Origin of the sequence: Geomesophilobacter sediminis, from assembly GCF_016458275.1 — a bacterium.
GTDB classification, from domain to species: Bacteria; Desulfobacterota; Desulfuromonadia; order Geobacterales; family Geobacteraceae; genus Geomesophilobacter; species Geomesophilobacter sediminis.
This window is the reverse complement of the sequence record NZ_JAEMHM010000002.1, coordinates 229802-345144: the sequence shown is the minus strand read 5'-3', so window position 1 is coordinate 345144 and position 115343 is coordinate 229802. Positions and strand designations below refer to the sequence as shown.

The following is a 115343-nucleotide window of genomic DNA, read 5'->3' as shown; positions in this document are numbered from 1 at the left end:
AGGCAGGCGGGCCCATCGAATTCCAGTTCGCCACCACTGATGGGGCGCTGGCATCCCAGTTCGGCCCGGTCCTGAAGGTCATACTCACCTTCTCCGGTTACCAGGGGAGTATGCTGCAGGACTTCACCAGCAATTCCATCGCCGTTGCCGGCATCGGCTGGTAGGCCAGCAATAGATCTTTCATAGCTATCGATACGTAATCAATCAGATCGAAAAAGAGGGAGGAATTATCATGACACTGAACCATACCCGCCGTTGCCTCAGGATGCTCCTGCTTTTCATCGCCCTTTTGGCGGCAACTTTTGCGGCCGTCCCGGCCGGCGCGACGCAGATCAATGTCCCGTACACCTACTTCCCCGACCTCAACAGCGCCTTCATCGGAGTCGGCTACGACTACGGCAGCAGCACCTTCACCGCCAACGGGTACGTCAACACCTATCAGAAGAGCAGCGACAGCAGCTCGCTTACCGACGCCTATTTCCTCTCCAGCTTCAGCCTTACCGCCGCCATCTCACACAGCGGCGTCTTTTCCTCGGGCAGTCTCGATATCGAAAACATCAACGACCCGTCCACGCCGCTTCTTACCGGCAACCTGATCGCCCTCGGCTATGACAAGAACGATCCCGTGATGCAGTTTCTTTTCAACAACGTCGGCGGATCGCTCAAAGACGATTTCGGCTCCCAGGTACTCGTGATTCTCGGCAACAGCGGCTTCGATCTCGCCACCGATGGTTTCGGCGCCAGTTTCAACAATTACGAGTTCAGCGATGCCGTCTCCGACACCCACCCGGCACCGGTTCCCGAACCGGGTACCGTGACCCTGCTGCTCTTCGGCGGCGCCGGCCTGTTCCTCGCCCGGCTGCGCAAAAGCACCCGTAGAGGCTGAGTCCGGCGCTGCACCGCATGCGCACCACGCTGTCCGGGGTCGCTCACCCAGAATGGCGGAATCGTGCCCTGGATGTGCCGGGCAACCAGAGGGAAACTACCATGGCATTGAAATTCAATTCGCTCGCGCTTCTTTTCGCGGCAACCATAGTAACGGCATTTACGGGAACCGCGTTTGCTGCTTTGTTGGGCGTGCAGCCTGGATATCCGCAGATCAGCTACAACATCGGCAGCGTCACTCCGGCAACCACCTACAGTTACGACGGCACTACCGGGGTACTCACCGTCACCGCGGCCCCGCTCTCCTACCGTGCCTCGTCGACCGCGACGCCGGTTCTGGTCAACGGCACCAAAAGTCTCAGCATCACCGTCCACCTGGACGCTACGGGGAAGCTCATCCCCAATGTGGCGGGAGACAACATCACGGTCATCGGGACCGTCGTGGCCGGGGGACAAACCTACACCGGCACGCTCCTCACCGGCAAGCCCACGGCCTTCGGCTTTTTCAACAGCACCACCACGACCGACACCTTTGACTTCCGTTTCTCCACCACCGATGGGACCCTGAAATCCGCCTTCACCGGTAAGGACATCGGGGTCACCCTGACCAGCGAGAGCTCCACGTTCAACGGCTCCTTCGCGGCCGGGTTCCAGGGAAACGCCAAGGGGACCATCGGGACCCTTGCCGGGCCGTACATGTCTTTAGCAGAAACCTGTACCGATGCAACCGGATCGGGGCCGATCGCCTTCTCCGCCGTCTTGACCAACACCGGCAGCGAGGCTCTGACCAGCATTACCTGCACCAGCACGCCGGAGAGCGCCATTTCGGGCACCCCGGGAACCCTCGACGTCGGGGCCTCGGCAACCATCACCGGCAGCTACACCCCGACCGGGACCCCTTCCTCCAGCGCGGTCAACTGCTCGGCAACCGGCAACGGCAGCCAGGTATCCATCACGGCGACCAGCCAGGCTACCTGCAACGTCATCGCCACCCCGGCAATCAGCGTCACGGCTTACTGCGGCGATGCCCCGGCCCCGGGGCAGCCCATCACCCTGACCGGCCTGGTCGCCAATAGCGGCAACGAACTCCTCACCGACGTAACCTGCACCGACAGCAAGGGCACGGTGATCGCCGGGGTGCCGGCAACCCTGGCCCCGGGCGCCACCGCCTCGATCAGCGCAAGCTACGTCCCGACCGGGAGCAATTCCACCGACATCGTCACTTGCTCCGCGAAGGGGGGGATGGACAACCTCGTCGTCAGCGCCAACGCTTCGACCACCTGCAGCATCAAGACGGCCCCCGCCTTCACGGTGACGGAATCCTGCAGCAACGCGCCGGCTCCGGGACAGCCGATCACCTTGACCGGCACCATCACCAACACCGGCAACGAAACCCTCACCGGCTTCAGCTGCACGGACAGCAAAGGCGCCGCCATCACCGGTGTGCCGGCCACCCTCGCTCCGGGCAGCGCCGCCTCGATCAGCGGCAGCTACGTCCCGACCGGGAGCAACTCCGGTGACACCATCAGCTGCAGCGCTACCGGCGCCATCAACAGCGTCACCGTCTCGGCAAACGCCAACGCCACCTGCGGCATCGTTACCAAGCCCGCCTTCACGGTGAGCGAGTCGTGCAGCAACGCCCCCGCACCGGGACAGCCGATCACCCTGACCGGCGTCATTGCCAACACCGGCAACGAAACCTTGAACGGCTTCAGTTGCACCGACAGCAAAGGGGCGGTCCTTGCCGGCATCCCGGCCACCCTCGCCCCGGGAGCTTCCGCCCCGATCACCGGGAGCTACGTCCCGACCGGGAGCAACTCCAGCGATACCATCACCTGCAGTGCCACCGGAGCCATCAACAGCGCTTCCGTCTCGGCCAACTCCAGCGCCACCTGCGGCATCGATACCAAGCCCGCCTTCACGGTGAGCGAGTCGTGCAGCAACGCCCCCGCGCCGGGACAGCCGATCACCCTGACCGGCGTCATTGCCAACACCGGCAACGAAACCTTGAGCGGCTTCAGCTGCAGCGACAGCAAGGGAGCGGTCCTTGCCGGCATCCCGGCGACCCTCGCCCCGGGGGCCTCCGCCCCGATCACCGGGAGCTACGTCCCGACCGGGAGCAACTCCAGCGATACCATCACCTGCAGTGCCACCGGCGGCATCAACAGCGCTTCGGTCTCGGCCAACTCCAGCGCCACCTGCGGCATCGATACCAAGCCCGTCTTCACGGTGAGCGAGTCGTGCAGCAACGCTGCCGCACCGGGACAGGCGATCACTCTGACCGGCGTGATCACCAACACCGGCAACGAACCGCTCTCCGGCTTGAGCTGCACCGACAGCAAAGGGGCGGTCTTCGCCGGTGTTCCGGCCACCCTGGCCCCGGGGGCCAGCGCCCCGATCACCGGGAGCTACATCCCGACCGGCAGCAACTCCAGCGATACCGTCACCTGCAGCGCCACCGGCGCCATCAACAGCGCTTCGGTCTCGGCAAATTCCAGTGCCACCTGCGGGATCGACACCAAGGTGACCTGGACCATCAACGACAGCTGCGCCAACGCCGGCGCACCGGGACTGCCGATCGGCATCAGCGCGGTGATCAGCAACACCGGCAACGACACCATCACCGGGATCGTCTGCAGTGACAGCAAAGGAGGTAGCCTGACCAACGTGCCGACCTCCCTGGCACCGGGTGCCAGCGCCACCATGACCGGCGGCTACGTCACGTCCCTCAGCCCCTCCACCGACATGGTAACCTGCTCTGGCTACGGGATCACCAACGCGACCGCGGTGACCGGCACCTCGAGCGCCACCTGCCAGGTACTGACCGCCCCGTCGCTGACGCTGACCGAATCCTGCAGCAACGCTTCGGCCCCCGGACAGCCGATCGGCATCAGCGGCCTGCTCACCAACACCGGCAACGAATCGCTTGCCGGCTTTAACTGCACCGACAGCCAGGGCGCGGTTCTGACCGGGGTGCCGACGACCCTGGCACCGGGTGCCAGCGCCACCTTGACCGGGAGCTACGTTCCGACGTCGGGAACCTCGACCGACACCATCAGCTGCACCGCATCCGGCTCCCTCAGTGCCAGTGCCGTCTCGGCCAATTCCAACGCGACCTGCGGCGTCAACGCCCAGGCCTGCGTCAGCATCAAGAAGCAGGTCAGCACCACCTGCACCGTCACCGGCTCCAAGGACAAGCACTGCAAGACCGACGAAACCAAGGACGACTACTGCAAGCGCAGCGACTGCGATCAAAGCTACTGCGCCAATACCTACCAGACCAAGCTCAGCTACTGTCATGAGGTCACCCTGAAGCAGTCCCACTGCGGCAGTTCCGAATCGAAGGGGACCCATTGCTCCAAGTCCGACTGCGACCACGGCTATTGCAACAGCGACGACAACAAGGACGACTACTGCAAGATCCCGGCGGCACCGACCTGCGTCCCGGTCTGGCTGGATGCGGACACCGAGGAAACCGGCGCCACGATGGGGATCACCACCAAGACCACCGACAGCGGTGACGACTTCCTCTCCAAGCTCGCCAACGGCACCCTTTCCCAGGGAGGGATCCTCGATCTCCTCAAGAAGCTGAAGCTCGGCATCTCCCACGACGACTCCGACGAGGCGTACATCCAGGACGTCGACAAGGACGATGACGACAATGACGACACCTATGACGCCGGGGAGTACTACCAAGGCCACGTCCGCCAGTCCCCGCTGGCCTACCGGTTCCTGGTAACCAACTGCGGCCAGACCGACCTCACCGGCGTGACGGTGACCGACCCGACGGTAGGGGTGACCGGTTACTCAGTGGGGAACCTTGCCGCCGGCGCATCGGTCACCCTGACCGCCGACCAGATTCCCCAGCTGGCCCTGCCTACCAAGTACTGCACCCAGTCTTTCGTCAACACCGCCACGGTCATCGGGCAGGATGTACTGGGTAACAAGGTTTCCGACAGCGACGACGCCTGGGTGGTCTGCAATACCAAGACCTGCACCTTCACCCAGGGGTACTGGAAAAACCACCCCGGCAACTGGCCGGTAAGCACCCTCAAGCTGGGAAGCGTCTCCTATTCCCAGACCCAGCTCCTGGCCATTTTTAACACGCCGGTGTCGGGTAACGGAGTGATCGCCCTTGCCCACCAGCTGATCGCGGCCAAGCTGAACGTCGCCAACGGCACCATGGTACCCACGACGATCCAACAGGCGATCACCAGCGCCGATGCCATGATCGGCGCCCTCGTGGTCCCGCCGGTCGGCTCCGGCTCGCTGGACACCGCCACGACGAGTACCCTCACCGGCACTCTCGACGCCTACAACAGCGGCACGTTGCCGGGGGGACCGACCCACTGCGGCGACACCACGCCGCCCCAGCAGTGCACCGGGGTCATCGGCGACTTCGTATGGAACGACGTCAACAAAAACGGCGCCCAAAACGGCGGCGAAGCAGGAATCGCCAAGGTGAAGGTCACCCTGAGCAACGGGAAGAGCGCCTACACCGACGCGACCGGACACTACCAGTTCACCGGTCTTTGCCAGGGAAGCTACACGGTCAAGGTAAGCCCTCCCTGCGGCTGGAGCGCAACCACCCCGACCTCGGTGACGGTGAACCTCACCTCCGACAGCGCGAGCAACCTGTCGGCCGATTTCGGACTCGCCAAGCCGAGTATCGCCTGCACCGGCAAGATCGGTGACTACATCTGGAACGATACCAACATGAACGGCGTCCAGGACAGCACCGAGTCGGGGCTGGCCGGGATCACAGTCCTGCTCAGCAACGGCGACCAGACCTCCACCGACGCCACGGGCCATTACCAGTTCACCGGCCTTTGCGCCGGCGACTACACCATCACCGTCGCCACTCCCGCCGGCTACACCGCGTCCCCGACCGGCCAGGGAGGCAACACCGCGAAGGACAGCAAGGGGAGCCCGGCCAAGGTGACCCTCACCGCGAGTTCCAGTTCGGTACAGAACATCGACTTCGGGTTCTACAAGACCCCGGCGCCCACCTGCACCGGCGTGATCGGGAACTACGTCTGGAACGATCTCAACAAGAACGGGATCCAGGAATGCAAGGAGCCGGGGCTGGCGGGAGTGACGGTGAAGCTCAGTAACGGCATGAGCTCCATCACCGATGCCGATGGTCACTACCAGTTCTCGGGCCTCTGTGCCGGGACCTACACGGTGACGGTGCTGACCCCGGCCGGGTTCACCCCGTCCCCCACCCTTCAGGGGAACAGCCGGGCCGCCGACAGCAATCCGACCCCGTCGACGGTGACGCTCGCGGACAACCGGGCTTCGGACCTGACCGTCGACTTCGGTTTCTACAAGCTCCCGACCCCGACCTGCGGCAAGGGGTGTTCGCTGGGATACTGGAAAACCCACACCGCCAACTGGCCCAGCGCAAGCCATACCACGGACAACTTCGACAGCGTTTTCGGGACCAATGCCTTCACCCCGGACATCACCCTGCTCCAGGCCCTCAACCTTGGGGGGGGCGGAGTGGAGAACCTGGCCCGGCAGGCCGCAGCGGCTCTTTTGAACGCGGAAGACGGCCGGATCTCCGGGTTTCCGCTCACCGTGGCACAGATCAAGGCAGCGGTAGTGAACGCCGTCGTCACCGGAAACTACGACGCCCTGGCCACCCAGCTGGACGGCTACAACAACCTCGGCTGCCCGTTGAACTAGGGACCACCGGGGGCGCCCACGGCGGCCCCGCGATGAACAAAGCCCCGTAACCGGCACTAACCACGCCAGCTACGGGGCTTTTTTTAAAAAGTGGTATGGATGCAAAACCAGCCGCGCTCTTTTTCCGCAACTCAAAAATACATTCGCCCGCTGCGCAAAGTATGAACTTGTTCAGATCCGGCACAAGACGGCGGAAGAAGCCCAGCAAGCGGCTTCAAGGGGCTTGAGATGTTCAAATCCTGCAACAGAGTCCCTCCGGCCCCGGCAGCCGCGTTCCTCCGAATTAACATTTACTTTTAGTAACTTGCCCAAGTCGGCACCATAGTAGCGTTGTTGGCATCGAATTTGAATAAAAAGGGTGTCACCATGTGACGTGCTCTAATTACAAGCTGTTTCCGATAAAGGTAAACCTCGGGAGACCGGGGGACACAAAGCCACGGGTCCTACCCAGAGATGGAAGGACAGCCGGGTTGCCGAAGAAACAGGGACCACCTCCCTCTGATTCTCCGGTGCCCTGTTTTTATTGGCCGGAAACAAGATTTCGGAGGTGGACCCGTGACCTTTTCAACCCGCAAACCAAACCTCGCATCCCTCGCCGCAGCAACCTTCACCCTCATTGCCATCGGCCTCGGCGCAAACGCAGCCTCCGCAGCGCCCCCCTCGGCCAAAGCAGATTACCTCGAGGACGAGCTCCTGGTTCAGTTCGTGGGCGGCGTCTCCCAGGCGGATGCCGAAAATGTCGTTCGCGGCCATGGAGCCACGGTGGTGGAAGACATCAACGCCATCCACGTGAAGAGAATCAAGGTTCCTCCCCAGGCTTTGGCACAGATTAAGAGCGCACTTGCGAAGAACACGCACGTGAAATTCGTGGAAGAAAACTTCCTGGCCAGCGGCGGCGGCGTTCCCAACGACCTTTCCTACCCTTCTCAGTGGCACCTGCCGAAGATCTCCGCTCCCACCGGTTGGGATATCACTACCGGCTCGGCCTCGGTCCCGATCGCTATCGTAGATTCGGGGGTCGATCCGACCCATCCCGACCTTTCCAGCAGGCTCATCACCGGGTACAACTTCCTGAACAGCACTACCGACACCCACGACGTCCTGGGGCACGGAACGGCGGTCGCCGGAACCGCGGCCGCAACCGGTAACAACGGGATCGGCGTCGCAGGTGTGGCCTGGCAGAACCCGATCATGCCCATCGTCGTGCTCGACGCCAACGACAGCGCCAGTTACAGCAACATCGCCAACGGCATCACGTTCGCAGTAGATCATGGAGTCAGAATCATCAACGTCAGCATCGGCGGCTCCAGCGCCTCCTCCACGCTGCAAAACGCGGTAAATTATGCCTGGAACAAGGGGGCACTCGTCTTCGTGAGTGCCATGAACAACAGCACCTCCACCCCCTACTACCCTGCTGCCTGCACCAATGCAATCGCCGTCTCCTCGACCGACCAGAACGATAATCTCTCCAGCTTTTCCAATTATGGTTCCTGGATCACCCTTTCCGCCCCGGGTTCGTACATTTACACCACCAACAACGGCGGTGGCTACGGTGCTTGGCAGGGAACCTCGTTTTCATCCCCGCTGGCCGCGGGTGCAGCGGCCCTGGCCCTTTCGGTCAATCCAGCCCTCAGCAATCAGGACGTGAAGGCGCTTTTGATCCAGAACGCCGATGACCTCGGGACCCCCGGCTTTGACCAGTCCTTCGGCTACGGAAGGATCAACCTAGCGAAAACCTTATCGGCAGCCCAGACCTACGTTCCGCATACCGATACCAATGCACCGACCGTCTCCTTCGGCTCACCCTTGACCGGGGCGTCCCTGTCCGGTTCGGCCACGGTGACTGTTTCGGCCACTGACGACGTCGGGGTCACCAAGGTGGAGCTCTACAGCGACGGCAACCTCGTGGGAACCGACACCTCAAGTCCGTACACCTATCTCATCGATACCACCCAGCTGACCAACGGGAGCCACACCCTGGAAGCGATGGGATATGACGCTGCCGGAAATATCGGCACCAGTACCATCACGGTAAACGTCAGCAACGGGCAGGATTTGGCGGCGCCTACGGCTTGGTTTACCTCCCCCGGCAATGGATCATCCCTCTCCGGACTCAAGTCGACCGTGGTTAAATCCAGCAGCAGCGACAACGTGGGCGTGACCCGAATGGAGCTTTACATCGACGGTGTCCTCAAGAGCACTTCCACCTCCAATGCCTTGAACTATAACTGGAACCTGCAGAAAGTTGCCACCGGCCCGCATACCCTCCAGATAATCGCCTACGATGCCGCAGGTAACCAGGGAAGCACCTCGATCGCGGTAAACCGTTAGCAACCGCAGTCCGGCCGCAAGGGCCGGTCAGCCACAACCTGAACACATAAGCAGAAAGGGGAGCTTTGAGCTCCCCTTTCTGGTTTCAGCGTTGGTGAAAATTTTTCCGACACCCGCGGCAGAGGGCGCCAATCCCGAACCTGCCAGCGGCATCGAGCCACCGCACCCGAAAGGAAAATCCCCGGACATTACCGTGCCACCGGTAGGAGTTTCGGGATAGCTTCTGAGATGCGCCATGCGCCCTTCCGGGTGCAAAGCAAAGAGGGGGAGCACGTCGTGCTCCCCCTCTTTGCTGCTTATTGCTCTGTTTTACTTTCTCGTCCGGCGGTACAAGGCGAGTCCAGCCATGCCAGCACCGAGCAGTAGTGCCGTACCCGGCTCGGGAACTACCGGGGTCCCACCGCCGCCACCGCTGCCATTGTCTTCACCGGGGATGACCCAGGTTGAACTACCGGTAAGGTTGGTAATCCCCTGGATGTGTGCCTCCGAAAGATAGGCCTTGTCGATCGGGTCACTGTACGCGTTGAAGCTGTCGGCGGTGAGCCCGTTCACCCCATACAGGAAGACCGAGGCGATATCGCCACCGTCGAAACGCTTCGATTGGGAAGCCGATGAGCAGAAGATGAAGTCCATGTCAAACAGAGCCCCTGTACCGCCATGAACGATATCGCTGCCGGCAGCAAAGCTTTTCAACTGGGTTCCGGTCAGGGTGTCGACATGCTGCAATCCGGCCAGGGTACTCAGTTTCGAGTTGAAATCCCATTCCGTCACGAAATCGGAGGACCCGGTGAGCCCTGGTGCTCGTAACACCATGAGTACGCCGTTGGTATTAACGCCATTCACCTTTTGGGTCACATCCGAAAAGGTGGCGGTCAACCAAGGTAGCGTCCCGTCCGGTATCGCCCCTGAGATAACCGTATTGTAATCGAGGCTAAGTGCATGGGCTGAGGTGGCGCCCATAAGGAGGGCTCCCAGGATCAAGCTTTTTATCGTTTTCATCGCCACTCCTTATCAACAAAAAATGCATCGGGTACCCACGACCAGCAAGGAAGGTGCCAAGCACGCAACTACGTGTAATCACGAGAAAGAGATTATGGGTAAAATAATGAATGTCGAAAATCCTGACAGTTAATGCAAACTCCAATCCGCCAATAGCCTTGAATTTTAGGGTTTTAAGTTCGTTTGCCGGCGGGAAGGATCTCAGACATGTCGAAAATTCTTACAGACACCAAGATCCACCCACAGGTCAGAACACCACAACCTACCCGTTTTGATAGGAAAAGGGGAGCAGAACTGCTCCCCTTTTCAGGATACCTATCGTACCGTCCAAATCGTTGTGCTTAATGCATCGGGCAAAAAAGAAGAGCCGCTGCGGCCTCCCTTTACCTTGGTTGCACTACCCGTTCGGGTTAATGGAAAGCTTCTTCATCAGGTCGTAGAGCGTCGGACGGCTCACGCCCAACTCCTCGGCCGCCTTCAGGATGTTCCCCGATTGCCGCTCGATGGCGGCCTTGATCATCTCCCGCTCCACATTCTCGCGCGCCTCGCGCAGCGAGAGCTTCAGCTTTTGCGGTTCGGGCGCCTCGGCCGGCAGCGCGTCACAGCCCAGATCCAGCGGCCCGATGGTCGTCCCCTCGCACATGATCACCGCCCGTTGCACCCGATTGCGCAGTTCCCGGACGTTGCCGGGCCAGGGATGCTTCTTGAGGAAGTTCAGACCGGCCGGAGAGAACCGGACGTTTTTCTTGTTGTTCTCCCGGGCGTAGTGCCGGATGAAATTGTCGGCAATGTGCAGGACGTCGTCCCCGCGCTCCCGAAGCGGTGGCAGCTTGATGTTGATCACACCGATCCGGTAGTAGAGATCCTCCCGGAACCTCCCCTCCTGGATCGCCTTGGGGATGTCGACGTTGGTGGCGCAGGTGGTACGGGCATCGATGGAAATCACATCCCGCCCGCCGACCCGCTGGACGGTCCCCTCCTGCAGGAAACGGAGGAGCTTCACCTGCAGATTGACCGGCAACTCGCCGATCTCGTCCAGGAAAAGGGTCCCCTTGTGGGCGAGGGATAGTTTACCGGAGACGGCGGCATGGGCGCCGGTAAAGGCACCCCGCTCATGGCCGAACAGCTCAGATTCCAGGAGGTTCTCCGGGATCGCACCGCAGTTGATCGGCACGAACGGCCCCTTGCGCCGCAGACTCGCCTGGTGGACCGCACCGGCCACGAGTTCCTTCCCGGTGCCGCTTTCCCCGGTGATCAAAACCGGCGCGTTGGATGCGGCCACCTTCCGGATGGTGGCGAAAACCTCGCGCATTTCCGGGGAGTTCCCGATCATCCCCCAGGTCTCTTCCGGCGCCTCCCCCTCCTGCTGCAGGCTCCGGTTCTGCCGGTCGATCTCGGCCAGGTGGAAGGCCCGCGAGATGATCACTTTCAGTTCGCTCAGGACCGGAGGCTTTGCATAGAAGTCGCAGGCTCCCATGCGCAGGGCGCGCAGGGCGTTTTCCCGCTCGTTGTTGCCGGTGAGCATGATCACCTTGGTCAGCGGCTCGATCTCGAGCATCTGTTCCAGAAGCTGGAATCCCACCTCGGAGGTTTCGACCTGCGGGGGAAGGCCGAGGTCGAGCACCACCACCGACGGCTTCTCGTTGCGGAAAAGATGGATCGCCTCATCGGCGTCGCCGGCAAGATGGAGGGTGAAATCCTGCCCCAGCCCCCATTTGAGCTGCTGCCGGATGTCCTGGTCGTCGTCTACTATGAGCAGTCTGTTCACGAAAATCCTCCTAGGCTACTGCCGCAAGCCCAGCGGCGCCGGGCTCGGGCGGGGGAAACCAGATGGTGAAGTCGGACCCCTTCCCTTCCACGCTTTTCACCTCGATCCGGCCACCGTGCGCCTCGACAATCTGGCGGCACTGGTACAGTCCGATCCCGAGACCTTTTTTCTTGGTGGTCTGAAACGGCATGAAGAGCTGGGTGCGCAAAAAAGCGGGAGACATGCCGCACCCGTGGTCGGAGACCCGGATGAAGGGGGCCTTCTGGAACCCGACTTCAACTTGCACATCACGTGCCCCCTGGGAAGCCTCGATGCCGTTAATGATCAGGTTCAGCACCACTTTCTGGATCTCACCCTCGTCCACCGGAACGAACTGGGAGGTGCCGTTGACGGCGACCCCCTCCCCCATCACCTTGGCGCACTTGCGGCAGAGCTCCAGAAGGTCGACCGACTTGAGGGCGAAGAACTCGCTCTCGCCGAGGTTTCTGAGCCTGCCGATCAGGCGCTGCATCTTTTCCACGGTGTTTCCCAACGAGACCAGCAGGTCCTGCTGGAACTCGGGGTTGTGGATGTGCTGGCGGGCGTTCTCCACGATCAGGGAGACCGTCGCCAGCTGATTTTTCAGGTCGTGCACCACGAAGGTGGCGAGGTTTCCCACCGCCTCCAGGGATTTTGCCTGGGTCAGCTCCTGGGAGAGGTGCTGGTGCTGGATGGCGAGCGACGCCTGCCGGGCCATCGTCTTCATCAGGTCGAAATCCTCGTAACGGAACGATTCGTCCGGGGCCACCAGTTCCCCCAAGACGATGAATCCGATGAACGAGTCGGCGGCAAAAAGCGGGATCACGAAGGAGATCCGGTGCCGGTCGAGAAACTCCCCGCTTTCGGCCAGAATCGCGGGATTATCGTCCTGGCGGAAAAAGACCCAGCGCCGGTCCTTAAGGTAGGCGACCAGCAGGTTGTCCTCGGGCAGGATCTCGTGCACCGATTCCATCTCGCGAACCGACGTGGCGCAATACCAGCCACAGCCGGGCTGGTGCAGGAAGAGCCCTCCCCCCTTGACGCCGAAGGTGTCGCAGTAGGCCACGAGCACCTTTTTCATGAGGTCGTTTTCGCTGTCAAAGGTGGCGAGCCGCTCGGTGAGGCTCAGCCATTGAGCCCGGTAGTCGAACTTGCTCTGGTAGAAGTTCTTGTGCAGGTAAACCTTTACCTCCCGCATGACCCGGGGGGAAAGGAGCACCATCAAGAGCCCCATCCCGAGCAGGAAAGCAAGCGAGACGGTAACCACCCTCGGAAAGAGCGGCCCGAAGTGCCGCATCCCCTCGCCGAGTCCCCCGAGCAGGATGAGGTAAAGCGCGACCACGGCAAAGGTCACCGAACGGTACGCCACGGTACGCGAAACGGTGATACGGGCCCCTCCCCTCCAGTGGGTCCGGGAGTAGGTCATCATCCCCACCGCCACGACGAACATGACCGAGCGCAGCGGCACGTATTCCATGTTGATGGTGCGGTACAGCAGGGCGTGGCTGTAATAGAAGATCATCACCGCGAGCATGCTGCCCAAAGCGACGAGATCGAGCTTGACACGCCAGAGCGCCTCGGGCCCCGCGTAGGTCAGGGTGTGCTCGAGGTTGATCAGCGCGGCGACCAGGATCACCATGATCACCACGTAATAGATGAAGCCTACGTTGGAGAGAAACAGCAGCCGTTCCGCCGGAAAATCGGGGGCGTAATAGATGGCTCCCGCCGGAAAGAGCAGCGGCACCAGGCAAAGGAGCGAGGCCGCCCCGATGAACCCCTTGAGGCGCCAGCCGAGCCCGCCGGGAGCCTCGGCCCGGGCGTAGGTGAGGCTGCAGACCAGCCACAGGTGCGGGAGGACCCCCTCGACGACGCCGCTCAAATTCTTCCAGGGGACGGAAGGAACGACCCCGGTGAGGGCACAGAGGTCGAAGAGTTCGAGCAGCGCGGTCATGAACAGCGGCGCGGTAAGGTAGAGCCCCGTGTGGTTGCGTTTGCGCAGCACCGCCTGGACCGAGAAGGCCAAAAGCACGATGATGGAAATCAGCGTAACTACCAATGACGTTTCTCCGTTACTTCCCGCCCAGGGCGTTGATGTACCATTGCAGCGCCTGGTCCAGTCCCTGATCGATGGTATGCGTCGGCTGATAGCCGAGCAGCCGTGCCGCCTTGGAAATGTCCGCCTGGGAATGCAGGACGTCCCCCTTGCGGAAGTCGCCGTACTCGGGGCGGCGCCCCCGAAGGGCGGGGAAATGCGGCGTCAGCTTCCCGCACAGCAGGTCGTAGAGCTCATTGAGCGAGGTCCGGGCGTTCACCGCCACGTTGTACACCTGGTTCACCGCTGCCGGATCGGCCGTGGTTGCCGCCAGGAGATTCATCTGGACCACGTTTTGGACGTAACAGAAGTCCCGGCTGGTCTCGCCGGTCCCGTTGATGCGGACCGGCACGCCGGTGATCAGCGCCTTGATCCAGCGCGGAATGACCGCCGCATAGGCGCCGTCGGGATCCTGGCGCGGGCCGAAGACGTTGAAGTACCGCAGTCCCACGTTCTGCATCCCGTAGGCCGAGGCGAAGACCTCGGCGTAGAGTTCGTTCACGTACTTGGTCACCGCATAGGGGGAGAGCGGCTTGCCGATCCGGTCCTCCACCTTGGGCAGGCCGGGATGGTCGCCGTAGGTGGAGCTGCTCGCGGCGTAGACAAAACGCTTCACCCCGGCATCGCGGGCGGCAACCAGCAGGTTCAAAAAGCCGGTGACGTTGCTGTCGTTGCTGCGGATCGGGTCCTCCAGCGAACGGGGGACCGATCCGAGCGCAGCCTCGTGCAGCACGAAATCGGCACCGGAGCAGACCGTGCGGCAGGTCTCCAGGTTCCGGATGTCCCCCTCGACAAAGGCAAAGCGCGCCCAGCGCTCGGGGGTCACCGTCGCGGCAACCTCGGCCAGGTTTTCCGGTTTCCCGGTGGAGAAGTTGTCCAGCCCGACCACCCGCTGGTCCAGCTCGAGGAGCGCCTCAAGCAGGTTGGAGCCGATGAACCCGGCGACGCCGGTAACGAGCCAGGTGCGCGGCTCCCGGACCAGGTTCTCCTTGATTGCGTCGATATGACCGGCCATGTTACAGGTTCCAGACACGGATGCCGTGCCCCTGCAGCGCATCCCGGTCGTAAACGCCCTTCACGTCGACGAGAACCGGCCGTTCGGTCATCAACGCGGTCAATTCGCCCGGCGACATCCGGCGGTACTGCGCATGAGCCACCGCGGCGATCACCGCAACCGCCGGCTTCAGGTCCTTTTGCGGAACGAGGTCGATCCCGTACTCGTGGCGCGCCTCATTGGCATCGGCCAGCGGGTCGCAGACCTGAACCTCGATTCCGTAGTCCAAAAGCTCGTTGATGATGTCGATGACCTTGGAGTTGCGCAGATCCGGGCAGTCCTCCTTGAAGGTGAGCCCCAAGACGGTTACCCGGCAGCCGAGCACCTGATGCCCGGAATGGATGATCTCCTTTACCGCGCGCTGGGCGACGAATTTCCCCATGCCGTCGTTGATCCGCCTTCCGGCGAGGATCACCTGCGGGATGTAGCCGAGCTTCTCCGCCTTGTGGGTGAGGTAGTAGGGATCGACCCCGATGCAGTGTCCGCCGACGAGCCCGGGGGTGAATTTGAGGAAGTTCCACTTGGTGCCGGCCGCCGTGAGGACGGCGCTGGTGTCGATACCCATCCGGTCGAAAATGAGGGCAAGCTCGTTCATGAGCGCGATGTTGAGGTCACGCTGGGTGTTCTCGATGACCTTCGCCGCCTCGGCCACCTTGATGCTCGGCGCGCGATGCACCCCGGCGGTGACCACCGAGGAGTAGACGTCGGCGACGATCTCCAGGGTCTCATCGTCCTGGCCGGAGACGACCTTCTTGATCTTGGTGAAGGTGTGCTCCTTGTCGCCGGGGTTGATCCGTTCCGGGCTGTAGCCGACGGTGAAATCGACCCCGCCCTTGAGACCGGAGACCTTCTCCAGGATCGGGAGGCACTCCTCCTCGGTCACGCCGGGGTAAACGGTCGACTCGTAGACGACGATGTCCCCCTTTTTGAGCGCCTTGCCGACGGTTTCGGAGGCGCGGTACATGAGGGTGAGGTCCGGCTGGTTGGCGTCGTCGATCGGGGTGGGAACGGCGACGATATGGAAATCGGCGCGTTTGAGCTCATCGATGCTGTTGGTAAAGAGGATATCGGCGCTCAGCAGATCCTCGCGGGCGACCTCGCCGGTCCGGTCGTGGCCATCCTTGAGTTCCGCGATCCGGGTGGCGTTGATGTCAAAACCTACGGTGCGGCGCACCTTTCCAAAAGCAACCGCCACCGGCAGCCCGACATAGCCGAGTCCGATGACGGAGATAACGCGCTTTGAAACCATATCTTCCCTCCGTTAGTTAAGTTCCGGCCCTGCGAGAACCGGCAAACAGCTCATGAATCATGTCAAACGTATCGGCATCCTGCTGAATCACTTTAAATAAGCAGGCGTCACAATACACCAACTTCCCCCTCCAAGGCAATAACAGGCTGAAAAAACGCACAAAAAGATCCCCCGGCAGTTTTCCTGCGCGGTGGATCGCGGGGGTACCGCAAAGGCCGAAGCCGGTATTTAATTAGGGGGTTCAGGTTAAGACAATCCGCAGGTCAAGAAAATCCCTAACTTGGAGGTCCGATCACGCCGACGGAGCGAGTTTGCTCTCGATGGTGGCGAGCAGGTCGGCGACATTTTTGGCAGCAAGCAGTTCGGTCTGGGTGAAGCGGATCCGGAACTCGGCCTCGATCGCCGTGATCAGGTTGATGTGGGTGAGCGAGTCCCAGCCGTCGATGTCGTTGGCGGTCGTCTCGGGATGGATGTGGAGGGTGGTGTCATCAAAAACCAGCCGGAATACCTGAGTGAGTGTTTCCATAAGTGCCATGGTCGATTCTCCTGATTGAAATGGTTGGTGTTTAACGGGCGCTACGGGATGTTGCGCACCAGGCGCGGGCCGATCAGGTTGGTGAGTACCAGCGGCAGTTGTTTCCAGAGCCTTACCGCCAGGCGGAACTTCGGGTTTTTGGGGTTAAGTTCGGGAAAGGGGGTGCCGTCCGGGAAAAGATACTGCCAGTTCAAAGGCACGGGCTCCGCGCCCCATTGCTTCTTGAAATGGTAGGTCCCCTCGCCGGGGGTCGATCGTCCGAAATCGAGGGTGCGAAAGCCGCGGTCGATGGCAAACCGGATCACCTCCCAGTACAGCAGGTCGTTAGGGCACATGGTTCGGTAGCTGGAGATCGACGAGGCCCAGGGGACCTCGACGGTAGTGCGGAACCAGAAGGCGATCCCTCCCCCCACCGCGGCCGCCCCGGAGCGGACCACGAACACCCGGGTCTCCTCGGGAAAGGCCGCCAAAACCCTGCGGAAGAAGTCCCGGGAATAAACCGGGGTCCCGAGGTCGCGCATGTTGCGGGCGAAAACCGCGTAGAACTCGTCGAGCAGTTCCAGCCCCCCCGAGATGCATTCCAGCCCGCACTTCTGGGCCTTGCGGATCTGATTGCGCAATTTGCAGTTGAACGTCTGCCACTGCCGTTCCGCATCGTCGGCAAGGGTCAGGAGCATGGTGACCTTGTGCTGGCGGGTCGGCAGTCCGGGAACCTGCGCGCCGAGATGGCGCAGCTCCACGTGGTCGGCACCCAGCTCGCAGCGCAACCGTTCCGCCTTGGCCAGAAGGGCCTCTGCCGCGGCGGTGGAGTTGCAAAGCAGCCCGCCGTAGTTCACGAAGGGGACCGATACCAGGAAATTACCGAAGAGGACGCTTTTCATGTGAATCAGGGGGAGCACCCCCTGAATTCCCCCCACCTCGTCGCAGGCGGACAGAAAATAAGGGACGTGTCCGAACGCCTCGACAATGACCTCCTTCCAGCCGTAGCGATGATAACCGGTGGCAAGGGGGTGGCCGGATACGAAGGCATCCCACGAGCCGGGGTCGGTGTCGGTACTAACACTACGCAGCATCATATGAACCTCCTGCACCGGGAGAAGATTATATCCTTTTAACACTGCGTCATTCTACCACCGGTACCTCGGGAGAGAAGCACGGACGCAAGAGGTCGGATCCGTCCCGCAAAAGAGATCGGCGTGGCCTTGGGGGATGAGTTTGGGCGAATATGCCGTGGATCGGCGGGGAAACTGAACGGGGGAAGGCGACAGCGGGAAGTGCGATTTCCGGGAACCGTGCCGGAGGGGGAAATGCCTTTCGGTTGACAAGTTTCCAACAAATGTGGTATTGGCGGCGTTCACGACGGACAGTTCGTGATAGCCGTGCGGGAGCAGTCGTCAGAAATTACGGTACCGCTGATCCAGGAGGGACTCACCAATGAAGAGCCACAACATTGCGCTCGCCTGCACCCTCGAACAGTGCCAGCAGGGTCGCGCCGACAAGACCGCCATGCGGTGGGTCGACCTTCACGGCAACCGCACCGATTACAGCTTCGCCGATCTCGAGGCCCACTCCAACCGCTTCGCCAACGCGCTGACCAGCTTGGGGGTAGCCCCCGGCGAGGTCGTCTTCACCTTCCTGCCCAAGATGCCGGAACAGTTCTTTTCCTTTCTCGGCACGCTGAAGCTTCAGGCCATCTGCGGCACCCTCTTCTCCAACTTCGGCGAAGACGCCCTGTTGGACCGGCTGGGCGATTCGAAGGCGGTCGGGATCGTGACCAGAAAGAGCCTTTACAAGAAGTTGGCCCGGGTCCGGGAGCGCCTGCCCGACCTGCGCCTGGTGATCCTGGTCGATGGCGACGACGACCCGGCCCAGGGGGTGGTCAGCTACACCCGGATCATGGCGGAGGCCTCCGCCGAGTTCCAGGTCGCCGACACTACCCCGGACACCCCCTCGGTCCTGCACTATACCTCCGGCTCCACCGGCAAGCCCAAAGGGGTGCTGCACCGGCACGGGAGCCTCGCCAGCCAGCAGGCGACCGCACGGGACGTCTTGGGGCTCAAAGACGACGATCTCTACTGGTGCACCGCCGACCAGGGGTGGGTGACCGGGACCTCGTACGGCATCATCGGCCCCTGGAGCCTGGGAATCACCCAGCTCCACTACGGCGGCGGATACGACGCCCAGGCCTGGATGGACCTGATCGCCCGGGAAAAGGTGACGGTCTGGTATTCGGCCCCCACCGCGCTGCGCATGTTGATGCGCGAGGAGGAGCAGGTCTTCACCTCCGCCGACCTGTCGACGCTGCGGCGCATCTACAGCGTCGGCGAGCCGCTCAACCCTGAAGTCATCCAATGGTCGCGCCGGGTGCTCGATCACGACATCTATGACACCTGGTTCCAGACCGAAACCGGCGCGATCATGATCACCAACCGCCCCGGCATCGAGGTGCGCCCCGGATCGATGGGGAAGCCGTTTACCGGCATCGAGCCGGCCATCCTGGACGACGCCGGGACCCCGCTCCCCGACGGGGAGCAGGGAAGTCTCTGCGTAAAGGCGGGGTGGCCTTCGATGTTCGTCACCTACCTCAACAACGAGTCCGCCTACCAATCCAAGTTCAAAAACGGCTGGTACTACACCGGAGACACCGCCCGCCGGGACCCTGACGGCTACTACTGGTTCATGGGGCGAAGCGACGATGTCATCAACACCGCCGGCCACCTCATCAGCCCCTTCGAGGTGGAAAGCGCCCTTCTGGAAATCGAGGAAGTCGCTGAGTCCGGCGTGATCGGCGCCCCGGACGAGCTTCTGTTTGAGAAGGTGGTTGCCTTCGTGCAACTGCACGAGCGCTATCAGCCCGACCGCGACCTGGAGATCAAGATCCGGCTCCACGTCTCCAACCGTGCTTCCAGCATCGCCACGCCGCAGGAGATCGTCTTCTGCGACAGCATTCCGAAAAACAAGAGCGGCAAAATCATGCGCCGGGTCCTCAAAGCCCGCTACCTGGGTGAAGATCCCGGCGACACTTCGACATTGGAGATCTAAGACATGTCCACGATGGAAAAACTCAACGAAATCTTCTGCATGGTATTTGACGACGACACGATCCAGATCCACCCCGAGATGACCGCCGCCGACGTCGACGGGTGGGACTCCCTTTCCCACGTCAACCTGATCACTACCATCGAGGCGAAATTCAACATCCGCTTCCAGCAAAAAGAGCTCCTCAAGCAGCGCAGCGTCGGTGATCTCCTCGCCGACATCGACCGCAAGCTCGCCGCCGCATAAGTAGGATCTGAGAGTTCGTTCAACGCGAAGCCGCGGGAACGCCAAGACTCCGAGGTGAGGTATTTCACCAGAGGCTCTTCGGGTCCGCGGCTTTTCATTTGCCTTACGTGGTCTCAGCGTTCGGAAGACACCCCGCTCGGAAAAAGTAGGGGGGCAGGTGTTGACTTGCCCGAATGCCAAATTAAAATTTGCCAACATATCGCCAAGCATCGGATCATCGAGCTAACTGGAGGTGAAATCATGGCAACGTTTCCAGACCCCTACGATACTTCAGGCATCGACGACTTATCGGTCAACGACCTCATTGCCACCATCCACCACGCGGCGGAAAAGGCTGAAACGCACCCGGCGTTTCAGGGGGAACTCCCCGAATACGTGACCAAGGCCTCAGGTCTCAGGGAGATCGCCGACGGGCTAGAGGTTGCCCGCATTGCCGCCTTGGGCCGGGATCGGGATCGGCTCATCGAGCAGAAGACCTTAATGGCCGTGGGGAAACAGGCGCTTATCAAAAACGCCGGCCACATCGTCCTTTTATCCCTGCACCGGAACGACCCGAGCCTCCTGCTCAATGCCAGCTACCAGTTGAAACAGAAAGGCCCCCCGAAGGCGGTTAAAAGTCTTTTGGACTTGGTACCGGAAACTTCCGCCAAGCGAGGCGCGACCGGATGCGCCTTGGTAATCGTGAAACGGGCAAAACAACATGCCAGCATCGAGGTGCAGATGACGACCGGGGATCCGCTTGTGGAATCGAATTGGAACAGCCTGGGGATCTTCAACAGGTCCAAGATCGAAAAGAAGGGACTCACCCCCGCTACGCGGGTCTATTTTCGGGCACGATATCACGAGGACGGACTCGCCGGTCGCTGGTCGCCGGTAGTCGAGCTCATCATCACCTGACCAACCGTCGGCGCGGCGGCATCCCTACCTAGATGCCGCCGCGTTCGTCTTTCAGGCCCCCTCCCCGCAGCTCCTCCCACCCTCCCCTTCAACCTTTCCCTCCGGATAAAAATCCCGGTCGTGGCCGGGTTTGGTATGGATTGCCACCAGGCCATACCTCTTTCGTCAGAGGCTTTACCGACCTCGCGAGAAACCTTTCCGGTTTCGAGACAAGCCGTGCCGCCTTCCGAAGAAACCATACCGGTCGACACCATGGCAGGTATTGCCTGCTCCCGGAACTATTTCACCATCGCTACCGCCATACCGGTTGGGACGAAACCCGTACCGGCGTGGTCCGCAGCTGTACGGTTTTGCCCCCAAACTTTACCGGTATTCTAACCCGCTCATCCAGTGGCGAGGGAAACCGTATCAGGCTCCATGGGAGCTATACCGGTCTCCGAGCAAGCCCTACCGGTCTCAAGGAAAGGCATACTGGTTGTGCTAACGACCGGTACGGCATTCCAGGAAACGAGACCGGTTTGGGGCCAAACCATACCAGCACGGGAAAAAATCGGTTCGCTGATGCGGACAGACGGGCAGGGAAAAGGACCTTCGAGGATACCGAAGGGTCCGGGTCAGGTACGCAAATGGAGAAATGGCCTTTGCTGACGTTGTGATGGTCGGCAAAGGCCCTTTTACTGACGGGTGGAAAATATCAAGGAATGACCAAGTTATTGGAGAGTGGTAACAACCTTGCTGCGCAGTTATCGGCAACGGGTTCCGGAGCGCGGTCGGAGGTAACCGGAAGGAACCGGCAACGGTGCCGGTCGGGGCGAGGTGCCCCAAGGATCATCTTACCGCCCGACGGTAGATCTCCAGGTAGCGAGCCGCCATCGCCCGACTGGAATAATGCTCGGCCACCCTGAGCTGGGCCCGGTGTGCCCGCTCCGCAGCGGCATCGAGGTGGTCGATGACCTCGCGTATCCCTTGTCGCAACGCACCTGCCGACACCTCGGTCACCACCCCGCAGGCCCCCTCCCCGAGCGCTTCGGGTATCCCTCCGACCCCAGTCGCCACCACCGGCACCCTTGCCTGCATCGCCTCCAAAAGGGTCATCGGCAGACCTTCGGTCGACGAAGAGATCGCGAAGAGGTGAAAAAGAGCCAAGCAGCGGCGTCCGTCGGGGATAAAACCGGGAAGCAGGAATCGTCCCTCCAGACCCAGTTCGCGCGCCTTCCGGGTCAGTTCGCCCCGAAGCTCCCCCTCCCCCACCACGACCAGGCGGAGGTCCCGTCCTTCCGCGACCAGTCCCGCCACCGCCTCCAGCAAAAGATCAAAGCCCTTCTCCGGCGACAGCCTCCCGATCGCTCCGATGACGAAACCGGCGGCGCAAAAGGAAACCAAGGCAGGGTCCAACGCCTCCCGGGCTGGTGCCGGCTCGGCGATACCGTTAGGGACCACCTCCACCCGGACCCGGCGCTGCTTAAGCCGCGGGTGCTCCTGCATGGGCCGGTTCACCACGACCACCCGCTCAACCCGAGACAGCACCACCCCGTGGAGCCACTCGTAGAGCGCGAGCCGGCCCCGCGCCTGCCCGTTTCCGGTCCAGCCGTGCAGGGTGGAGACCAAAGGGAGCCGGCGCAGCCACCGGGGGAGGAAACCGAACAGGATGTCCCCCTTGTAGCCGTGCGAATGGAGGATCTGCACCCGCTCCCGCCAGGCAAAGGAAAGGATCGCTAAGGCCCCGGCCGGGTTGGGTCCCGGAACCATCCGAAACGGGACTACCGTCAGGCCCCGCCGGCGCGCCTCCGCCTCGACCGGCTTCTCGGGATACCCCGGTGGGGCGATGCTCCCGAGGATCGGGTGAAGGCCAAGACGGAGCTGTTCCGCCATCAGGCCGAGGAGCATGGTTTCCGCCCCATACATGCCGCCACTGTCGATCAGGTGCAGGATTTTCATGACGCTCCCCTCCCGGCACGAGTCATCCGGTGCGCCCCCAGCAAGGTCAAGACCCGTAAGGTTACCACCGGAGACGGAGCATGTCAGGAGAGCAGCGGGGATTGAGACAGGAGCTTCAGCTACGCGGGGAAGGTTGGGGGAGAGGCGATCCGGCCGGGGGAGGCCGGATCGGGAGGCCGGATCGGGAGGCCGGATCGGGAAACGGGATCGGGAAACGGGATCGGGAAACGGGATCGGGAAACGGGAGCCATCCGTCGCGGTGCCGGGAGACGGCAGGCGTGGGGCAGGTTCTAGCCGGGGAGGAACTGCCGCAGGGTGGGGAGAACGTCGGTGATGAAACGCTCAGCGGTGCGCTGCGCCTGTCTTTCATCCCCCTCGAAGGGAACCGAGACCCGAATGAAGGAAGCATCCCGACGCTGGTACAACACCGAATTGACGATCTCCGCCACTTTCAGGGAGAATTCATCGGAAATGCTCTTGTCCCTCACCTGAAACCAGTAGAGGAACATCTCGCTACTCTCCCCCTTCCGGTAGATCGCCTGCACCAGGTTGAGTTTCCCTTGCGGGAGATCCAACTGCCGCCGAACCGATGACATCTCCAACCACCCACTTCCCGGGAGACAATGTTTGGGCGAGTGGATCTCCCCGCTGTCCTTCCCACCTGCGTGGTAGCCCACGTAAACGGCAACCCTCTTTCCCTGCGGATCGATATACGCGCGAGAAAGAACGTCGGTCGCCCGCAAAACCTTTTGCACTTCATCGGAGATGGCAAACTCCCCCTCCACCCGCCACCCATTGAGGTTCACCGGAAAGGTAGCGAGCTGGGCGGCGGTCGGCACGGTCAGGTCGCGATGCAGGTTCATGTACAGCCCGACGGCCAGGAGCACCAAGAACACACAAAAAAAATGGATTTTGTCGATCACCCTTTTCGCCCCCGCGCAAGTAACGTCCCCAAGGACAGCATCAGAACCATAGCCACGCCGAAAACGGCCAGCCCCGCAAACTCGTGGAAGAAACCTTCGGCGGCTCTGCTTCCCCAGTACTGCGCCAGAAATCCGGTCCCGATGACGCGGCAGGCGTTGGCGAATACCGCAATCGGAATCGAGCAAGCCACCAGGAGGAGTCTCCGCCATCCCGACATCGGGAGGTAAAAGGCGTAGGCGACTCCTATGGCGAGCAATGAGATGAGTGAGCGAATCCCGCTGCAGGCGTCGGCGACCTCAAGGGTGGTGGAGGGTAGGATGATGATGTTTCCCTCACGCATGACCACGACCCCCACCGCCTGGAGAAAGGCGATGGACACCTTGGTCACGAAAAGCTTGAGCGGAAAAGCAACGGAGTCATAAACGAGGTACGGCAGGGGAATCATGAACAGCAGGTAGCCAAGCGGCAGCAGCATGAGCCGGAACAGTTGTTTCCCGAAGAAGAAGAGGGTCAGCCCGGCAAGGACGACGACGATGGAGATCCTCATGCTGAAGTATTCCGTCCCCAGCCACCCGATTAAAAGCTCCAGAAGCCCCGCCAGGACGAGCCCCAGCCCGGGCCACCACGGGGCCACCTCGGCCCCAAGGATCTCTTCACGCCGCAGGTACGCGAAGTAGCCGGCGATGAGGGGGACGACGAATCCGTGGGAATAGTTCTCATCCTGATACCACTGCACCACCATGTCCGGTACGACCAGGCGGTAAAGCGCCGCCAGGAGCAGCAGCAGAGCGCCAAACTGGAGCTTGTACTGTTTCAACGACTCAGAAAAGGTCATCGGGACAAATTACCTCCGCGGAGCTGGACGAAAGCTCGAATCTAACTACCTCAGCACACGGCACCAGAGTGCCTAACGAATCTACCGGTGCCCGACCTCCACCATAGGGTGGTCGGGCGGTGCTTCCGGGCCCGTGGGTAGCGCGCCGGCCAAATGTAAAACGACGCCGGCTCGTACTCGTCCCCCGAGAAACAGACGTTAACTGCCACCGTCCATCCCCGGCGTTTTCCGCATCTCCGGGAAGAGATCGGGGTGCAGAGCCAGCAGCCGCTCCGACACGATGCGCGCACCGATCCGGTTAACGTGGTTGGGGTCGTAGAATCCCTCCGTCGGCACCGGCAAAGCCTCCAGGTTACAGAACCGGAACGTGGGAAACCTCTTCAGGACCCTGCTCGCGACTTGGTCGGCATCGGCACGTGCTTGGCGCGGAATCCCCCGGAAATAGCCCGCAGTCACCGGCGTACTGACCAGCACCAGCCGGATCCCTTTTTCGCTGCACAGCTCGGCGATCCGTTCCAGATACCTCGCCTGGAACGCAGAGGTTCCCAGGTACTGCTCCCGAGCCAGAAAATGTTCCGCAACTCTTTGGTCCACCTTGTCATGGTCGACAAAAGAGCCGGTCAACGGCTTGTAGTCCCCGTTGAAGGGAAAATCCATCCTGTTCAAGGGTTTCCGAAACAGGTACTTCATCAGGATGGGATTCTGGACCAGACGGAAAGGAGCCCCATATTCCGCCTGCAGGAACGCCACAAGGTAGGGGAGCCGAAAAGATGCGACCTGCCGGCGGGCCGGCGGATCCAGGAGGATGAAATACTCCTTCCATTGGTTCAACTGGTCGGTCCGAAACTGCACATCGTGGTTCGCCAGGTTGTGCGGGGAATATCCGAGCAGTACCGTCTTTACCTGCGGGTTCAGCGCCAGGAAATGCTTTAACTTGTAGTAGGTGTAGAAGTAGCTTTCCGCACTGCGGGAAATGTTCACCACTCCCCTCAGGAGGTCCGGGCAAATGGAGGTCTCGGTGTGGGAATCACCGGCCGCCACCACAGTCGTATCCCGGCTCATGCGGAAGACGCTCGACAAAAGGGCGCTTCGGTCCGCTCGCAGGGAAATTCGGCAAAGCGGGATGAGGAGCAGGATCCCGCCGGCCAAGAAGAGCACTCCCCTGAGAAGGATCCGGTCCAGCCCCCGCCCGCCTTTTTCAGAACTGGAAGTAGATGAAGGTTGCATTGCCGAAGATTCCCGCAAAAACGAGGCAGAGGGTGATGGCGTAGCAGGTCCCCCACCGAACCCAGCCAGGGGCAGCCTCTATGGCATCAGGAAGTGAAGACCAGCCTCGCCGCGCACAGAAGAAGCTGATGCCCCCCAAAGCAGCCAGTAAGACGGCAGCGAGGTAGAAATCCCAGATGGACTGGCCAGCCAGTAGGTACGTCTCGACCAACTCCCCCCAGTTCGCAGCCGGCAGGGGACCGGGGGTAAAAAGATGGGTCGCGATGTACCATCCCTTCTCCAAGGTCCCGGCCCGGAAGAAAATCCAGGCAAAGGAGACGAGGAGGAAAGTGACGCAGACCTGCCAAAGTCGCAGCCACCAAGCCTTCTCGATCCCCAGCCAGCGGTAAAGTCTCCTGCGGTAAGGACTCCAGATGACGGAACAGGAAAGGTAGATTCCGTGGATACCCCCCCAGGCAATGAAGCCCCAGGCTGCGCCGTGCCAAATGCCGGATACCAGAAAGGTCACCATCAGGGCCAGCGCCGTTCCCCACTTTCCCCAATACCGCCATCTCATCTGCAGCGGCTGGAAAAGGTTGGCGAGGATCCACCGGGAGAAGGTCATGTGCCAGCGCCGCCAGAAATCCCCCACCGAAGTGGCAAGATAGGGACGGTCAAAATTCTGGGAGAGCCGGATATTGAAAAGCCGCGCCGAGCCGAGGGCCATGTCCGTGTAACCGGAAAAGTCAAGGTAGAGCTGAAACGCGTACAGCACCGTGGCGAAGACCAGGGAAATCCCCGCGTATGCCGTCGGCCTCGCGTACACGGCATCCACGAAGAGCGCGAGCCGATCCGCGATGACGACCTTCTTGAACGCCCCCCAGAGAAAGAGGGTCATCCCGGAACGGATGTCGAGGTAATCAAAGCGATAACTTTGACGGAACTGTACGGCGAGGTCGCTGCTTTTTTCGATCGGACCCTGGAGCAGCTTTGGGAAAAACGCCAGGGTGAGGGCGAATATGCCCAGGTGGCGTTCCGGATCCTCATTTTCCAGATACACGGCGACGAGGTAACCGATCGCCTGGAAAACGAAGAAGGAGACACCGACCGATACCAGCAGCGGGGGAGCGCTCAGCTTCGCCACCGGGATGAAAGACGGCAGTGACGAGACGCATTCCCATAAAAACGGAAGGTACTTCATCCCAACCAGGACCGCGATATTGCCGACAATACCGATAAGAAGGAAAAAACGCGGTCGATTCCCGGCAGGTCCGACCTGAAGCCCGCAGACGTAGGAAAGTAACGTCACGAAAGCCAGAACGACCACCAGGTAGCTTGCCCCTGCGTCAAGGTAGAATCCGTAGCTCGCCGCCAGCAGGCCGCCCCAACGCATCCTGCCGCGGGACAGGTGATGCACCAGAAATAGCAACGGCAGGAATATCAGGTATTCGAGTGAAGTGAAAGGCACCAACGCCTCCGGGGCGACCTCAGAACGACGTGCCTCCCCCAAGTGAATTATGACTATTTCTTCATTGGTGACAGTCACAGCAAACCGGCCCCAAAACACCGGTTCAATTCTTAAAGCATCAGCGTCGCCAATTTACCTTTACTTCAGCCAGTAATCAAGAAACTTCTTTGTACAAGGTGCATCTTTACTTACTTGGCTAGAACTAAATCGGCCTGATGTATGTTTGCAGATGAGGCCGGTAACTTAGTTTCTATTTATTATGCTTGATCTTTTCTCTATCTGGCGGCATCATTGCCATCGCCCGGCGGCGTCCTGGCGGCTCGGCACCCTTGGCACTCACGCGCCGGTACTGAATGCAGAATCATGTCCCGCCGTACGTGAGGATCAGACCTCCATCAATGGGATTAACGCAAGGGTTCAGAAAACGCGGACGCCCCTTGATTGAGCAACCGGCCCTGTGGAGGACGGCATGAGACAGATCATAGTGATTGCCCTGCTGGTGCTGGTGCTGGTTCCGGTGCAGGCCGCGTCGCGCACGATCGCCACGGTGACGGCTGCCGGCACCTACAACTGGTCTGCCCCTGCCACTTGGCAAGGCGGGGTGGTCCCCGGGGAGGGGGACAACGCCGTGGTCTCCCCGCAGGTCACGGTGCGGGTGGACACCAATACCACCATCGGTGAGACGGGCCATGTCGGCACCGCGTTGACCTGCAACGGAAACTGCACCGTGAGCGGCGGCGTAACCCTTACCAGCCATGGGGACATCGTCATCGCGGACGCCCGAAAACTCACTTTCGACCCCGGGTCGGCCCTTGTCATGGACTCCTCCACAATTCAGGGGCGTCCGGTGCTGAGCATCACTCCGCAGACGACAGGTGTCCTGGTGGCGAACGGCAACGCTAACTCCCACGTATCGATGGGCAAAGCTGCCGGTTCAGGAAACTGGAACATCCACTTCGGGGGTGGCAACCCACGCGGGCAGATCGACCTGCACTACGCGGACCTGACCGACCTGAGCGGCTCCCCCAACGCCGCCTCCCTCGATATTTTCCAGACCGGAGGAACCGGGAGCTACGTCATTGACCATTGCACCTTCACGCGGTCGGCACGGATCCTCGTCAGCAACCTGACCGCTACCTCAAACTTCATTTTCACCAACAACACCTTCACCGGAAACGACGCCTACCGGGAAAACCTTAAAGTCAGTGGACATGCTGCTCCGGCGCAGGGAACGGGAAGGATCCTGGCCGGCAACGTATTCGACCGTCCCGTCTGGATCGCCTCCAACGGGGCCGGCATCGGGGGGTGGACCATCGACGGCAATTTTTTCAGCAGCCGGTACCAGGACGGCCGACCTGCATTTGTCGCCGACACCGGCACAACCACCTCCACAAGGGACTTCACTTCGTTTAGCAACAATTTTGCCTACACCACCTTCAATAACGATGTGGTAAGCATCAACGGCTCCGGAACGATCGAAAACAACTATTTCTATGTGAGCGCTGACAACCCACACTTCCTCGCCGCGATGAGCACGGAGAGTTCCCGCCCGATCAACGTCAAGGGGAACATATTCGAGTCGGGTGGAAAGGATGACGACGGTGACTGCGTATTCGCATCAGTGCTCCCCGTCCCCATTCCCTACACCATGAACATCTTCGGCAACATCGTCCTCCCCGAGCCTGCGTCAGGCGGCGGCTCCGGGACCCTCTACACCTACCTCCACGACGACCCCAACCGCACGTTGAACGCCTACAACAATACCGTTGCGACCGGGGTGCAGGGAGCCACGATGCAGGAGGGGAATAAACCGCACAGCGGGATGGGATATTTCCGGAACAACCTTTCCTGGGGCACCAAAGCCCGCAAGGGATATCACGTAAGAAGCAGCAACGGTGTCTTTGTTTACGGTGGTGCCAGGATATATGCGTCAAACCAAAGCTCCGACCGCTATTCCCTGACCAAAAGCGGGGCGGGATGGAAGCCTGACTTTTTCAGCAAGAACGGGACCTTTAAACTCGTCATCCTCGCGGGGGCCAACGCGGGCCAGAGCAGGACCATTTCAGGCAATACCGACTCCACCCTCACCGTGGCCTCCCCCTTCCCGGTCCCCTGTGATCGGACCAGCGCCTTCGGCATCGTCGCCGTCGACGTCATCGATGCTGACTACAACGCAGGCTTCAACCTCGCTTCGGGAGATGTCTATGACGGCAACGGACTCCACCCAAGCCGCACCTACGGCTATTTGAACCTCGCCTACGGCTCCCGTCCCGGCACCCATGACATTGTGGCGGATCCGCAGTTCGTAGATCCCAAAAGGAATCTGGCAGCGTGGGATTCCAGCCTCGGTGGAATGGGGACGGTCGATGCAGCGCTGGCTAGGATCAAAACGAATCCAGCTTCGCTCATACCCGACCTGCTCGGTTACGTGCGGGCCGGCTTTACCCCAAGGAACCGGGCACTTGCCGGCGCCGGTTACGGAGGGGTCGATATTGGAGCGCTGCCGGTCCAACGTGCCCCCGGAGCCGCTCGGGATTCCCAATCCCGCGGTGCGGCAGCGCAGCGGTAACCATGACCACAAAGCGCCACGCAGGAGCCCGCGAACTGGCACCTGAAGCAGTTCGGCCGAGGCGAACCGAATAAATTATTGCCTTTTTATTATTAGAGCAGTATTATCGCCCCCCGAAATGGACGTAGCAGTCGAAGAGTGACTGACTGGTTCAGGTTTCCGCTCGGACAATCGAAGCGTCGTATATGGCAGATTCCATCGGACCAGCAACAATGACTGTCTGAGGAGGTTCCAATGCGAGGGTTGATGGCCGCAGTTGAAGGGGTGTTCCTTTCCAAGGTACGGGGCTACGACCGGGTCCAGCCCCTGTTGAACCGGTTCCGCAGGGACGTCCTCCCCCCCGAGGTCGCTCGCTCCGCGAAGAAGTTGAATCTCGGCTCCTCGTTCCGGCCGATTCCGACCTACGTGAACGTGGACGTCCTTGAAGAGCGCCATCCGGACATCGTCTGCGACGTCAGGAGGCTGACCTTTTCCGGGGACGACGAGTGGGACCTGGTAAGGGCCAGCCACGTCCTGGAGCACTTCCCCCCCGGGGAGGTACCCGAGGTGTTCTCGGAATGGACCCGGGTCCTTAAGGCTGGCGGTTACCTCGTCCTGTGCGTCCCGTATTTCCAGGCAATCTCCTGGAGGGTGATTCTGGATCCCTCCGGGTGGAATCTTCCGGCGCAAAACGGGTGGATAAACGGGCTCTTCGCCTTAGACCTCCCCCCGCAATTCCGTCATCAGACCGTCTTTACCTACGAAAGCCTCAGCAAGCTGCTGGCCGGTTGCGGTTGCAAGCTGGTCGGAAAACAGCATTTTCGGGTGGCCCATCCTTACAGTCTGGGCATCGAGGACGACTCGTGCACTCCTTTTTCCCTCAACGTCGTGGCGCGGAAGATGAGTTGACGCCCCGCCCCACGACCTCGCGACACTAAGAAGTACGGAGCTGAAGCCATGCGGGCTCTCTTTGCCATCCTCTGTTGCCTCGGCGTTGCAACACCCTGCTGCGGTGGCGACATCTTCGTGACGGCCACCCGCCCCGCGCCTTCCGGCGACGGCTCCCTGGAGGCCCCCTTCCGCGACCTCGCCTCGGCGCTGAAAGCTGCACGCCCGGGGGACACCATCAGGTTGATGCCCGGCGTTCATGGGAAAGAGTACGTTCGCGCCCGCTGCACTTCCAACTGCAACGGCATCGTGAATCCCCCCCACGGAGGGACCCCCGGAAACCCGATCACGATTACTTCCTACCCATCTCCTTTAAGTGCGGTCATCGACGGGGGCAACCAAGCGGTAAGCTGTGTCTATGTCGGTTACCCCAATATCGTCATCGACGGGCTTGAGATCAGGAACTGCGGCATGATGGGGGTCCAGGCGGACGGCGACACCTACGGGAGCTACGACCCCGCCCAAGCCTACGGCAACTGGGGGGGGTACGGAACCAGGCTCTACAACGCCAACGGCATCGACAACCTCGTCATCCGCAACAACTACATCCACGACTGCAAGATGGACGCGGTGAAAACGGGGCACGGAAACAACGTCCGCGTCGAGAACAACAACATGTACCGGGTCTCGACCACCAGGGCCGGACATTCCACCATGCAGATGAACGGCATCTACGGAGGGGTCGTCCGCAACAACTGGATGCACGACGACGCCACGCCACAAAACCCCAATCCCCATATCGGATTCTTCATGAAGGGGGGATCCGAAAACATCGTCTTTGAGAACAACATCGTCGAGAACATGGTCCCCCCGTATGCCGGGATCGAGATCGGGGACAACATGGAGTGGTACAACACCCGGTACACCCCGGCCAAGATCCCGGGCCTGAACGACCGCATCCTGTCCCAGACCGATGCCGACAACGAGATCATGCCCTCCCCCACCGGGCCGAAGTATGCCCATGCCCCCACCTATCAACCCGAAGTCCTGGCACAGGCGAGGAACATCACGGTCCGCGGAAACATCGTGGTGAACTGTGATCCCCCGCTTTCCAGCCGTAACGGGTACAACGTCAAGTGGTACAACAACACGATCATCAACGGAGGGGGGAGCCAGGCGCTCTACAAGCTGTGGACCGATGGCTACAACGGCTTTCCCAGCAACACGAAGGGGGAGCACAGCCACCTCTGCAAGAACCTGAAGTTCTTCAACAACCTCTTTCTCAACGACCGGGTCGCGATGCAGGACCTCGGGGTGAAAGGGCGGGCTTACTACGTGAAGGACAAGGACGGAGACTACGCGGCGCCCCGGTACAACGAGGAAGGGCTCGCCATGGACTACAACCTCTACTACAACATGGGGTATTCCTGGTTCTCCGCCCACATCCCGACCAAGGTGGACCAACATTCCCTTTTTAACGTGAACCCGCTGCTCGATCCCGGGTACCGGCCTCTCCGTGGCAGCCGCGCCCTTCATGCCGGTGGCAACCTCCGGGCGCTGAAGATTTTAGGTCCGACGGAGACCTGGCAGGATCGGGACGGTGTCACCAGGCCGACGCCTCTTGAGCTGTCCCAGGGGTACACCATCGGGGCTCTCACTGCCGCACCGCGGTGACCTCCAGCAGTCATGACCACTGACGTTCCCCGGGTCCCGGCAGGGTTGCAGTTTCGCACCCAAGCCCGGCCCCGGGCATCCGCTCGCCCTGCCACCCCAGCATCCCCTCACAGGTAGCCCCGCAACCCAACCTCCCCCCAATGAGCCATAACTAAACGTTTTTTCGTTGTTTTTTTCGCGGCACCTATTTACAGTACGAAAAACCCGGCCGGCAGATTCCCTCTTGCAGCAAAGAGCTCTAGCCCAGCCGGCAGATGTTGGCAGCATCGAACCTATTGACAGGAGAGTTTATGGGGACACTAGGCAGATTCGTTTATCTTGCGGCGTTAACCTTGGGGTTGTGCCTATTTGAGGGAGCCCCTGAGGAGGCACAAGCCGCTACGGTTCCTCCAGTTTGCTGGACTGCCACGGCTCCCCCGACTCCACCAGCCCTTGCCTACTCCCCCACTACGCTCGCCTTCAGCAACGTTTCCACCGGCAAAAGTCAGAACCTCACCATCACCATCTCCAACTCCGGGCAGACGGCCGCCACGGGCGTGACCCAAGGGGGGCTCACCCCTCCGTTCACCCTGCTTTCCACGACCTGCAGCGGAACCCTGGCGGCGGGGGGAAGTTGCACCAGTACGGTCGCCTTTGCCCCGACCGTTCCCGGGACTACCGGCGAAATCCTCACCGCATCGGCATCGGGCATCGCCTCGGTTTCGGCCGCGGTGAGCGGAACCGGGGCTCTCCGGGATTGGACCACCAAGCCCCCCTTCGGAACCGCGTTGCGCACCGACGGCGACTGGTCCGTTGCCGGCCTGTTCGGCTGCTGGCTCCTCAATGAAGGCACCGGCGCCATTGCGCACTCTCTGGTGCCCAACGGGGACCTGCAGTTCCTGGATGCGGGGAGCACTGCGCCGGTCTGGGTCCCGGCAGGGATGGCTTTCAGTCATGGGGTGAGCGGTACTGTCTATGGCCACCTTTCCTCGCCGGCTGGGTTTTTCCCGAATAACAGCGCCTTCACCGTGGTGCAGAACGTGACGGTCCAACCACTGGCGCCTTACGAGGACATGGAGTTCTGGTCGGTGTATGGCTCCGGCTTGCCGGCGATAGGGCTGGGAGTAAGCGGAGACGGCGGCGGCAACTATTACCGGATGCGATGGGGGTGGAACGGCACCGAGACCAACTCAGCTGCCTACCGCCTCCCCCCGGGGAACTACACCCTGGCGACGGTGGTGTCGGGGACCAGTGTCAGCATCTACCGCAACGGTGCGCTTTTCTATGCTTCGACGCTGGGTGCTCCCCCCCCCTACAAAGGGACCTTTTCCATCGGCTCCTACCATCGGGATTCCTCGAACACCACCTACTACGGGTTAAACGGCAGTGTCGGCTTCACCCTTCTGTATAACCGGGCACTCTCCCCCGCAGAAGTCGCCGCCATTTCAGCCAACCCGTGGAAGGTTGCCCAACCGTACTAGGACGCAGGGAGAACAACATGAGATTTATAACAACCGTGATGGCCGTATTGTTCTTGTCGATCCCCGCGTGGGGAAGCGACCTCTATGTGACGGCAACCCGCCCCTCCCCTTTCGGAAACGGCTCCCTGTCCACTCCGTTTCGCAACGTGAGTTCCGCCCTGAGGGCCGCCCAACCGGGCGATACCATAAGGCTGATGGCCGGAGTATACGGAAAGGATTTCGTCGCCTCCCGCTGTACTGACCACTGCACGGGGGTGGTGACCCCGGTGCATGGGGGCACCGCCGGCAATCCGATCACCATAACTTCGTATCCGACACCGCTGAGCGCCATCATCGACGGCAGCAACCAAGCGGCAAGCTGCATCTACGTCGCCTATCCAAACATCGTCATCGACGGACTGGAGGTCCGCAACTGCTCCCTCATCGGGATTCAAGCCGACGGTGACACCTACGGCTCATATGACCCCGCCCTTTCGTACGGCAACTGGGGGGGATACGGCACCCGGCTGTACAACGCGAACGGGATCGACAACCTGATCATCCGCAACAACTACATCCACGACTGCAAAATGGACGCGGTGAAAACCGGTCACGGCAACAACGTCCTGGTCGAGAACAACAACATGTATAACGTATCGACTACTCCCGCCGGGCACTCCACCATGCAGATGAACGGGATCTACGGTGGGATCGTCCGCAACAACTGGATGCACGACGACCTCACCCCGCCAAATCCCAGCCCGCATCTGGGCTTTTTCGCCAAGGGTGGGTCGGCGAACATCCTCTTCGAGAACAACAGGATAGAGAACATGGTCGCGCCTTTTGCCGGCATAGAAATCGGGGAAAACATGGAGTGGTACAACATCCGGTACACTCCCTCCGAGATCCCAGGCCTCAACAGCCGGATCCTCTCCGAGACCGATGCCGACAACGAGATCATGCCCTCCCCCACGGGTACGATGTATGCCCATGCCACCACCTATCAGCCGGAGGTATTGGCGGAAGCAAGAAACGTCACGGTACGGGGTAACATCGTAATCAACTGCGATCCTCCGCTCTCCAGCAGGAACGGGTACAACGTCACCTGGTACAACAACACGGTGGTAAACGGAGGGGGGACCCAGAGCCTTTACAAGCTGTGGACCGACGGGTACAACGGGTTTCCCAGCAACACCATGGGAGAGCACAACCATCTGTGCAAAAACGAACGGTTCTTCAACAACCTTTTCTTCAACGACACGGTGCCGATAACGAACTTCGGCATTCCTGGGCGGGCCTACTACGTGAAGGACAAGGACGGAGATTACTCCCCCCCCCTCATGAATGAAGTAGGACTGGCGATGGATTACAACCAGTACTACAACATGGGGTTCTCCTGGTTCTCAGCGAACATCCCGACCCCGGTGGACTCCCACGCCCTCTTCAACGTCCACCCTTACCTGGATGCAACTTATCACCCGGCGCCGGGCAACCGAGCCCTCTCCTCCGGTGGGGACCTCCGCGCCCTGGGGGTTCTGGGGGCAACCGAGTCCTGGAAAGACCGGGATGGCGTGACCCGCCCTACCACCAGTGAGCTTGCCAATGGCTATGGCATCGGGGCGCTCACGGCGACCGACACCACCCCCCCCGTAGTCACGGACTTCACCGTCTATCTCACCCCCAACGCGTCAGCAGCCATTCCGGTGGCCATCGCCGCAACCGACGATGTCGCAGTGACCGCCTACTGCATCCAGACGACCAACAGCGCCAACGGCTGTACCTGGCAACCCTCCCTCACGAGCTACCAGCCGATCGCAAGCGGGGTAACCACTCTCTTTGCCTTCGCACGTGATGCGGCGGGGAACGTGAGTGCGGGGCGTGCGAGCAACCCGCTCAACCTCAATCAAGTCCCCTGCCCGTAAATCAGCCGGGGACCGCCGGACTGCTCACTCCGGCAGGTGCGGTAGCGGGAACAGCCCGTATCTGCCGTAGTAGTAGATCGATTTGAGAAGTTCAGTGGCCGGGAGGAAAAAACGGTCGTGCAGGGTCCGGGCGGGGGCGATACTGAAGGTGATTTCCGGGGGGAGAACCCGGCGCAAAATCCAGGCGGCCCGGCGAGCGTGATAGTCGGAGGTGACTATGATGGCGTGAGTGATGCGATGCGCGAGGAGGTACTTCCGGACGGCGAGCGCGTCCCAGACGGTGCCGCTTTTGTAGTAGGGAAGCGCGACGATGGCGCCGGGAGGCACTCCGAGGCGCACCAGCGCCTCCCGGATTCGCTCGACTGAGTAGAGGTTGCGCTGATACCGTTGCGACCATCCTCTCCGGACCCCGTCGTCGGCAACCACGACGAGCGGCGCCCTTCCCGCATGAAAGAGCTGTCCCGCCAGGCCAACCCGCTCCTGGTAGCTGCCACCGAGAATGACGATGGCGTTGTCCCGCAGTCGCTCGGTTCCCGTCGCCCCGGCCCCTGCGCCCCCAAGGCAGATCAGGACGAGTACCAGCACCCCCACCCCTTCCGCCCCAAAGACCCTCCGCAAGACCAGCCGAATCATGCTGACACCAAACTCGACAGCCGAGGCCAGGGGTTGCCCGGTACCCAGGTCGGCTTCACCCCAAGAAAAAAACTCGGGCCGGTTCGATGAGCCCCACCACCTGGCTGCAGCACGGTGGCGGAAACACCTACCGCGCATGCTCGTCCAGCACGCCTTGCACGACCTTGGGATCGAAGGTCATGCTCGTGGTGAGGTTGCAGCCGTGGATGCAGAAGCAGTTCCTGATCCGGGCCCGCATCGCCTGCGCCGGCTCCGAGCTCCAAAGCCTGGCCACATCGAGTCCGTGCTCCCTGAGGTTGCCAACCGGCTTGGTGAGCTCGCAAAGTGCCACGTCACCGTTGGCATAAATGACGCCGTCCACCTTGCCGGCATAGCAGGGTAGCTGGCGCTCCTTGCGCGCCATCATCGCCAGGGAGATCCGAATCTTCTCCTGCTGCCGCTCGCTCCAGAACCGGTAGGGTGCGGCGGCGTTCCTCGCACCGATCTCGCCGAAAAGCCCCTCCAGCCGGTTGAGGTCCACGACCGCCGCCTCGCCCTCCAGCGGGTCGATGTCGTTGGCGGCTTCCGGCGGGAGCCCATAGGTGCCGAAATGCTGTCCGCGGACCAGGGCGTAGCGAATCGGCACCCCGAGTTCGACCAGCCGTTCGGTGAGCGGGAGCACCTCGTCCAGGTTGCGCTTTTGGATGGTGATCGAGACCGCGACGGAAAACCTGGGCTCCTCCCGGGAGAGCTGCTGCAGGGCCTGGATCGTCTCCACTGCCCTTCGATACCCGTCCCGGACCCCCCGGATCTCGTTATGGGTCTCCTCCAGGCCATCCAGGGAGACCTGCACCGACAGGGTGTCCAGGGGGAGATGGAGGATTTCCCGGCAGGTGGCGACGATGCGCTCGGTGAGGTAGCCGTTGGTCGCCAGGGCGAGATTGCGGCAGCGATTCCGCTCGACGAACAGCCGGGCGATTTCCCCGACGTCGTTGCGCAGAAAGGGCTCGCCGCCGGTCAGGGAAAGGTGCACCGGGTGGCGCAGCGTCGATGCCACGGTCCCGATCTCCTCCAGGGAGAGCTCATCGCAGGAAGCGTTCAGGTCCTGCCAGTAGAAACAATGGGCGCACCGGTTGTTGCAACGCGCGGTGATGAAGAAGATAAGGGCAGTCGGGGACTGAAGGAGTTTGATCCGCCGCAGCTTGCGGCGAACGAACCCTTCCACGATCTGTGCCCGGATCGGGCCGGGGAGGTTCCGGTAGAGGCCTTTGGCCATTTTCTTGATCAGAGCCGCCATTTCATTTTCTCCTCTTGCGCCAGCTAAGATACCGCTCCATTTCTTCGGCCTTCAGGAAATCGATGTTGACCGAGCTGCGGATCTCGCGGTAGGTGGCGACGCAGGTGGTTAGGGCCTTCAGGATTAGGTATCCCCCGAGCAGGTGTTCCTTCACGATGGTCCGCCGGGAAAAGGTGAAGTAGGCAAGCTTGAAGGGAAGGAACAGATAGAAGATGAAGAAATGCAGCAGGCACTTCAGGCCGATCAGGAGCGACTCTGCGGTTGAAAAGTGCTTGAAGGCGAAACGGAGCCGGGTGAACTGGTACAGGTACGTCTCGTTGGCGTTGCGTCCCTTCGGGCTGTGGTAATGTTCGACCGCGCAGTCGGCACTCACGTAGTTGCGGAACCCGAGCTTGATGATCTTGTATCCGAAGTCCTTGTCCTCGCTCCCGAAGACGTAGTAGGGGTCGAAACCTCCGACCTTGCGGGCGAGCTCGGCCGGGACCATGCAGCAGCAGGTGGCAAGGAAATCGGTTTGCCCCTGGCAGTGCTCGGCGTTGCGCACGAAGGTCTCCTTGCTGCTCCCGTCCCCGGCGATGAGCCGTCCGTAAACCCGGGAGGGGTCGTTTTCGTAGACCCGTACCTCGCCCCCCACGGTCCCCGTCTTCGGCTTGCTGGCGAAAAAGTCGAGGAGATGGCGCAACGTGTCCGTCGATGGCAGGCAGGTGTCGCTATCGAGAAAAAGGATGTAGGTGCCACGGGCGGCATTGATGGCAAGATTGCGCAGGTATGCCGGCCCCGAGTTCACCTTGGCCGTGAGAACCGAAATGCAGGGGGAAAGGGTGCGGAGGGTCTGATAGTCGAAATCCGTGCTGGCGTCATCGGCGACGATGATTTCGAAGGAGCTGTTGCGCTGCGGCAGGATCGAGGCGATGCAGCGCCTCAGTTCCTCAGCCCGGTTGTAGACCGGGATCACAATCGAGATGTCTGGTCGGTTCATCATCTATACCCTTTCAGCCGTTTCAAAATCCCCTTCATTCCTGCCAGAAGAGAAGCGGAGAGGAAGGTAGCGAGGTAATAGCGGTAAATCCGGGGACTGGATACCCCCTTGCCGAGAAGCTCGCCGCAGACCCGGTGGCACTGCGCGTACTGGCCGCCGCAGAAGAGATCCGTCGCCATCGCCTCGCCACGCACCCGATAGGCAACCTGCATCGGCGGGTAGCGGTCCGGAGCTGTTTCCGGGAAAAGCCCGACGATGCGGTCGAGATTTTCCAGGGTGCCGACCCGGATGTCGACCCGGTCGGAGAGGTTGTCCCCGTGCAAGCGACGGTGGAACACGATTTCCGGCACCGCTTCGATCCGATGCCGCCGGGCGATCTTGAGCCAGAGGTTCGTGTCCTCGGCGGTAAGCAGTTCCTCGTCGAACCCCCCTACCTCTGCCAGCACCTCCCTTCGGACCAGGACACTGGGGAGCGCGATGAAGCTCTTTTGCAGGATCTGGTCGAACAGCGCTCCCGAAGGGGTCACCTCCGGTAAGACCGAGAGCAGCTCACCCGACTCGTTGCTGAAGTTGGCGAACCGGCCGTAAACCAGGCCGATGGCCTGCTCGCCGTGAATCCGCGCCACCTGTTGTGCGGTTTTTTCGGGAAGCCAGAGATCATCGGCGTCCAAAAAAGCGACATATTCCCCCCGCGCCTGCGCAATGCCTCGGTTGCGGGCGGCCGCCGGACCGGCGTTGGGCTGGCGGAGGTAGGTAAGTCGGCCACGGTAGGCCTCCAGCACCCGCTCGGTGTCGTCGGTCGAACCGTCATCGACCACGATCAGCTCGAGGTTCGGGTACTTTTGCCCCAGCACGCTCTCCACCGCCTGGGCAATGAAGCGCGCCGAGTTGTAGCACGGGATCACGACGCTGACCAGGGGAAAAGCCTCAGCCATGGGACACCCCCTTGCCCAGGCCGGGGACCCGGCTCCTGATCTCCCGGTCCAGCAACAAAACAAGGAGGGCGAAGACCAGCGCCGCGCCCAAAACGAGGGGAACCAGCCCCGCCGCGGGAACGCGCGTCTTCGCCACCACCAGGAAGCCGGACATGCCAAGGGAACATCCCAGGTAGCGCAGGATAGCCATCGTCGGCACCGCAACCCGATACAGTCGGCCCGAGGCGTAGGCGCCAGCGGCCAGGAGTACCACGTAGCTGATCAGGGTCGCCAGGGCCGAACCGATCAGGGCGAGCCGCGGGATCAGGAGCAGGTTCAGCAGGATGTTCAGGATGGCGACCCCCCAGGTAATTTTGGTCATCACCACCGTATTTTTGTGAAACTGCAGACCGATGATGAACGGGGTCAAAAGCCCTTTGAGCATCTCACCGGTGATGACGTACGGGAGTATGTCGGTGGAGACGAGGTACTGCTTCGAAGCGATGAGCGCGATGAACTCCCTGCCGAGAGCGATCACCCCGCAGATGACCGGCAGGGCCACCAGGCAGTACATTTTGATCGCCTCTTGCACCTGGCGGTCAGTCTCCCCGTGTCCCGGCCGGGCCCACTCCGTCATGATCAGCGGCACGAAGGCGTATTCGAACCCGGTGATCAGGATGCCGGTGATGTAGGAACAGAGGTTGTAAGGAACGCTGTAGACGGCAACCGCCTCGGTTCCCAGGAAGTAGCCGATCAGGTAGCGGTCCCCCATGGTAAGGATGATCCCGGCGAACCCGGAGAGCACCATGGGGATGCCGTAGCCGCTCATCTCTTTGAAAAGCGCGGCGGAACTCGCCCTCCTCGGCAAGCCGAATTCGCGTAGCAGAAAGGCGAGGTACAGCGCGAGAGTCACCCCCTCCCCGAGCAAAAGTCCCCAGTAGTAGCCGAAAAGCCCTTTCGAGAGGTACGCCACGAACGCGACGGAAAGGAGCATACCGAGATACTTCTCTCCCACCGCAAAGACGGTGTAGGTCCGGGCCTGGTTCCGAATGCGGAACAGGCAGCCGGTGATCTTCGAAACGATCCGGATGAAGATGAGCAGCGACGCGACCGCGAAAAGGGTGCTCGTGCCGGCAGGAAGCAGGTCGAGCTTCGCAAGGAACACGCTCACGGCGAGGGTCCCGAGCGTGCCGAGGAGCCCGAACTTGACCGAGTTCCGCATGATGGTGGCGTAGAACTCCGCGAAAAGCCCCCGCTCCGTGTACTCCGGGTAGAAACGCTGGGAAGCGTGGCGCAGCCCCACGGTCGACAGCGCCTCGACGAAGGAGAGCGTGATGGCGATGAGGTTCATTGCGCCGTAATCGCTCTTGGAGAGGATCCGGGTGAAGATGGGAAAGGAGATGAAGCCCCCCGCCATGATGAGAACCTCTCCCATCATGTAGGTGGAGGTCATTTTGACCAGCCTTTTCAGCGACATTACCTCCGTCCTTCCTGGTTTTCCCGGTCGGGGAGGTATACGTAGCGCGGGACCAGGTAATCCCGGTACTGGTGGGGGTTCCCTTGCTTGCCGTCTTCGGCGGCCTTGACGATGTTGTACATCTCGCGGGCGGACACGTAGTGAAGCCGGTACCTTTCCCCGTCGTTATAGGCGCTCTCCAGATAGTGGTACATGGCGTCGGCGGTCCGGCCGATGAGCGCATCCCGGTCCTCCTCGCGCGAACCGTGGCAGTGTACCTTCACGAAAATCCAGTCCGGGCGCCCCGGGACATGGATCCGCTTGTTTACCCAGTAGTCGATCCTTTGCGGCGTAGGGGAGTCGATCGCGCAGATGTTGGACTGTTCGATGCTGGGGCGCAACGAATGGGTGCGCGATTTCCAGCGCAGGCCAATCACCCCTTGAATCAGGAGGAGCCCCGGCGCCGGCTTCCTTCCAGCCCGCAACGGGACCGCAGTGGCGTCATACCCCTTGGGACGCTCCTTGCCGCTTCGGGCGTAGAAGATAGTGTTGGCGAGCGCCGGCTGGGATTCGTTGGAGACCGGAAAGGTGAAATCAGCGTAGCACCCCGCCTCCTCCAGGAGGGTAAGCTCATCGTTGACGCCGCAGTGCGCCCCACCCTTCCGGGAATTTGCCAGCGCCCAGTCCCCGTGAATGAAGGAGAAGGTTTTCCGCCCGTCGGGCAGGCAGAAGACCCCCAGGCGAGCGAAACTCTCCCGGCAATCTATGATCTTGCGACGCAACGACTCCTCGTCGTCGGGCCATGGCCCCGTACCACGATCGTGGTGCAGATGCATTTCGATCTCCCCGTACCCTTGGGCGCACAGGCCCACCAGCCGCTCCAGATGGTCCTGCGTATCATAGTGGGGGGGGAAGAAAAAGGTGTGCTGGGGAGGGATCCCGTCCGAGTCCCGGTGCGCCCCGGCGAGCTTCGGGTAGTCGTTGATCCAGGCAGCAACCCGCTCAGCCTGCTTCTCGGGCCCCGCCTTGCGGTTGCCAGGCTCGAAATGGTCGACGAAAGCGAACATCAGGTGGGTGACCTGCCGGTGCCGGGCCGTCCTCGCCAGGCGAAGCGTACGCAGGAGGTCAGCCGGAAGCCAATAGGTGAGCCCCTTCTTTTCGGCACCGATCCAGATGACGGCGGCGCAGACGGCAAATGCCGCCAGGAACAGTAACGTGATCATATCCCTACCACACCTGTATGAGAAAGAGTTTCCAAATAAACAAGGCGCCGACGGTGAGGCCAGCCACGCGCCGATTCCAAAGGTCGCAGGTGAACCTGCCGTCGCCGATCCGAGGATCCCGGGAGGCGATCCGGCAAACAGCACTACTCAAGGCAACGACGGTCAAAAAGACGATGTCATAGGTCCGGGTGGAGAAAATCGAGGCCACCGCGAAACCGCCGAAAAAGGAGATGATCCCCAGGACATACGGTTTGAGCCGCTCAAACTCCTCCGACTTCAGAAGCGCGGCCGCGTTGAAGACGGAGTAAAAGAGGGTGCCCAAAAACGCGTACAGCCCGAGGATCCCGAGTTCGGAACCAGCCCGAACGTACGAGTTGTGAGTGTCGCGCTTGTGGTATTCGCGGAACTGCCCCTTTCCTACCCCTAAAAGTGGATGGGAGGTCAGAAGCTCCATCCCCCGGTCCCACGCCTCGACCCTCCCCATCGACGACTCGTCATTTCGATAGTCGCTGGTCTGCACCGAGAATGCCGCCAAGACCCCAACCAGGCCGATATATGCGGTCATCTTTTTTAGGCGCGGGTTCGTCACCCAAAAGTACAGGAAGGCGGTCAGACTGAACACGAGCGCAAGCTGCCCCCCCCGCGATCCGGTGAGGACGATGCAGTAGACGGCAATGGCGAGCATGACGAGGCTCGCCGCCTTCTGCAGCCCCCCACCCCGCAGGAGCATCCCGACGGAGAAGGGGACCACGAGCACTACGGAGTAGGCAAGGTCATTGGGGTTATCGAAGTTGCCGACGCCACGGATCTGCCAGATTCCCTTGTCGGCAGCAAACTGCATTCCGGTGCCGACGATGTCGTAGCCGTAGTACTGCAGGACCCCCATGCCGGCTACGGCGGTCATGAGGAGCATGATGATCCAGGTAATGCTGCGAAACCGCTCCTCCGTGTCGACGATGGTGACGATGAAGAGGTAAATCAGCACAAGCTTTGAGGTATCGCTGAAGGTGGTGACGACAAGCTCCGTCCACAGGGTCGGGACCGTCGAAATAACCATCAGGGTCATCAGCATGAAACAGTATTTGTCCTGAGCGGTCTTGAAAGGAGCCTTCTCCACGCCGCTCAGCAGCCAGGCCACGAGGACCAAACCCATCGTCACGAAGACCAGGGGCTGCCCCATCAATCCATAGACGAAGTCCTGGGGGCGGATGATCATCAGGAAAACGAACAGTATGAGTCCCGAGTAGAGCACGGCGATCCCTATTTCAACCGGTTAAGCGACTGCTGCAACAGCCGGACGGCGGTGGAGCCGAGGGTGGACTTGAGAGGTTCGGCGATTCCCGCTCCCAGGTCGGTGGGGAGCCTTTCCGGCAGTTCCGAGAAGTGCACGGTACGGAACTTGTCGCCATGGGCAGTCAGGAACCGGCAGAGCTTTTGGAAGCGGTCGATCACCAGCGGATTGGGGACCGCGGGCCTGCGGTTGCGCCGGATCAATTCGAAGCTGTGGGAGACGATGACAATGCAGTGGCATCCGCGACGCCACGCCTCCATTAAAAGCCCTTCCATCTCTGCGGCCGAGCAGGCGCAAAGCTGCATGTGCCGGTAGTGTCCGGGGTAGTCCGAGAAAAACGATATCGGCACCTCGCGCACCCCGAAAAGGTCCTCCGGCTGGAGCAGCCATTTTTCCGTCTCGATGCCGCACTGCGTCCCCAGAAAGGGGTAGTTGTAACTGCTGTCAAAGACGATGCCCAAGTCGTGGAGGGCGCGGATCGTATCGTTGTCAGCGCCGTAGTTGCCGGCACGGAAGGCGTTCGGCGAGGTGACCCCGCAGCGCCCGAGGTTTTCCAGCGCGACACGCAGCAGCACCTCCTGCTCCTCACGGGGAAACTGCCACAGGAACTTTCCCTTACCGGCGATCTCCGGGGCGGAACCATGCTCCACCCATTCCGGGTGCAGGTGCAACTGCACTTCCTGCCCCGCTTCGATGATCTGGCGGCAGGTTTGCTGCAGGTGCTCGATCCCGGTCACGCTGGCAAAAAGGCTCTCCACGAAGAAAACCGCCTTGAGACCGTGTTCCCGGAAGGTGTCGAGTTGATAGCCGATGCCGAAATCGCCACTTGCCGTCGTCCCCTGGATGTCACGTGCGTAATCGTCGCACAGCCGATCCTCCCGCCAGGACGGCGAATGCGGCCATAATTCCGTGTCAATCGTAAACAGCACATTCAGCGTATGTTGATTACTCATCAGATAAGTCGGTACCTCTAAGATCCAGCATTTGTGAGCGAGATCCGGCGACGTTGGCGAACTCTCGGTAGCACCGGGTATACCCGGCAATCATGGTTTCGATCGTGAACGAGCTCCTGACCGTACCAATCGCTTCGGCGGAAAGGGAGCGGTACCGATCCCGATCGTTCAGCACCGACTCGACGGCCTCGACGAAGCCGTCGGCGTTGTTGACGTCGAACAGGATCCCGTTGACGCCGGATCGGACGATCTCGGGGCACCCACCGACGTTCGAGGAGATGACCGGTATCCCCATGCTCATCGCCTCGAGGATTACCGTGGGAAAGCCCTCCGAGATCGAGGTGAGCACCATGATGTCGATCGCCTGCAGGTAGGTCGCAACGTCCTTCGTGTAGCCGGTGAAGAGGACCCGCTCCTCCATGCCGAGGCTTCTCACCTTCTCCTTGGCATGGTCGAGAAGCGCCCCCCCACCGACGCAAAGGAGCTTCACAGCGTCGTGTCGTCGGGACAGCCGGTGGAACGAATCGATCAGAAAATCGGGGTTTTTCTCTCTCCTGAGGTTGGCAACGATCCCCAGCAGGGTGCAAGGGCCGGGCACCCCCAACTCCTCTCGCACGCGATTTTTCACCGCGAGGTCCAAGGAGAACTTCTGAACGTCTACGCCGTTGTAGACAACATGGATTCTTCCCGGGTCGATGTAGGAGTCGATCTGTTTCTTCGAGTAGTCCGAATTGCAGATGAAATAGTCGGTGAACCGGAAGAGCGCCTTGACCGCTGCGTGCTTGAATGCACCGAGCATCTGCAGGGAGTTCACGTGGTTGTACACGGTCGGGGTCTTCACACCGTGCAGTTTCAGATACCCCGCAATGATCAGCCCTTTCAGGTCGAAGATGTTGATGACGTCAGCCGACACGGCTTTACAGTAGTCGGCTACCTGCCGAAGCTTCCCCGGCTCCAGCCATGGTCTGTCGATGTGAATGACGGTGACCGGCACCCCGCACTGCCGAAACTCCTCCAGCATGGAAACCTGGCTGCTGGTAACCAGGACATGCATTCGGATGTCCCGGGGAAGGTGGCGGGCGAAGCTCAAAAGCCTCATCTCCGGGCCGCCGCGTTCCAGATCGTAAATGATGAAGACGACGTTAAGCACGCAGACCCTCCCGGCGGGGCTTCCCGCGCCGTGCGCCGAGGTGATCGAGCCAGTCGGCATACTTCTGCCCGTACCCTCCCCGCGGACGCGTCATGGGAAGTGAAGGGAGCGCCCCCCTGGTTCCCAGAGATACGACCGACCCCCGCAGCGGCGCCAGCCGGTCCGGTGCGGCCAGCACGGGGACCCCCATGAGTTCAGCGACGATCTCCCGTACCAACGTAAGATCGGTGAGGCTCCCGGAAAGGGCCACCCCTTCCAGCGGCCGCCCGCCGGCAAGCCGGTCGACCAGGTGAACCGCATGGAACACCACACCTTCCACGACGGCCCGCATCAGCTGGATCGCGGGGTGCCCGGGGCCAACGCCGAGGAATCCGGAGGGGGGGGAGGCACCGTCCTCCAGGTGACGCTCAGCGAAAAGGTAGGGGAAAAAAAGGAGTGACCCGTCGAAGGGGCACTCCCTCAGCAGCACGTCAAGCGTAGGCCAGTCCGCCGTCAGGCGAAACAGGCTCAGATACCAGTCGACCACGTTCCCGCCGTTGTTGGAGGCGATCCCGGAAATGAACCGATCCCGGTCCAGAAGGTAGGTCCAGACCGCGGGATCGTTCCCTGCGGAGTCGACCGACGCAGGGAGCCGGACGGCGCAACTCGTGCCAAGGGTAAGGCTCGCGATGCTGCTGCGATAGCCGGCACTCCCCAAGTGGGCCATCGGACCATCCCCCCCGCCGACTACCCAAGCCGCACCCCAAGGGAGCCGGGCGGCGGTCCGCGGGCCGACGGCGGGCACCGGCAGCCGGTATTCGACGGGGACCGGTTCGGGAAGCCTTTCGATCGGCATCCCCAGCGCGGCGAGGATGTCACCGTCCCAGGAATGAGTCTTGAGGTTGAAAAGCCCCGAGGCCGAGGCGAGAGCGTAGTCTTCCACGCAAAGGCCGAATAACCGGTGGAAGATGAAGGACTTGACGGAGAGCGCCTTGGCGAAGCGGCCAAACAGATCGGGCTGCCGGTCCCGGTACCACAGGAGCCGGGCCAGCGGGTACGTGGGCGCCAGCGGACAGCCGGTTTTGCGGTGCCACTGCTGCCGTTGGAACTGCAGGCGCAAGGAGGCGCACTGGTCGGTCGCGCGCGTGTCCGCCCAAATCGAGAGCGGGGTGAGAGGAACGCCGTCGTCTCCTACGAGCACGAGGCTATGGAGCACCGAGTCGACGACGACCGTGGCGATGGCGTCGTCGCAACCGGCTCCGGCCCGCTCCACGACGTCGATGAAGGCCCCCAGGATCTCCTCCGGGTCCTGCTCGGCGAACCCGCTCCCCCCCGCGCAGGAGTAGCTGTAGAACGCCTCAACCGAGCGCAACACCTCCCCCTGATCGTTGAACAGGGCAGCCCGGCAACCACTGGTCCCGATATCAACCGCGAGGACCAGATCTTTTTGGTCAAACGTGAGTGGGGTCATGAACCGAAACTATGGCCTCCGAACACATTGCGGATCGCCGCAATGATCTTGCCTGAGAAGTCCGGCACCTCCTGCGAGCGAAGGCGTTGGTCGAGCGAGGCGGTCAGGACCGGGACGGGGGTCTGGTGGGCCTTGGCTATCTCCTGGGCCCAGCGTCCGGTCTCCCCTCCGCCGACCTTCCCAGGCACCTCGACCTCCCGCAGCAGCTTGAGCGCCTCCACGGTGTCGTTCAGAAGCCGCGAGGTAATGATGCTGCCGTGTCCCCAAACCTCGCACAGGCGGACCAAGTCGATGGCGTCCCCCTTCTCGTCGGCGACGGCCTGGATCGTGGCCAGCCCCTCGGCGATGGCCTGCAGAAAACCGTACTCGATCCCGTTGTGGATCGTCTTCACCAAATGCCCCCACCCGGAAGGGCCGACGTACAGGTACCCCTTCTCGCAGGCGATGTCCCGGAAGAGGTGCTCCGCCTGCTCGAAGAGCCGCCGTTCCCCACCTATGGTCAGGCAGGCGCCGTGGCGGGCACCGCTCATCCCCCCGCTCATGCCGACGTCCAGGAAGCCGACCCCTTTTTCCGAAAGGGAGGCTCCCCGACGCAGCGAGTCCCCGTAGTGGGAGTTCCCCGCATCAATCACCACGTCGCCGGCGGCCAGCAGGGGGAGCAACTCGGCCAGGACCGCGTCCACCGGCGCACCGGCAGGGACCATCAAGATGATGTGCCGCGGGGATGCGAGCCGCGCGCAGAGGTCGTCCAGGGAGCCCACGGCCTCCATCCCGCCCGTTGCCAGCCGGTTGCGGTTCGCCGCGTCCAGGTCATACCCGACCACCCGATGACCGTGGTCCCGGAGGTTTTCGCAAAGCGGCCATCCCATGCGACCGAGCCCAACGACGCCTATCGCATCTTCTTGCTTCATAGCAACTTCTCCAGTGATGGTGGCCGGTGCATTTTGTTGGGGCCCGTGCATCAGGCGCTGTGGTCTAACATCAGCGGGAAAACCCGTGCCGGATTTCCTACCGCGATGCTGTTGGGCGGCACCTTCGAAGTCACCACGCTCCCGGTCGCGACGATCGAGCCGTCGCCGATGATCACCCCTTTGAGGATGACGCTATTGGCGCCGATCCAGACGTTGTCCCCGATGGTGATCGGCCGACTGCTTTCGGGAGGCGCCGGAAGATGACGTTTGGCAGGATCGGAGGGGTGCCCGTCGTAGCTCAGGATGGTGACCCGGTTCGCGATCAGGACGTTCTTCCCGATGGTGACGTCGCGTCCCACGGAGATCGACAGTTGGTAGCCAAGGTGGGTGTTGTCCCCGACAATCAGCTTCGGCTCGTCGAAGACCTTTGCGCCGCTGAAGGTGGCAACCCCGTGGATGGTCACGTTGTCACCGATGATGAACCGGAGGTTGCCCTGGATCGCGGGAATCCCAAGCATCAGGCGGAGGTTCTTCCCCACTTGGACGCAGCGGGACTTGAACATGGGGGTGTAGTAGAAAAACTGCTTGCACCAGTGCCAAAGGGACCGACGCGTCGCCCTTTCAGCATAGAGAAACCGGTACAACGGCTTGAACGCCGGCATATTTAGCGAATTGACCCTCTTTCCGCAGCGATAGAGGAAATCGTAAAAAGGTGTTTCGCGCCGCCTGATCTTGGTGGCGAGGTCAGTAAACGACATCAGCATCCTCACAATAATGAGCACGGGTCCGTGCGGCTTTCCTCATAACTGGGCGTACACCGCGGTCATCTGCTCGGCGCGCCGGTAGGGGTCGAATTCCTCGAGAACCCGCTTTTTCCCGGCCTGCCCGTACTCGGCGCAGAGCCTGGGGTCGGCGAGCACGGCAAGGATCGCCTCGGCAAGCCGGCGCGGGTCCCGCGCCGGGACCAGCCGGCCGGTGACGCCGTCGACAACCACCTCGGGAACACCACCCACCCGGGAAGCGACGACCGGCTTGCCAAACATCATCGCCTCGAGCGCCACGTTCGGCATCCCCTCGCTGAAGGAAGGGAGGACGACGAGGTCAGCGGCATCATAGTAGGGGGCAACGTCGGACTGAAAGCCGGTGAAGACCAGCGCATCCTCCACCCCGAGCTCCCGGGCCCGCGCCTGAAGAAGCTCTTTGTCCTGGCCGTCGCCGATCAGCAGCCCCTTGACGTTTTTCAGCCGCTCCCTCACCAGGGCCAACGCTTCGATGAACACCAGCTGCCCCTTTTCGGGGCTGAAACGGCCGACCACCGCCACGGCAAGGTCGTCGGTGCCGAGGCCCCAGGCGGAGCGAATATCGGTCGAGGGGGACCGGGGGGGAGGCGGTTCGATCGCATTTTTAATGGTGCGGACGCGGTTGCTGTCGACGAGCTTCGGGTCGAGCTTGCTCTTCAGCTGGTCCGAGACCACCACGACCCGGTCGGCGAAGCGCAGCAGGGCCTTCTCCAGCCGGTTGTACAGCTTGATTTTCCAGTTCTCGGCGGTGTCGCCGTGAACGTAGGCGACCCAGGGGAGGCCGGTGAGCCGCTTCAAAAAGAAGAAGACCAGGTGCGCCTTGTACCCGTGCGACTGCAGGATCTCGATCCGGTGCTTCTTGATCACCGCGTGCGCCTTGGGGATGGTGCTGAGGTCGAAAGGACCTCTCTGGGTGATCGCCTCGAACTTCACCGCGCTCTGCCGCACCGCCTCCCCGAAGGGCCACCGCGCGATGCCGACTCGGGGAAAGCCCAAGAGCACCGGGTCGCAAAGCTCCATCCCCCCACAGCGCAAAAACTGGAGCAGTCCCTTCCCCGGCCCACCGATCTGCAGGGTATCGATGGCGATCAGGACCCGTCTCCTCACCGGTCCCCCCCGAAAGCCCCCTCGATGGCGGCGCTGAAGGTCTCGGCGATCGCCTCCCAGGAGTAGCCGCGGGCGACGGCGCGCCGTGCCGGACCCGTCTCGGTCCCCTCGGCGAGCGCCGCTTCGACCTGGGCAATGAAGGCCTCCGCCCCGTGGGCGATCCGTACCTTATCGGCGAATTTCCGAACCTCGGGGAGATCGGTGGAGACGACCGGGAGGCCACAGGCGAGGTACTCCAGGAGTTTCAAGGGGTTCACGCTCACGGTGAGGTCGTTCACCAGGAAAGGGATGATCCCCACCTGGAACTGGACCGCGTAGCGAGGGAGCTCCTGGTAGGGAACCTTTCCCAAAAAGTGTACGTTGTCCATCCCGTCGAAGCGGGAGACGTCGGTGTCGCAGGGGCCAATGAAGACGAGCGACCACTCCGGACGCGCCTTTGCCATCCGGTGCAAAAGGTCCAGGTCCAGCCAGGGGCTGATCGCCCCGAAGAAACCGATGATCGGCGGGCGGATCCCCTGGAGGGCTCCGTTGCTCGTCGCCTCGGCGAAATGTTCCACATCCACCCCGTGGGGAATCACGATGGCCCGCTTCCCCGCGCGGCTCTTGATGCGGGCAAGCTCGTCCGAGGTCACGATGAAGACATCGGCATCGTCGATCATCTGATCTTCCAGGCGCCGCATGAGTTCACCGTCGATGCCGGGCCAGTTGACGAAGTCGTCCACGCAATAGTAGACGGCAGCCTGGTCCCGGAACGACTTCAGGTAGCCGGCGGTAATCGGGAGGGTGGAGACGACGATGGGGTCATCGAGGTCCCCTTTGGCGGTTCGCTTGCGGAGGGCGCGCAGTACGAGCCTTCGGTTGAGCGCCCGGATCAGGCCGAACTGGCTGTAGGGGATGGTGAGAGGAGAGATCGACCGGGGACGGCCGGGGTCGCCCTCTCCGGCTCGGCCAGCCGGGGCGAGCATCACCCGGAGTTTCTCAACCGCTCGTTTGAGGTCGTACCAGCTCAGCGTGGGATTGCGCATCCCCGTCGGAGTGACCCAGGTCACGTTGTTGTGGGGAACGAAATACTTCATGATGTGCTGGCAACTGAAGGGGTGCCGCCCCCACTCATCGGAGAAAACCAGTATGTTGCGACCCTTGATCACATATCCACCTTGTACCCGCGGCAGAGCCGCCGTGTATTACTCCCCCGGCTTGACATAGGCCGGTTTCCAGACCGAGGCGGACTGCCCCCGGGCCCAGCGCCAAAATCCGGCCACCGCCACCAGGTTCATCACCAGGAAGAAGTAGCAGAGGTTCACGATACGATTGCTTCTCGTGGCGGGCCAGGCCCCCCCGAGCGCGGCCAGGAGATAGAAACCAAGCTGCAGCCAGGTGGCAACCTGATAAAAGAAGCCGGGGAGGTGCGCCCCGCTCGCCAGCAGGAGAATAAGCGCGACGGGAACGACCAGCCGGAGCACCTTGTGGGAGAGGAACCTCCAGAAGCAGGGATTCTCGCCGGGGCTCAGCAGCCCCGGGATGAAGCCGATCAACTGCCAGTTCCCGGCCAGGGTCCGCACCTTGCGAACCCACTCCTGAGAAATTTCCTGCGAAACCTGGTCGCGCGCCCGTGCCGCAGGCTCGAATACCACCCGGTACCCCTGGAGCACTACCGACATCGGGGTGAAGACGTCATCGAGGAGAGTCCCGTGGGGGAGGTCCCGGAACAGAGATCTGCGGACCGCAAAGATGGCCCCGGTCGCCCCGATTACCGAACCGGTGTCGCTTTCCCGTTTCCGGATCCACTTCTCGTAGCTCCAGTAGGCCCCCATCTCGACCTGGATGCCGGAGCTCCCCTTTTTGAGCAGCAGGAGCTCCCCGCTGACGCAGCCGACCCGGGGATCGGCAAAGTTGGCTCCGAGCTCCCGGACCACCTCGGGATCGAAGCTCTGCCGGGCGTCGCAGAACAGGAGCACTTCCCCACGAGCCCGGGCCACCCCCGCATTCAGGGCGACCGCCTTGCCGGAGCGTTCGGTCAACTCGACGACCGTCACCCCTCTTCCGGCAAAGCCGCGGGCCAGCTCAGCGGTCCGGTCCTTGGAGCCATCGGAGACCACGATGACCTCGAGCTTCTCCTTGGGGTACTCCTGGGCGAGCAGGTTCTCGAGACGACGGACGATGTTGCCTTCCTCGTTGCAGGCGGCAAATACTACCGACACCGTCGGCTGGTAGGCTCCCTTGGCCACCGGATGGGACCGGAACCGCGCTAAAAGCGCCAGGCACAGCGGATAGCCGAGATACGTATAGACCACCAGGAACAAGCTCAGCCAGAAAATTGCTGCCATGCGATGTCCTTTCCTTCCCCAGCCGGAGGTTAGAAGACCTTCCGGATTTCCGCCACGACGCGATTGATATCCTTGGCCCCACTATCGCTTTTCAGCTCGTAGCGGTAGGTGATCCAGCTGTAGGTCAGGGCAAGGGTGACGTCTCGGTTGCAGATGTAGGAGACGAGGGCCGTGGCGTCGAGGTGGTAGGGGTAGTCTTCCGGCGTCTTGCGGCTCAGCCGATCCCCCAGGACATTCAGCGAGGCGTTGAACTTGGAGGTGAAATCGTAGCGCGCGTTCGCCCCGACCGAGAGCTGGCGCCGGTCCAGGGTCCCGGTTGCACTCAGCACGTACTCGGTGTAGGTGCTCATGACCCCCAAAGCCCCCCGGTCCAACGGAAAGTCCAGTTTGCCGCTGTAGCTCTTCTGCTCGGTAGCCAAGATGAGCGGGTCATCGGTGTACTGCACCCTGGTCTCCAAGGTGGTGACGACGTGGGGAAGGCCCCAGGTGAGTCCGGCGTTCCAGAACGGTTCCGACAGGTTTTTCCCCGGGAAGGCGAACCAGCTGTTCCCAGCGGAGCCGAAAAGAAATGAGCCCTCCCCAAGCTGGTACTTCCCCCCCGCGGAGACATCGTGCCGATCGTAACTTCCTTGGGTGGAGCGGACGTGGTTGTAGCTGTAACCTGCGATCAGGGAGAGGCGCTGCGTCAGCTGGTGGTTGTAGTCGGCGAAGGCGATCTGTGACACCCGGTCCACGGCATCAGCGGACCAGTAGCGGGTGTCCAGGTAGCGATAGCCGGTCTTCAGTGACCCACCGGTCCCGACCTTCCAGATGAAATAGGGGGAGACGATCGCCGCGTTCTGGTCAGTTTGGCTGGCGAAGGAGCTCTCGAGGGTCCGGTCCCGGGTGACGTCAAGCGAGACCCGGGTGAGGTTCTCGCTGAAATCAACGTAAAAGAAATTCTCCGCTCCAACGACCTGGCCGGTCAGTGTCACGGCGTGATTGTACTCGTCGGAGCGGCTGCCCCGGGCATAGTTGCGGTAGTCGAAGGTATAGCCGCCCTCACTGGCAAGGTAGGGGTTGCGGAAACGGAAAGCCGCCCCGGGCTGGATCCGGGTGATAAAATCGGTGCGCCTGTTAACCGAGTCCTCAAACAGGTTGTCGTTGTACTCTTCGCTGGCGGTCACCTTGGGATGCCACTCGAAATCGGCAGCAAAGAGTGGGAAAGCCCGAAAAACAACGGAGCCAAGCGCGGTCAGCAACGCCGCCAGTCGCCACCATTGCTGTCTCTTGAAAGCGTTCATTTCCCGGCGGAACCGGCGCCGGTAAAGCGGCGCAGAAAACTCGGCGCCCCGCCGGAACGCCCCTCGTCAATGGCAAGCGAGAGCCGCTCAAGGGCCGCCCCAACCGAGACCATGCTCCGCTTGAGCTCAGCCACCTGGCTTTCGCTCCGGGTCACGTGGGCGTGGAACTCCTCCTCGATTCGGGCCACGCTTTGGCGAATCTCAGCGACACCGTCGGACTCCCCGGCGACGCCCCCCCCCGGCCCTGCCAGCGGTTCAGCGGAGGTGGTTCCCCAAAAGTGGTTCTCGAAGTCGAGGTCCCCGATCACCTCATGCACCATTTCGTCAGACACGGTCTGGACCTCCTCCGCGAAGGCCGACAGCATCAGGAAATCGCAGATGATGTTCACCAGGCGCGGGATGCCCCGACTGTAGCGGTAGATGACCTCGAGGGTTCCCTGGGAAAACGACAGCGCTTCCCGGTTTCCCGCCACCTCCATCCGGTGCACGATGTACTCCCGAACCTCCTCGGCGGTGAGCGCCTTCAGGTGGCAGTTAATGCTGATCCTCTGGCGCAGTTGCAAAAGTTCCGGGGCGGCCAAGGTTTCCCGCAGTTCAGGCTGCCCGACGAGGACGATCTGTAGCAGCTTGCTCTGGGCACTCTCGAGATTGGAGAGCATCCGCACCTCCTCCAGGACCTCGGCAGAGAGATTCTGCGCCTCGTCGATGATCAGCGTAGGGCGGGTCCCCAAGGCATACTGCTCCAAAAGGAAGTCGTTCAACTCCCGCATGAGACAGATCCGGTCCTTCCCCGCGACGTCCAGGCCGAAGTCCTCGTTGATCAAAGCGATGAGCTGGTCCGAACTGACCCTGGTGTTGAAGATCTTGGCCACCACCATCCGCTCGTACTTTTTGTTCAACAGGTCCCGGATCAGGGTGGTCTTCCCGGAGCCGACATCGCCGGTAAGGAGGATAAACCCGGCGCGTTCCTGGATCCCGTAGTCGAGATAGGTGATCGCCTTGCGGTGCGACCGGGAGAGGAAGATGAACTCCGGGTCCGGCACCAGCTCGAAAGGCTTTTTGCGCAGATGAAAAAACGATTCGTACATCAAAACCCCTTACACCGCCCGCGCGCATCCGGGCGCGGACGTTACTGCCGTGCCTTGGCCTTTTCCGGCCCCGATTCACGGTAGTAATAGTAGGTATGGTCACTCTCGCCCAACGTGGCAGCGTTGTAGACGATCCCCAGGAGGGGGCAACCCTTGAGCGACTCGATCCCCTCCCGGATGTTCGCCTGGGAGGCGAGCCGCTCCATCACGACGAAGAGGACCCCGTCCACGAGGTTTGCCAGGGAACGGGTCTCGGCGAACGGGAGCAGAGGCGGCGTGTCGAAGATGATGAACCGATCCGGGTACCGGTTTTTCATCTCCTCTACCAGTCCCCGCATCTTTTGGGACGAGAAGAGCTCGGCCGGGTTCTCCACCGGGCGCCCGGCCCGCATGATCGACAATTTGCCGATGCCGGTGGCAACCAGGGTCTCCGGGATGTCCGCCTCGCCGAGCAGCACGTCGCCCAGCCCGGGCCCCTCTTCAACGTCGAGGTACCGGTGCAGGGAGGGGCGGCGCAGATCGCCGTCGATCAGCAACACGGTGTAGTCGAGTTCCTGGGCCAGGCTGATGGCGAGGTTGAGCGCGGTAAGGCTCTTCCCCTCGTTGGGGACCGCGCTGGTAACCATGAGAGTGTTGCGGAACTTCTCCCCCTTGGTCAGCTTCACCAGGGTTCCCTTCAGTTTGCGGTACTCTTCGGCCGCGGGGGAGCGCGGGTCGAGAAGGTTTACCAGGAAAGGATGGGACGGGGTGAGGGTCCGCTCGGGGGGGGTGAAGACCGGCGGCGCCGCCGGCGCTTCACGCTCAGCGGGCGGTGGGACGGCCGGAACCGCATCGACATCCTGCTCCCTGAGGCGGGCAGCCTTCTCCATTGCCTTTTCGATTCTGCTCATCGATTACTCCTGAAAGAAGCACCCGCCGCCTTAGCGGTGCAGGTGCCCCTTAACGTCCTGCACGATGGCGGAAGGGGAAATACTTTCCACCATCCGGTCCACGTAGGGAAGCCCCAGCAGCTCCAGGGCGGGGAAGACGAGCAGGAGCAGAAAGTAGACCGCCGCCCCCGCGAAGATCCGGCGCGACCTCTTCTGCTGGATGGCAACGAGCTTCGGATCGAGCAGCATCGGGATGACGGCCAATACCGGCACTCCAAACCCCTTGGCGGATTCGACCCCCTTGATCGAGGGGTCGGCCTGATCCAGGAGCACGAGAAGCGCAAAGGCACCGGCTAAGCCACCGACGATCCCGAGGGCCATCAGCCGGAGCCGGTTCGGGCTTGCCGGCTTGATCGGCAGCACCGCCGGGTCGACGACCCGGAAGGTCGTCGATTTGTCCTGCACCTCCATCTGTTTGGAGACCTCGGACTGGCTCTGTCGGGTGAAGAGCTGGTCGTAGATGTTCTTCTGGTTCTTCTGCTCCAGCTCCAACTTTTCCAGACCGGCCTTGGCGGTCGGGATGGTTTCGAGGAGCTTTTTGTTGGTCGCGATGTAGCGGTGCAGCCCCTCCTCGGTCACCTTGATGGCCCCGATCTCAGACTCGATCTTCGCCACCTCCTGCGGATCGAGCGCCTGCACCTCGGCCCCGCGGCGCTGTTTGAGCTGCTCCTTGACGGTCTCGATGTCGTTTTTGACGTTCACTACATCCGGGTAACTGTCGGTATAGGAAACCCTGAGCTCCTCCAGGTGCTTCTGGAGCTGGGCGAGCTTTACCTGGAGCGGGTCGTTGGCCCGGCGGGTCGCCCCCCGCATACCTTCCAGTTGCCGGCGTCTGAGTTCGAGGTCGTAGAGCTTCTGCTGGGCGGTGTTGATCTCCTGAAAGAGCTTCCCTTCGTCGATCGAGATCACCCCCCCCTTCTCCCGCTTATAGGCGTTGACCTCGCTCTCAGCCTTCTCGAGCTTCTTGTTGAAGGTGTCGATCTGCTCGGTAAGGAACTTCGTGGCGTCGTAGGACTCCCCGCGCTTGGACGACATGTTCTCCTCGATGTAGAGGCGAACCAGGGTATTGACGAAGTCCCGGGCGACGCGGGGGTTCTTGTCGGTGAAGGAGATGGTGAAGAGATTCTTGTCCTTCACCTTGACCTTGGTGTTCATCTGCAGCGTCTTGATCAGTTCCTCGTGCTCGGTATCGTTCTTCGCGAGGTTCATGTCCAAGGAGTCCACCACCTTGGTAAGGAGGGTCCGGCTGGTGATGGCGTAGGTGAGGACGTTGATGGTGTCCTCCATGGAAGGGGTGACGGTGATCCCCTTCACCAGCTCGCTGATCACGTTCTTCTCGATGAAGACGGTGCTCGTCGATTCGTATTTCTTCGGCAGCAGGTAGCTCGTGACGAATACGGCCGTCGTCAACAAAAGCGCCACCACGACGAACAGTTCCTTGCGTCTCACCACCAACTGCAGGTACTTCTTCAGATCGGTATTTACGGACTGCTGCATGGACACCTCATAATCGACCGGCATCGGCCGAAGCCGTGCCCGATCGCCACCGGAAACCGCGGATCCCGGCCACCACCGCTAGAAGAAACTCTCCTTGACCATTATGTAATCCCCAGCCTTGAGCTCGATGTTCTGGGAGAGATCCCCCTTCTTGAACAGCCGCTTTGCCTTCACCGGCAGCGATATCGGTTCGCCTGCCGTCTTGCGCCGGACTACCACGTCATCCTCGTCGGCGAACTTGGTGAACCCGCCCGCTTCCAAAATCGCCTCCATGACCTTCATCCCCTCGCGGTACTCGATCGCTTTGGGCGTGTTGACCGCCCCCATGACGTAGACGCTTCGGTCCAGGAGCAGGGGGAGGAAAAGGGCGTCGTTGGTCTGTAACTGGAGGTCCTGATCGATTTCCCCGCCGATGAAGAGCTTGTGGAAGTCGACGTTGAGCTTCTTCCCCTCCCGCAACAGGTAGGCCTTCTTCAAGTCGGCCCCCTTCACCTCGGAGATGACGCACAACAACTGCAAAAGCGACGTACGCCGGGAAAGGTCATAGACGGTAGATTTCACCCCGGAGCCGAACACGTACACCTTGCTGTTGGTGATCTCCTTAACCGTGACGGTAACCATCGGATTTTTGACCAGTTCTTTGAGCTTCACGGCGAGGGTGCTCTGCAGCGCGTTCGGGGTGACGCCGCTGGCAGAAACCTCTCCCAAGCCGGGGACGGTGATCTTGCCATCCGGACGAACCTTGACGGTGAAGCTGAGATCCTTCACCCCCCAAACGGCGACGTCGAGGGTGTCACCTTCCCCAATAACATATTCGGAGCCGAAACCGGCGTGGGGAAGCGCCAGCAGCAGCAAGAGGAGGCACCAGAGAAATCTTGATCGCATAGTTTTACCTCGTGGTAAGGAGGTCAAAGGTTCAGCGCCCGCCGCGTCCGAACAGGACCACCTTGACCGTCTCGAAAATGATCTGGGTATCCAGAAAGAAGGACAGGTTCTTGATGTAGTAAAGATCGTAGCGGAGCTTCTCAATGGCATCCTCAACGGTGGCGCCGTAGGGATACCGTACCTGCGCCCACCCGGTCAGGCCGGGCTTGATGGTGTGCCGCTTCGAGTAGTAGTAGATGTCCTTTTTCAGGCTTTCGACAAATTCAGGGCGTTCCGGCCGGGGGCCGATGAAGCTCATGTCCCCCCTGAGCACGTTGAACAACTGGGGGATCTCATCGATCCGGGAGTTCCTGAGGAACCTCCCGACCCGAGTCACCCGGGCGTCATTCTTGACGGCCCACACCGCACCGTTTTTTTCGGCATCGTTGCGCATGGAGCGGAACTTGTAGAGCATGAATGGCCTCTCTCCGCTCCCCACCCGGACCTGGCGGAAAAAGACCGGCCCCGGTGACTCCAGCTTGATCGCCAGGGCAACCACGGGGAAGATGGGGAGACTCAGCAGGAGCCCCACCAGGGAGAGCACAATATCGACGCTCCTTTTATAAATGTCGATGAGGGCATTGCGACGGAACCCGGCGGAGAAGATGATCCAGCTCGGGGTCATTTCCTCCAGGAGGAGTTTGCCCTGCACCATCTCGTAAAAGGTCGGCGCGTCAATGACCTCGATCCCGTTCAGCTTGCAGCGCATCATCTCCTGCAGGGGAAGTACCCCACGGCGCTCAGCGAGGGCAGGTACCAGCACCCCGGCGCGCACCTTGCGCGCGGTCGCCAACAGGTCGGGCTCCCGCGGGACCAGAAGCTCAGCCGGGAGCACGGCATCGCTCCCTTCGCAATCGAGGTACCCCGCCAGAGTAAAGACGCCATCAGTCCCGCTGATCAAGGAACCGAGCTGTTGAGCCAAGGGGCCGGTCCCCATGATCAGCACCCGGCGGGAGAACGGGGCAGCCGGTCCGCCGTTGCCGGCCAGGGCGTGCCAGCAGAACTGGAACACCAGGAAGAATCCCAAGGCAAGGAAAAAAACACCGCGACCCAACATCACCGTCGGATGGACGTAGTACACCACCGAAAGAAAGAAGAAGGCGGCGGCCCCACCTTGCAAACAGCAGGTCAATATCTCCGATTTCCGGGAGCGCCGGTCGAGCGCATAGATATCCATGAGGTAGGACGAGAAAATCAGGATGCCCACGAAGATGGCGGTCGACTTGAGCGACAGGTCCGTAAGCCAACTGTCACCCATCCCGGACCAGCGGAAGCGAAGCACCCCGGCACACAAAAGGGCAGCCAGCGACAGCACGGCATCAACGAAAACGGTTATGAAAAGCCCTAAATTCATGGTGGCGGCATCATTTCATCGACGTCAGGAGGGCACGGGCCGCTTGGCCGTCGCTGCCACCTGCCGAAGCCGATTTCTGCAGGGCCTGCACCGCCTTGGGCCGGTTGCCTGCCTCGCGGTAGGCAAGCCCAAGGTGATACTGCACACTGGGCTCGTTCGGGAGGACGGTAGCCGCCTTCTCCAAAATCTTGACCGCCTCGTCGCGGCGTCCGTTCTTCAAAAGGGCATACCCCAGGGTATCCATGATCCGCGGGTCCCCCTGGGCGGACCGGAAGGCATCCAAGGCAAGTCTGAGCGCCTCGGTTCGGTTGCCGTAACCGTCGGCGTAGAGGTAGGCCAGGTTGTTGAGTGCCGGCACGAAGGTAGGAACCCGTTCCAGAACAGCCCGGTATCCGTTGACCGCCTCCCGTTTCTTGCCGGTATTGTCCCAAAGCGACGCGCGGGCGAACAAAGCGGGAGCTGAGTCCGGCTGCAGCTTGAGCGCGTCCTGGTAGGAGGCCAAGGCACCTGCGTAATCTTTGCGCTGCTCCTGAAAGTGGCCCAAGAGCAACCGCGCCTCCACGTTCTTAGGGTCGGTCGCCACCGCGACTTTCGCCTCGGAGAGCGCCGCATCCGCCTGGCGGAAACCGTCGTACACCGTAGCAAGGACCACGTGTCCCTTGGCGGAGGTGGGAGATTTGCTGATCATGCGACGCGCTTGGTTTACCGCCTCACCGGAGTTGCGCATCGCGACATACGCCGAGATCTTGAGAGCGACCCCCTGCTCCTGGTTGATGAGTTCCACCTCGTCGAGCGTCTTCAGTGCCTCTTTGAACTTTTTCGCGCCCAGAAGAAGTTTCGCTTTGGCCTCAAGCGGCGCCAAGGATCGGGGCGCCGCCTTGGCAGCGTTATCGAGCACCTTGAGCGCCTTTTCGGTACTTCCCTTCTTCTGATAGTAGGAGGCGAGGACCAGGAAGGCTTCGGGTGAACCGATATCTACCGCCTTCTGGTAGTACCCCACGGCCTCTTCATCCTTGCCGCGAATCTCGCTCAGCCCCCCGAGGCTCAGCAGGGCGGAGACGTTACGCGGGTCTTTCTGCAGCAGGACCCCGAACTCGTTGGCGGCGCGGCCGTAATCCCCCCGGGCGGCGTAGTAGGTGGCCAGATTGCGGTAGCTCCCGGCGAAGCTCGGGTCGACCCGCTTCGCCTGTTCCAGGCTTTTCACCCCATCCTCGTTTTGGCCGCCGAGAAACTGCACTTGGGCAATGGCGTTGTAGAGCGGCGCATCGCCTCGGCTGCCATTGAGACCCGACTGCAAGAGGGCCAGGGTCCGGTCCCGCTTCCCTTGGCGCAGATAGTAGGAGGCGAGCAGGAGTCTGGTGCTCAAGACATCCGGAGCGGCGTGCACCGCGGTCTCCAGTTCGCTCTCCCCGGCAAGTTGCTGACCGCGGCTGAAGAAGTAGGCCCCTTTCTTGAGATGGGCCGGGACCAGTTTCGGATCGAGCTTGGTTGCCTGGGTGAATTCGCGCATCCCCTCGTCGAAGAGCCCCTGTTGCATGTAGGCACTTCCCAGGAGGTTATGCGCCATGGCGTTGTGCTCATCCTGGGCGAGCACCCTCTTGATCTCGGTAATGGCGTCGTCCACCCGTTTCTGGGACAGCAGGATCTGCCCGATCATCAGGCGGGCCTGCCGCGAGGAGGGTATCCGGTCCAGAATGAGCCGAAACTGGCTGAGTGCGCTCTCCAGATCACCTTTGTTGAAATAACAGAGGCCCAAGTAGTTGTAGGCTTCCACCGTCGGAGCGAACTTGATGGAGTTCTGCAGCGAGGCGATGGCATCTGCGTACTTCTTCCTCTGGAAACTGACGATACCTTTGAGCCGGTATCCCTCCCCCCGTTTGGGAAAGCGGCGCATGAGGCCGTCGGCCATGCCGTCGACTTTGTCGATCTCACCTTTTTCCAAGAGGACGAGACCAAGCCGGTACTCGGCCTGGGAGTTGTCTTTGTCGATCTGGAGTATCTTCCGGTAGGCAGCGATGGCACGATCCGGGGCACCCGCCAATCTTTCGACGATGCCGATTGCCATCAGCGCCTGCACGTTCCGGGGATCGGCCTGCATGACCTGATCGAGCAGGGCGCGGGCATCGGCGCTCCGGCCGAGAGAGATGTAAAAGGAGGCCAGGGCGAACTTCGCCTGGTGGCGCTGCGGGGCAGCCGCGACCGCCTGGCGCAAAAGCTCTTCAGCCTTTTCGTACTGCTTCGAATCGGCCAGGGCCATCCCTTTCGCCTCCAGGCCCTCCGAACTCCCCGGGTGCTTGGCCAGGTACTGGTCCGCCAGACGCCCCGCCTCGTCCCCCTTGCCAAGCAGATTCAGCACCTTGGCAAGCTCGAGGGTGGCCTCATCGCGGGAAGGATCCTGCTTGAGTACCTTCGAGAACTCCTTCTCGGCCTGGTCCAGCTTGCCAAGGTCGACAAATGCCTTGCCGAGCTGGAAACGGGCGTCGATGTAATTACCATCCTTTTCCAGAGCACTTTTGAAAAAGACCACCGCGGCTGAGGCGTTGTGCCCCTTCAGCTGTTTGACCCCCTCGGCATAAAGGGACTCCTTGCTCTTGCTGCCACATCCGAAACTGACAAGCACCACAAACAAAACAAGCAACGACCATACTCTCATGGTCCCCTCCGGAGCGCTATGGGACATAAACTTCTTCAAATTATTCAAATCTTAAAAGGTTAAGAGCCTCGAAAAATAACAGACTAACGGCTAATGATCAAGCAACTTCTTCGACAATCGGCTCCACCTTTCTGCCCCCGGCGATACGTTAAATGCCCGGAGGAAGGTAACAAATAACACCAGAAATCGGTAAGCGGATCGCAATGGAGCCGGTCGTCGGCGAGCCCCTTCAGGGGCAGGATTTCATAACCGATGAACAAGACATACTTAATTAGGGAAAGTGCCGCAATAATGTTTACTATCGGCTTATTCCTTGAAGACTTGAGTACTTACCGCAAAAAACATCCTGAGACGGGTGAACGGTCCGGGGGTCCCCCAAGTCACAGCGTCACCGGGTGAGGATTGGCGAAAAGCGGGGAATTGGCGGAACAGAATACAACGGTCGTCTTTGATGAGAGCAAGAACCTTACCAGCATCGGGTGTCGAACTTTTTTACTCTTGTCGCCAGGGTGAGAGAAAGCGAAAACAGTACCAGCAAAGGGTTTAGATAGTTGCCAGCACCTATCCTTCGCCCCTAAGTCCAGTTCCCGCGTAGGAATCATTGTCGGTTTTCTTTACACTGAGACAGTGAAGATGGAGTAACAGGAAGGGACGTTGTTGGGCGGATGGCACCACCATTGCAGATGAACGGAGCCCCCCTTGCGGTAGCAAGAGATGAAAAAAAGGATTGGCAGGATTTGTTGAGCATGTCGCCAAATCACCAGGGGGAACTGGTGGAAATGACGTCGGGGTGAACGTAAAAAGGCCTTTTCAAGGCCGGTACGGGATCGTTGATTAGTTTCTATAAATAATTTTTTTCACACTGGCGCGTTGTACCGAGGGCATTAATCCGGAAATCGTGACAGCTCCGCGATTCCGCGGAGGGGCTTAAGGGAAGTTTTCCGCGATCCCGGCGCACGGGATTCGGTTCCCCCGGCGCGAGACGGGTGCGCTTGCCGAGCCCCCATCCCGCCCTTCTTCCATCGGGGTACACGCTCCTGCGCCCCTCAAACATGTTGAGCCACAGGGAACTCCTGTAAATATTTCCGACACCCAAAAGCCGCATGTAAACCTTTCCGACAGCAATAGACACTATCCCGCCGGCCAAGGAGCCCAATTGCGACACCTACCTCACGATCACGCGGTTATCTCACGGGTTGCGCCATTTGCCCTTTTCATGGCGTTCATTGCCGTCGACGAAGGTGCGACCCTGCTCGCGAACCGGGGACTCATTCATCTGGTGCCGACCGACCTCTTTTATCTGTACCCGCTGAAGGTTTTGGCGGTCGCCCTGGTTCTGTTCCGGTTCCGGGCGAATTATTCCGAGTTCAACCTGAAGGACCTCGCCGGCGCCGGCACCTCCGCCACGATCTGCCTGATCGGAGTGGCAACGTGCGTCCTTTGGGTGGCAATGGATTGGACCACCCCCCTGAACGCGGCACCGCGCGGTTTCGACCCGACCCTGCTTCCAGAGGGTCCGGTCCGGGTGATCATGACGCTTTTCCGGGTCGGGGGAGCGGTTCTGGTCGTTCCCTTGATGGAGGAGCTTTTCTGGCGTTCCTTCCTGCTGCGGTACCTGCTGAATGCCCAGTTTGAAACCGTCCCCATCGGCAGTTTCAGCTGGGGATCGTTCATTGCGACAACGATACTCTTCGGTCTGGAACATCATCTCATTATCGCGGGCATGGCGGCGGGAGCGATCTACAGCCTGATCCTTTACCGGACCCGGAGCATCGCCCAATGCGTTCTCGCCCACGCCGTCACCAACCTGAGCCTGGCAGGATATGTCCTTTGGACCGGGAAATGGAGTTTCTGGTGATCGCCGCCCCTGCGGCGGCCGGAAGGCATGCCCCGCAAAAGGTTGTGCCGTGCGCATGGATTGCTAGGCAAAGGTGGGCCGGCGAGCGACCATGGTCGCAAAAGCGCCCATCCGCAGGGAGTAGGAAGTAGAGGGGAAGCAAACCGGCAAGCGAAGCAGGAAGGAAAACGGCACCTGCCGCGGTCTGCTTTCGGAGAAGACCCGGCTTTGCCAAAGCCGGGCGAAGGAGGAGGAAAGTTGCCTCTTGAGTTTGGCAGCGCCCTAATGGGCGGAGGTCACCCCCGCGCAGAGGCGGGCATATTCCGGATTGACCTCGGCCAAACGGTCCCTGATGGACTGGAAGCTGGTGAGGTAGGGAGCCCGCAGGCCGTGATAGTCGATTTCCGGGCCGGCAGGATCGAAGAAAAAACCGACTCTTTTGAGGAGCAGGTGGAGCCCACGGGCCATGGCCATGTAGATGTGGATCCCGGGGCGCTGCATGCATTCGCGGAAAACGCACATGTAGAGACCGAGAACGATCTCGTTGTCGGCCTTGCGCCTTTCGATGGCAAGGCGCCGGCTCTCCTGATCGGGGAGTTCGTGACCCTCGTACAGAAGATTGTCCGATGCCCTGCGCCGGTAGTCCTTGCTGATGGCCAAGCGGGAGACTTCGGCGAGGCAGCCGGGATCGATGTGGGAACGATCCACGTCGATGGTGCAGTGCTGCTCAATCGGAAAGCCATACGGAGAGGCGAGAATTAGTCGGATGGTACCGATCACCTGGGCGTCTCTCTTCGCGATCGCGACATAGTGCAGCGAATAGTCGTCGTACTCGTCTTTTTCAACCCCTTCGGGGTGATCCTCCGGACGTTCGAACCCCCACTCGTCGCAGTACACCTTGTAGCGGAGCCGGTAAACCTCCTCGATCAGGGGGTCGTCAAGTTCGACTTTCTTAAAATCGAAATATTCACTCATTGGTATCCCCCCAAACAGGTAATGAAGTAGCCCCCGCGGCAGCGGACCGGTTTCCCGTCGGCATCGCCATTTTTAGACAGGGCTCATCAAGAAGTCAAGCGCTATCTAGTAGCCCTTCCGGACAGACGGCCTTGATACCACACAGCAAGAAGGAGACCAAAGAGAAATATCCGGCTCCTTCCCCACCGCCGGAACGCCCTACGCCCCCCCCCGCTCCTTAGCCAAGCCCGATCCCCGTCCAATCGCACGCCACGGTTAATTTGTTTCCAGGCGCAGCCAGCGGGCCACTCGGGTGGGTCCTCACGCGGCTCCCCCCCTCCCCCGGTTGCAGTAAACCTTGAAGCGCAGCCGGTAAACGTCTTCAATCAACGACAGCCTCGGGTATCTCTCGCGAAGCCGGGAAGGAAGAGCTATCTCTCGCGCCTCCCCGGGGGTGTCGGCTCACCGACACTTCACCGCGGCAAACGCAATCTCCCGTAATGCCATACCCAAAAGCTTCCCCCGTCTCCCCCTTCTCGGAGGGTTCGCACCGAAAGCGCCGAATTCCACCGCAAACGGCGGAAGCAAACGATTCTGGTCGGTTGCGCCCTGATCCCCGGCGCCATCTCACGTCTTGATACCTCCACCGCGGACCGCGACGTAGCCAGCACCGGTGTCTGTAAAATTTCCCAACTTCGATTGTCGATTCTCCTTACATAAATTGCACTACAGATTGCCCTATCCTTGTTCAAGAACAGAAGAAACCGCAAGTTACGCGATGGCACCCTCCTTGCTTTATGACAGTCAAGAGTTCTGCATCAGCATCCCTACAGCAATACCGATTGACAGCGCAAAAGAAGTCAACGTGTCCAGATACCCTTTTGCACCACGTAATACGGCGGTTAATTGTAATTCCAATCGAAAAGGAGAGAAAAATGAAGAAACGGATCGTAGCATTACTGGCAGGTCTGCTCCTCTGTGGAGCATCTTCTGCAATGGCAAACGTGATTTTGGATTCCTGGCAAATGGACCTGAGTGCTTATGGCGGTGGGACCTACACGAACATCGATCGCCTCACCATTGACGGCAACGGCCAGGTCTTCCAGACCCTGCCGCTGGCCCTCGGGGCATCCTTCACGGAAACCGCCGTTCTCGGCGTGGTAAAAGGGATCCACGAGCCAGGGAACTCCATTAGCAACCAGTTCAACATCAACCTCGGCCCCTCCAACCAGTTCCTCTACTTCCAGGCTAGTGGGCTGCAAGGGAAAGTGACCGGCTTCGACGCGACCGGGTTCACCTATTCGTTCACCCCGGGCGTCGGGAGCATCGAACTGATCCTCGACAACGACGGCACTGCCGGCACCGCCGACGACAACGTCCTGGCAACTTTCTCCGTCGTTGCACCTTCCGGCGGTCACGACAACGGGAACCTGGGCGGTGCCGGTGAAACCGGGACCACCAACCTTACTGCTCGGTTCGACAGTGTGGTAGCTGGCCTGTTCCACACCTCCACCAACCTCGACTTCGCCTCCCTCTCTGGGCTGACCTTGGGCTTGGTGAACACCAACAACCTGATCACCGGCGTGACCCCGACCGCCGGCGGCGTCAATCTGGAAGTCGCCAGCTCCGGCCAGGTCAACATGGCGGTCGTTCCCGAGCCCTCCACCATGCTCCTGCTTGGTGCCGGCTTCATGGGTCTCGCCATCTTCAAAAAGCGCAAAGCTTCTGTATAATCAGTCGCAAAAGCTAGGCATAAAGGGGCGCCCTTCCGAGGGCGCCCTTTTTTTATCCTTCCCAACGATGTCGTTTTTTTAGCCACGAACCATCAATGAAAGATGGTCCTTCGGGTCAGGGACGACATCAACGGCAACCGCAGTGAATGGTCGCCTCCGGTACACAACGCAGTCACCTAATCCACCTTTTGCCCGATATAAAAAAGCCGGCTGTACCGTTTACGGTAGCCGGCTTTTATTTGATTCATCAAGGATACTGCCACCGGCTGAGTTCGAGGCAGCTTCCCCCGCACCCGTCTCCGCCACGGCAGCGGAACTGACCAGGGAGTCCGCCGCAGCACGGCAGTCAGTATCCAAACGACGCTCCTTAGCGCCCCGATCGTCGGAGGCGAAGTTTCACCCCGTCACAACCTCAACCGGGATGCGGAGGGATCTGGCGCTCGGCGGCGCACTACGGCCGATCCGGAACAGGAGGAAGGCGCTCGATGCAGGATCCCCAACCAGAGCCCCCACCTCTTCGCCGCACCTTTTAAGCAGGGCAGCCTGCTCCGGCGAAAAGGCACCGCCGGCACCGGACGCAACCTGGCCGATCAGAAACGCAATGCCGGCGGTGGGCTGGAAACTCAGCCCCAGGCGCGTCGCCTCCAGCCAGACCCGCTGGAATAGCCGCCCGGCGTTTACGTATGCCGCGGGATCGTTGCCGACGATGACGACGGCACCAAGCGCCGACGACGATAGCGCGAGGGTCTCGGCGGTCTTGCCGATGATGCGGGTAACCCCGAAGGGGGTAGCCAGTCGGAGCAGCGCCCAGTTTCGGAAGGCGCGAAAGGCTACGGCGTCCATGGCGGATAACTCGAGGGTCTGGAAATCGAGCCCGTCCCTGGTCCGCAGCGCCTCCTCGTTGTCCCACCGGATGTGATCATAGAGAAAGTCGTGCAGCCCCCGGTTTTCAAAGACCATCCGGTCGTTGATGGAAATCGCGCGGGCCAGGGTCTGTTTCTCCCGAGGGTCCTCGAAGATCCTCACCACGCCGTCCACTCCTTCACAGGCGCAGGACAACAGCTGCCGGCGCTCTTCACCGCTGAGTTGGTAGGAGCGGTCGTAGCGTTTCCGATTGGTGGCCCGGCCCTCCAAAAACGCATAGAGGGGATCCGGCAACCCCGACATGGGCTCAAGGTTGATATCGGCAACGAGGTTGGGCTCGGCCGGTTCGGGAAAGAGGGAGAACTTGGGCCGGAGCCCCTGGGTGGAGGCCGCTATGGTGAGATTTTCGAGAGCTGCGCCATGAGCGACGAGGGAGGCACTCTGTCGATGGTTGTAGACGGAGGTGTCCTTCTCGGGGAGGTTGTAGAGGCGGATTCGGGCGCCGGTCACGGCGAAGTGCCAAGGCTGGCAGTTGTCGCCCGATGGGGCGAGGATAGCGCTTTCCAGGAGCTGCTTGATGCTTGCCGATTCGGTCATGGGCGCTCCTTTTCCGGCCCGGAGCGGGCCGCTCGCGGGAGTATCGGGAAAATTGGTTGGTTATGGCGCGTCATCTTGCCGGGTTGGGACGCACCTTCCGAAGGATCAGCCACTTTTTGAGTTTCTGCAGCGGGTTTTTCCCCCCCATAAAGAGAAAACCCCGCTTGAATTTTCCCAACAGGAGGTCGATCTGGAGGTAATGCGGCGCAGCAAGGACCGTCCCCTTCCCGGTAACGATCTTAGCCACTTCCGTGGCGATGAGCGAAGCCGCCATGGTGCAGGCCGGGGCAACCGCCGGGCCGGTACGGTTGGCGAAATTGACCTTGGAAAGGTCGAGGTAGCGGATGTGGTACGGCTGCGGCCCGAGCCCGGAGGCGAAAGAGGCTATCTTTTCCACGAAATCCATCTCGTCATCGATGCCGAAGTAGTCGTCGAAGGTCATCCCGGTCGGGGAGAATACCTGCAACGTCGCACCGAACCCGAGCGGTGCCGAGGTGATGGCATAGATCCCCTTCTCCCGGCACCGCTGGAAAATGGCGCGGCGGATCTCGATCTCGAAGAAATCGATGCCGTCGACGTAGACATCCACCCCCTCCAGGAACGCGTCCAGGTTGTCGAGGGTTACCCCGTGCTCGAAAACGCGGACGTCGGCGTAGGGATTGATGTCCTGCACCATCTGGGCGAGGACCTCCGCCTTGGGCTTGCCGAGCGTCGAGCTCATCGCCCCGAACTGGCGATTGATGTTCACCGTGTCGAAGGTGTCCAGGTCGGCGATGGAGAAGTTGCCAAGGCCCAGCCGCGCCAAGGTAAGGAGATGCAGTCCCCCTACCCCGCCGGCCCCGGCCACGGCGACGCGGGCCTTGAGCAGTTTTTCCTGTTCGGCCTCGCTCACGAGACCGATGTTGCGGGAAAACGCATCTCTAAGATAGGTTTCGGCGTTCAAGGCTCCTCCCGTTTCCGGTTAATCACTTCTCCGATGACTCCACCAGCCGTTCCAGCAGTTCCTCGCTACCCCCCTCCGAGACAACGGGAGCGGCAACCGCAGTTCCCCGTGGCGGCGCCCCTGGCATAGGAACCGCGGGAGCGGAAAAGGCCAAAAGCGAAGCTACGCGCGGTCGGCCTCCCTTTTCCGGGGCAGCCGTCACCGGGGGGCGAAAGGGAGAACCGGCCACCGGATCCATTAAAGGGAGCGGCGACCGTGCCGCCCCATCCACCGGACGCGGCCGGCCCGAGGTTGGTTCCGGCTTTTTCTTTTCCGGGGCAAGTGCGGGTGCCTCCGGCTTTTTCTTTTCCGGGATCAGTGCGGGCGGTTCCGGCTTTTTCTCCGGAGCAACGGTCCGGGACAGACGCGTCAGCCGCCGGCTCAGGGCATCGAGGTCGAGTTGGTAGACCTCCTCCTCGACAAGCCAGGGATCGACCGTCATCGACGCTGAGGCCTCGAGCTGGGCCAGGTCGGTTCCCAGGTCATTGAGCGCCGCGACGTAGTCCCCGTAAGAACGGATCAGTTCCGCCTCACCGTCCAAAAGGTCGGCGAATTTCGCCGTCCCTTCCTGGTACCGGCTCACCCGCTGCTCCAGGCGGGACTCCGCCACCGCTACCCACTTCCGCGCCGCGTCGATGGTCATTTGGCGGTTCTGCACGTTGCGCCAGGAGCTCTCCGTCTCCAGGGCCACCTGCTTTTCCAGTTCTTCCCGCTGATAGCTCTGCTCCCGGCGGATCGCTTCGGCCCGCTCCACGGTCTTGCGGGTCTTCCCCCAGTCGAAGAGCTGCCAGTCGAGCTGAGCCATCACCATCCAGTACTGAGGCCGCTGAATGTTGGTCTCCTTCTGCACCGTGTAGCTTCCCACCAGCGAGCTTTGCGGGTAGAGCGAGCTGCGGGTGACCCCGACCTCGGCCTCGGACTGGATCACCTTCTCCCGCGCCCCCTTGAGGTCCTCCCGGTTGGCGGCGGACTCCCTTACCGCATCGGCGAGGGAAAGATTCAGGTTGAACCGGTGCGACCTCCCCTTGAGGATGAATTCGCTCGTGCTCGGGAAATGGATCAAAAGCCGCAACCGGCTCACGGCGAGGGCGGTACGGTTGGCACAACGAGTGAGCTCGGCTTCGGCGGAGAGAAGATCCGCCTCCTGGGTGAGCACCTCCTCCCGCTCGGCATACCCTTCGGTCTGGCGCTCTCTCAGGACCCTGAGCCGCTCCCGTTTCGCCTCCAGCAGCGTACGCACGACCCGTTCCTGGAGCTGGTCATTCAGCACCTCATTGAAAAGGCGCTTCACCTCGAGGGTGATCAGCTTCCGTTGCCGATCCAGTGCATACTGCGCCCCCCTCTCCTCCGACCGGGCCCGCTCCAGGGATCGAGTGAGGTTCCCCCCCGTGAAAAGGGGCTGCTGCACGATCAGACTCGCATCGTAACGGTTGTTGTCGCCGATCGGGATGTTCACGTCATGGGGAGGTACCCCCGGCGCGAAGGAGTTTCCGTTGATGATGAGCCGGTCGTGCGGAGCGATCAAACCGTACTCCCCCTTGAGGCGCAACGAAGGATAGAACGCGGCCCGGCTTGCCGCAGCCCCCTGGGCCGCCGCAGCGACGGACATCTCGCCCGATTTGAGCCCGCTGTTGCGGCCAAGCGCCCAGGAGACGCAATCGTCCAGCGAAAGTTCAGCGCCGGACGCGGGTTGGAGCCCGGCAACCACCATACAGAGGCTCGCACCTATGCAGAGGTAGCGCATCATCTTTTGAACTTGACCGTGACGGTCATACCGCTTTTGAGCCCGGAAGTATCCTGGAGATTGATCCGGATCTCCTGACTGTTCATGTCATAGGATGCCAGCGGGTCGAAGGTCTTGAGGGATTTTTTCTTTACCGCCGGCAGCACCGAGGAAACCGTTCCGACATAGACCTGCCCCGGCGCGGCATCGGTGGTTACCTCGACCGGCTGCCCTACCCGGACCCGGCCGACGTCGGATTCCTCCAATTCCGCCCGCACCCGCAGCGCGTGGGGATCGATCAGCCGAACCACCGGCATTCCCGGCTCGACCGTCTCCCCAGCCTCCTTCAGCTTCTCCGTAATCAGGCCGTCTCGCGGCGCCCGGATCTCGTGATCCTTGAGCTGAGCCTGGAGAAAGGCCAGATCGGCAGCGGCCGACCGTACTTGGGAAGCGGCTTGCTGGATTTCCTCGCTGCGGGTCCCGCTCTTTTGCTTGAGCTCGTTTTGGCGCGCCTCTTCGTACTGCTCCAGAGAAACCTTCATCTTCTCTTCCATCGCGTCGACGTCTGCCTTGGTGGTCGCGTCCTTTGCGTAAAGCCGCTGCTGGCGCTCGAAGTCGGTCTTCGCCTTCTCGTAGACCACCTTGCGGCTGCGGGTCAGGTTTTCCGACATGCGGATGTCCTGGAGGCGGTTTCCCGCCCGGCGTTCGGCCAATTGGTCCTTACGCTCGGCCAAGACCGCCTCCGCCCGCTGGATCTGGGCTCGAGCTTTGCCCGCCTCTACCTGTGCGATCAGCTGTCCCTGCTTGACCAGGTCGCCCTCCACCACGAGGAGCTCGCTTACGGTCCCCGCTACCTGGCTCCCCAAAAGGAGATCGTGACTACTCTCCACCACCCCCTTCGCGTAATACGAACGCTCCTGCGGCGTTGTTTTGGAAGAGTCGGAGACGACGGGCGCCTTCTTTTGGAATAACCTCGGGCCGAAAATGGCCAGCGAGACGGTGACCAGGCCGAGAACCACCATCGAGACAATAGGTGCGCGTGACTTGTTCATGTTTCCTTCCGTTTCTCCGGGAGCATCCGGCCGTCTTCCATGCAGACGACACGGTCGAAAAGATCATTGATCCGGTTGTCGTGGGTGGCCACCACGACGCAACAGTTCTGCTCCGAAGCAAGTGTCTTCAGCATTTCCATCACCGTTCGGCCGTTTTCATGGTCGAGGTTGCCGGTCGGCTCGTCGGCGAGAATCAGCGGCGCATCAGCGGCCAGGGCACGGGCGATGGCAACGCGCTGGCGCTGCCCGCCGGACAGCTCCCGCGGCAGAAAGTTCATCCGCTTGCCGAGCCCGACCGCCTCCAGGAGTTCCCGGGCCCGCTGGTCGGCCACCATCGGATCGATCCGCTTCAGATTCATGACCAGCATCACGTTTTCGTAGACCGTGAGCGGCGGGAAGAGGTTGAACCCCTGGAAGATAAAGGAGATGTACTTCTTCCGGATCGCCGGGAGATCCCGTTCGTCGAGGCTGGTGATGTCTTGGCCGAAGAGTTCGAGGGTCCCCCCGGTCGGCTTCAGCATGCAGCCCAGCATGGAGAGAAGGGTGGTCTTCCCGCTCCCGGAAGGGCCGAATAGCCCGATGAGTTCGCCGGACTGGAACTCCAGGTCCACCGAAGCCACCGCGGTCACCTCCAGGCTCCCCTCCCGATAGATCTTGCTCAGCTCTTTCGCCACCACAGGAACCATGCAGTCACCCACGGAACAGGATCGCCGGATCGATGTTCTTGATTTTCTTAATGGAGTAGAATGCCGAGCAAAGACACATGAGCATGGTCATAAGCAGGATGATGAGGTTGACCGATGTCTTCACCACCATGACCATCCCTCCCGCCTCATACATTTTCACCGACGCCAGGGTGACCAGCAGGCTCACCGAATAGCCGACCAAGGCGTTGATTGCCGCCTGCGAAACTATGATCCGGGAAATCTCGGCCGTTGAGGCGCCCAGCGCCTTCATGGTCCCGTACTCCTTGATGTGCTCGATGGTGGAGTTGTAGATGGTCTGCCCGACAATGAGCATCCCGATGAAGAAGCTGACCATGATCGTCAACAGAAAGGAGAAGCCAACGCCGGTCTCGATGGTCCAGTAAAGACGAGTCTTCGAACTGAACTCCTCCTTCGAGAGGACGTCCATGGCAGGGAGCTTCTCCCTGAGGAGGCGGATGACCGTCCCTTTGTCGGAGCCGGGGAGGGTCTTGATGATGAGAAAGACGGTGTTGTCGTGGCCGACGTAAGTGACGAGCTCTTGGGCCAAAGAGTAGGAAGTGAAAAGGTAGGGGGCGGTGGTGAATGACTTCACTCCGCGGGAAATCCCCATGATCTGGATCCGGCGCGCCATCACGTCGCGGTAATCGCCGACTTTGAAGGCACCGAGCCGCTTCACCGCGGACTCATCGACGATCATGAAGTTGCCGTTCTTCACGTCGCTGGGCCTCCCCTCTTTCAGGTCCCAGGGGCCGCCCACCCCGCGGTCGGGTTGGTACCCCATGATCTCGACCTGCTCCTGTCCGCCGTTTTGCTGGCGGATCATCCCCCAACCGATGATCGCCTTGTCGACCGACTGCACGCCGGGAACCTGAAGCGCAGAGTAATAAAAGTATTCCGGGAAGGGCTGGCAGAAATCGAAGTTCTTGCTGTTCTTCGAGGTGACCCATATATCACCGGCGGTGTGGTCAATGAGGACCGATGATGCCTCCATCAGCCCCTGGTAGATCCCTACCTGAGCGAAGATCAAACTGACGGCAAAGACTACCCCCAACAGCGTGAAAAAGGATCGCAGTTTGTCGTAGAGTATGATCTTCAAGGCGATGTAAAACATGGACCAACTTATACCATACGCTTTACAGGTCCCGCAACCTTGAAAAGAATTTATGATAGCCTTCTTTTTCAAAAATCCTGGACAGCTTTTAAACTCAAGCTATCATTGATATCTCCTGAGACAGTCAGCAGCAGGGTTTTTGAGTGCTAGGTAATTAATTCTCTAGAGTGAGGCAACATGAAGATGCAACCGAGCACCTGCCGAGACGCCCAGCAGGACCAGTTCGTCAAGCTGGTCGGCCTGGCAAACTTCCTTGAGCAGCAACAAAGCCTGGACCAATGCCTGTCCGAACTGCTGGATCAGGCGGCCGCCATCATCAAATGCCGGACCTGCTCGATCATGCTCTTCCGGGACGACCAGTCCGGCGGGGAGTTCACCCTACGGATCTTCGCCAAGCACGGCGACCTTCCGGCGTCGGCCTCGCAGGAGGCGGTAAAGGTGAAAGAGGGGATCGCCGGACACGTCGCGGCTACCGGGCAGCCGCTTCTGGTCCAGGACATCGGCAGCTCGCCGTTTCTGCCCAAGGCGCGCCGTCCCGATGCGCCGGACAAGGGATTTCTCTGCGTCCCGATCATCATCGCCGAAAAGGTGATCGGAGTGCTCAACGTCTCTACTCCGGAGGACGGGCGGCTGCTCTCGGGGGACGACCTGAACCTCGCCTCGTTCATCGCCATCCTCACCGGAAAATCGATCCAGGTGATTCAACTGCAGAACCTGCTCCGGTCCCGCTACGCACAGATGGCGATCGCGCGGGAGGGGGATCAGGTCCTCAAGGAGGCGGCGGCGCACGACCCGGAACGGCTTTCCAAGATGCTCGCCAAGTCGTTCTACCGGGAGATGGCGCACGCCGGCTTCGGCAGCGACCACATCGTCGGCGCGGCGACGGAGATCCTCTCGCAGCTAAACGACAATCTCTCGAAACACAAGACGCGCATCCACCGGGACGCATAAATTCTTCTGTACTTGCTTTGCTCTTTGATGTAGGCTCCGGTCTCTAAATCTTAGGCTGATAACGACAATACTAAACCACTCGCGAGGGTGGGGCGGAAAGCCATAGGATCTCTCTGAGACAGCCGGGTTGCCGAATTATCTTTCACCTTGAAAGGTCCGGCACCCGGCTGTTTTGTATTTGCGCGCGTCCGAACGATCAAGCAGTCCCCTCATGGAAGCTATCGAGAGCACGACGGCATCGGCGCCGCCCTTGGGAGAGAAAAAATCATGCAAGCAAACCCTGGAAATACCGCAGTCAGAAACCAACTGCAGACGGCGGACAACTTCGACCATTGGTTCGATCTCGTTCCGGCAAACACCCCCACGCTGCGAGAGCACGCTTACCGGCTCCGGTTCCAGGTCTACTGCAAGGAGAGAAATTACGAGGACCCGAGGAACCACCCGAACCAGTGCGAGTCGGACGAGTACGATGTTCGCTCTTCCCATTCGCTGCTCATCGAACGAGCGACCGGTTTGGTGGCCGGCACGGTACGGCTGATTCTTCCGCACCCGGATGGCCCGGGGGCAAGCTTTCCGTTCCAGCGGCTTTGCACCGTTCCCCTGTTTTCCGATGCGCGCCGGTTCGCCAACTGTGCCGAGATCTCGCGTTTCTCCATCTCCAAGGAATTCCGGCAGCGCACCCTGCAGCAAAGCGCGATGCACTCGGCGCACCAGTGCCTCGCGGCGAGCCCGGTGCCGGAGAGCCTCATGCCCTGCCTCACCCTGGGACTGATCAAGGGGGTCATCCACATGAGCGCGATGCAGGGGGTAACCGATCTTTTAGCGGTGATGGAACCGGCACTGTTGCGCCTTTTATCCCGGCTCGGGGTTCATTTCCACAAGATCGGCCCCCTGGTGGAATTCCATGGCTTGCGCCAGCCCTGCCACATCGATCTGGAAACCCTGCTGACCCGGGTCGCCAAGGAGCGCCACGACGTCTGGAGGATCATCACCAACGAGGGGCAGCTTATCGACCTGCTGAACCACCGCCACCCGCAAACTCGACGGCCGAGGGGAGTTGTTCCCGGCGTTTCCGCCCAGGCGCCCTGCCGCGCGATCCCTCTGCCGGAGCATGAGGGAAGCTTCCATCTCCGAATAAACCCGCTCCCCCAACCGCCGTCCCGTCTCTAGCCGGAGCAAAAGAAGCCTATTCCGGCCCGGCTCGGGAATGTCATCAGCCCCACCCAACGCCGGAGATACCGACCGAACCGCCTCTTGTGCCGGGGCTCGAGCCTGCAGGTGCGGTCACATCGGTATCCTGCGCCACACGTCCACGACGACGCCGATGATTCGGGTTTTATCATCGGGGTGGAACGGGGCATAGGCGGGGTTGTCGGCGGTCAGATATACTTCCTCGTCCTTGATCCGGTAGCGCCTCAGGATCGGCTCGCCCCACAGGTTGTTCACCAGGACCACATCCCCGCTCTTCTTCTCTCCGTCGGGGCGCAGGATCACCAGGTCGCCGTCGCGCAGCGTGGGAGCCATGAAGTTCCCGTGGCAGATCATCGCATAGCACCCCTCGGGAAGGTTGGGGACCGCTACATACTGCTGCGCGGGGAGGCCGCCGCGGGGAAGTTCTTCCGGAACCCTTGCCAAAAGGGGCGCCTTCACCGTCGTGGCACCCTCGGAAGGCGCGGCGCCAGGGGCGGCACGCTCCCCCTCCGCTGCCATGCCGGCGCCGCCGATCAGCCAGTCGGGGTCGAGCCGGTGGGTCTGAATGAGGGCGATCAGCAGCGTCTTGGAAGGAAGCTTCCTGCCGCCCTCGATATTGCTGAGAAACCCCTGACCGATACCGACCGACGCGGCAAATTTCTGCTGCGTCATCCCCAGGGTCCGCCGCGCCTGGCGGATCCGCTCCCCGATTCCCTCGCCATATTCTTCGCCCATGAATATTCCTCAAAAATATTTTTGCCGCCCGACAAAGATTCCTTGACAGACAATTTATCGCGTTGATATAGTCATTTGCACCATACTAACCAATTCGGATCACAAAAACAACCAAATTATTTCTCTGGAATATTTAGCGGGTCACAGAGGAAGGAGGTCGGCATGAGAGGGGCACACTACCGTTTGTTTGAGGTGACGCAGTTGCTGCAGGGGGACGTGGTGGGAAACGCCCTGATCGATGATGTTCTTAGCGCCTGCTTCGACTACACCATCGCCGACCAGGACGCCCTGGGGACCCTGGTTCAGGCACTGGACCGGGTTAACTGTCACTTGGAAGGGGAATGCTCCGCGGCGCGCCCCCTCTTCCACGGGACCCCGGCGGAGGTTTCCGTCTGGGCCGCCGAACTTACCGACGAGATCTACACCAATTCGGCGGGACTGTAACCGACCGGAAAGGGGGGCCGGGGCAATGGCGCGATCGATGCCGCCCCGCTACCCCTCCCGGTACATTTCCTCGATGACCTCCCGGCAGGCCGCCGCGATCGCCGGCCGTTTCTTCTTGAGGGTAAAGGTCATCAGACCACTCGCCAGGGTCCACTGCTCGACGATGATCCGGAACCTGATGATTTTCTCGTAATTCCTCGTGGTCGGCTTCCCATTGTGCAGGCGCGCCAGCTCGCTTTTCACCAGGGCCACCACCGCCGGGTGCTGCGCCGCCGCGTCCCCGGCGGGAAGATCGATGCCGTTTTTCCGGGCGTACCCCTCGATCGCCGGAAGATCCGGCACCACGAGCGCCGCCAGGTATTTCCGGTCCTGACCCACCACCATCACCTGCATCAGGTACGGGCTCAAAAGGAGCGCGTTCTCGATCGGCTCAGGCTCCACGTTTTCCCCACCCCGCAGCACGATGGTATCCTTGGCCCGGCCGACGATAACCAGATCGCCCGCCTCGGTCAGCACCCCGAGATCCCCGGTATTGAGCCATCCATCCCGGAGCACCTGTTCGGTCGCCTCCGGGTCCTTGTAGTAGCCAAGCATCACCTGCCCACCCCGCGCCCAGACCACCCCGGGCTGTCCGGCCGGAACCTCGATGCCATTTTCCCCGACAATCTTCAGTTCGGTTCCCGGAAGCGGCTTACCCACCGTTCCCATGGGGTTGTCGTGGGGGACCCGCACGGTCAGCACCGGCGAAGTCTCGGAGAGGCCGTACCCGTTCAGCAGGGTCACCCCCGCCACGGCGAAGAACTCGTCGAGGTGGGCCGGCAGCATTCCGCCGCCGCTCACCGCGAAGCGGAGCTCGTTGCCCAATCCCTGCCGTACCGCCTTGTAGATGAGCTGTTCGGCAAGCAGGTGCATCGGGTAGCTCGCCAAGCCGAGCAGACGCGCCGCACCGGCACCGCCGCGTCCCGCCCGGTGGAAACGGCGGCTCCCCTCCAGGAGCATCTCCAGAAAAGCCGACCAGCGGTGCCGGCGGAGGCGGTCGGCGACCCCCTGATAAAGCAGCTCCCACAACCTGGGCACCCCGGCGACGATGTTGGGGCGCACCTCCGCGAGGTCGCCGCGAAAATTGTTCTTGTCAGTGAACGTGAGGCACCCACCGCAGGCCAGGGCGAGGTACTCGACGGTCCGCTCGAACATGTGGTACGGGGGGAGCACGCAGAGAAACCGTTCCCGGGGATGGATCGGGAGGTTCTCCCGGATCGCGGTGACGTTGCTGATCAGGTTGGCATGGGAGAGCATCACCCCCTTGGGGTGCCCGGTGGTGCCGGAGGTGTAGATGATGGTCGCGATGTCCCCGGTGACGATCTGATCCAGCCGCTGGTAAAAGCGCCGGTCCCCGGCCGCAAGCAGCGCGCGCCCCGACTCCCGGAGCTGCCCCCAGGGGATAACGGCCGCGCCCGCCCCGCCGGGGTCGCCGAGTCGAACCACGAAGCGCAGGGTCGGCGCAGCCTCCCGGAGCCGCTCGATCGGCTCCGGAGGGAGGTCGGTGATCACGGCGGCGAGATTGGCATGGTTGGCGATGAAGGAGAGGTCCTCGAGGCTGAAGTCGCTCCCCCGGGGAACATCGATCCCCCCAACGCACAACACTGCCAGGTCGGCGATGATCCACGACGCACCGGCGTTGAGCAGGATGCCGACCTTTTCCCCGTAGCCCAGACCGAGCTCGACCAGGGCGGTCCCTACCTCGGCCACCGCCTCGAACAGGGCGCCATAAGAGACCTCGCACCACCCACCCGCCCGGCGCTGCCGCACGGCGGGGTGCTCCGAATGGGCCTCAGCCGCCTGCCGGATCAGGGAACAGATGGTTGCCATGGTCCCTCCTGCTCGCCCCTCAGGATCAGGCGCTCGATCTCATCCATCCTTTTGAGGGTCGCCTCCTCCCCCTTCTGGATCAGTTCCTTTCCTTGATAGAAGTCTCCCCAGCTATAGCCCGCCACCTCCGGATAGATGGTGACGTCGGCGCCGCCGGCCCGGTCGCGGGTGGTGCGGGCGAACATGATGGAGAAGGAGCGGGCAAGGGTGTTCAACAGAGAGGGGCTGCCGTCGCCGGGCCACTCCTCGGCGACCCCCTTTTCCACCACCGAGGCGAGTACGAAGTTCGCCCCCTTGTTGATGATGACGTCCACCGGGAGGGGGTTCACCAGCGCGCCGTCGGTATACCAGGTCCCCTGCATCAGGTAGGGGCGGAAGATCCCCGGGCTGGAGATGCTCGCCCGTACCGCCTGGCTTACCGACCCTTCGTCGAGGACCACCTGCCGGCCGGTCGCCATATCGACCGCGATCACGCTCAACGGGACCTTCAGATCGAAGAAATCGGCGCCGTCGAGCATCTCCTGGAGCACGGTGAGGATCCGGTGTCCCTTCAGCACGCCGCCGCCGGTGATGCAGTAGTCGAAGATGTTCCGCTTCACCTGGCGCAGCGTGGAAAAGTACGACAGGCAAAGGTCGATCGCGGCATCGGCCGAGCCGGTCTTCGCGTAGAGGGAGCCGATCAGCGCGCCGATGCTGCAGCCGGCGATGAGGTCGATCGGGATGCCGTTTCGCTCCAGCGCCCTAAGCACGCCCAAGTGGGCCCAGCCCCGGGATGCCCCCGAACCGAGCACGACCCCGACGCGCCGGCGGCAGATTTCCCGGGCCAGTGCGCAGACGACCCGGTCCCGCTTCTCCTCCTGCGTGCTCCACCAGACCTGCGGCATCTCGCCGAGGTTGAGCCTCTGGCGGATCTCGGAGCGGAAAAGCCCCTTGCCGGCCTGAACGTGGCTGGTCCCGATCTTAAGCTGCACGGTGTGAGGCTCGATGATCTCCCGGATCCGGGCGAGCTTTTCCTCCACGGCGCCCAATTCTTCGGGCCGGTTGGAAATGAGGTAGAGCACCCCTTCGGAGAGCTGCAGGACGCGCCGGCTCACCGGGGTAAGTTCGGGCGGGAGGACGAGCAGCACCAGGGAGAAGGTGTGCTTCAGCAGTTCCAAAAGTGCGGAGAGGGAGGTGGAAAGGTCGGTGAGCAGGAGGCGGCGGTCCTCGCCCGGGAGCTGGAACACCGTGACACCGTCGGCGGTGCCGTACCAAGCGTCACCCACCTGTCGGCGGGTGATCTCCCGGGAAAATTCCTCGATCAGGCGCGAGTCCGGGCAGGGAATCCTCTCCCCCCCCAGTTCGCGCACCAATTCGCCGCCACTCGCCGGAAAATCGACCACCAGGGTGCGCTGGCGGGTTTCGCAGGCGGCCACCTGCGCCAGTCGAATTACGAAGGAGGAGCACCCAAGGCCGTCATTGGAGGGGATGATGCTGAAGTAGCAGGGCGGTGGGATCCGCTCCCGCTGGGTCGCCCCGGTCAGGTTGCGCGACGAGACGATACGACTGACGTGATAGGCAACCTTGGGCTGGTTATACAAGAGGGTCTCGAAGTCTTCCTTCCGGAGCACGAAAAGCTCGACGTCAAGAACCGCCTTCGCGGTCGCCTTCCTCGGTTCTCCGGTAAGGAGGGCGTACTCGCCGAAGAAATCGCCTCGTTTCAGTTCGGCCAGGAGAGTCTCCGTCCCCCCCTCCTGGACCGAAACCCGGACCAGCCCGGAGGCGATGACGAAGAGGGTGTCCCCCCGCTCCCCGGCCCGGCAGAGGACGGTCCCCTTGGGAGAGCGGACTCTCGTGAACTGGCCCGCCAGGCAGTTCAACTCCTCGTCGGGGAGAAACGAGAGGAACTCGATCTTAAGCAGTGCGGCGCAGATCTCAGGGATACTGGCATCCACCTCTTGCATGTGATCCTCAACTTTCTAGGTCTTTCAAAAAATGTCGTGAAGAATGCGGAGTTTCATAACAGAAGAAGATGCCACCTACTGGCAGAAAACTTTTTTAATAGGTAAACGTTTATCAAACTTTCTACTCAAAAACAATCGTAAGAGAGATTTATTCCTGCTGAGTCTCAGAAAAAAGCCCTCCAGAAGCTCCGTCCATTCGCCCCCCGCAGTATTTACGCGAGACATTGCAGTCGTCGGCGGCGTACCGGCAGAACCTGTGTTCTCGCTTTTCCAGTTCCTTATCCGGTTCGATCAGAAGCAGGTCGGTCAATAAGGAGGAGTGCGACCTCCCTCTACCCGTTATTTCTGGAATTCTAACTTCCGTACCGGGTGGGGCCGGTACCGTCCTGACAGAAGTTCTTCCTTTCATCCCTATACCCGCCGCCTATCAGCCACACCTCCTGACGATTGTCACCTTCAGGTCCGGGGACTCGGAGTCAGCAACCGCCCCTTGCCCATGGAGGGCGCTCGTGCGCCGCGCGCCCTGCCGGGCGCACTAAAAAAAACGGCCGAGATCACTCTCGGCCGCCCACTTTTTCCTCACTATCGGTTCTCCGCCGTTTCCACGGCTCGGTCAGCTCACCGTGTTAACGCCCCTCCGGAAGACGGATCAATGCCGAGGAACGGGCTCCCTACAGCGATCGTTGGTACCCGGGAGGTCGCGGACCAGTGTGCCTTCAGCACCAGGTCCATCGGCCCGAATTCGAACCGCCCGAGGAGATAGCGCAGTTTTGCCTCCATCTTGTTGAGGTTGTGGTAATGCCGGAACCGGGACCGCCAGGGAGCGTGAATCCGCGGCTGCCGTGGATCGATTTCCCACGGGTGAAGATACAGTACGGCCGGCTCGTTTTCGACGCCGTTGATCCTTTTGATGCCATGTCCGATCAACGAAACCGGCAACAGGCGCAGGTATCCACCTCCGGCGATCGGGAGCCGGTAGATCCCGTTGGGAAACCGGATCGGCAGGGTGGACAAGGGAAACTCCTGGAGCACCCGTCCCTGCCGGTGCACCGAGAACGGAAACCGCGGTGCGTTGGGCATCCCGTAGACATCATGTACGATGGGGAAAATGCTGGAATCGAAGCTGAATCCCTCTTCGGCCAGGATGTCGAATCCCCAGAGCGACCGCTCGGTTATGGAGTAGCTGGGCGCCCGGTAGCCGCGTATCGGCACCCCCGCCACATCCTCGAGGACTAGGCGTCCCCGCCTGATGTCTTGTCGGGCTTTTTCGATCCCGATCTCGAAGAGGAGTTCGTGACCGTAGCCATGGCTGCCGATCTCGTGCCCCCTGGCGACGATCTCCCGGACCAGGGAAGGGAGACGCTCAGCCACCCACCCCAGGATAAAGAAGGTGGCCCGTGCCTGATACTCGTCGAAGATATCCAGCAGCCGCCTGGTGTTGTCGTTGACGCGAAGCGGGTAAGACTCCCAACTCTCCCGCGTCACGTGATGTTTAAAGGCATTGACCTGAAAGTAGTCCTCTACGTCGACGGTTAAGGCGTTAAGCATGTTTCAGCTCCTTTGCCCTCCATACCGTCAGCACATGGCACGCATGGCACGCGCCCAAATCATTAATGTGAGTTTTCTTATTCTACCTGCATTGAAGGTTCTTGCATCACCCGGCTCCAGGGGACTGCCGGTACCGCCAAGAGATGGGGAAATCGTTTCAGGGGGCTAAAGGGAAACTGAACAGGCGGGAAAACCAGGCGGAGGGGAGGAAACAGCACCCAAAAAGCGTGTTGCCCCTGGATTGGTTGAGCTCCGACCGGCGCGGTGAGGGGAAAAAGATATCGTGGAGGGAAAACAAAAATAGCCGGTTCGGAAATTGACGAACCGGCTACCGGACCGAAAGGATCGGTGTCAAGGGCTACCCGTTGTTGCGGCGCTTATGGTAGATGGCCAATGCCAGCATCCCGGTGCCGCAGAGCACCATGACCCCCGGATCGGCAACCGAGGCCGGCACCTGCGCTGCCCCCTTGATCACGTCGGCGTAGGCGAGACAGGAGACTGCACCCAGCAGGAGGACGGTAAGTGCGGTAAGAATGCGGAATGCCTTTTTCATAGATGCCTCCGGAAGATATCTGTGGGCCGGCCGCTTCGGCGCCGGCTTCTTCGCGATATAGCAGTATCACCCTGCTTACCCACATCTTAAGCAAGGACCATTCCCAAAACCCAACCATCTGTTTTCACGTGGTTTAGTCAAACCTGTCTCCGCAACTGTCAAGTCTACCGACACGAAATCCGGCGGAACCCACCGGCGAAATAGCTGAACTGTCCTCCTTTACCGGGCCCCTCCCTGAGGAGCACTAGGCGACGCTATCAGCCCTTCGGGAACTAAACCCCGGGAGAACCGATCTTTTCCGCCCACGGCGAGGGGAAAGAAGCACCGGGACCCGGGAAAATCAGGTTCAGGGGCGAAAAAAAGGGCAAGCCCCCCTTGGGGCCCGCCCTTGATTATGAAACTGTAACCAAACCCGACACAGAACCGGTTAGTGTCAACCAAACCGACAGCTAAAGGCTCGACCCTCTCGGGAGGGAGGAACTATTCCGTGCTGCTGAAGTTGCTCGCCCGTCGCTCCGTCCCGTTGTAGGGATTGGCGCCGACCTTCCTGGTGCGAATCGGATCGACCCCAACGGTAACCCAGCCGGAGCTACGGAGAAATCGGGCGACTACACCGGCTTCGATGAGGCTGTCGAGCATGAAGTCGTGCACGTAGTCGTAGCTGTTGTTAGTCCAGTTGACTTGAACCAACATATCGTCCTCCTTTTGACTATATAAAAATGCCTGGCAATTTAGGGGCCCGGTCCGCAATCACCGCTGGTGCCTCGACGGCCATCGGCAGCCGCCATGTCCTCACACCGACCGCACTGTCGGATTTTCAGCCAGAAACCGTGCGGGGACCACCGGTCTGCTCCTGGATTATGCAGGATTCAGGCCGCCCAAAGTACCATTACGGCACAAATAGCATGAGAACCACCTTAACGCGCCGAATCAAAGGCCGAATTTGAGAGCAAAAAAAAAGCCCCGGGGTTCGGGGCTTTTTCCCAGCACAGATCTAGGTCAAACGGGTCACGCCTCTTCAAAAAGCGCGGTGGAGAGGTAGCGTTCCGCGAGGTCGGGGAGGATCACGACGATGGTCTTGCCGGCGAACTCCGGCAGTTTCGCCAACCGCACCGCCGCGGCCGCGGCCGCGCCACTGGATATCCCGACCAGAAGACCCTCTTCCTTGGTCAGGCGCCGGGCGAACTCGATCGCCTCGTTGCTCTCCACCTGCTCCACCCGGTCCACCAGGGAGAGGTCAAGGGTTTCGGGAATGAAGCCCGCCCCGATCCCCTGGATCTTGTGCGGGCCGGGCTTGAGTTCCTGGCCGGCGAGTTTCTGGGTGATCACCGGGCTTTCCTTGGGCTCCACCGCCACCGAGATGATGTTCTTCCCGGCGACCTTTTTGATGTAGCGGGAAATTCCGGTGATGGTCCCGCCGGTCCCTACTCCGGAGACCAGCACGTCGACGGCGCCGTCGGTGTCGGCCCAGATCTCCGGACCGGTGGTCTTCTCGTGGATGGCGGGGTTCGCCGGGTTCTTGAACTGCTGCGGAAGGAAGTAACGCTGCGGGTCGGAAGCGGCAAGTTCCTCCGCCTTGGAAACCGCACCCTTCATCCCGGCGGAACCGGGGGTGAGGATCAGGTTGGCGCCGAGGGCGGCCAGGACGCGGCGTCGCTCGATGCTCATGGTCTCCGGCATGGTCAGGGTGAGCTTGTAGCCGCGTGCCGCCGCGACATAGGCGAGAGCGATGCCCGTGTTGCCGCTGGTCGGCTCCACGATCTCCATACCCGGCTTCAGGATGCCGCGCTGCTCAGCATCCCAGATCATGTTGGCCCCGATCCGGTCCTTGACCGAGTAGGCGGCGTTGCGCCCTTCGACCTTGGCCAGGACGGTAGCCTGCGCACCCTTGGTTACGAAATTCAGGCGGATCAGCGGAGTGTTGCCGATGGATTGCGAGTTGTCTTCATAGATGCGTGACATGCGGTAAGTCTCCTTTCACGGTGAATGATGCAATATTGAGTCGGCGCCTAGGGAATTCGAGCCGAGGAAAAGGTGCGATGCTGGTATATTTATATTCACCCGGTGTGGTTGTCAAGTTTTTTATTTATATTCTTGACCCATTCGATACAGTATCTAACAGGGGCTGCTTCCGCCTCAGATTACGTAGTCATCGGTGAACACCCGGACCTTCCGGGGGCGCGCATACACCAGTTCGCCGACCTTCAAGTCGAGCCGGTCCGCCACGTCGCGGGAAAGGTCGACCTCGATCCCCTCCACGTTGCCGGGAAGCTTCAGGTCGACCCGCACCAACGGCCCCACCGTCACCACGCCGTGAACCTGGGCCGCCAGGGAAGCGGTGTCGAAGGGAATCCGCTCGATTTCGATGTCGTGGGAGCGGACGTAGCCGACCGCGGGGGCGTTTCGGGTGCCGGCGTGCTCCGGGGTTTCGACCACCAGCCCCCCCATCTTGGCGGTCCCCTCGTGCACCCGTCCCTGAAACAGGTTCACGTTACCCAAAAAGTCGAAGACGAACGGCGTCGCCGGGCGGTCGTAGACCTCCGACGGGGTCCCCTGCTGCTCGATCTTGCCCTGGTTCATCACCACGATCCGGTCCGCCACCTCGAGCGCCTCTTCCTGGTCATGGGTGACGAAGACCGAAGTGACGTGGATCTCGTCGTGCAGCCGGCGCAGCCAGCGACGCAGCTCCAGGCGGACCTTGGCGTCCAGGGCACCGAACGGCTCATCCAAAAGCAGCACCTGGGGCTCGACCGCAAGGGCGCGTGCCAGGGCCACCCGCTGCCGCTGCCCGCCGGAAAGCTGGGCCGGATAGCGGTCCGCCATCTGTTCGACCTGGATCAGTTTAAGCAGGGTATGAACCTTCTCCCTGATCTCCTTCTTGGAGGGACGGGTCTTCTTGGGGCGCACGGTGAGCCCGAAGGCGATGTTGTCGAAGACGGTCATGTGGCGAAACAGGGCGTAGTGCTGGAAGACGAACCCGACCTGGCGATCGCGCACGTGGCGGTTGGTCGCCTCCTCGCCGTTGAACAGGATGTTTCCGGTATCCGGGGTTTCCAGCCCGGCAATGATGCGCAAAAGCGTGGTCTTGCCGCAGCCGGAGGGACCGAGGAGGGCGACCAGTTCGCCGGAGGGGACCTCCAGGTCGATCCCCTTCAGCGCGTGGAAATCACCGAAGCTTTTGCTGACGTTACTGACGGTAATGCTCATCTCTCTACCTTTTGTCGTCCGGACCGGCCAGACTCTGTTGAATTTTCCATTCCGCCACCGTTTTCACCACCAGGGTCACCAGCGCCAGGAGGGCGAGGATCGAGGCGACCGCAAAGGCGGCGGCGTAATTGTATTCGTTGTAAAGGATCTCGACCTGCAGCGGCACGGTATTAGTCACCCCGCGTACGTGCCCGGAAACGACCGAGACCGCCCCGAACTCACCCATGGCACGAGCGTTACAGAGGATGACCCCGTAAAGGATCCCCCATTTGATATTGGGGAAGGTAACCCGGAAGAAGGTCTGCAGCCCGCTCGCCCCGAGGGTGAGCGCGGCCTCCTCCTCGTCGCGCCCCTGGGACTCCATGAGCGGGATCAGCTCGCGGGCCACGAACGGGAAGGTAACGAACAGGGTGGCCAAAACGATACCGGGGACGGCGAAGATGATCCGGATGTCGTGGGCCTGGAGCCACGGCCCCAGCCACCCCTGCAGTCCGAAGATGAGGACGTAGATAAGCCCCGATACCACGGGCGAGACCGAGAACGGCAGATCGATCAGGGTGACCAGGAAGCTCTTCCCCGGGAAGCTGAACTTCGCGATCAGCCACGCGGCGACGATGCCGAAGAAGAGGTTGAGCGGAACGCAGCATACGGCGGTGAAGAGCGTGAGCTTGATGGCGGAGATGGTATCCGGGTCGCGCAGCGCTTCCAGGTAGGCCGCCCACCCCTTTTCCAGGGCCTGGGAAAAGACCGCGGCGAGCGGCAGCAGCAGAAAGAGCGCCAGGAACAGAAGCGCCGCCGCGATGAGCACCCAGCGCACCGCGACAGGCTCCGAGACGCTGCCGTTGCGCTTGGCAGCGGTTGCTTTGTGGGTTGTTGCTGGTTGCATCGGTACCTCTTTGCTCAAAAGCCCGGTGGACTGGGTGGACGAAATGGACGGGGTGGACCTAACGGAGCGAGCAGTCCATTGCTCACTGCTCACTGCTCGGCGTGGCGGCGGCTCCACTTCTGCAACAGGTTGATGGCCAGGAGCAACAGAAACGAGGCCAGCAGCATCACCGAGGCGATCGCCGTGGCTCCCGCGTAGTCGTATTGCTCCAGTTTGGTGATGATCAAAAGCGGGGTGATCTCGGAGACCATCGGCATGTTCCCGGCGATAAAGATGATCGAGCCGTATTCCCCTACCGCCCGGGCAAAGGCCAGGGCGAACCCGGTCAGGATCGCGGGGAGCATGGTCGGGAACAAGATCCGGTGAAAGGTCTGCCACCGGTTCGCCCCCAGGCAGGAGGCGGCCTCTTCGATCTCGTGGTCGAGTTCCTCCAGTACCGGCTGAACGGTCCGGACTACAAACGGAAGTCCGATGAAGATCATGGCAACGAGGATTCCCAGCGGCGTGAAGGCAACCTTGACGCCGCGAGGCTCCAGGTAGCGCCCCACCCAGCCGTTCGCGGCGTAGACGCTGGAAAGGGTAATGCCGGCAACGGCGGTGGGCAGGGCAAAGGGGAGATCCACCAGTGCGTCGATCAGCTTCTTGCCGGGAAAGCGGTAGCGGACCAGCACCCAGGCAACCAACACGCCGAAAATGCCGTTCACCGCGGCAGCCAAAAGGGACGCGCCGAACGTCACCCGATAGGAGGCCAGAACCCGCGGCGCGGTCACCGCGGCGAGAAACTCACTCCAGGAGAGCGAGGCGGTCTTGAAGACCAGCGCCGAAAGCGGGATGAGCACCACGAAACTCAGATAGAAGACGGTGTAGCCCAGCGAAGGGCCGAATCCCGGCAGAACCGATTGTTTTTTCCCGATAGCTTTCATACCTGGTCCGTTACCTGCCGCCGCCGTAGATTCGGTCGAAAATCCCGCCGTCGGAGAAGTGGGTCTTTTGTGCCTGCTTCCAGCCACCAAAAACCGAATCGACCGTCACCAGGGTCAGTTTCGGAAACCTCCTGGCGTACCGGGCCGCCACCGCCTTGTCGACCGGCCGGTAGTAATGGCGTGCCGCAATCTCCTGCCCCTCGGCAGAGTACAGGTATCTCAGGTATTCTTCGGCGACCTTCCGGGTCCCCTTCCGATCCACGACCTTGTCCACCACGGTTACCGGCGGCTCCGCCAGGATGCTGAGCGACGGGACCACGACCTCGTAGCTCCCCTTCCCCAGTTCGTTCACCGCAAGGTAAGCCTCGTTTTCCCAGGCCAGGAGCACATCTCCCTGTCCGCGTTGGACAAAGGTGGTGGTGGCCCCGCGCGCTCCCGAATCGAGCACCGGCACGTTGCGGTACAGCCTGGTCACGAAGTCCCTCGCCTTGGCCTCGCTCCCCCCCTTCTGTTTCAAGGCATAGGCCCAGGCGGCGAGGTAGTTCCAGCGCGCTCCGCCGGAGGTCTTCGGGTTGGGAGTAATGACCTTCACGCCGGGGCGGACCAGGTCGTCCCAGTCCCGGATCTTTTTCGGGTTCCCTTTGCGGACCAGGAAGACGATGGTGGAGGTGTAGGGAGAACTGTTATTGGGGAGGCGTTTTTGCCAGTTCTTTGGGATCAGCCTGGCCTGATCGGCAATCTCGTCGATGTCATAGGCGAGCGCGAGCGTCACCACATCGGCGGCGAGTCCATCGATGACCGCCCTTCCCTGCTTACCGGAGCCGCCATGAGACTGTCGGATGGTTATGCTCTGGGAGGTCTTTGCTTTCCAGTAACGGGAGAAGGCCCTATTGAAGTCCTGGTAAAGCTCACGGGTGGGATCATAAGAGACGTTGAGCAACTCGACGTTGGCTTGAACCAGCGTGGGAAGGAACAACAGCAACAGCAGTGACAGTGCCAGGAAGACGTTCTTACTCATTACCCCTCCGTTGTAACAACAGGGTCGCCCGCGAAAAACTCCGTCTAGGATAGCGACCGGTATCATACCGTCAAGCCGGCCCGGCCTTAATGCGACTTTACAACTATTAGCCTACCGACTTGATGGTCTAGTAGATACCTTTGTTCCCTGTTGATGTCAAGAATATTTTTCCAATTCCCCTCAAGGGAGTTCTCTCCACCCCCCGAAAGCCCGTGCTTTACCGACCAATCACCAGGGGCCGGTGCACCGCCCCGCTCCAATGCTCCCGCCGCAGCCCTCTCTCGATCACCAATTCCCCCAGAAAACACGCCCCGCAATTGCACACCTTTTTAATATGGATATCGGTTTTATTTCTTGACAACGTAGCTAGTTTTACTCTAATGTCGCACCACAGTTTGCAGGTCAGCTATTTTTTTAAACACCGCCATCCGGCGAAGGAGGGTTTGTGGGGAATCTGGGGCAAAGCCTGAAACTCGATACGCTGCTCGTGCATGGGGGATCCGCCCCCGGCCCGTCCGGCGCCACCAAGCCTCCCATCGTCCAGGCGTCCGCATTTGCCTACGACACCGCTGAAGAACTGGAAGATATCTTCCGGGGCCGGGCGGTAGGCCAGGTCTACACCCGCATCGGGAACCCCACCCTGGAAAGCCTGGAGAAACGCCTCACGGTCGTCGAAGACGGGATCTCCACCATCCTCACCGCCTCAGGCATGGCCGCCATCACCACCGCCGTCATGGCGATCGTGCGTGCCGGTGACGAAATTCTCTCCTCATCCTCCCTGTTCGGGGGGACCTACTCGCTTTTCAAAGACACCCTCGGCAACTTCGGAGTTAAGACCCGCTTCGTGGACCCGACCGATCTCGACGCCCTCGCCGCCGGCATCAGCGCCGCCACCCGGCTCATCTTCGTCGAATCCATCGGCAACCCGAAGATGGACGTCCCGGATCTCGCGGCGATCGCTGCCATCGCCAAACAGCACGGCATCCCGCTTCTGGTCGATGCGACCGTCTCCACCCCGTACCTCGCCCGGGCCAAGTACCTCGGCGCGGACGTCGTCATCCATTCCACCAGCAAATATATAAACGGCACCGCCAACTCCATCGGCGGGGCGATCGTCGACTGCGGCACCTTCAACTGGCAGAGCGAGAAATTTCCCCACTTCGAGCCGTATTTCAAGAAGTACCGGAATTTCGCCTTCTCGGCACGGGTTCGCAAACTGATCCACAAGGACCTCGGTGCCTGCGCCGCACCCTTCAACGCCTTTCTCAACGGGGAAGGGCTGGAAACCCTGGCGCTGCGCATGGAGCGGCATTGCGCCAATGCCCTCAAGCTTGCGACCTTCCTCAAAGGACACGAAAAGGTCGGCTGGGTGAACTACCCGGGCCTGCCGGACTCTCCCTATTTCGCGGTTGCCAACCGGCAGTTCAACGGGCGTTTCGGAGGGCTCCTCACCTTCGGGCTCAAGGACCGGGCCAGCGCGTTCCGGGTGATCAATGCCCTGAAGCTGGCCAAGAACCTCGCCAACATCGGCGACACCAAGACCCTGGTGATCCATCCGGCCAGCACCATCTGCGCCGACTACACCGCCGAGGTGAAGGCGCTCATGGGAGTCAGCGAGGAACTGGTACGGGTCTCCACGGGGATCGAGGATGCCGAAGACATCATCGCCGACTTCGCTGCAGCCTTGGACCAGCTCTGACATCAAGTAAAGGATGAGGTTGTCCCGACCAACCGCCTCATCCTGGGACAATTCGAAAACCGCAATTCTATATGCAGCGCGCCACGGAGCGTGGACAAAATCGGGGCTTTGAGGTAAGGTGGGCGGCCTCCTGGTCTCCCGGTTTTCGGACAATGCCACGTAGCGCCGCAGGAACCGGGATCCGGAAATGGCCGGCGCTGCCGCCGCTTCCGCAGAAGCCGCAACAGGAGAAAAAAATGAACCTTACGGTAAATGGCAAATCGGCCACCATCGAGGCGCAGGGAAATGTCTCCGTCCTACAACTGCTCGACCTTCTCAACGTCTCCCAGAAGGAGTACGTGACCGTCGAGCTGAACGGCGACATCCTCGACCGGGAAAGCTTCGCGGCGAGCCCGGTTCAGGACGGGGACACGGTGGAATTTCTTTATTTCATGGGCGGAGGGGCTCTGTAGTGAAGCTGACCGAAGATCAGATCAACCGTTACTCGCGCCACATCCTGTTGAAGGAAGTGGGGGGTAAAGGCCAGAAAAAGCTTTTGGAGGGAAAGGTCCTCATCATCGGTGCCGGCGGGCTCGGCTCACCGATCGCCCTCTATCTGGCCGCTGCCGGTGTCGGCACCATCGGCATCGCCGACGCCGACGACGTCGACGTCACGAACCTGCAGCGCCAGGTGATCCATTTCACTCCCGACGTCGGCAAACCGAAGGTCATCTCCGCGAAGGAGAAGATGCAGGCAATCAACCCGGACGTCGAGGTGCGGACCTACCAGGAGTGGGTCTCGGCAGCGAACATCGCCGACATGATCGCCGACTACGACTTCGTAATCGACGGAACCGACAACTTCGCCGCCAAGTTCCTCATCAACGACGCCTGCGTGCTGGGGGGCAAGCCGTACTCCCACGGCGGCATCCTCCAGTTCGACGGGCAGACCATGACCGTCGCCCCGGGGCAGTCCCCCTGCTATCGCTGCATCTTCCCGGAACCGCCCCCCAAGGACGCCATCCCGAGCTGCTCCCAGGCCGGGGTCATCGGGGTGCTCCCGGGGGTGCTCGGCACGATCCAGGCGACCGAGGCGATCAAGTACCTGCTCGGCCAGGGAGACCTCCTTACCGGACGGCTCCTTACCTACAGCGCGCTGAGGATGCGTTTCCGCGAAATCCCCTTCCGGAAGAACCCGAAGTGCCCGATCTGCGGGGAACATCCGACCATCACGACCCTGAAGGACGAACTCGACGCGATGACCGTCTGCGACCTGGGGCACTGACATGCTGCGGATACCGAGAGAGATCCACGAGGCGGTGCTGGAGCACGCCCGGGAGGGATTCCCGCTGGAGGTCTGCGGCATCTTGGGCGGGCGGGGGAGCGAGGTGCTCAGTCATCACCGCATGACCAACACCGACCAGAGCAACGAGCATTTCATGATGGACCCGAAGGAGCAGTTCGCCCTGGTGAAGGAACTCCGGGCTGCGGAGCAGTCGATGCTGGTGATCTACCACTCCCACCCCGAATCCCCGGCACGCCCGTCCCAAGAGGACATCCGGCTGGCCCTGACGCCGGGAGTGGCGCATCTCATCGTATCGCTCATGGACCAGGAAACACCGGTAGCCAAGGCCTTCACCATCTCCGAAGGGACCGTTGCCCCGGTGGAAATTGAACTGTTTTAAGTGAATTCAATAGAGGAGCGGCAAACGTGGCAGACGCAAAGATAGATCTGAAAAACCTGAAGGCGGGCGGTTTCATCAAGGAACGCGGCAAGGATCTTTTTACGGTACGGCTGAGGGTTCCCGGCGGACGGCTGTCAGTGGAGCGGCTGGGTAAGATCGCCGAAGTCGCCAAGAAATACGGGCAGGGGTACGTTCACCTCTCGGTCCGGCAATCGGTCGAACTGATCAACATCAACTTTGCCGATTTCGATGCGGTGGTCGCCGAACTCGGCGAGGAGCAGCAGAAGGTCGCCTCGTGCGGCGCCCGGGTCCGGGTCCCGACGGCCTGCGGCGGCTGCGAATACAACCCCAACGGCCTGGTCGACACCCAGAAGTCTGCGCTGGAAGTGGACCAGCACCTCTTTGGCACCCCGACCGGGCACCACAAGTTCAAGGTCGGCTTTGCCGGCTGTCCCTTCGACTGCCCCAAGTCGGCAATCAACGACGTCGGCTTCCAGGGTGCCATCTGGCCGGAGCTGACCGAGGCCGAGTGCATCTCCTGCGGGCTGTGCGCCAAGTCCTGCGTGGAAGGCGCCATTGCCATGGACGGTGACAAGCCGGCGTTCACCCCGGAGAAATGCATCTACTGCGGCGACTGCGTGAAGGTCTGCCCCACCGGGGCCTGGAAAAGCGCCAAGCGCGGCTACACGGTCCGCATCGGCGGCAAGTGGGGCCGCCGTCCGCTGGTCGGAACGGTGTTCGCAACGTTTCTCCCCGAGGAAAAGGTGGTCGACTTCATCGCCGCCGTCCTCGCCTGGTACCAGGAAAAGGCGGAAGGCGCCGGGAGGACCCGCCTGGGCGACATCATCCTGCAGCAGGGCCCGGATTCGCTTCTGGAATACCTCCGCAAGGACTTCCCGGAATACGTGCTGGATGCTACGATACCGCCGCAGGTGATCGAAACCCAGATGCCACTGGGGCGGTGAAATTCAGTCGAACGGAGGGGCGCAGCATGCTGCGCCCCCTCATCCATCCAAACAACGAGGACTCTACATATGGAACAGATCGATCTGAGAGGGGTGTCCTGCCCCACCAACTTCGTAAAGGCAAAACTGGCGCTCGAGGATATCGAGACGGGGGAAACGGTGGAGTTTCTCTTGGACGACGGGGAGCCGGTAAAGAACGTGCCGCGCAGCCTGAAGGCCGACGGGCACAAGCTCCTCGGCCTCAAGGAGACCGACGGCTACTACGTCCTGACCTTGGAGAAAGGGGAAGAATAAGCCCCCCCTTTGCCGGAGCGACCTTCCTGCGCGATCGACTCTTTCTGAACAGAAAGAGAGCCTGCCCTACCCTGTGGGAGCCCCTTTCCAGGCGCGATCCGCCGAAGGCGATGCCACGGATGCGGTCAATCGCGTCGGGAAGGGCGCTCCCACAGCGATAACAACTTCTCCGCTGAACCAGGGTATTCCCCCGGCGCCATGGTCCTCCGCACTTTCCCCTTGCCATCCGCCCCCCATTAATTGTTTAATCAGCATCGGCGCGAGCTTTGACAGCCTCGCGCCTTCATGTTTTGGAGAGCCCGGTATCCGGAGTCTTTCGTATCACGCACCAGCAAAGAGAACCTAGATGGATAAAAAGACCGTACTGATGGCAATGAGCGGGGGGGTCGATTCCTCGGTCAGCGCCGCGTTATTGAAGGAACAGGGATACAACGTCATCGGCGTTTCGATGCAGCTCTATGAAAGACCCGAGTCGCAGGCGTCAACCGGCAAGACCTGCTGCTCCCTTACCGACGTCCTCGACGCCGGCCGGGTTGCCAAAAGGCTGGGAATCCCCTTCGAAGTCATCGACCTGAGGGACCGGTTCAAGGAACTGGTGATGGACAACTTCCTGGAGGAGTACGCCGCCGGCCGGACCCCCAATCCCTGCGCCCGGTGCAACGAGCGGATCAAGTTCGGCCTCCTCCTGGAGATGGCCGACTCCTTTGGTGCCGATTCGCTGGCCACCGGCCACTACGCCCGCATCCGCCGCGATCCGGACGGGATCTACCAGCTCCTCAAGGGGCTCGACCCGGGCAAGGACCAGTCCTACTTCCTCTTCGGGATGAGCCAGCCTCAGCTCTCGCGCATCCTTTTCCCGGTAGGGGAATTGGAGAAGCCGCAGGTGCGCGAACTGGCCACCCGTTTCAACCTCCCGGTTGCCGCCAAGAAGGAAAGCCAGGAGATCTGCTTCATCCCCGACAACGACTACGTCGGCTACCTCGAGGCCAACGGCATCCCCTCTTCCGCCGGAGACATCGTTACCGGCGCCGGGGTGAAGGTCGGAACCCACAAGGGGATCCACCAGTACACCGTCGGCCAGCGCCGCGGTTTGGGCATCGCCTGGGAAGCGCCGCTCTACGTCACCGGGCTGGACCGGGAGCACTCGCGGGTGATCGTGGGACCGCGGGAGGAGCTGCGCCGCACCGGCCTTGTGGCCGCAACCCCGACCTGGACCTCGGTTGCTCCTGCGGAGGCGGTGGAACTGACCTGCAGCATCCGCTATCGGCAGAAACCGGTGCCGTGCCGGGCGGCCTTGCTGCCGGACGGCAAGCTCCGGGTGGATTTCGTCGATCCCCAGTACGGGGTGACGCCGGGGCAGGCGGTGGTTCTTTACGATGGCGAGCGGGTTGTCGGGGGGGCGTGGATCGAGGAAGGGATCTGAAGGGGTTCCAGGTAAGCGTTTTTCAGGTAAGGGTCCGGAAGGACGAGGCCTTGATTACCGCGTAGATATCGGCCCGGGCCTGGATGGCAAGTTCGTCCGCCGCCTCCCCCACCACCTCGGCGATCAGCCGCTGGCCGCCGACCGATAGCTCCACCCCCACCTTGTTTCCCGAAGCGAAGGTGTCTACCACTTTGCAATGCAAAAGGTTGCGGGCACTGATCGCCTCAGGGTGTTTCTTGAAAAGGATGATGTCCCGGGAGGAAAGCTCGAAGAGCGGGGTTTCCTCCTGACTCGCCGTCGAAACGAAAAGCTCGGCGTCCCCCCACCGGTAGACCTGCATTCCACCCAGCCTCCGTACCAAATCTCCCCGGATGAGGTTGATGTAGCCGACCTGGCTGCGCCCCATTCGCTGACGGGCGAGTTCCTCCGGAGTCGTCTGCCCCAGAATCCTTCCACCGCCGACCGCAAGCACCTCATCGGTCATCAACCGGATCTCCAGAAGCGAGTGGGAGATGAAAAGGTACGGAATCCCGAACTGATCCCCGGCGCTGCGCAGGTACTCGATGATCTGCAGCTTGTGCGAGTCGTCCAGCGCAGAGAGCGGCTCGTCCATGAGCAAAAGCCTCGGGTTGGCGAGGATCGCCCGTCCCAGCGCCACCCGCTGTTTCTCCCCACCCGACAGCATATTCACCCCCCGCTGCAGCAACGGTTCCAGCTTCAACACGTCGATCAGGGTGTCCGGGTCGATCTTCCGGTGCCCCGGCGTACAGCGCTTGAAACCGTAGAGGAGATTCCCCTTCACGCTCAGATGGGGAAAGAGGCAGGCGTTTTGGAAAACCATGGCGATGCGCCGGCGCTCCGGGGGCACCGAGATCCGCTTGCTGCTGCTGAAAAGGTATTCCCCGTCCAGGACGATCTCTCCCTGGTCCGGATGGCTCAGGCCGGCCAGCAGGGAAACCAGGGTCGACTTTCCGCTGCCGGAAACCCCGAAGATCCCCACCCGCCCCCCGGCGACGGAAAAGTCCGTCGCCAGTTCGAATCCGGGGAAGCGCTTGTCTACCGCCATCCGCAGTTCCATCACGCCCTCCTCGTAAACTTGCGCCCCACCGTTTCGTGGATCCCCAGCACCAGAACGGAAAGGACCACCGAAACGATGCAAAGGGAGAGCGCGGTTCCCTGGCCGGTGGGAGAGCTCGTGTAGTCGTAGATGGCCAGGGGGATGGTCTGGGTGACACCGGGGATGTTCCCGGCGACGATGATGGTAGCGCCGAACTCGCCGAGGCTGCGCGCAAACATGAGCGACGACCCGGCGCAGATGCCCCGGACCGACAGCGGCAGGATGACGGTGCAGAGAATGTCCAGGCGCCGGGCGCCCAGGGTCCGCGAAGCGCTGATCAACTGGGGGTCGAGCGATTCCATCCCGATGCGGATGGATCGGACCAGCAGGGGAAACCCGACCAGTGCCGAGGCGAGGACGGCCGCCTTCCAGGTGAAGATCAGCTTGATCCCCAGCAGGTTGAAAAGCGGTGCGAGCCAGCCGTGGGTGCCGAGGGAGATGAGCAGCAGGTAGCCGATGACGACCGGAGGCAGGGTGAGCGGGAGGTTGATCAGTACCTCAAGGAGGAGCTTCCCGCGGAAACGGCAGAAGGAGGTCAGGTAGGCGAATCCGATGCCGAACGGAAGACTCAGCAAGGTCGCGGCGAGCGCAACCTTCACCGAAAGCCTGATGGCAGTAAAGTCGGTGCTGGTGAGATACTCCATGAGCGTTTCCGTCCTCTTAAGGCAAGCCGTGCCCTGGGAAAAGGCCCGGTTATCCCCCCTCCCCTGGCGGGAGGGGGAGTCTCAACGGCAGTTCCGTACGATGAAAAGGGCGTGGTCAGTTCTTGGAAAATCCGTACTTCGCCAGCACGGCCTTGGCCGGCCCGCTCTGGAGGAACCGATAGAATGCCAGTGCCTCCTGCTTTTTGGAACCGGTCTCGGTCATCGCGCCGGGATAGATGATACGGGGCCCGTTGCCGCGCGGAACCGTGAAGGCGATGGCAACCTTCTGGGCCTGCAGCGCGTCGCTGCGATAGACGAAAGCGCCGTCGACCTCACCCCGCTCGGCGTAGGCAAGGCATTCCCGCACGTCCTTGGCAAGCACCAGCCTTTTCCCCAGCTTCTGGTCCAATCCCGCCTTCTTGAGCACGTCCATGGCATAGGCCCCGGCCGGTACGCTTTTCGGACTGCCGATGGCGATCTTCTGCAGTTTGAGCAGGTCCTCGAGCGAGCCAACCTTCTTGGACGGCTCCGCAACGAACACCAGGGCGTTGAAGGTGAAGGGGCGGATGCTGCGCGGCTCCAGCACCCCCTTGGCCTTGAGAAATTCGATCCACTCCAGGTTGGCGGAAATGAAGATGTCGGTCGGCGCCCCGTTCAGCACCTGCTGCGCCAGCAGCCCCGAGGCGCCGAAGTTGCAGACCACCTTCACGTCGCTGGTGCGCTTCATGTAGATATTGGCGATTTCGGTGAGCGCCTCTTTGAGGCTCGCGGCGGCCGACACGTTGATTTCCCCTGCCAGCGCCGGCGCAGCCAGCATCAACAGGAGAAGCCCCCCGAGGATCAGACGTTTCAAACAGTTACCCATGTTTATGCCCCCTTGATGTAATGAATACCTCTGCCGCTCGCCGGTATCAGGCCGGTATCAGCACCCCGGCGCCGAAAACAACGGTAGTGGCGTGAAGTCGCATATAGTACTAAGGATTTCCGGGGATGGCACCAAAAAACGCCACGACCGGAAGTCCCGGTCACCCCTTGGCCTGGATGTCCTGTCCTAGCAGGATTCGTTCCAGCGACCGGGTAGCGTTATAAATCCAGCGATACAGCGAGCTGAAGCGGAAGCGGCCGGGGCAGACGCTGCCGGAATTTGCGGCAATGCCAGTTTCTTCAGCAGTCGCCCCCCCCCCCGGAGCTTCCACAACTGGCGGAAGACCGATTTTTTTACTGTGGGAGCGCCATTCCTGGCGCGATCCGCCGAAGGCGGTAACTACGATGGAATGACGGTCCCAGGGTAGGGAGCGACCGGTCTTATCAAAGAGATTCAATCGCGGCAGCAATGCCGCTCCTACCGGACGAATCTCCCTTACAGAAAAAGGCGGTCCCCTTCTCCTGCAGGGCCGCCTTTTTCCAAGCACAAAACCGATATTTCTACCCCATCTTGAACTGTCCGATGATCCGCTCCAGGTCGCGGGCGCAGGTGGTCAGCTGTCCCGCCTGCGCGGCACACCGGTGCGAGCCCTGGGCGGTCTCGACAATCAAGGTGGTGATCTGCTGGATGTTGCCGCTGATGAGGCCGGTGGTCGCGGTCTGCTCCTCGGCCGATGAGGCGATCTGGGCGATCTGGCCGGAGACGACGTTCACCTGTTCCAGGATGTCCCTCAGGGCCGAGCTGGAACGTGCCGCCTCGCTGGTGCCGCTTTGGACCTCGCGCACCCCCTCTTCCATCGCGCCCACGACCCCGCGGGTCTCCGATTGGATCGCCTTGATCATGTCGCCGATTTCCCGGGTGGCGCGGGTGGTCCTTTCGGCCAGCGCGCGGACCTCGTCGGCAACGACGGCAAAGCCGCGCCCCTGTTCCCCGGCCCGGGCCGCTTCGATGGCCGCGTTCAGCGCAAGGAGGTTGGTCTGATCGGCGATCTCCTCGATGGTCCCGATGATCTCACCGATCTGGTCGCTGCGCTTGCCGAGAAGCTCGACCGTGGAGGCAAGCCCCTGGACCCGCTGGGCAATCTGCTGCATCACCGTAATGGTATTGGCCACGACCTCCACGCCGGCCGAGGCGGCAGCGCTGGTGGAGCGGGAATTCTCGGCGGCATGGTGGCAGCTGTCGGAGATCTCGTGGGAGGTGGAAGCCATCTGCTCGCCGGCCGCGGCGATGCTGGTCGATTCGGCCGCCACGTTCTCGGCGTTGCCGGCGATCTGCTCGGAGGCGGTGGAAAGGTTTATGGAAGTGTCTACCAACATCTGAGAGGTGCTTCCGACCTGGGTCACGATGGAGCGGAAGGTCTCCACCATGGATTTAAGGCTCTCAAGCATGACCCGGACGCTGCCGCGCCCCTCGACCGGCACCTCGACCGACAGATCGCCCCGGGCGATCCGGTCGGTGATAGAAGTGCAGGCGCGGATGCTGCTGGTGATGCTCTTGATCACAAAACCGCTCAACCCGATGCAGATGCCGAGAACCGCAACACAGAGCACCAGCAAAACCATGGTGATGGTCCCCAGGAGCCGCCCCGAATCCTTCTCGATCTTGTCGTTTTGGGCGTTGGTTGCGGTAACCAGCTTGTCGATCTGCTGCCGATGAGCCTCGTAGCTGGCGCTCAGCTTGGTGAAAGCCTCGCCGGCCTTGGCGGCGTCCCCCTGCTGCAGCGCCGGGAAATAGTCGTTCAGGGCCGTCTGGTAGAAATCCTCGCCGGGACGGTAGGAACCCTCGACGATCAGTTGCTTGATCTCCCCGTCGGCAAGTTCCTTCTGCCAGTAGGTGTGCCGCTCCTCGAAGTCGGCTTTCAACTTCTTGAACCGTTCCAGGTACTGGGGGATTTTGGAGGAATCCGTCTCCCGTCCGGCCTCCAGCACCACCAGGTACGATTCGATCACGTACTCCGGCGGCGGAAGGATATCGGCGACCAGATCCTTTCCCTGGACAATCTGCTGATAGATGGGACCGGTCACCTTCACTTGTTTGATGACCGAAAAGGAGCCGATAGAGAGGGTGATCAGACCGACCACCGAGACGACGGTGAGAAAGACAACCAACTGCAGAACACTGAACCTGGAGATACCGCTTTTTTCCATGCGCCAACACCTCGTTGTGAAATTTGAAGACTCTTCCACTCGGACGCCGTTGTCCGCCTTGGATCATCCTGATCCTTTCGGCGGAGTTCCCGGCAAACTTTAGTGGATTGTGCTTTTGTTGCCATAAACACACAAAACGTGTCACTGGCGCATCTCGGCCGCGAAATAACCGAGAAATCGCTTGTCATCGGGCACCAAATCTGGTAAAAGGCATGGGTCATACTTGAGCGGCAGCAGAAAGCGCTGCCCGTTCAACAAGTTAGAAAATTCATTAAATTCCTCGTTAGCATGAGGCGTTTGCACGAACAAAGGCTACTGCCCAGAAATGTCGAAAGACGCCAATGGGTAGACCAGGTATTGTCGGCATAAGGCTTTACCTAAGGTAGCTGGTTATCGAACCTACGTTGTGCACTGCCGAAAACCTACGAGTGGGGAATCCGGATCGACCGTCAGGCCGTGGGATTCCCGCGGCCTTTTTCGTTCTCCGGAACCAACCACGGAGGTAGTTTAGCGTTTTGGACAGTCATAGTTGCAGCTTACATATGGCAGATAATCATCCCCCCTCGCCCCTCGGTTAGCCCCCCGAAGCACCCTTCCCTTCTCCCGCTTCGGTCGCTTCCCCGGCAAGGGGAAATCACCGGGCGGAACCGCGGCCTACCCGCGCCGCATCTCCACCCTCTCTCGTTAATCAGGATGCCACCTTACCGAACGCTCTTCGGTCCGAGGCATCTTTGCGCGTCCGCATTCGGCGGCACCCGCAGGAGTATCTATGATGACCCCACAGCAGCTGTATTTGAGCGCGGTCCTGGATAAACGGCTGACCAATACCCAGGGACAGCTTCTCGGGAAGGTGTGCGATCTCACCATCACCCCGGACGAAGAGTTCCCGATTGTGAACCAGGTGCTGGTGCGCCGGGGAAAGGCAACCTACGCCGTGGAGTGGAGCAAGGTGGTCCTCTTCAACCCGGCGGTCATTTCGGTGGCAAGCTCGGAGTCGGAACTTACCAGCTACCGGGAGACCCCGGGGGAGATCCGGGTCAAGCGGGACATCCTCGACAAGCAGATCGTCGACGTCAACGGCGCCAAGGTCGTGCGGGTGAACGATCTGAAACTGGGGCGCCATAAGAACTCGCTCTGCCTGTTTTCCGTCGACGTCGGATTCCGGGGGCTGCTGCGCCGCATGGGTTACGAGCGGGTCTGGAGCCTGGTGCAGCGCGACATCCCGGAGCGGGAGATCGGCTGGCAGTTCGTCGGGCACCTGGAGCCCAACGCGGCCCGGCTCACCCTCACCATGGCGCGGGAAAACATGGCGGAGATGCATCCGGCCGACCTGGCGCACATCATCTCCCGGGTCCCGCGCCAAAACGTCCATACCGTGCTCAACTCCCTCGACGACGAGACTGCCGGCGAGGCGATCCACGAACTCGAACCGGAACTGCGTACCCGGATCATCACCGAACTCGACAGCGAGCGCGCCTCGGACATTCTCGAGGAGATGTCCCCGGACGAGGCCGCCGACGTTCTGGGCGATCTTCCCGTCGAGAAAGCGGAAGAACTCTTGGGGCTGATGGAACCTGAGGATGCGGAAGAGATCCAGGAACTGCTGGTGCACGAGGAGGACTGCGCGGGCGGGATGATGAACAACGACTTCATCTCGATTCCGGCCGGACTCACGGTGGGGCAGGCGCTTAAGGAGGTGAGGCTTCAGGCGCCGGAGGTCGACTCCGTTTACTACGCCTACATCCTGGACAAAAACGAGCACCCGCTCGGGGTCGTCTCGTTGAAGGAGCTTTTGATCCAGGACGAAGTCTGCCCGGTCGCGGAAGTCATGACCGAGAACCTGAAGACCGTCCCAGTGGATGCCGAGCCGGAAGAGATCCTGGAGGTGATCGCCAAGTACAACCTGGTGGCGGTCCCGGTCCTTGACGAGCACAAGAAGATGGCCGGCATCGTCACCGTCGACGACATTCTCGAACGGTTTCTCCCCCTGGCCCTGAAACACAAGCGTCACCCGGCGTACTAGGAAAAGCCATGAAACGACTCAACAAGCGCAGCATACTTCTCTTTCTCTCCGTCATCGGGCCCGGGATCATCACCGCCAACGTCGACAACGACGCCGGCGGGATCGCCACCTATTCCGTAGCCGGAGCCCAGTTCGGCTATTCCATGCTCTGGACCCTGCTGCCGATCACCGTAGCCTTGATTGTGGTGCAGGAAATGTGCGCCCGAATGGGGGTTGTGTCGGGAAAATCGCTTGCGGATATGATCCGGGAGAACTTCGGGGTGAAGACGACGGCCTACCTGATGTTGTTCCTGGTCCTTGCCGACCTCGGCAATACCATAGCCGAGTTCGCCGGTTGGGCCTCCGCCATGGAGGTGTTCGGCGTCAGCAAGTACATTTCGGTTCCGATCGGGGCTTTTCTGGTCTGGTGGCTGATCGTCAAGGGAAGCTATCGGTTCGTGGAAAAGGTCTTTCTCTTTGCCTGTACCATCTATTTCACCTACATCGCTTCCGCGTTCCTGGCTCATCCCCCCTGGGGGAAGATCATGGTGGAGACGGTATCGCCATCCTTTGATTTCAAACCTTCCTACCTCATGATGCTGATTGGCATCGTCGGCACCACCATCGCACCGTGGATGCAGTTCTACATCCAGTCGGCCGTGGTGGAGAAGGGGATTCGCGTCGAGGACTACGGGGCATCGAGGCTGGACGTCATCGTCGGCTGCATCATCACCGACCTGGTGGCTTTCTTCATCATCGTCGCCTGCGGCGCAACGCTCTTTGTGCACCACGTGCAGATCAACGATGCCAAGGATGCCGCCGTCGCCCTGCAGCCATTGGCGGGGAAATACGCCTCGGCGCTCTTTGCGGTAGGGCTCGCCAACGCTTCTCTGTTTGCGGCGTCCATCCTGCCGCTGGCGACCGCCTATTACGTCTGCGAGGCAATGGGGTGGGAGTCCGGCGTGGACCACGACTTCAAATCGGCTCCGCAATTCATGTGGCTTTATACCGGACTGATCGTGATTGGGGCACTTTGCATCATGATTCCCAACGCACCCTTGGTCGCCATCATGCTGATCTCGCAGGTGGTCAACGGCGCGCTGCTTCCTTTTGTCCTGATCTTCATGCTGATCCTGATCAACAAGCCGGAACTGATGGGGGAGCACGTCAACTCGAAGACGTACAACCTGATCGCCTGGATCACGGTGGCGGTGATGATCGTTTTGACCCTCGCCCTGGTCGTCCAGCCGCTCATTTCCTGAGGTCAGAAATGGTAGGTCAGCCGGAGCGAGATCCAGTCCACACTCGTCTCCGGCTGGAATGCCTGCGAGGCGGTCGCCGCAACGCCTGGCGGAGTACCGTTCGGCTGCATCGGGACGTTGTGCGACCGTGCGTAGCGAAAGCCCTCGTATTCCACACTTACCGAAAGCCGGCTGTGCCGGATTCCAAGCTCCCCGAAGGCCCCCACCGCGGAGCGGGGATAGGTGACCACGTCGCCGTACCCCGCGTCGCTCAAGTCGGCGTGGTTTCGCGTGTAGACCGGGAGCAACGGCCCCCCCTTGGCAAATACCGAGCAGCTCTTCCCCTTCCACACCGCTTCCACTCCCCCTTTCACGTAGATGCTGTTCCAGTCTTCACCGGACCGGGTCCGGATCCAGAACTTGTGCCCCACCGAGAGATACGGCTCCAGCGTTAGCGTCGCCGCCACCGCTACCGGCACGCCCAGCGTGACCTCCTCACGGGTACCGAGGTAGGTGGTGCGGGACCTGATCGGGACCGTGTTCCTCAAGTCATGCCCGTCATAAGACAGGTTACCTCCCCATACCTCGAGTAATCCCTCCAGGTCCAGTCCGGCTCCGGGGGACCCTTTTCGCGCCACTCCCGCGCCATGCATCCACCCTTCGTCACGGACGAACGTGCTCCCGCCCAAGGTCTCGTGCAGCGAAAACCACCCCGACTTCAGGTACATTCTCGTTTCTCCGGCATCGGCACGAGCCGGCCCAACGGTTACCACCGCCCCGACCACGGCCACCATCGCCATCAACGTTCCGAGTCGCATGAGCCACCTCCGGATCATTCATTGGAGTCAGCTCATTATCTTCAATATGGAGACCACAAAAAAGACTCGCTGCCCAAAATCCCCGAACGGGCAGTACGTCTGGCATCCAGGCCACCATTAGCGTTTACAAATGCAAATAGAAATCAGATCTAGGTGTGCTGCGCGGAAAGCAAACGGTGCCGGCAAGATAGCCGAAAGGTGTGATTTCAAGGTATTGAAGAGTCAAACGTCGGCTGAACAGATGGGCAGGAGTTGAGCAGGTGTTTCAGGGGGGAAGGGATCGGGGAGCGGGAAACGGCATTGCTGCCGTAGGAAACCCTTGAAATAGAAGAAGAGGAAGGGGTCCGGGAAGAGCCCGGGGGACGGTGCGTCAGCTAGTTTGAGTCGGTCCCGCTGCTGGTGCGTACCGGCACAGAAGTTTTCAGGAGAGCTGGAGCAATTCCCCGCGCAGCAATGCATCGGCAGCCGAGGCGCCAATGGCACCGGCCAGTACCGCGTAACCTTGCTGGAGCATCTCAGCCAGCCCCTCGGGCTGGTGCGCGTCGCTTCCCAGACAGCTGTAGCCCCCTTCGGCGAGAATTTCCAGGGCGCGCTGGCGCACCTGCGGTCCGTACCATCCGGCAAAACTGCCGAGGTTCCCCTGAAAGCGGCACCCTGCGGCACGGAGTTCCTGGAACAGCCCCGGATCGGGCACGCCCTTCGGCCCCCTGAAGAAAAACGATTTGCGCCGGGGGGGCGGATTGAAGACGCTGCAGCGCTCCGGATGGGCGATGAGCGGTTGCAGGCCGCGCTCCTGCAGCAGCGGTATCAGGGTGCGGATCGAAGCGGCATCGCTTCGGAAAGGTGCCTCGACGAGGATCCATCGAGAACCGCCTACCGTGAGTGGTGCATCCAGGTAGTCGAAAAGCCCGGCATTGAGATGGTGCTCGGAGCCGGGGACCAGCCGCAAGGAGATGCCGCTCTCGCTGAGTCTGGTCTGCAGCGATTCGGTGGTCTGGGTGACCCGGGCCGGAAGATTGCAATAGCTCTCGGCTATGAGGTGGGACGTGCAGTGGACCGTGGTGAAGCCGAAATCGGACAGGGCCCGGGCGATGGCGAGGGAGTCGGCAAGATCGACGGCGCCGTCGTCGAGGGCGGGGAGGATGTGACAGTGAAAATCTACGTACTCTTTCATTGCGGAATCCGTGGTATCAGGCAGGGCTGGTGTGGACCGGGAAAGACTGGTCAGCCGCGCGTCCGCTCTACGTAACACCTTGGCTGCGGTAAGTCAACGGGAATCCCTCGAGTCCCTTTGCCCTCGCGGCCTCCTCCCCTTTACATTCGTCGGCCGATGGGTAAACTTTACGGGCTTTTCAGAGGAGTCGTTCACATGAGAATGTCATGGTTACCACAAGGGCACCTGGAAGCATTCCTGAATCTCCTCGAGCCCTACGGCACGGTGCATGGCCCGACGGTACTGGAAAACGGTGTCACCGCACTCGCACCGATCACATCGCCGGACGATCTTGAACTCAAGTACCGCCACACCCTCATCCCGCCCAAGAAGTACCTGCTCCCCTTCCGCGACCCGATCCTCACCCTGAACGATGGCTGCTATCGACCGGCGCCACCCGTTGCCCCGAATCTCGTCCTCTTCGGTCTGCACCGCTGTGACCTGCAGGCAATTTCCTATCTGGACCGGGTATTTTTGGGCGACGACCCGGATCCCAATTACGCGGGGCGGCGGGAGCGGCTCACCCTGGTGGGGTTGTCCTGCGAGCCGGATGACTTCTGTTACTGCGACCCGGCCCAGCCGGCCGCGGTCGATCTGTTCCTGGACCAGGCCGAAAATGGCTTTCTGGTCACGCCGCATTCGCCGCGCGGAGAAAAGATCATGAGCGAGGGAACCGGCCTCTTCCTGTCTAGCGATCACCTCCCTTCCCTGCTGGTTCCCCTGGCCCCGCCGCCGACGCCGCAGGACCCGGAGCTCCGTTTTTCCGACAACCCGCTCTGGGAGGAGTACGCCCGGATATGTCTTTCCTGCGGCGCCTGTTCGGCCTGCTGTCCGACCTGCTACTGCTTCGACGTTCGCGAATATCCGAGCCTCGATCATGGGGGCAACCGGCTCCGGGAGTGGGACAACTGCCTGTTCAAGAAGCACGGTGAAGTCGCGGGGGGCGATTTCCGCCGCTCCCGGCTGGACCGGCTCCGGTACCGCTTCCTGCACAAGTACTGTGGCTTTTCGCCCCTGCAGGGGGTGACGTCCTGCGTCGGGTGCGGCCGGTGCGCCAAGGCCTGTCCGGTTGGGATCGACCTGCGCAACGTGCTGGAAGTCACCTATCGGGGCGCAGAGCCGGCCACCACGCGCGACCAAGCGACCGGCACGGGAGAGGTGTCATGACCCCCCATGGCGCTACCGTGCACGTTCCGGCGCCGGCGGTCCTGATGGAGCGCCGGGAGCTGACCGGCGACACCTCGCTGATCCGCATCGCCCCCGATCCATCGGCCACCGGTTGGCTTTCCAGCTATATCCCCGGACAGTTCATCCAACTGAGCGTACCGGGCGCCGGGGAGATCCCGGTCTCGCTGGCCGACATGCCGCGCCAAAACGGCATTATTGAGCTCTGCATCCGGCGTGTCGGGCACGTGACCGACCGTCTGAAGGCCTTGGTGCCGGGAAACCGCCTCGGGGTTCGCGGTCCCTTCGGCGTCGGCTTTCCCGTGCAGCGGATGAAGGGGAGTCCGGTTTTGCTGTTGGCGGGAGGGCTGGGGATCGCGCCCTTGCGTTCGCTGCTTTACTACCTGGTCCGCAACCGCGAGGAGTACGGCGAGATCACCCTGCTCTACGGCGCCAAGGAGATCAGGAGCATGCTCTTTCGGGACGAGCTTGCCGAGCTCGCGCTGCGCCGGAAATTGCGCCTGTATCTCACCGTGGACTTCGCCCCCCAAGGCCCCACCGGAGACGTCGAATGCGCCGTGGGGCTGCTCCCCGATCTGCTCAAGGGGTTCCGTTTCGAGGCGAACCGGACGTACGCCGCCGTCTGCGGCCCTCCCGCCGTGTACCGCTGCCTGGCCAGCGAGCTGGAAGAAGCCGGGGTCGCACCGGAGCGGATCCTGCTCAGCCTCGAGCGGAGGATGTGCTGCGGGATCGGCCGCTGCTGCCACTGCGCCGTGGGACAACTTCTTTGCTGCACGGACGGACCGGTCTTCCCGCTCAGCGTCCTGCGGCAGATTCCGGAGGCGTTATGAAGCGAAAACCGAAGCTCGCCATTGCCGGCCTGACCGCCTGTTCCGGCTGTCAGCTGACCTTCCTCAACTGCGAACGGGAGATCCCGACCATCTTGGACCGCTTCCAGGTTTCGTTCTTTCCTTTGGGGGAAAGCAGCGGCGGTGACGACGAGCGTTTCGATGCCGCCCTGATCGAAGGCGCGGTTTCGACGGCTCAGGACCTGGCCACCCTGTTTGCCCTGCGCCGGGCGAGCCGACTGCTGATCGCCTTTGGCACCTGTGCCCTCTTCGGTGGGGTCGCCGCCATGAACAACCAGCTCTGCGATCGTGCCGAGCTTTTCCGCTCGGTTTACGGCAGGGAGCCGGAAAAGGATCTCATCCCACCGGCACCCTTTACCAACTTCGTCGCGGTCGATTTTTCGATCACCGGCTGCCCCCCCGAAAAAACCGACTTGGTCGCACTGCTCGGCTCGCTCCTTGCCGGCACCCTTCCGCCGACGACCTGCTATCCGGTCTGCATGGAATGCCGCAGCCGGGAAAACAGCTGCCTGTTGCTGGACCGTGACGAGCTCTGCCTTGGGCCGATCATCCAGGGGGGGTGCAACGCACGCTGCCCGGCAACCGGAATCGTCTGCGAAGGGTGCCGGGGACCGGTGAGTCAGGCGAACGTGGCCCAGGAGATGGAGTTGCTCCTGGAAAGGGGATTCGATCGCGAAGATATCCGCAGGAGGATGAGCCGCTTTACGCCGGGGTGGAACTATGAGCAGCGTGATTGAGATCCATCCCCTAACCCGGGTGGAAGGGCATGGTATGATTCAGCTCGTCTACGAAGGGGGACGGGTGGCGCGGGTGGAGCTGGTTCTCACCGAGTCCCCACGGCTGTTCGAGGCGCTTCTGAAGGGAAAGAGCTTCGTCGAGATTCCCGATATCATCTGTCGGATCTGTTCCCTCTGTTCCACGATCCACCGCGTGACCGCCCTGCATGCCGTCGAAAACGCCCTGGGGATCGAGGTGAGCCAGGTGACCCGGCTTACCCGGGAGCTGATGGCACACGCCGGACAGATCCAAAGCCACGCCCTGCACCTCTATTTTCTGGTCCTCCCTGACCTTTTGGGGGTAACCGGACTCACCGGCCTCGCCAAGGCGGCACCGGAAACGCTCCGTGCCGGCTTGGCCATTAAACAGGCGGCGAATCTGGTGCAGGAAACGGCGGGGGGTAGACTGATCCACCCGATAAACCTCGCGCTGGGGCGGCTCGGCAGGCCGCTCGCCCGCGGCGAGTTGAGCAGGCTCAAGGATGCACTGGAGGAGATAGTTCCCGAGTGTGCCCAGGCGGTGCAGCTATTCGCATTTCCTCCCCCTTTTCCGCGCCTCACCCGGCCGGATTATCTCGCCGCACGGCCCGATGCCACGTGGTATTCCGGTTCCCTGCTGCACGGCACGGAAGGGGCGGTCGTACCGGTCACCGACTACCGGAGCCGGATCGTCGAGGAGGTGGTGCCGGAGACGTTCGCCAAACGCTCCCTGGTATCGGGCAAGGTAATGACGGTGGGGGCTCTCGCCCGGGTGAATCTTGGAACAATGCTGTCGCCGCGCGCGGCGGAGGCCCTGCGCGCCCTGGAACCGTCGATCGTCGGCTGCGACATCTGGGGCAACGTCCCGGCGCAAGTGGTGGAAATGATCCATTCGGTGGATGCGGCGCTGGATATCGTGGAGCGCCTTTGGGAAACGGGACCGCAGCAAGAAGAGCCGCCGGCCCTGAAGCCGCGTGCCGGCGCGGGAAGTGCCGCCTGCGAGGCACCCCGCGGCACCCTCATCCACAGCTTTGCCTTTGATGCCGATGGCCGCTGCACCGCGGCTGACGTCATCACCCCCACCGCATTAAACCACGCCGCCCTGGCCCGAGACCTGTCCGACCTGACCCGACAAATGCCGGACGCAGACAAAGGAGAGTTGACGGCGGCCCTGCAACGGCTGGTTCGTGCCTACGACCCCTGCATATCCTGTGCGGTTCACGTGATCGAGTGCTAATTGGGCCGGGGGTGCCGTCACACTAATGAGAGAAAATAGCGCAAAAACAGCACATTGCGCGAATTTTTTTTAAAAGCAACGCTTGACACCGCACCCTTGTCTGTTAGACTACCCATCACTCGGAGACGAGCAGCTCTGGAAATATCCGTAAGAAACCGGTTGGGTTCCTGACTACCCTTTTCCCCCAATGACCCCGGGTCCGGACGTGGTGTGCAAGCCCTTTACCTGGCAAAAGGGAAGCCTGAAGCGACCTCCTGGGGAATGTTGAGAGCGCGGTCAGCTACTTCAAACTCCTCTTACGGTATTTCCGGAGCGGTAAAAAAATAACCGGCGTTAACAGGGGCGACGCGGAAAGCGACTTGTCTCATCCGCCAGGCGGTCTCACCACCGCTTGAAAAAGGGAGGATCAAAGGAGTTCACCGGCGCCACGGTCGTCAAAGAGCGGGTCACCGGCCTCCTCGAAATTCTCACCGACGGATTAGTAGAAAGGGCCCCTGTCTAACGCCACCTCATAAAAAAATCCCGACCGTTTTTCGGCCGGGATTTTTTTGTTTGCGCCCCCCCTGGGCGTCAAAAATATGTCGAAGATAAAATATCTTATCCAGAAGTGGAAAAAAAAGAGAGCTCGCGATACCAAGAGGGGCCAACGGTTGCCCAGAGCGGCGCTTATTCCACAATGACTGTGGAAAACCCTGTGGGAAAGGGAGCGCCTTGGCACCTGTTTTAGCGCAGTTGCGTACACCGATAGCAGACTGCACAAAAAATTAGCAAAAAAACGGCCCCAATCACCCGCTCGCGGCCGTTTTTTGACGGTCGAAGAAAACCCACCCCTCCACCTCTACCGAAAATCCTACCGATCGATTCAGTTGGGACTTTTCAACCCCGCCTCGAGGTTGGGATAGAGCAGGTCAATGCCAAGCTTGGTCAGCATCCGGCGGTTATCGACGATCCGCGCTTCGGAGAAATACGAGATCATCAGCGGCGACATTACCTGACGCGCCTCCTCAAGGGAAACCTGACGGGGGCGGGGTAGCCCGAGCCGGTCCGCGGCCGCGTTGAAGTATTCGGTCATGGTGCCGGGAGACCCGTCGCTTACGTTGAAAATGTCCCCATGCTCCCCCTTTTCCGCCGCCGCCAGGCAGACCCGCGCCAAATCATCGGCATGGATCCGGTTGGTCGGGAGCGCCTCCTCTTCGCGCAGCACCGGCTGCCCGGTTGTCAACTGGGTGACCGGAAGCCGGTCGGGCGCGTAAATCCCCGTCACCCTCAGAACAACCACGGGAACACCCCGCTCTTTTCCCCAAGCAGTCGCCTGGCGTTCGCCGTGCAACCTCCGTTTTCCCCTGCTGGTCACCGGGTTGGGCGCGGTCTCTTCGGTGACCACCTCGGTACCGCAATCTCCGTATACCCCAGACGTGCTGATGTAGATGATTTTTTCCGGCTCGGCACCACGGGCAATACTGGCGAGGAAATTCCGCATTCGGGTTTCTTCGTGCCCACCGCCCGGCGGGGGCGCGAGATAGATAACGCAACTTTGCCGCGTCGGAAGATCCGCCAGGGTTGCAGGAAGGTCCAGGTTCGCCACGTGGTGGGTCACTCCGGGTAACGCTGCTTCCTTGCGCGCTAAAGTATCGACCGCCAACCCGTTTTCCAAAGCCAAGGTGGCGACCCGCCTGCCGATCGCACCGAATCCAACGATAAAAAGTCTTTCCACAAACCACCTCTTCGCTTGTATCTCCAGCCCGGCGCACGACATCAGATCGCGGGCTTTCTCACCTATCTATCAGAACCCATGGAGAACTGCCACTAAAAACACCCGTACCGACCCCCGCTTGACTGTTTTCTAATGTGTTAATATTAACCAAACAGCAGCGAGGAAAACGGTATGAGACATGCAAAAGGAAAGTATCTGTTACTGGCGCTCATGGCGAGCCTGACTACCGGGGCCTTCACGCCACAAAACCCGACGCCGCCCGTGGACCAGGAAGAATTTCGTGACGCGGACGATTGGTTCCAGTCCGGCCTTGCCTTCAATAGTGAGGGGAAGTACAATGACGCCGCCCACGCCTTCGGCAGGGTTATCTCCATCGAACCGGACAATGCCTTTGCCTGGATGAACCTGGGTACGATGCAGGCCGTGCTTGGCGATTACGACAAATCGATGGAATCGTTAAGAAAATCGGTCCGGCTCTCCCCCAACCTCGCCCAAGGCTATGCCAACCTCGGGGAGGTCTGCTTCCGTGCCGGTCACTTCCCCGAAGCGATCGAGGCCTACGGGCGGCTTCTGGAAATCTGGCCCGACAACGCCTACGCCCATTACAAGCGAGGTCTGGCCTTTCTCTTCATCGACCAGCCGAGCCGGTCTCAGGAGGAGTACGCCCTGCTCAAGAACATGGATGGCGAACTGGCTCGGCAGTTGTTACACGCCATGGAGCAGGCCAAGAACCACTAGGGGGAAAACGATGCGGTATTCGCCGCTGCTTACCGATCTCTATGAGCTGACCATGGTGGCGGGGTATTTCGAGCATGCAATGCACGAGGTCCCCGCCGTTTTTGACCTTTTCTACCGCCACAATCCCTATCGGGGAGGCTACGCCGTTTTTGCCGGTCTGGAACCCGCCCTGCAGTACCTCGAGGAACTCCGCTTCAACGATGAGGAGTTGAGTTACCTTCAGGGACTGAACCTCTTTCCCGCGAGATTTCTTTCCTATCTCGAAGCGTTTCGCTTCCGGGGAAAAGTCACCGCCCCCGCTGAGGGGAGCGTCGTTTTTGGCAACGAGCCGCTGCTGACCGTCGAGGGTGGACTCGCCGAGGCCCAGTTCGTCGAAACCGCGCTTTTGAACATCATCAACTTTCAGACCCTGGTCGCCACCAAAGCCGCCCGGATCAACTACGCGGCCCGCGGCAGTGCCGTACTCGAATTCGGACTGCGCCGGGCGCACGGACCCGACGGAGGCCTCTCCGAAGCCCGCGCGGCCTTCATCGGCGGGGTCCGCAGCACGAGCAACGTCCTGGCCGGCATGAAGTACGGCATACCGGTTAAAGGGACCCATGCGCACAGCTGGATCATGGCCTTTCCCGACGAACTCACCGCCTTTCGCAACTATGCCCAAGTATTCCCGGAACACTGCATCCTTCTGGTCGATACCTACGACACGCTGAAAAGCGGCATCCCCAACGCGATCACGATCGCCCGGGAACTGCGGGAAAAGGGATACGAACTGTTCGGAGTGCGGCTGGATTCGGGCGATCTTGCCTATTTATCCATCAAGTCCCGCGAGATGTTCGATGCCGCCGGATTCCCTGAGGTCAAGATCCTCGCCTCCAATGAGATCGATGAGTTCGTGATCGACTCGATCCGCGAGGAAGGTAGCAGAATCGATATCTACGGCGTCGGCACCCGGCTTGCCACCTGCGCAGGCGAAGGGGGCGGAGCGCTCGGCGGGGTCTACAAGCTGGTGCGGATCGGTCAGAATCCGAAGCTCAAGGTTACCAGCGACATCGCCAAGGCGACCCTGCCCGATCGGAAAAAGGTGCTGCGAGCGGTGGATCCCCACGGAAACTTCGTCCAGGACGTGATCGCCCTGGAGGGGGAGCCCATTGCACCCGGTGATGTCGTTTTCGACCCGGCCAACCCGCTGCAGCGCGTGCGCCTTCCCCATGACGTACGCTTGGTCGATACCAGGACGGTGGTGATGGACCGAGGAGAGCGGTGCCAGCCAGCACCGACCCTGGAGGAGTCCGCCGACCACGCGGCGCGGGAACTCAACCTGCTTCCCGAGGGGTCGCTGCGCTTCGTCAACCCGCACATCTACAAAGTGTCGGTCAGCTCGGGGCTGAACCGCCTGCGGCTGAGGCTGATGGAGGAGGTCAAGCGCCATCTCCTTGCCACGCCCTGAGCCACACCGGCCGCCCGAACATCCCCAGAGGAAGGAGACGATCATGCCGAAAAGAAGAGCGGCACTCCTCGTCGTAGATGTCCAAAACGATTTTTGTCCGGGAGGCGCCCTCGCCGTCACCGATGGCGACCGGGTGGTCCCGGTTCTCAACCGCTACCTGGCGCTTTTCCACCGCAAAGGCTCCCCCATCTTCGCCTCGCGGGACTGGCACCCCACCGATTCCGCGCACTTCAAGCCCCACGGCGGGCCCTGGCCCCCCCATTGCGTAAAGGAAAGCGAAGGTGCCGCCTTCCATCCCCGCCTCACCCTCCCCCCCGAAACCATCGTCATATCAAAAGGGGCCACCCGCTGGGACGACGGCTACTCCGCCCTCCAAGGCACCACCGAGAACGGGACCCCGCTTCCCCTGCTGCTCAAGCAAATGGCGGTAGACCGGCTCTACGTCGGCGGGCTCGCTACCGATTACTGCGTGAAGGCGAGCGTGATGGAGGCGATCAAGCTGGGATTTTCCATCACGCTTCTCACCGACGCCGTGGCAGCGGTCAACGTGGCCCCGGGAGATGAGGAGCGCGCCTTCCAGGAAATGATCGCCGCCGGTGCCCAGCCGGCAACCTTCGACGAGGTATCGCAAACCCTTGACTCATCAGCCCAAAAGGTTGAACAGTAGCGAGATCTTCATTTTCATTGCTGTAGTGTACTTCCTGCCTTCCTTTGCCTTCACACCCTTTTCGCCATGGCATATACGTCAACTTGCCTGGCGCAAATCTGTCTGAACCCCCATCATTTTCCCTTCCTCTGAATCAAGTGCGGCACCGGGTACTATGTTCTCCGGCGCCGCCTTTTCATTTTGCAAGAAAATGCGGTTTTTCTCCCAAGGTCGGTTTCTCTGTGCTAGTATTGAGAACATTTTTCCCCATAGGAGCGCTCCATGATCAAGTTTCAGGGGGTTCATAAGTGGTTCAAAGCCCTCCATGTGCTGAACGGAATAGATCTTCACGTGCAAAAGGGGGAGGTGTTGGTCGTGTGCGGGCCTTCCGGGTCCGGAAAATCGACCCTCATCAGGACCATCAACCGCCTGGAACCGATCGATCAGGGGACCCTTATCGTCGACGGAATGGACCTTTCCCACAAGAAGACCGACCTGAACAAGCTCCGCGCCGAGGTCGGCTTCGTCTTCCAGCAATTCAATCTCTACCCGCATCTCTCCGTTATCAGGAACATCACCCTCGCCCCTACCAAGATCCGCAAAACGCCGACCAAAGAAGCCGAAGAGCAGGCAATGGCCCTTCTGGAACGGGTAGGTCTGGCAATCAAGCGCGACGCCTATCCGACCGAGCTCTCCGGCGGCCAACAGCAGCGCGTCGCCATCGCCCGCGCGCTCGCGATGAAGCCGAAGATCATGCTTTTCGACGAGCCAACCTCCGCGCTGGATCCGGAGATGATCGGCGAGGTCCTCGCCGTCATGCAGGGTTTGGCGGGAACCGGGATGACCATGGTGGTGGTAACGCACGAGATGGGTTTTGCCCGGGAGGTTGCGGACCGGATCGTATTCATGGACCATGGGCAGATACTGGAAGAGGCCAAACCGGAGGAGTTCTTCAAGAACCCGCAGCACGACCGGGCCAAACAATTCCTGAAGCAGCTGCTGTCGCCGATGCATTAATTAATGAATGAGCACTGATCGGTGATCGGTGAACCTTGAACAATAACTCGTGAAAAGAATCACCACAAAACGTACCAGTCAGTGCCCGGTTTCGCCCCCTGTCCAGGGAGGCATTTTCATGCAGATGCAGTATCAACCCCACCAAAGGAGGAAGCATGATGAAGAAACTTGCAGCTATGGTAGTGATGGGACTTGCCTTGGTAGTTACGGCGAAGGCGGCTATGGCTGCTCCGCCGGCGGACACGCTTGCCGAGGTTAAAAAGAAAAAGGTGCTTGTGGCCGGAGTGAAGGACTCCCTCCCGCCGTTTGGCTACGTTGACGAGAAAACCCGTGAGATCGTCGGCTACGACATCGATTTCGTCAAAGCCATTGCCAAAAAGCTTGGCGCAAAACTGGAGCTCAAACCCGTCACCTCCGCCTCCCGGATGCCGCAGCTGACCGAAGGTAACATCGACATCATCGCCGCCACGATGACCAAAAATCCGGAGCGCGCCAAGCAGATCTCCTTTTCCCACACCTACTTCTTCACCGGCCAGAAATTCATCACCCGCAAGGGAGCGGTCCGGAGCCTGAGAGATTTGGAAGGGAAGAAAATCGGCACCGCCAAGGGTTCCACCTCCGAGCAGAACGTGAAGAAGGCGATCCCCAGTGCGACGGTCCTTTCTTTTGACGACTACCCGCAGGCGTTTTTGGCCCTGCAGCAGGGTAAGGTCGCCGCGGTAACCACCGACGAAGCGATCCTCGCCGGCATCCTCGCCAAGGCTCCGAACAAGGCCCAATTCGAAATTCCGAAGGTCCAGATCTCCGAAGAACCGTACGGCCTCGGGATGCGCAAAGACGACACCAAGTTTGTTAACTTCGTCAACAAGACGATCCTCGAAATGGAAAAAAGCGGCGAAGCCAAGAGAATCTTCGACAAGTGGTTCGGCCCCGGT

General features: G+C 61.2%; 95 protein-coding genes and 3 riboswitches (2 of these 98 running past the window's edge). Of the genes, 35 read left to right on the top strand and 60 right to left on the bottom strand.

Going from position 1 to position 115343, the window contains the following annotated elements:
* From JFN93_RS03210 to JFN93_RS03195, 4 genes are all read left to right on the top strand, one after another.
* A protein-coding gene (locus JFN93_RS03210; protein ID WP_199382545.1) for a hypothetical protein crosses the window boundary here: on the top strand, positions 1-164 show its 3' portion. It extends 388 nt beyond the left edge of the window; 164 of the gene's 552 nt are visible here — the last part of the coding sequence; its start codon lies beyond the left edge, outside the window; the stop codon is at positions 162-164.
* A gap of 68 nt (positions 165-232) precedes the next feature.
* Positions 233-886 (top strand): PEP-CTERM sorting domain-containing protein, encoded by a 654-nt coding sequence (locus JFN93_RS03205; protein ID WP_199382544.1) that lies wholly within the window; start codon positions 233-235, stop codon positions 884-886.
* A 101-nt stretch (positions 887-987) separates the two neighbouring features.
* Entirely contained in the window at positions 988-6573 is a 5586-nt protein-coding gene (locus JFN93_RS03200; RefSeq protein ID WP_199382543.1) for an SdrD B-like domain-containing protein, read from the top strand.
* Between the two features lie 393 nt (positions 6574-6966).
* A riboswitch (cyclic di-GMP riboswitch) is annotated at positions 6967-7051 on the top strand.
* Between the two features lie 77 nt (positions 7052-7128).
* The gene (locus JFN93_RS03195) at positions 7129-8904 is read left to right on the top strand and encodes a S8 family serine peptidase (RefSeq protein WP_199382542.1); all 1776 of its coding nucleotides are present in this window, start codon (positions 7129-7131) and stop codon (positions 8902-8904) included.
* 309 nt (positions 8905-9213) lie between these two features.
* Here JFN93_RS03195 and JFN93_RS25440 read toward each other — a convergent pair whose 3' ends face one another.
* The 7 genes from JFN93_RS25440 to JFN93_RS03160 form a co-directional block, all read right to left on the bottom strand.
* Positions 9214-9903 carry a PEP-CTERM sorting domain-containing protein gene (locus tag JFN93_RS25440; RefSeq protein ID WP_236021506.1) on the bottom strand — a complete coding sequence of 230 codons (690 nt, stop codon included), beginning with the start codon at positions 9901-9903 and terminating at the stop codon, positions 9214-9216.
* 397 nt (positions 9904-10300) lie between these two features.
* Entirely contained in the window at positions 10301-11671 is a 1371-nt protein-coding gene (gene prsR / locus JFN93_RS03185; protein WP_199382541.1) for a PEP-CTERM-box response regulator transcription factor, read from the bottom strand.
* Between the two features lie 10 nt (positions 11672-11681).
* A complete protein-coding gene (gene prsK / locus JFN93_RS03180; protein ID WP_199382540.1) occupies positions 11682-13745 on the bottom strand; it encodes an XrtA/PEP-CTERM system histidine kinase PrsK in 2064 nt (687 codons plus the stop codon).
* Positions 13746-13758: 13 nt separating this feature from the next.
* Positions 13759-14796, bottom strand: coding sequence for an SDR family oxidoreductase (locus JFN93_RS03175; RefSeq protein ID WP_199382539.1), 1038 nt, complete (start codon positions 14794-14796; stop codon positions 13759-13761).
* A 1-nt stretch (position 14797) separates the two neighbouring features.
* On the bottom strand, positions 14798-16084 hold the full coding sequence (locus JFN93_RS03170; protein ID WP_199382538.1) for a nucleotide sugar dehydrogenase: 1287 nt from the start codon (positions 16082-16084) through the stop codon (positions 14798-14800).
* Positions 16085-16376: 292 nt separating this feature from the next.
* A complete protein-coding gene (locus JFN93_RS03165; RefSeq protein WP_199382537.1) occupies positions 16377-16619 on the bottom strand; it encodes an acyl carrier protein in 243 nt (80 codons plus the stop codon).
* A 41-nt stretch (positions 16620-16660) separates the two neighbouring features.
* The gene (locus JFN93_RS03160) at positions 16661-17695 is read right to left on the bottom strand and encodes a FemAB family XrtA/PEP-CTERM system-associated protein (RefSeq protein WP_236021505.1); all 1035 of its coding nucleotides are present in this window, start codon (positions 17693-17695) and stop codon (positions 16661-16663) included.
* Between the two features lie 358 nt (positions 17696-18053).
* On the opposite strand from JFN93_RS03160, the gene JFN93_RS03155 reads away from it, so the two are divergent.
* The 3 genes from JFN93_RS03155 to JFN93_RS03145 all read left to right on the top strand — a co-directional run bounded on the left by JFN93_RS03155 (position 18054) and on the right by JFN93_RS03145 (position 20801).
* Positions 18054-19661 (top strand): AMP-binding protein, encoded by a 1608-nt coding sequence (locus JFN93_RS03155; protein WP_199382536.1) that lies wholly within the window; start codon positions 18054-18056, stop codon positions 19659-19661.
* A gap of 3 nt (positions 19662-19664) precedes the next feature.
* The gene (locus tag JFN93_RS03150) at positions 19665-19904 is read left to right on the top strand and encodes an acyl carrier protein (protein WP_199382535.1); all 240 of its coding nucleotides are present in this window, start codon (positions 19665-19667) and stop codon (positions 19902-19904) included.
* Positions 19905-20144: 240 nt separating this feature from the next.
* The gene (locus tag JFN93_RS03145; RefSeq protein WP_199382534.1) at positions 20145-20801 is read left to right on the top strand and encodes a hypothetical protein; all 657 of its coding nucleotides are present in this window, start codon (positions 20145-20147) and stop codon (positions 20799-20801) included.
* Positions 20802-21629: 828 nt separating this feature from the next.
* On the opposite strand, the gene JFN93_RS03140 is transcribed toward JFN93_RS03145, so the two are convergent.
* The 5 genes from JFN93_RS03140 to JFN93_RS03120 form a co-directional block, all read right to left on the bottom strand.
* The gene (locus tag JFN93_RS03140) at positions 21630-22739 is read right to left on the bottom strand and encodes a glycosyltransferase (RefSeq protein ID WP_199382533.1); all 1110 of its coding nucleotides are present in this window, start codon (positions 22737-22739) and stop codon (positions 21630-21632) included.
* A gap of 290 nt (positions 22740-23029) precedes the next feature.
* On the bottom strand, positions 23030-23662 hold the full coding sequence (locus tag JFN93_RS03135) for an exosortase C-terminal domain/associated protein EpsI (RefSeq protein WP_328753536.1): 633 nt from the start codon (positions 23660-23662) through the stop codon (positions 23030-23032).
* Positions 23659-24498, bottom strand: coding sequence for an exosortase A (xrtA, locus tag JFN93_RS03130; protein ID WP_199382532.1), 840 nt, complete (start codon positions 24496-24498; stop codon positions 23659-23661). Before xrtA ends, JFN93_RS03135 begins: the two co-directional genes overlap by 4 nt.
* A 198-nt stretch (positions 24499-24696) precedes the next feature.
* Positions 24697-25647 (bottom strand): hypothetical protein, encoded by a 951-nt coding sequence (locus tag JFN93_RS03125; protein ID WP_199382531.1) that lies wholly within the window; start codon positions 25645-25647, stop codon positions 24697-24699.
* A 49-nt stretch (positions 25648-25696) separates the two neighbouring features.
* Positions 25697-27172 (bottom strand): MBOAT family O-acyltransferase, encoded by a 1476-nt coding sequence (locus tag JFN93_RS03120; RefSeq protein WP_199382530.1) that lies wholly within the window; start codon positions 27170-27172, stop codon positions 25697-25699.
* Between the two features lie 469 nt (positions 27173-27641).
* Here JFN93_RS03120 and JFN93_RS03115 point away from each other — a divergent pair, with 469 nt between their 5' ends.
* From JFN93_RS03115 to JFN93_RS03095, 5 genes are all read left to right on the top strand, one after another.
* Positions 27642-29741: a hypothetical protein gene (locus JFN93_RS03115; RefSeq protein ID WP_199382529.1), complete on the top strand. Its 2100-nt coding sequence runs from the start codon at positions 27642-27644 to the stop codon at positions 29739-29741.
* A gap of 234 nt (positions 29742-29975) precedes the next feature.
* Positions 29976-30629 (top strand): class I SAM-dependent methyltransferase, encoded by a 654-nt coding sequence (locus JFN93_RS03110; protein WP_199382528.1) that lies wholly within the window; start codon positions 29976-29978, stop codon positions 30627-30629.
* A gap of 48 nt (positions 30630-30677) precedes the next feature.
* Entirely contained in the window at positions 30678-32282 is a 1605-nt protein-coding gene (locus JFN93_RS03105; RefSeq protein WP_199382527.1) for a right-handed parallel beta-helix repeat-containing protein, read from the top strand.
* A gap of 290 nt (positions 32283-32572) precedes the next feature.
* A complete protein-coding gene (locus tag JFN93_RS03100) occupies positions 32573-33742 on the top strand; it encodes a choice-of-anchor D domain-containing protein (protein WP_199382526.1) in 1170 nt (389 codons plus the stop codon).
* Between the two features lie 17 nt (positions 33743-33759).
* A complete protein-coding gene (locus JFN93_RS03095; protein ID WP_199382525.1) occupies positions 33760-35643 on the top strand; it encodes a right-handed parallel beta-helix repeat-containing protein in 1884 nt (627 codons plus the stop codon).
* A gap of 24 nt (positions 35644-35667) precedes the next feature.
* Here the strand turns inward: JFN93_RS03095 and JFN93_RS03090 are convergent, their stop codons facing one another.
* From JFN93_RS03090 to prsT, 22 genes are all read right to left on the bottom strand, one after another.
* On the bottom strand, positions 35668-36276 hold the full coding sequence (locus JFN93_RS03090) for a YdcF family protein (RefSeq protein WP_199382524.1): 609 nt from the start codon (positions 36274-36276) through the stop codon (positions 35668-35670).
* A 127-nt stretch (positions 36277-36403) separates the two neighbouring features.
* Positions 36404-37552 (bottom strand): radical SAM protein, encoded by a 1149-nt coding sequence (locus JFN93_RS03085; protein ID WP_199382523.1) that lies wholly within the window; start codon positions 37550-37552, stop codon positions 36404-36406.
* Between the two features lies 1 nt (position 37553).
* The gene (locus JFN93_RS03080; RefSeq protein ID WP_199382522.1) at positions 37554-38534 is read right to left on the bottom strand and encodes a glycosyltransferase family 2 protein; all 981 of its coding nucleotides are present in this window, start codon (positions 38532-38534) and stop codon (positions 37554-37556) included.
* The gene (locus JFN93_RS03075; protein ID WP_199382521.1) at positions 38531-39466 is read right to left on the bottom strand and encodes a glycosyltransferase; all 936 of its coding nucleotides are present in this window, start codon (positions 39464-39466) and stop codon (positions 38531-38533) included. The genes JFN93_RS03080 and JFN93_RS03075 overlap by 4 nt, the downstream gene beginning before the upstream one ends.
* Complete coding sequence (locus JFN93_RS03070; protein ID WP_199382520.1) at positions 39459-40922, bottom strand: lipopolysaccharide biosynthesis protein; 1464 nt, start codon at positions 40920-40922, stop codon at positions 39459-39461. The genes JFN93_RS03075 and JFN93_RS03070 overlap by 8 nt, the downstream gene beginning before the upstream one ends.
* A complete protein-coding gene (locus tag JFN93_RS03065) occupies positions 40922-42124 on the bottom strand; it encodes a hypothetical protein (protein WP_199382519.1) in 1203 nt (400 codons plus the stop codon). The genes JFN93_RS03070 and JFN93_RS03065 overlap by 1 nt, the downstream gene beginning before the upstream one ends.
* Before the next feature lie 4 nt (positions 42125-42128).
* A complete protein-coding gene (locus JFN93_RS25895; RefSeq protein ID WP_199382518.1) occupies positions 42129-43376 on the bottom strand; it encodes an O-antigen ligase family protein in 1248 nt (415 codons plus the stop codon).
* Positions 43377-43384: 8 nt separating this feature from the next.
* Positions 43385-44368, bottom strand: coding sequence for a polysaccharide deacetylase family protein (locus tag JFN93_RS03055; protein ID WP_199382517.1), 984 nt, complete (start codon positions 44366-44368; stop codon positions 43385-43387).
* Positions 44361-45578, bottom strand: coding sequence for a glycosyltransferase (locus JFN93_RS03050; protein ID WP_199382516.1), 1218 nt, complete (start codon positions 45576-45578; stop codon positions 44361-44363). The genes JFN93_RS03055 and JFN93_RS03050 overlap by 8 nt, the downstream gene beginning before the upstream one ends.
* Positions 45511-46968 (bottom strand): gluconokinase, encoded by a 1458-nt coding sequence (locus JFN93_RS03045; protein WP_199382515.1) that lies wholly within the window; start codon positions 46966-46968, stop codon positions 45511-45513. The genes JFN93_RS03050 and JFN93_RS03045 overlap by 68 nt, the downstream gene beginning before the upstream one ends.
* Complete coding sequence (gene gnd / locus JFN93_RS03040) at positions 46965-47879, bottom strand: phosphogluconate dehydrogenase (NAD(+)-dependent, decarboxylating) (protein WP_199382514.1); 915 nt, start codon at positions 47877-47879, stop codon at positions 46965-46967. Before gnd ends, JFN93_RS03045 begins: the two co-directional genes overlap by 4 nt.
* Positions 47880-47929: 50 nt before the next feature.
* Entirely contained in the window at positions 47930-48637 is a 708-nt protein-coding gene (locus tag JFN93_RS03035; protein WP_199382513.1) for an acyltransferase, read from the bottom strand.
* Positions 48638-48679: 42 nt separating this feature from the next.
* On the bottom strand, positions 48680-49786 hold the full coding sequence (locus JFN93_RS03030; protein WP_199382512.1) for a glycosyltransferase: 1107 nt from the start codon (positions 49784-49786) through the stop codon (positions 48680-48682).
* On the bottom strand, positions 49783-50934 hold the full coding sequence (locus JFN93_RS25890) for a glycosyltransferase (protein WP_199382511.1): 1152 nt from the start codon (positions 50932-50934) through the stop codon (positions 49783-49785). The genes JFN93_RS03030 and JFN93_RS25890 overlap by 4 nt, the downstream gene beginning before the upstream one ends.
* A 36-nt stretch (positions 50935-50970) precedes the next feature.
* Positions 50971-52113, bottom strand: coding sequence for a glycosyltransferase family 2 protein (locus JFN93_RS03020; protein WP_199382510.1), 1143 nt, complete (start codon positions 52111-52113; stop codon positions 50971-50973).
* 29 nt (positions 52114-52142) lie between these two features.
* Positions 52143-53396: a TIGR03016 family PEP-CTERM system-associated outer membrane protein gene (locus JFN93_RS03015; protein WP_199382509.1), complete on the bottom strand. Its 1254-nt coding sequence runs from the start codon at positions 53394-53396 to the stop codon at positions 52143-52145.
* On the bottom strand, positions 53393-54484 hold the full coding sequence (locus JFN93_RS03010; protein ID WP_199382508.1) for an XrtA/PEP-CTERM system-associated ATPase: 1092 nt from the start codon (positions 54482-54484) through the stop codon (positions 53393-53395). Before JFN93_RS03010 ends, JFN93_RS03015 begins: the two co-directional genes overlap by 4 nt.
* 41 nt (positions 54485-54525) lie before the next feature.
* Positions 54526-55374, bottom strand: a complete 849-nt coding sequence (locus JFN93_RS03005; protein WP_199382507.1) for an XrtA-associated tyrosine autokinase — start codon at positions 55372-55374, stop codon at positions 54526-54528.
* A 30-nt stretch (positions 55375-55404) separates the two neighbouring features.
* A complete protein-coding gene (locus JFN93_RS03000; protein ID WP_199382506.1) occupies positions 55405-56910 on the bottom strand; it encodes an XrtA system polysaccharide chain length determinant in 1506 nt (501 codons plus the stop codon).
* Positions 56911-56988: 78 nt separating this feature from the next.
* On the bottom strand, positions 56989-57795 hold the full coding sequence (locus JFN93_RS02995; RefSeq protein WP_199382505.1) for a polysaccharide biosynthesis/export family protein: 807 nt from the start codon (positions 57793-57795) through the stop codon (positions 56989-56991).
* A 31-nt stretch (positions 57796-57826) separates the two neighbouring features.
* Complete coding sequence (locus tag JFN93_RS02990) at positions 57827-59188, bottom strand: TIGR03013 family XrtA/PEP-CTERM system glycosyltransferase (protein WP_199382504.1); 1362 nt, start codon at positions 59186-59188, stop codon at positions 57827-57829.
* A gap of 10 nt (positions 59189-59198) precedes the next feature.
* Positions 59199-61841 carry an XrtA/PEP-CTERM system TPR-repeat protein PrsT gene (gene prsT, locus JFN93_RS02985; protein WP_199382503.1) on the bottom strand — a complete coding sequence of 881 codons (2643 nt, stop codon included), beginning with the start codon at positions 61839-61841 and terminating at the stop codon, positions 59199-59201.
* 1156 nt (positions 61842-62997) lie between these two features.
* On the opposite strand from prsT, the gene JFN93_RS02980 reads away from it, so the two are divergent.
* Positions 62998-63699 (top strand): CAAX prenyl protease-related protein, encoded by a 702-nt coding sequence (locus tag JFN93_RS02980; protein WP_236021504.1) that lies wholly within the window; start codon positions 62998-63000, stop codon positions 63697-63699.
* Between the two features lie 261 nt (positions 63700-63960).
* Here the strand turns inward: JFN93_RS02980 and JFN93_RS02975 are convergent, their stop codons facing one another.
* Positions 63961-64653 carry a PEP-CTERM/exosortase system-associated acyltransferase gene (locus JFN93_RS02975; RefSeq protein WP_199382502.1) on the bottom strand — a complete coding sequence of 231 codons (693 nt, stop codon included), beginning with the start codon at positions 64651-64653 and terminating at the stop codon, positions 63961-63963.
* 914 nt (positions 64654-65567) lie between these two features.
* On the opposite strand from JFN93_RS02975, the gene JFN93_RS02970 reads away from it, so the two are divergent.
* Positions 65568-66365 (top strand): PEP-CTERM sorting domain-containing protein, encoded by a 798-nt coding sequence (locus JFN93_RS02970; RefSeq protein WP_199382501.1) that lies wholly within the window; start codon positions 65568-65570, stop codon positions 66363-66365.
* Positions 66366-66761: 396 nt separating this feature from the next.
* On the opposite strand, the gene JFN93_RS02965 is transcribed toward JFN93_RS02970, so the two are convergent.
* The 6 genes from JFN93_RS02965 to JFN93_RS02940 all read right to left on the bottom strand — a co-directional run bounded on the left by JFN93_RS02965 (position 66762) and on the right by JFN93_RS02940 (position 73401).
* A complete protein-coding gene (locus JFN93_RS02965) occupies positions 66762-67826 on the bottom strand; it encodes a nitroreductase (protein ID WP_199382500.1) in 1065 nt (354 codons plus the stop codon).
* 70 nt (positions 67827-67896) lie between these two features.
* Entirely contained in the window at positions 67897-68769 is an 873-nt protein-coding gene (locus JFN93_RS02960) for a ThiF family adenylyltransferase (RefSeq protein ID WP_199382499.1), read from the bottom strand.
* Positions 68770-68791: 22 nt separating this feature from the next.
* Positions 68792-70519 (bottom strand): TolC family protein, encoded by a 1728-nt coding sequence (locus JFN93_RS02955; protein ID WP_199382498.1) that lies wholly within the window; start codon positions 70517-70519, stop codon positions 68792-68794.
* Positions 70520-70551: 32 nt separating this feature from the next.
* Positions 70552-71583 carry an HlyD family secretion protein gene (locus JFN93_RS02950; RefSeq protein WP_199382497.1) on the bottom strand — a complete coding sequence of 344 codons (1032 nt, stop codon included), beginning with the start codon at positions 71581-71583 and terminating at the stop codon, positions 70552-70554.
* Complete coding sequence (locus JFN93_RS02945; protein ID WP_199382496.1) at positions 71580-72269, bottom strand: ABC transporter ATP-binding protein; 690 nt, start codon at positions 72267-72269, stop codon at positions 71580-71582. The genes JFN93_RS02950 and JFN93_RS02945 overlap by 4 nt, the downstream gene beginning before the upstream one ends.
* Before the next feature lie 4 nt (positions 72270-72273).
* Positions 72274-73401 carry an ABC transporter permease gene (locus JFN93_RS02940; protein WP_199382495.1) on the bottom strand — a complete coding sequence of 376 codons (1128 nt, stop codon included), beginning with the start codon at positions 73399-73401 and terminating at the stop codon, positions 72274-72276.
* Positions 73402-73578: 177 nt separating this feature from the next.
* Here JFN93_RS02940 and JFN93_RS02935 point away from each other — a divergent pair, with 177 nt between their 5' ends.
* Both JFN93_RS02935 and JFN93_RS02930 read left to right on the top strand, forming a co-directional pair.
* Positions 73579-74352 (top strand): GAF domain-containing protein, encoded by a 774-nt coding sequence (locus JFN93_RS02935; protein ID WP_236021503.1) that lies wholly within the window; start codon positions 73579-73581, stop codon positions 74350-74352.
* A gap of 59 nt (positions 74353-74411) precedes the next feature.
* Positions 74412-74487, top strand: a riboswitch (cyclic di-GMP riboswitch).
* 132 nt (positions 74488-74619) lie between these two features.
* On the top strand, positions 74620-75522 hold the full coding sequence (locus JFN93_RS02930; protein WP_199382494.1) for a PEP-CTERM/exosortase system-associated acyltransferase: 903 nt from the start codon (positions 74620-74622) through the stop codon (positions 75520-75522).
* A gap of 114 nt (positions 75523-75636) precedes the next feature.
* Here JFN93_RS02930 and JFN93_RS02925 read toward each other — a convergent pair whose 3' ends face one another.
* Entirely contained in the window at positions 75637-76278 is a 642-nt protein-coding gene (locus JFN93_RS02925; protein ID WP_199382493.1) for a LexA family protein, read from the bottom strand.
* A gap of 162 nt (positions 76279-76440) precedes the next feature.
* Here JFN93_RS02925 and JFN93_RS02920 point away from each other — a divergent pair, with 162 nt between their 5' ends.
* On the top strand, positions 76441-76722 hold the full coding sequence (locus JFN93_RS02920) for a hypothetical protein (RefSeq protein WP_199382492.1): 282 nt from the start codon (positions 76441-76443) through the stop codon (positions 76720-76722).
* 48 nt (positions 76723-76770) lie between these two features.
* Here the strand turns inward: JFN93_RS02920 and JFN93_RS02915 are convergent, their stop codons facing one another.
* The 10 genes from JFN93_RS02915 to JFN93_RS02870 form a co-directional block, all read right to left on the bottom strand.
* Complete coding sequence (locus JFN93_RS02915; protein ID WP_199382491.1) at positions 76771-78591, bottom strand: AMP-dependent synthetase/ligase; 1821 nt, start codon at positions 78589-78591, stop codon at positions 76771-76773.
* On the bottom strand, positions 78570-80534 hold the full coding sequence (locus JFN93_RS02910; protein WP_199382490.1) for a cyclic nucleotide-binding and patatin-like phospholipase domain-containing protein: 1965 nt from the start codon (positions 80532-80534) through the stop codon (positions 78570-78572). The genes JFN93_RS02915 and JFN93_RS02910 overlap by 22 nt, the downstream gene beginning before the upstream one ends.
* Before the next feature lie 618 nt (positions 80535-81152).
* On the bottom strand, positions 81153-82082 hold the full coding sequence (locus JFN93_RS02905; RefSeq protein WP_199382489.1) for an XrtA system polysaccharide deacetylase: 930 nt from the start codon (positions 82080-82082) through the stop codon (positions 81153-81155).
* 358 nt (positions 82083-82440) lie between these two features.
* Positions 82441-82635 carry a hypothetical protein gene (locus JFN93_RS02900; RefSeq protein ID WP_199382488.1) on the bottom strand — a complete coding sequence of 65 codons (195 nt, stop codon included), beginning with the start codon at positions 82633-82635 and terminating at the stop codon, positions 82441-82443.
* A 480-nt stretch (positions 82636-83115) separates the two neighbouring features.
* Entirely contained in the window at positions 83116-83328 is a 213-nt protein-coding gene (locus JFN93_RS02895) for a GSU3473 family protein (protein WP_199382487.1), read from the bottom strand.
* A gap of 315 nt (positions 83329-83643) precedes the next feature.
* Positions 83644-84597, bottom strand: coding sequence for a cysteine synthase A (gene cysK / locus JFN93_RS02890; protein WP_199382486.1), 954 nt, complete (start codon positions 84595-84597; stop codon positions 83644-83646).
* A 174-nt stretch (positions 84598-84771) separates the two neighbouring features.
* A complete protein-coding gene (locus JFN93_RS02885) occupies positions 84772-85842 on the bottom strand; it encodes a sulfate/molybdate ABC transporter ATP-binding protein (RefSeq protein WP_199382485.1) in 1071 nt (356 codons plus the stop codon).
* A gap of 4 nt (positions 85843-85846) precedes the next feature.
* Positions 85847-86728, bottom strand: coding sequence for a sulfate ABC transporter permease subunit CysW (gene cysW, locus JFN93_RS02880; protein ID WP_199382484.1), 882 nt, complete (start codon positions 86726-86728; stop codon positions 85847-85849).
* An 89-nt stretch (positions 86729-86817) separates the two neighbouring features.
* Positions 86818-87651, bottom strand: a complete 834-nt coding sequence (gene cysT / locus JFN93_RS02875; RefSeq protein ID WP_199382483.1) for a sulfate ABC transporter permease subunit CysT — start codon at positions 87649-87651, stop codon at positions 86818-86820.
* A gap of 10 nt (positions 87652-87661) precedes the next feature.
* Positions 87662-88669, bottom strand: a complete 1008-nt coding sequence (locus JFN93_RS02870; protein ID WP_199382482.1) for a sulfate ABC transporter substrate-binding protein — start codon at positions 88667-88669, stop codon at positions 87662-87664.
* Positions 88670-89114: 445 nt separating this feature from the next.
* Between JFN93_RS02870 and JFN93_RS02865 the strand changes: the two genes are divergently transcribed.
* The 7 genes from JFN93_RS02865 to mnmA all read left to right on the top strand — a co-directional run bounded on the left by JFN93_RS02865 (position 89115) and on the right by mnmA (position 94714).
* Positions 89115-90368, top strand: a complete 1254-nt coding sequence (locus JFN93_RS02865; protein ID WP_328753512.1) for an O-acetylhomoserine aminocarboxypropyltransferase/cysteine synthase family protein — start codon at positions 89115-89117, stop codon at positions 90366-90368.
* A gap of 236 nt (positions 90369-90604) precedes the next feature.
* Positions 90605-90820 carry a sulfur carrier protein ThiS gene (gene thiS / locus JFN93_RS02860; protein ID WP_199382481.1) on the top strand — a complete coding sequence of 72 codons (216 nt, stop codon included), beginning with the start codon at positions 90605-90607 and terminating at the stop codon, positions 90818-90820.
* The gene (locus tag JFN93_RS02855) at positions 90820-91632 is read left to right on the top strand and encodes a HesA/MoeB/ThiF family protein (RefSeq protein WP_199382480.1); all 813 of its coding nucleotides are present in this window, start codon (positions 90820-90822) and stop codon (positions 91630-91632) included. The genes thiS and JFN93_RS02855 overlap by 1 nt, the downstream gene beginning before the upstream one ends.
* A gap of 1 nt (position 91633) precedes the next feature.
* On the top strand, positions 91634-92032 hold the full coding sequence (locus tag JFN93_RS02850; protein ID WP_199382479.1) for a Mov34/MPN/PAD-1 family protein: 399 nt from the start codon (positions 91634-91636) through the stop codon (positions 92030-92032).
* Between the two features lie 26 nt (positions 92033-92058).
* Positions 92059-92997: a 4Fe-4S dicluster domain-containing protein gene (locus JFN93_RS02845; protein WP_199382478.1), complete on the top strand. Its 939-nt coding sequence runs from the start codon at positions 92059-92061 to the stop codon at positions 92995-92997.
* A 69-nt stretch (positions 92998-93066) separates the two neighbouring features.
* Positions 93067-93291, top strand: coding sequence for a sulfurtransferase TusA family protein (locus tag JFN93_RS02840; RefSeq protein WP_199382477.1), 225 nt, complete (start codon positions 93067-93069; stop codon positions 93289-93291).
* A 346-nt stretch (positions 93292-93637) separates the two neighbouring features.
* Complete coding sequence (gene mnmA / locus JFN93_RS02835) at positions 93638-94714, top strand: tRNA 2-thiouridine(34) synthase MnmA (RefSeq protein ID WP_199382476.1); 1077 nt, start codon at positions 93638-93640, stop codon at positions 94712-94714.
* 22 nt (positions 94715-94736) lie between these two features.
* On the opposite strand, the gene modC is transcribed toward mnmA, so the two are convergent.
* The 5 genes from modC to JFN93_RS02810 form a co-directional block, all read right to left on the bottom strand.
* On the bottom strand, positions 94737-95792 hold the full coding sequence (gene modC, locus JFN93_RS02830) for a molybdenum ABC transporter ATP-binding protein (RefSeq protein ID WP_199382475.1): 1056 nt from the start codon (positions 95790-95792) through the stop codon (positions 94737-94739).
* Positions 95792-96475, bottom strand: a complete 684-nt coding sequence (gene modB / locus JFN93_RS02825) for a molybdate ABC transporter permease subunit (protein ID WP_199382474.1) — start codon at positions 96473-96475, stop codon at positions 95792-95794. Before modB ends, modC begins: the two co-directional genes overlap by 1 nt.
* A 115-nt stretch (positions 96476-96590) precedes the next feature.
* Entirely contained in the window at positions 96591-97340 is a 750-nt protein-coding gene (gene modA / locus JFN93_RS02820) for a molybdate ABC transporter substrate-binding protein (RefSeq protein ID WP_199382473.1), read from the bottom strand.
* A 160-nt stretch (positions 97341-97500) separates the two neighbouring features.
* Positions 97501-97809, bottom strand: coding sequence for a hypothetical protein (locus tag JFN93_RS02815; protein WP_199382472.1), 309 nt, complete (start codon positions 97807-97809; stop codon positions 97501-97503).
* Between the two features lie 91 nt (positions 97810-97900).
* Entirely contained in the window at positions 97901-99547 is a 1647-nt protein-coding gene (locus tag JFN93_RS02810; protein WP_199382471.1) for a methyl-accepting chemotaxis protein, read from the bottom strand.
* A gap of 272 nt (positions 99548-99819) precedes the next feature.
* A riboswitch (M-box (ykoK) riboswitch) is annotated at positions 99820-99987 on the top strand.
* Between the two features lie 329 nt (positions 99988-100316).
* Between JFN93_RS02810 and JFN93_RS02805 the strand changes: the two genes are divergently transcribed.
* A complete protein-coding gene (locus JFN93_RS02805; protein ID WP_199382470.1) occupies positions 100317-101570 on the top strand; it encodes a magnesium transporter in 1254 nt (417 codons plus the stop codon).
* Between the two features lie 8 nt (positions 101571-101578).
* On the top strand, positions 101579-102811 hold the full coding sequence (locus JFN93_RS02800; RefSeq protein ID WP_199382469.1) for an Nramp family divalent metal transporter: 1233 nt from the start codon (positions 101579-101581) through the stop codon (positions 102809-102811).
* A gap of 2 nt (positions 102812-102813) precedes the next feature.
* Here JFN93_RS02800 and JFN93_RS02795 read toward each other — a convergent pair whose 3' ends face one another.
* A complete protein-coding gene (locus tag JFN93_RS02795) occupies positions 102814-103608 on the bottom strand; it encodes a hypothetical protein (RefSeq protein WP_199382468.1) in 795 nt (264 codons plus the stop codon).
* A gap of 421 nt (positions 103609-104029) precedes the next feature.
* Complete coding sequence (locus tag JFN93_RS02790; protein ID WP_199382467.1) at positions 104030-104782, bottom strand: tyrosine-protein phosphatase; 753 nt, start codon at positions 104780-104782, stop codon at positions 104030-104032.
* A gap of 195 nt (positions 104783-104977) precedes the next feature.
* On the opposite strand from JFN93_RS02790, the gene JFN93_RS02785 reads away from it, so the two are divergent.
* The 4 genes from JFN93_RS02785 to JFN93_RS02770 are packed head-to-tail and all read left to right on the top strand — an operon-like array spanning position 104978 to position 108846.
* Positions 104978-105988 (top strand): 4Fe-4S dicluster domain-containing protein, encoded by a 1011-nt coding sequence (locus JFN93_RS02785; protein ID WP_199382466.1) that lies wholly within the window; start codon positions 104978-104980, stop codon positions 105986-105988.
* Entirely contained in the window at positions 105985-106836 is an 852-nt protein-coding gene (locus JFN93_RS02780; protein WP_199382465.1) for an FAD/NAD(P)-binding protein, read from the top strand. Before JFN93_RS02785 ends, JFN93_RS02780 begins: the two co-directional genes overlap by 4 nt.
* Positions 106833-107591, top strand: a complete 759-nt coding sequence (locus JFN93_RS02775) for an NADH-quinone oxidoreductase subunit B family protein (RefSeq protein WP_199382464.1) — start codon at positions 106833-106835, stop codon at positions 107589-107591. Before JFN93_RS02780 ends, JFN93_RS02775 begins: the two co-directional genes overlap by 4 nt.
* Positions 107575-108846 (top strand): Ni/Fe hydrogenase subunit alpha, encoded by a 1272-nt coding sequence (locus JFN93_RS02770; protein WP_199382463.1) that lies wholly within the window; start codon positions 107575-107577, stop codon positions 108844-108846. Before JFN93_RS02775 ends, JFN93_RS02770 begins: the two co-directional genes overlap by 17 nt.
* Before the next feature lie 862 nt (positions 108847-109708).
* Here the strand turns inward: JFN93_RS02770 and JFN93_RS02765 are convergent.
* On the bottom strand, positions 109709-110560 hold the full coding sequence (locus JFN93_RS02765) for an NAD-dependent epimerase/dehydratase family protein (protein WP_199382462.1): 852 nt from the start codon (positions 110558-110560) through the stop codon (positions 109709-109711).
* Between the two features lie 171 nt (positions 110561-110731).
* Between JFN93_RS02765 and JFN93_RS02760 the strand changes: the two genes are divergently transcribed.
* From JFN93_RS02760 to JFN93_RS02740, 5 genes are all read left to right on the top strand, one after another.
* Entirely contained in the window at positions 110732-111298 is a 567-nt protein-coding gene (locus tag JFN93_RS02760; protein ID WP_199382461.1) for a tetratricopeptide repeat protein, read from the top strand.
* A gap of 10 nt (positions 111299-111308) precedes the next feature.
* On the top strand, positions 111309-112745 hold the full coding sequence (locus tag JFN93_RS02755) for a nicotinate phosphoribosyltransferase (protein ID WP_199382460.1): 1437 nt from the start codon (positions 111309-111311) through the stop codon (positions 112743-112745).
* 43 nt (positions 112746-112788) lie between these two features.
* Entirely contained in the window at positions 112789-113412 is a 624-nt protein-coding gene (gene pncA / locus JFN93_RS02750; RefSeq protein ID WP_199382459.1) for a bifunctional nicotinamidase/pyrazinamidase, read from the top strand.
* Between the two features lie 261 nt (positions 113413-113673).
* A complete protein-coding gene (locus tag JFN93_RS02745) occupies positions 113674-114408 on the top strand; it encodes an amino acid ABC transporter ATP-binding protein (protein WP_199382458.1) in 735 nt (244 codons plus the stop codon).
* Between the two features lie 155 nt (positions 114409-114563).
* A protein-coding gene (locus tag JFN93_RS02740; RefSeq protein ID WP_236021502.1) for an ABC transporter substrate-binding protein crosses the window boundary here: on the top strand, positions 114564-115343 show its 5' portion. Its footprint extends 48 nt past the window's final position; the window shows 780 of its 828 coding nt (coding positions 1-780); the start codon lies at positions 114564-114566; its stop codon lies off the right edge, out of view.

Excerpts from the sequence above, each read along its gene's own strand:
- JFN93_RS03205 (WP_199382544.1), top strand. The coding sequence starts at position 233 with ATGACACTGAACCATACCCGCCGTTGCCTCAGGATGCTCCTGCTTTTC.
- JFN93_RS03200 (WP_199382543.1), top strand. The coding sequence starts at position 988 with ATGGCATTGAAATTCAATTCGCTCGCGCTTCTTTTCGCGGCAACCATA.
- JFN93_RS25440 (WP_236021506.1), bottom strand. The coding sequence starts at position 9,903 with ATGAAAACGATAAAAAGCTTGATCCTGGGAGCCCTCCTTATGGGCGCC.
- JFN93_RS03175 (WP_199382539.1), bottom strand. The coding sequence starts at position 14,796 with ATGGCCGGTCATATCGACGCAATCAAGGAGAACCTGGTCCGGGAGCCG.
- JFN93_RS03170 (WP_199382538.1), bottom strand. The coding sequence starts at position 16,084 with ATGGTTTCAAAGCGCGTTATCTCCGTCATCGGACTCGGCTATGTCGGG.
- JFN93_RS03165 (WP_199382537.1), bottom strand. The coding sequence starts at position 16,619 with ATGGCACTTATGGAAACACTCACTCAGGTATTCCGGCTGGTTTTTGAT.
- JFN93_RS03160 (WP_236021505.1), bottom strand. The coding sequence starts at position 17,695 with ATGATGCTGCGTAGTGTTAGTACCGACACCGACCCCGGCTCGTGGGAT.
- JFN93_RS03155 (WP_199382536.1), top strand. The coding sequence starts at position 18,054 with ATGAAGAGCCACAACATTGCGCTCGCCTGCACCCTCGAACAGTGCCAG.
- JFN93_RS03150 (WP_199382535.1), top strand. The coding sequence starts at position 19,665 with ATGTCCACGATGGAAAAACTCAACGAAATCTTCTGCATGGTATTTGAC.
- JFN93_RS03145 (WP_199382534.1), top strand. The coding sequence starts at position 20,145 with ATGGCAACGTTTCCAGACCCCTACGATACTTCAGGCATCGACGACTTA.
- JFN93_RS03140 (WP_199382533.1), bottom strand. The coding sequence starts at position 22,739 with ATGAAAATCCTGCACCTGATCGACAGTGGCGGCATGTATGGGGCGGAA.
- xrtA (WP_199382532.1), bottom strand. The coding sequence starts at position 24,498 with ATGACCTTTTCTGAGTCGTTGAAACAGTACAAGCTCCAGTTTGGCGCT.
- JFN93_RS03115 (WP_199382529.1), top strand. The coding sequence starts at position 27,642 with ATGAGACAGATCATAGTGATTGCCCTGCTGGTGCTGGTGCTGGTTCCG.
- JFN93_RS03110 (WP_199382528.1), top strand. The coding sequence starts at position 29,976 with ATGCGAGGGTTGATGGCCGCAGTTGAAGGGGTGTTCCTTTCCAAGGTA.
- JFN93_RS03105 (WP_199382527.1), top strand. The coding sequence starts at position 30,678 with ATGCGGGCTCTCTTTGCCATCCTCTGTTGCCTCGGCGTTGCAACACCC.
- JFN93_RS03100 (WP_199382526.1), top strand. The coding sequence starts at position 32,573 with ATGGGGACACTAGGCAGATTCGTTTATCTTGCGGCGTTAACCTTGGGG.
- JFN93_RS03095 (WP_199382525.1), top strand. The coding sequence starts at position 33,760 with ATGAGATTTATAACAACCGTGATGGCCGTATTGTTCTTGTCGATCCCC.
- JFN93_RS03090 (WP_199382524.1), bottom strand. The coding sequence starts at position 36,276 with ATGATTCGGCTGGTCTTGCGGAGGGTCTTTGGGGCGGAAGGGGTGGGG.
- JFN93_RS03085 (WP_199382523.1), bottom strand. The coding sequence starts at position 37,552 with ATGGCGGCTCTGATCAAGAAAATGGCCAAAGGCCTCTACCGGAACCTC.
- JFN93_RS03080 (WP_199382522.1), bottom strand. The coding sequence starts at position 38,534 with ATGATGAACCGACCAGACATCTCGATTGTGATCCCGGTCTACAACCGG.
- JFN93_RS03075 (WP_199382521.1), bottom strand. The coding sequence starts at position 39,466 with ATGGCTGAGGCTTTTCCCCTGGTCAGCGTCGTGATCCCGTGCTACAAC.
- JFN93_RS03070 (WP_199382520.1), bottom strand. The coding sequence starts at position 40,922 with ATGTCGCTGAAAAGGCTGGTCAAAATGACCTCCACCTACATGATGGGA.
- JFN93_RS03065 (WP_199382519.1), bottom strand. The coding sequence starts at position 42,124 with ATGATCACGTTACTGTTCCTGGCGGCATTTGCCGTCTGCGCCGCCGTC.
- JFN93_RS03055 (WP_199382517.1), bottom strand. The coding sequence starts at position 44,368 with ATGAGTAATCAACATACGCTGAATGTGCTGTTTACGATTGACACGGAA.
- JFN93_RS03050 (WP_199382516.1), bottom strand. The coding sequence starts at position 45,578 with ATGCCGACTGGCTCGATCACCTCGGCGCACGGCGCGGGAAGCCCCGCC.
- JFN93_RS03045 (WP_199382515.1), bottom strand. The coding sequence starts at position 46,968 with ATGACCCCACTCACGTTTGACCAAAAAGATCTGGTCCTCGCGGTTGAT.
- gnd (WP_199382514.1), bottom strand. The coding sequence starts at position 47,879 with ATGAAGCAAGAAGATGCGATAGGCGTCGTTGGGCTCGGTCGCATGGGA.
- JFN93_RS03035 (WP_199382513.1), bottom strand. The coding sequence starts at position 48,637 with ATGTCGTTTACTGACCTCGCCACCAAGATCAGGCGGCGCGAAACACCT.
- JFN93_RS03020 (WP_199382510.1), bottom strand. The coding sequence starts at position 52,113 with ATGGCAGCAATTTTCTGGCTGAGCTTGTTCCTGGTGGTCTATACGTAT.
- JFN93_RS03015 (WP_199382509.1), bottom strand. The coding sequence starts at position 53,396 with ATGAACGCTTTCAAGAGACAGCAATGGTGGCGACTGGCGGCGTTGCTG.
- JFN93_RS03010 (WP_199382508.1), bottom strand. The coding sequence starts at position 54,484 with ATGTACGAATCGTTTTTTCATCTGCGCAAAAAGCCTTTCGAGCTGGTG.
- JFN93_RS03005 (WP_199382507.1), bottom strand. The coding sequence starts at position 55,374 with ATGAGCAGAATCGAAAAGGCAATGGAGAAGGCTGCCCGCCTCAGGGAG.
- JFN93_RS03000 (WP_199382506.1), bottom strand. The coding sequence starts at position 56,910 with ATGCAGCAGTCCGTAAATACCGATCTGAAGAAGTACCTGCAGTTGGTG.
- JFN93_RS02995 (WP_199382505.1), bottom strand. The coding sequence starts at position 57,795 with ATGCGATCAAGATTTCTCTGGTGCCTCCTCTTGCTGCTGCTGGCGCTT.
- JFN93_RS02990 (WP_199382504.1), bottom strand. The coding sequence starts at position 59,188 with ATGAATTTAGGGCTTTTCATAACCGTTTTCGTTGATGCCGTGCTGTCG.
- prsT (WP_199382503.1), bottom strand. The coding sequence starts at position 61,841 with ATGAGAGTATGGTCGTTGCTTGTTTTGTTTGTGGTGCTTGTCAGTTTC.
- JFN93_RS02975 (WP_199382502.1), bottom strand. The coding sequence starts at position 64,653 with ATGAGTGAATATTTCGATTTTAAGAAAGTCGAACTTGACGACCCCCTG.
- JFN93_RS02970 (WP_199382501.1), top strand. The coding sequence starts at position 65,568 with ATGAAGAAACGGATCGTAGCATTACTGGCAGGTCTGCTCCTCTGTGGA.
- JFN93_RS02965 (WP_199382500.1), bottom strand. The coding sequence starts at position 67,826 with ATGACCGAATCGGCAAGCATCAAGCAGCTCCTGGAAAGCGCTATCCTC.
- JFN93_RS02955 (WP_199382498.1), bottom strand. The coding sequence starts at position 70,519 with ATGGTGGTTGCCGGGCTCCAACCCGCGTCCGGCGCTGAACTTTCGCTG.
- JFN93_RS02950 (WP_199382497.1), bottom strand. The coding sequence starts at position 71,583 with ATGAACAAGTCACGCGCACCTATTGTCTCGATGGTGGTTCTCGGCCTG.
- JFN93_RS02945 (WP_199382496.1), bottom strand. The coding sequence starts at position 72,269 with ATGGTTCCTGTGGTGGCGAAAGAGCTGAGCAAGATCTATCGGGAGGGG.
- JFN93_RS02940 (WP_199382495.1), bottom strand. The coding sequence starts at position 73,401 with ATGTTTTACATCGCCTTGAAGATCATACTCTACGACAAACTGCGATCC.
- JFN93_RS02935 (WP_236021503.1), top strand. The coding sequence starts at position 73,579 with ATGAAGATGCAACCGAGCACCTGCCGAGACGCCCAGCAGGACCAGTTC.
- JFN93_RS02930 (WP_199382494.1), top strand. The coding sequence starts at position 74,620 with ATGCAAGCAAACCCTGGAAATACCGCAGTCAGAAACCAACTGCAGACG.
- JFN93_RS02925 (WP_199382493.1), bottom strand. The coding sequence starts at position 76,278 with ATGGGCGAAGAATATGGCGAGGGAATCGGGGAGCGGATCCGCCAGGCG.
- JFN93_RS02920 (WP_199382492.1), top strand. The coding sequence starts at position 76,441 with ATGAGAGGGGCACACTACCGTTTGTTTGAGGTGACGCAGTTGCTGCAG.
- JFN93_RS02915 (WP_199382491.1), bottom strand. The coding sequence starts at position 78,591 with ATGGCAACCATCTGTTCCCTGATCCGGCAGGCGGCTGAGGCCCATTCG.
- JFN93_RS02910 (WP_199382490.1), bottom strand. The coding sequence starts at position 80,534 with ATGCAAGAGGTGGATGCCAGTATCCCTGAGATCTGCGCCGCACTGCTT.
- JFN93_RS02905 (WP_199382489.1), bottom strand. The coding sequence starts at position 82,082 with ATGCTTAACGCCTTAACCGTCGACGTAGAGGACTACTTTCAGGTCAAT.
- JFN93_RS02900 (WP_199382488.1), bottom strand. The coding sequence starts at position 82,635 with ATGAAAAAGGCATTCCGCATTCTTACCGCACTTACCGTCCTCCTGCTG.
- JFN93_RS02895 (WP_199382487.1), bottom strand. The coding sequence starts at position 83,328 with ATGTTGGTTCAAGTCAACTGGACTAACAACAGCTACGACTACGTGCAC.
- cysK (WP_199382486.1), bottom strand. The coding sequence starts at position 84,597 with ATGTCACGCATCTATGAAGACAACTCGCAATCCATCGGCAACACTCCG.
- JFN93_RS02885 (WP_199382485.1), bottom strand. The coding sequence starts at position 85,842 with ATGAGCATTACCGTCAGTAACGTCAGCAAAAGCTTCGGTGATTTCCAC.
- cysW (WP_199382484.1), bottom strand. The coding sequence starts at position 86,728 with ATGCAACCAGCAACAACCCACAAAGCAACCGCTGCCAAGCGCAACGGC.
- cysT (WP_199382483.1), bottom strand. The coding sequence starts at position 87,651 with ATGAAAGCTATCGGGAAAAAACAATCGGTTCTGCCGGGATTCGGCCCT.
- JFN93_RS02870 (WP_199382482.1), bottom strand. The coding sequence starts at position 88,669 with ATGAGTAAGAACGTCTTCCTGGCACTGTCACTGCTGTTGCTGTTGTTC.
- thiS (WP_199382481.1), top strand. The coding sequence starts at position 90,605 with ATGAACCTTACGGTAAATGGCAAATCGGCCACCATCGAGGCGCAGGGA.
- JFN93_RS02850 (WP_199382479.1), top strand. The coding sequence starts at position 91,634 with ATGCTGCGGATACCGAGAGAGATCCACGAGGCGGTGCTGGAGCACGCC.
- JFN93_RS02840 (WP_199382477.1), top strand. The coding sequence starts at position 93,067 with ATGGAACAGATCGATCTGAGAGGGGTGTCCTGCCCCACCAACTTCGTA.
- mnmA (WP_199382476.1), top strand. The coding sequence starts at position 93,638 with ATGGATAAAAAGACCGTACTGATGGCAATGAGCGGGGGGGTCGATTCC.
- modC (WP_199382475.1), bottom strand. The coding sequence starts at position 95,792 with ATGGAACTGCGGATGGCGGTAGACAAGCGCTTCCCCGGATTCGAACTG.
- modB (WP_199382474.1), bottom strand. The coding sequence starts at position 96,475 with ATGGAGTATCTCACCAGCACCGACTTTACTGCCATCAGGCTTTCGGTG.
- modA (WP_199382473.1), bottom strand. The coding sequence starts at position 97,340 with ATGGGTAACTGTTTGAAACGTCTGATCCTCGGGGGGCTTCTCCTGTTG.
- JFN93_RS02810 (WP_199382471.1), bottom strand. The coding sequence starts at position 99,547 with ATGGAAAAAAGCGGTATCTCCAGGTTCAGTGTTCTGCAGTTGGTTGTC.
- JFN93_RS02805 (WP_199382470.1), top strand. The coding sequence starts at position 100,317 with ATGATGACCCCACAGCAGCTGTATTTGAGCGCGGTCCTGGATAAACGG.
- JFN93_RS02800 (WP_199382469.1), top strand. The coding sequence starts at position 101,579 with ATGAAACGACTCAACAAGCGCAGCATACTTCTCTTTCTCTCCGTCATC.
- JFN93_RS02795 (WP_199382468.1), bottom strand. The coding sequence starts at position 103,608 with ATGCGACTCGGAACGTTGATGGCGATGGTGGCCGTGGTCGGGGCGGTG.
- JFN93_RS02790 (WP_199382467.1), bottom strand. The coding sequence starts at position 104,782 with ATGAAAGAGTACGTAGATTTTCACTGTCACATCCTCCCCGCCCTCGAC.
- JFN93_RS02785 (WP_199382466.1), top strand. The coding sequence starts at position 104,978 with ATGAGAATGTCATGGTTACCACAAGGGCACCTGGAAGCATTCCTGAAT.
- JFN93_RS02780 (WP_199382465.1), top strand. The coding sequence starts at position 105,985 with ATGACCCCCCATGGCGCTACCGTGCACGTTCCGGCGCCGGCGGTCCTG.
- JFN93_RS02775 (WP_199382464.1), top strand. The coding sequence starts at position 106,833 with ATGAAGCGAAAACCGAAGCTCGCCATTGCCGGCCTGACCGCCTGTTCC.
- JFN93_RS02770 (WP_199382463.1), top strand. The coding sequence starts at position 107,575 with ATGAGCAGCGTGATTGAGATCCATCCCCTAACCCGGGTGGAAGGGCAT.
- JFN93_RS02760 (WP_199382461.1), top strand. The coding sequence starts at position 110,732 with ATGAGACATGCAAAAGGAAAGTATCTGTTACTGGCGCTCATGGCGAGC.
- JFN93_RS02755 (WP_199382460.1), top strand. The coding sequence starts at position 111,309 with ATGCGGTATTCGCCGCTGCTTACCGATCTCTATGAGCTGACCATGGTG.
- pncA (WP_199382459.1), top strand. The coding sequence starts at position 112,789 with ATGCCGAAAAGAAGAGCGGCACTCCTCGTCGTAGATGTCCAAAACGAT.
- JFN93_RS02745 (WP_199382458.1), top strand. The coding sequence starts at position 113,674 with ATGATCAAGTTTCAGGGGGTTCATAAGTGGTTCAAAGCCCTCCATGTG.